The organism is Pseudoxanthomonas kaohsiungensis, from assembly GCF_010211765.1.
GTDB lineage: Bacteria > Pseudomonadota > Gammaproteobacteria > Xanthomonadales > Xanthomonadaceae > Pseudoxanthomonas > Pseudoxanthomonas kaohsiungensis.
In genome coordinates this window covers 1-112341 of record NZ_PDWO01000005.1, presented here as the reverse complement: position 1 = coordinate 112341, position 112341 = coordinate 1, and the positions used below count along the sequence as shown (strand labels likewise).

At 71.4% G+C, this 112341-nt stretch carries 102 protein-coding genes, 1 pseudogene and 1 riboswitch (1 of these 104 only partly in view); of the genes and pseudogenes, 46 read left to right on the top strand and 57 right to left on the bottom strand.

All coding sequences use genetic code 11. The features are described from left to right. Nucleotides 1-152, top strand: partial view of an alkaline phosphatase family protein gene (locus CSC66_RS07310; RefSeq protein ID WP_162376732.1) — the 3' end only. 1549 nt of this gene lie to the left of the window's left edge; 152 of the gene's 1701 nt are visible here — the last part of the coding sequence; the start codon falls outside the window, past its left edge; the stop codon is at nt 150-152. Between the two features lie 37 nt (nt 153-189). Here the strand turns inward: CSC66_RS07310 and CSC66_RS07305 are convergent, their stop codons facing one another. After that, nucleotides 190-645: a CopD family protein gene (locus CSC66_RS07305; RefSeq protein WP_162376731.1), complete on the bottom strand. Its 456-nt coding sequence runs from the start codon at nt 643-645 to the stop codon at nt 190-192. Nucleotides 646-733: 88 nt separating this feature from the next. On the opposite strand from CSC66_RS07305, the gene CSC66_RS07300 reads away from it, so the two are divergent. Beyond that, on the top strand, nt 734-1324 hold the full coding sequence (locus CSC66_RS07300) for a class I SAM-dependent DNA methyltransferase (protein ID WP_162376730.1): 591 nt from the start codon (nt 734-736) through the stop codon (nt 1322-1324). A gap of 13 nt (nt 1325-1337) precedes the next feature. On the opposite strand, the gene CSC66_RS07295 is transcribed toward CSC66_RS07300, so the two are convergent. The 4 genes from CSC66_RS07295 to pdxH all read right to left on the bottom strand — a co-directional run bounded on the left by CSC66_RS07295 (nt 1338) and on the right by pdxH (nt 3746). Then, a complete protein-coding gene (locus tag CSC66_RS07295) occupies nt 1338-1724 on the bottom strand; it encodes a hypothetical protein (RefSeq protein ID WP_162376729.1) in 387 nt (128 codons plus the stop codon). A gap of 161 nt (nt 1725-1885) precedes the next feature. Further along, on the bottom strand, nt 1886-2683 hold the full coding sequence (locus CSC66_RS07290) for a cobalamin-binding protein (protein ID WP_162376728.1): 798 nt from the start codon (nt 2681-2683) through the stop codon (nt 1886-1888). Then, nucleotides 2683-3129 (bottom strand): aminoglycoside 6'-N-acetyltransferase, encoded by a 447-nt coding sequence (gene aac(6') / locus CSC66_RS07285; protein ID WP_338016022.1) that lies wholly within the window; start codon nt 3127-3129, stop codon nt 2683-2685. Before aac(6') ends, CSC66_RS07290 begins: the two co-directional genes overlap by 1 nt. A 14-nt stretch (nt 3130-3143) precedes the next feature. Continuing rightward, a complete protein-coding gene (gene pdxH / locus CSC66_RS07280) occupies nt 3144-3746 on the bottom strand; it encodes a pyridoxamine 5'-phosphate oxidase (RefSeq protein WP_162376727.1) in 603 nt (200 codons plus the stop codon). A 41-nt stretch (nt 3747-3787) separates the two neighbouring features. Between pdxH and CSC66_RS07275 the strand changes: the two genes are divergently transcribed. After that, nucleotides 3788-4597, top strand: coding sequence for a kinase (locus tag CSC66_RS07275; RefSeq protein WP_162376726.1), 810 nt, complete (start codon nt 3788-3790; stop codon nt 4595-4597). A 12-nt stretch (nt 4598-4609) separates the two neighbouring features. Here the strand turns inward: CSC66_RS07275 and CSC66_RS07270 are convergent, their stop codons facing one another. Continuing rightward, nucleotides 4610-5065, bottom strand: coding sequence for a hypothetical protein (locus CSC66_RS07270; protein ID WP_162376725.1), 456 nt, complete (start codon nt 5063-5065; stop codon nt 4610-4612). Between the two features lie 568 nt (nt 5066-5633). Between CSC66_RS07270 and CSC66_RS07265 the strand changes: the two genes are divergently transcribed. From CSC66_RS07265 to CSC66_RS07255, 3 genes are all read left to right on the top strand, one after another. Beyond that, entirely contained in the window at nt 5634-6428 is a 795-nt protein-coding gene (locus CSC66_RS07265) for a response regulator (RefSeq protein ID WP_162376724.1), read from the top strand. Next, nucleotides 6428-7078, top strand: coding sequence for a response regulator (locus CSC66_RS07260; protein WP_162376723.1), 651 nt, complete (start codon nt 6428-6430; stop codon nt 7076-7078). The genes CSC66_RS07265 and CSC66_RS07260 overlap by 1 nt, the downstream gene beginning before the upstream one ends. 96 nt (nt 7079-7174) lie before the next feature. After that, on the top strand, nt 7175-7456 hold the full coding sequence (locus tag CSC66_RS07255) for a hypothetical protein (protein ID WP_162376722.1): 282 nt from the start codon (nt 7175-7177) through the stop codon (nt 7454-7456). A 9-nt stretch (nt 7457-7465) separates the two neighbouring features. On the opposite strand, the gene CSC66_RS07250 is transcribed toward CSC66_RS07255, so the two are convergent. Beyond that, nucleotides 7466-7669, bottom strand: a complete 204-nt coding sequence (locus CSC66_RS07250) for a dodecin family protein (RefSeq protein WP_162376721.1) — start codon at nt 7667-7669, stop codon at nt 7466-7468. A gap of 150 nt (nt 7670-7819) precedes the next feature. On the opposite strand from CSC66_RS07250, the gene CSC66_RS07245 reads away from it, so the two are divergent. The 4 genes from CSC66_RS07245 (at nt 7820) to hemE (ending at nt 10916) form a co-directional block, all read left to right on the top strand. Beyond that, complete coding sequence (locus CSC66_RS07245; RefSeq protein ID WP_162376720.1) at nt 7820-8362, top strand: shikimate kinase; 543 nt, start codon at nt 7820-7822, stop codon at nt 8360-8362. Next, nucleotides 8359-9462, top strand: coding sequence for a 3-dehydroquinate synthase (gene aroB, locus CSC66_RS07240; RefSeq protein WP_162376719.1), 1104 nt, complete (start codon nt 8359-8361; stop codon nt 9460-9462). Before CSC66_RS07245 ends, aroB begins: the two co-directional genes overlap by 4 nt. Before the next feature lie 82 nt (nt 9463-9544). Further along, nucleotides 9545-9805 carry a WGR domain-containing protein gene (locus CSC66_RS07235; protein WP_162376718.1) on the top strand — a complete coding sequence of 87 codons (261 nt, stop codon included), beginning with the start codon at nt 9545-9547 and terminating at the stop codon, nt 9803-9805. A 37-nt stretch (nt 9806-9842) separates the two neighbouring features. Next, a complete protein-coding gene (hemE, locus tag CSC66_RS07230; RefSeq protein WP_162376717.1) occupies nt 9843-10916 on the top strand; it encodes a uroporphyrinogen decarboxylase in 1074 nt (357 codons plus the stop codon). Nucleotides 10917-10920: 4 nt separating this feature from the next. Here hemE and CSC66_RS07225 read toward each other — a convergent pair whose 3' ends face one another. Together CSC66_RS07225 and CSC66_RS07220 are read right to left on the bottom strand one after the other, a co-directional pair. Beyond that, nucleotides 10921-11865: a hypothetical protein gene (locus tag CSC66_RS07225; RefSeq protein ID WP_162376716.1), complete on the bottom strand. Its 945-nt coding sequence runs from the start codon at nt 11863-11865 to the stop codon at nt 10921-10923. Beyond that, the gene (locus CSC66_RS07220; RefSeq protein ID WP_238394321.1) at nt 11865-15410 is read right to left on the bottom strand and encodes a hybrid sensor histidine kinase/response regulator; all 3546 of its coding nucleotides are present in this window, start codon (nt 15408-15410) and stop codon (nt 11865-11867) included. Before CSC66_RS07220 ends, CSC66_RS07225 begins: the two co-directional genes overlap by 1 nt. Before the next feature lie 157 nt (nt 15411-15567). Here CSC66_RS07220 and CSC66_RS07215 point away from each other — a divergent pair, with 157 nt between their 5' ends. The 3 genes from CSC66_RS07215 to CSC66_RS07205 are packed head-to-tail and all read left to right on the top strand — an operon-like array spanning nt 15568 to nt 17481. Beyond that, complete coding sequence (locus CSC66_RS07215) at nt 15568-16296, top strand: YceI family protein (protein ID WP_162376839.1); 729 nt, start codon at nt 15568-15570, stop codon at nt 16294-16296. Between the two features lie 10 nt (nt 16297-16306). Next, nucleotides 16307-16918, top strand: coding sequence for a cytochrome b (locus tag CSC66_RS07210; RefSeq protein WP_162376715.1), 612 nt, complete (start codon nt 16307-16309; stop codon nt 16916-16918). Continuing rightward, nucleotides 16915-17481 carry a YceI family protein gene (locus CSC66_RS07205; protein WP_162376714.1) on the top strand — a complete coding sequence of 189 codons (567 nt, stop codon included), beginning with the start codon at nt 16915-16917 and terminating at the stop codon, nt 17479-17481. Before CSC66_RS07210 ends, CSC66_RS07205 begins: the two co-directional genes overlap by 4 nt. Nucleotides 17482-17641: 160 nt before the next feature. On the opposite strand, the gene CSC66_RS07200 is transcribed toward CSC66_RS07205, so the two are convergent. Next, complete coding sequence (locus tag CSC66_RS07200; RefSeq protein WP_162376713.1) at nt 17642-18076, bottom strand: hypothetical protein; 435 nt, start codon at nt 18074-18076, stop codon at nt 17642-17644. After that, a complete protein-coding gene (locus CSC66_RS07195; protein WP_162376712.1) occupies nt 18073-18300 on the bottom strand; it encodes a glutaredoxin family protein in 228 nt (75 codons plus the stop codon). Before CSC66_RS07195 ends, CSC66_RS07200 begins: the two co-directional genes overlap by 4 nt. A gap of 125 nt (nt 18301-18425) precedes the next feature. Between CSC66_RS07195 and CSC66_RS07190 the strand changes: the two genes are divergently transcribed. Both CSC66_RS07190 and CSC66_RS07185 read left to right on the top strand, forming a co-directional pair. Beyond that, complete coding sequence (locus CSC66_RS07190) at nt 18426-19808, top strand: L-serine ammonia-lyase (RefSeq protein WP_162376711.1); 1383 nt, start codon at nt 18426-18428, stop codon at nt 19806-19808. A 186-nt stretch (nt 19809-19994) separates the two neighbouring features. Next, complete coding sequence (locus tag CSC66_RS07185; protein ID WP_162376710.1) at nt 19995-23003, top strand: ligand-binding sensor domain-containing diguanylate cyclase; 3009 nt, start codon at nt 19995-19997, stop codon at nt 23001-23003. A 1-nt stretch (nt 23004) separates the two neighbouring features. On the opposite strand, the gene CSC66_RS07180 is transcribed toward CSC66_RS07185, so the two are convergent. From CSC66_RS07180 to metX, 3 genes are read right to left on the bottom strand one after another with little or no spacing between them, the layout of a single operon-like run. Next, a complete protein-coding gene (locus CSC66_RS07180) occupies nt 23005-24093 on the bottom strand; it encodes a homoserine dehydrogenase family protein (protein WP_162376838.1) in 1089 nt (362 codons plus the stop codon). Nucleotides 24094-24098: 5 nt separating this feature from the next. After that, entirely contained in the window at nt 24099-25346 is a 1248-nt protein-coding gene (locus CSC66_RS07175; protein ID WP_162376837.1) for an O-succinylhomoserine (thiol)-lyase, read from the bottom strand. 8 nt (nt 25347-25354) lie between these two features. Further along, on the bottom strand, nt 25355-26386 hold the full coding sequence (gene metX, locus CSC66_RS07170) for a homoserine O-succinyltransferase MetX (protein ID WP_162376709.1): 1032 nt from the start codon (nt 26384-26386) through the stop codon (nt 25355-25357). 72 nt (nt 26387-26458) lie between these two features. Next, nucleotides 26459-26576, bottom strand: a riboswitch (SAM riboswitch). 235 nt (nt 26577-26811) lie between these two features. Between metX and CSC66_RS07165 the strand changes: the two genes are divergently transcribed. The 5 genes from CSC66_RS07165 (at nt 26812) to CSC66_RS07145 (ending at nt 33233) form a co-directional block, all read left to right on the top strand. Beyond that, nucleotides 26812-27756: an NHL repeat-containing protein gene (locus CSC66_RS07165; protein ID WP_238394320.1), complete on the top strand. Its 945-nt coding sequence runs from the start codon at nt 26812-26814 to the stop codon at nt 27754-27756. Beyond that, on the top strand, nt 27753-28688 hold the full coding sequence (locus CSC66_RS07160; protein ID WP_162376707.1) for a M23 family metallopeptidase: 936 nt from the start codon (nt 27753-27755) through the stop codon (nt 28686-28688). The genes CSC66_RS07165 and CSC66_RS07160 overlap by 4 nt, the downstream gene beginning before the upstream one ends. Nucleotides 28689-28773: 85 nt before the next feature. Continuing rightward, nucleotides 28774-30378 carry a peptide chain release factor 3 gene (locus CSC66_RS07155; RefSeq protein ID WP_162376706.1) on the top strand — a complete coding sequence of 535 codons (1605 nt, stop codon included), beginning with the start codon at nt 28774-28776 and terminating at the stop codon, nt 30376-30378. Between the two features lie 107 nt (nt 30379-30485). Next, nucleotides 30486-31160: a PAQR family membrane homeostasis protein TrhA gene (gene trhA, locus CSC66_RS07150; protein WP_162376705.1), complete on the top strand. Its 675-nt coding sequence runs from the start codon at nt 30486-30488 to the stop codon at nt 31158-31160. An 87-nt stretch (nt 31161-31247) separates the two neighbouring features. Next, nucleotides 31248-33233: an AsmA family protein gene (locus tag CSC66_RS07145; protein ID WP_162376704.1), complete on the top strand. Its 1986-nt coding sequence runs from the start codon at nt 31248-31250 to the stop codon at nt 33231-33233. An 87-nt stretch (nt 33234-33320) separates the two neighbouring features. On the opposite strand, the gene CSC66_RS07140 is transcribed toward CSC66_RS07145, so the two are convergent. From CSC66_RS07140 to mtgA, 3 genes are read right to left on the bottom strand one after another with little or no spacing between them, the layout of a single operon-like run. Then, nucleotides 33321-33749: a CBS domain-containing protein gene (locus CSC66_RS07140; RefSeq protein ID WP_162376703.1), complete on the bottom strand. Its 429-nt coding sequence runs from the start codon at nt 33747-33749 to the stop codon at nt 33321-33323. Then, a complete protein-coding gene (locus CSC66_RS07135) occupies nt 33709-34740 on the bottom strand; it encodes a glycosyltransferase family 2 protein (protein ID WP_162376702.1) in 1032 nt (343 codons plus the stop codon). The genes CSC66_RS07140 and CSC66_RS07135 overlap by 41 nt, the downstream gene beginning before the upstream one ends. Nucleotides 34741-34787: 47 nt before the next feature. Further along, entirely contained in the window at nt 34788-35507 is a 720-nt protein-coding gene (gene mtgA, locus CSC66_RS07130) for a monofunctional biosynthetic peptidoglycan transglycosylase (RefSeq protein ID WP_162376836.1), read from the bottom strand. Nucleotides 35508-35575: 68 nt separating this feature from the next. Here mtgA and CSC66_RS07125 point away from each other — a divergent pair, with 68 nt between their 5' ends. The 3 genes from CSC66_RS07125 (at nt 35576) to CSC66_RS07115 (ending at nt 38780) form a co-directional block, all read left to right on the top strand. Continuing rightward, entirely contained in the window at nt 35576-36868 is a 1293-nt protein-coding gene (locus CSC66_RS07125) for an aspartyl/asparaginyl beta-hydroxylase domain-containing protein (RefSeq protein WP_162376701.1), read from the top strand. A 2-nt stretch (nt 36869-36870) separates the two neighbouring features. After that, nucleotides 36871-37761, top strand: a complete 891-nt coding sequence (gene hslO / locus CSC66_RS07120; protein WP_162376835.1) for an Hsp33 family molecular chaperone HslO — start codon at nt 36871-36873, stop codon at nt 37759-37761. 131 nt (nt 37762-37892) lie between these two features. Further along, nucleotides 37893-38780, top strand: a complete 888-nt coding sequence (locus CSC66_RS07115; protein ID WP_162376700.1) for an XOO1806 family protein — start codon at nt 37893-37895, stop codon at nt 38778-38780. 503 nt (nt 38781-39283) lie between these two features. Here the strand turns inward: CSC66_RS07115 and CSC66_RS07110 are convergent. From CSC66_RS07110 to CSC66_RS07075, 8 genes are all read right to left on the bottom strand, one after another. Beyond that, on the bottom strand, nt 39284-40276 hold the full coding sequence (locus CSC66_RS07110) for a class I SAM-dependent methyltransferase (RefSeq protein ID WP_162376699.1): 993 nt from the start codon (nt 40274-40276) through the stop codon (nt 39284-39286). Between the two features lie 135 nt (nt 40277-40411). Continuing rightward, a complete protein-coding gene (locus tag CSC66_RS07105; RefSeq protein ID WP_162376698.1) occupies nt 40412-42937 on the bottom strand; it encodes a TonB-dependent receptor plug domain-containing protein in 2526 nt (841 codons plus the stop codon). 398 nt (nt 42938-43335) lie between these two features. Next, complete coding sequence (locus CSC66_RS07100) at nt 43336-44568, bottom strand: ABC transporter permease (RefSeq protein ID WP_162376697.1); 1233 nt, start codon at nt 44566-44568, stop codon at nt 43336-43338. Then, nucleotides 44565-45293, bottom strand: coding sequence for an ABC transporter ATP-binding protein (locus CSC66_RS07095; RefSeq protein ID WP_162376696.1), 729 nt, complete (start codon nt 45291-45293; stop codon nt 44565-44567). Before CSC66_RS07095 ends, CSC66_RS07100 begins: the two co-directional genes overlap by 4 nt. Continuing rightward, a complete protein-coding gene (locus tag CSC66_RS07090) occupies nt 45290-46822 on the bottom strand; it encodes an efflux RND transporter periplasmic adaptor subunit (protein WP_162376695.1) in 1533 nt (510 codons plus the stop codon). The genes CSC66_RS07095 and CSC66_RS07090 overlap by 4 nt, the downstream gene beginning before the upstream one ends. 61 nt (nt 46823-46883) lie before the next feature. Continuing rightward, nucleotides 46884-48179, bottom strand: coding sequence for a sensor histidine kinase (locus CSC66_RS07085; protein ID WP_162376694.1), 1296 nt, complete (start codon nt 48177-48179; stop codon nt 46884-46886). A gap of 122 nt (nt 48180-48301) precedes the next feature. After that, nucleotides 48302-49021 carry a response regulator transcription factor gene (locus CSC66_RS07080; RefSeq protein WP_162376693.1) on the bottom strand — a complete coding sequence of 240 codons (720 nt, stop codon included), beginning with the start codon at nt 49019-49021 and terminating at the stop codon, nt 48302-48304. Nucleotides 49022-49161: 140 nt separating this feature from the next. After that, nucleotides 49162-49824, bottom strand: a complete 663-nt coding sequence (locus CSC66_RS07075) for an arylesterase (RefSeq protein WP_238394319.1) — start codon at nt 49822-49824, stop codon at nt 49162-49164. 49 nt (nt 49825-49873) lie between these two features. Between CSC66_RS07075 and CSC66_RS07070 the strand changes: the two genes are divergently transcribed. From CSC66_RS07070 to CSC66_RS07060, 3 genes are all read left to right on the top strand, one after another. Further along, complete coding sequence (locus CSC66_RS07070) at nt 49874-50581, top strand: ABC transporter ATP-binding protein (protein ID WP_379655826.1); 708 nt, start codon at nt 49874-49876, stop codon at nt 50579-50581. After that, nucleotides 50578-53067 carry an ABC transporter permease gene (locus CSC66_RS07065; protein WP_162376691.1) on the top strand — a complete coding sequence of 830 codons (2490 nt, stop codon included), beginning with the start codon at nt 50578-50580 and terminating at the stop codon, nt 53065-53067. Before CSC66_RS07070 ends, CSC66_RS07065 begins: the two co-directional genes overlap by 4 nt. A 131-nt stretch (nt 53068-53198) precedes the next feature. After that, the gene (locus CSC66_RS07060) at nt 53199-53570 is read left to right on the top strand and encodes a DMT family protein (RefSeq protein ID WP_162376690.1); all 372 of its coding nucleotides are present in this window, start codon (nt 53199-53201) and stop codon (nt 53568-53570) included. A gap of 56 nt (nt 53571-53626) precedes the next feature. Here the strand turns inward: CSC66_RS07060 and CSC66_RS07055 are convergent, their stop codons facing one another. The 5 genes from CSC66_RS07055 to nudE form a co-directional block, all read right to left on the bottom strand. Continuing rightward, the gene (locus tag CSC66_RS07055) at nt 53627-53929 is read right to left on the bottom strand and encodes an Mpo1-like protein (protein WP_162376689.1); all 303 of its coding nucleotides are present in this window, start codon (nt 53927-53929) and stop codon (nt 53627-53629) included. 28 nt (nt 53930-53957) lie between these two features. Further along, nucleotides 53958-54281, bottom strand: a complete 324-nt coding sequence (locus CSC66_RS07050; RefSeq protein WP_162376688.1) for a YnfA family protein — start codon at nt 54279-54281, stop codon at nt 53958-53960. Nucleotides 54282-54290: 9 nt separating this feature from the next. Continuing rightward, nucleotides 54291-55112, bottom strand: a complete 822-nt coding sequence (gene mazG / locus CSC66_RS07045) for a nucleoside triphosphate pyrophosphohydrolase (RefSeq protein WP_162376687.1) — start codon at nt 55110-55112, stop codon at nt 54291-54293. A gap of 156 nt (nt 55113-55268) precedes the next feature. Then, entirely contained in the window at nt 55269-56069 is an 801-nt protein-coding gene (gene cysQ, locus CSC66_RS07040) for a 3'(2'),5'-bisphosphate nucleotidase CysQ (protein WP_162376686.1), read from the bottom strand. After that, nucleotides 56066-56611, bottom strand: a complete 546-nt coding sequence (gene nudE, locus CSC66_RS07035; protein WP_162376685.1) for an ADP compounds hydrolase NudE — start codon at nt 56609-56611, stop codon at nt 56066-56068. The genes cysQ and nudE overlap by 4 nt, the downstream gene beginning before the upstream one ends. Nucleotides 56612-56658: 47 nt before the next feature. On the opposite strand from nudE, the gene bioA reads away from it, so the two are divergent. Further along, nucleotides 56659-58077, top strand: a complete 1419-nt coding sequence (gene bioA / locus CSC66_RS07030; protein ID WP_162376684.1) for an adenosylmethionine--8-amino-7-oxononanoate transaminase — start codon at nt 56659-56661, stop codon at nt 58075-58077. Beyond that, nucleotides 58068-58802: a 16S rRNA (uracil(1498)-N(3))-methyltransferase gene (locus CSC66_RS07025; RefSeq protein ID WP_162376683.1), complete on the top strand. Its 735-nt coding sequence runs from the start codon at nt 58068-58070 to the stop codon at nt 58800-58802. Before bioA ends, CSC66_RS07025 begins: the two co-directional genes overlap by 10 nt. Nucleotides 58803-58982: 180 nt before the next feature. Here CSC66_RS07025 and CSC66_RS07020 read toward each other — a convergent pair whose 3' ends face one another. The 7 genes from CSC66_RS07020 to pilG all read right to left on the bottom strand — a co-directional run bounded on the left by CSC66_RS07020 (nt 58983) and on the right by pilG (nt 70656). After that, complete coding sequence (locus CSC66_RS07020) at nt 58983-59453, bottom strand: chemotaxis protein CheW (protein ID WP_162376682.1); 471 nt, start codon at nt 59451-59453, stop codon at nt 58983-58985. A gap of 30 nt (nt 59454-59483) precedes the next feature. Then, nucleotides 59484-60662: a chemotaxis protein CheB gene (locus CSC66_RS07015; RefSeq protein WP_238394318.1), complete on the bottom strand. Its 1179-nt coding sequence runs from the start codon at nt 60660-60662 to the stop codon at nt 59484-59486. Then, nucleotides 60649-67167: an Hpt domain-containing protein gene (locus CSC66_RS07010; protein ID WP_162376681.1), complete on the bottom strand. Its 6519-nt coding sequence runs from the start codon at nt 67165-67167 to the stop codon at nt 60649-60651. Before CSC66_RS07010 ends, CSC66_RS07015 begins: the two co-directional genes overlap by 14 nt. A gap of 97 nt (nt 67168-67264) precedes the next feature. Beyond that, nucleotides 67265-69301, bottom strand: a complete 2037-nt coding sequence (locus tag CSC66_RS07005) for a methyl-accepting chemotaxis protein (RefSeq protein WP_162376680.1) — start codon at nt 69299-69301, stop codon at nt 67265-67267. A gap of 36 nt (nt 69302-69337) precedes the next feature. Beyond that, nucleotides 69338-69868 carry a chemotaxis protein CheW gene (locus tag CSC66_RS07000; protein ID WP_162376679.1) on the bottom strand — a complete coding sequence of 177 codons (531 nt, stop codon included), beginning with the start codon at nt 69866-69868 and terminating at the stop codon, nt 69338-69340. Nucleotide 69869: 1 nt separating this feature from the next. Continuing rightward, nucleotides 69870-70235 carry a response regulator gene (locus CSC66_RS06995; protein ID WP_162376678.1) on the bottom strand — a complete coding sequence of 122 codons (366 nt, stop codon included), beginning with the start codon at nt 70233-70235 and terminating at the stop codon, nt 69870-69872. Nucleotides 70236-70254: 19 nt separating this feature from the next. Next, nucleotides 70255-70656 carry a twitching motility response regulator PilG gene (pilG, locus tag CSC66_RS06990; protein WP_162376677.1) on the bottom strand — a complete coding sequence of 134 codons (402 nt, stop codon included), beginning with the start codon at nt 70654-70656 and terminating at the stop codon, nt 70255-70257. A gap of 233 nt (nt 70657-70889) precedes the next feature. Here pilG and gshB point away from each other — a divergent pair, with 233 nt between their 5' ends. Both gshB and CSC66_RS06980 read left to right on the top strand, forming a co-directional pair. Then, on the top strand, nt 70890-71858 hold the full coding sequence (gene gshB, locus CSC66_RS06985; protein WP_162376676.1) for a glutathione synthase: 969 nt from the start codon (nt 70890-70892) through the stop codon (nt 71856-71858). Continuing rightward, nucleotides 71855-72736: an energy transducer TonB gene (locus CSC66_RS06980; protein ID WP_162376675.1), complete on the top strand. Its 882-nt coding sequence runs from the start codon at nt 71855-71857 to the stop codon at nt 72734-72736. Before gshB ends, CSC66_RS06980 begins: the two co-directional genes overlap by 4 nt. A 494-nt stretch (nt 72737-73230) precedes the next feature. On the opposite strand, the gene CSC66_RS06975 is transcribed toward CSC66_RS06980, so the two are convergent. Both CSC66_RS06975 and pyk read right to left on the bottom strand, forming a co-directional pair. Beyond that, nucleotides 73231-74241, bottom strand: coding sequence for a class I fructose-bisphosphate aldolase (locus CSC66_RS06975; protein WP_162376674.1), 1011 nt, complete (start codon nt 74239-74241; stop codon nt 73231-73233). Between the two features lie 141 nt (nt 74242-74382). Next, the gene (pyk, locus tag CSC66_RS06970; RefSeq protein WP_162376673.1) at nt 74383-75849 is read right to left on the bottom strand and encodes a pyruvate kinase; all 1467 of its coding nucleotides are present in this window, start codon (nt 75847-75849) and stop codon (nt 74383-74385) included. Nucleotides 75850-76107: 258 nt separating this feature from the next. Here pyk and CSC66_RS06965 point away from each other — a divergent pair, with 258 nt between their 5' ends. Both CSC66_RS06965 and CSC66_RS06960 read left to right on the top strand, forming a co-directional pair. Continuing rightward, nucleotides 76108-77085 carry a transaldolase gene (locus CSC66_RS06965; protein ID WP_162376672.1) on the top strand — a complete coding sequence of 326 codons (978 nt, stop codon included), beginning with the start codon at nt 76108-76110 and terminating at the stop codon, nt 77083-77085. Nucleotides 77086-77099: 14 nt separating this feature from the next. Further along, nucleotides 77100-77744, top strand: coding sequence for a hypothetical protein (locus CSC66_RS06960; protein ID WP_162376671.1), 645 nt, complete (start codon nt 77100-77102; stop codon nt 77742-77744). Nucleotides 77745-77917: 173 nt separating this feature from the next. On the opposite strand, the gene msrA is transcribed toward CSC66_RS06960, so the two are convergent. After that, the gene (gene msrA, locus CSC66_RS06955; RefSeq protein WP_162376832.1) at nt 77918-78556 is read right to left on the bottom strand and encodes a peptide-methionine (S)-S-oxide reductase MsrA; all 639 of its coding nucleotides are present in this window, start codon (nt 78554-78556) and stop codon (nt 77918-77920) included. Between the two features lie 101 nt (nt 78557-78657). Continuing rightward, a pseudogene (locus tag CSC66_RS06950) lies at nt 78658-78870 on the bottom strand (putative signal transducing protein); the annotation flags it as partial. A 187-nt stretch (nt 78871-79057) separates the two neighbouring features. Here CSC66_RS06950 and CSC66_RS06945 point away from each other — a divergent pair. Genes CSC66_RS06945 through rlmM form a run of 3 tightly spaced genes read left to right on the top strand, consistent with a single transcriptional unit; the run spans nt 79058 to nt 82463 of the window. Then, nucleotides 79058-80818 (top strand): glutamine--tRNA ligase/YqeY domain fusion protein, encoded by a 1761-nt coding sequence (locus CSC66_RS06945; protein WP_162376669.1) that lies wholly within the window; start codon nt 79058-79060, stop codon nt 80816-80818. An 11-nt stretch (nt 80819-80829) separates the two neighbouring features. Further along, nucleotides 80830-81390: a nucleoside deaminase gene (locus CSC66_RS06940; protein ID WP_162376831.1), complete on the top strand. Its 561-nt coding sequence runs from the start codon at nt 80830-80832 to the stop codon at nt 81388-81390. A gap of 17 nt (nt 81391-81407) precedes the next feature. Beyond that, on the top strand, nt 81408-82463 hold the full coding sequence (rlmM, locus tag CSC66_RS06935) for a 23S rRNA (cytidine(2498)-2'-O)-methyltransferase RlmM (RefSeq protein ID WP_162376668.1): 1056 nt from the start codon (nt 81408-81410) through the stop codon (nt 82461-82463). 156 nt (nt 82464-82619) lie between these two features. Here rlmM and CSC66_RS06930 read toward each other — a convergent pair whose 3' ends face one another. Together CSC66_RS06930 and CSC66_RS06925 are read right to left on the bottom strand one after the other, a co-directional pair. Next, the gene (locus CSC66_RS06930) at nt 82620-83336 is read right to left on the bottom strand and encodes a hypothetical protein (RefSeq protein WP_162376667.1); all 717 of its coding nucleotides are present in this window, start codon (nt 83334-83336) and stop codon (nt 82620-82622) included. Nucleotides 83337-83418: 82 nt separating this feature from the next. Beyond that, on the bottom strand, nt 83419-84309 hold the full coding sequence (locus CSC66_RS06925; protein WP_162376666.1) for an SMP-30/gluconolactonase/LRE family protein: 891 nt from the start codon (nt 84307-84309) through the stop codon (nt 83419-83421). 205 nt (nt 84310-84514) lie between these two features. Between CSC66_RS06925 and CSC66_RS06920 the strand changes: the two genes are divergently transcribed. Both CSC66_RS06920 and CSC66_RS06915 read left to right on the top strand, forming a co-directional pair. Beyond that, nucleotides 84515-85642 (top strand): Gfo/Idh/MocA family protein, encoded by a 1128-nt coding sequence (locus CSC66_RS06920; RefSeq protein WP_162376665.1) that lies wholly within the window; start codon nt 84515-84517, stop codon nt 85640-85642. Between the two features lie 176 nt (nt 85643-85818). After that, on the top strand, nt 85819-86196 hold the full coding sequence (locus CSC66_RS06915) for an EF-hand domain-containing protein (RefSeq protein ID WP_162376664.1): 378 nt from the start codon (nt 85819-85821) through the stop codon (nt 86194-86196). Nucleotides 86197-86302: 106 nt separating this feature from the next. Here CSC66_RS06915 and CSC66_RS06910 read toward each other — a convergent pair whose 3' ends face one another. Together CSC66_RS06910 and ubiH are read right to left on the bottom strand one after the other, a co-directional pair. Continuing rightward, complete coding sequence (locus CSC66_RS06910) at nt 86303-87481, bottom strand: UbiH/UbiF family hydroxylase (protein WP_162376663.1); 1179 nt, start codon at nt 87479-87481, stop codon at nt 86303-86305. 8 nt (nt 87482-87489) lie between these two features. Beyond that, nucleotides 87490-88689, bottom strand: coding sequence for a 2-octaprenyl-6-methoxyphenyl hydroxylase (ubiH, locus tag CSC66_RS06905; RefSeq protein ID WP_162376662.1), 1200 nt, complete (start codon nt 88687-88689; stop codon nt 87490-87492). A gap of 103 nt (nt 88690-88792) precedes the next feature. Between ubiH and CSC66_RS06900 the strand changes: the two genes are divergently transcribed. From CSC66_RS06900 to pdxA, 6 genes are all read left to right on the top strand, one after another. After that, nucleotides 88793-89383: a hypothetical protein gene (locus tag CSC66_RS06900; protein ID WP_162376661.1), complete on the top strand. Its 591-nt coding sequence runs from the start codon at nt 88793-88795 to the stop codon at nt 89381-89383. A gap of 43 nt (nt 89384-89426) precedes the next feature. Beyond that, nucleotides 89427-89987 (top strand): cob(I)yrinic acid a,c-diamide adenosyltransferase, encoded by a 561-nt coding sequence (locus CSC66_RS06895; RefSeq protein ID WP_162376660.1) that lies wholly within the window; start codon nt 89427-89429, stop codon nt 89985-89987. Between the two features lie 107 nt (nt 89988-90094). Next, nucleotides 90095-91006 carry a histone deacetylase family protein gene (locus CSC66_RS06890; protein ID WP_162376659.1) on the top strand — a complete coding sequence of 304 codons (912 nt, stop codon included), beginning with the start codon at nt 90095-90097 and terminating at the stop codon, nt 91004-91006. 123 nt (nt 91007-91129) lie between these two features. Beyond that, the gene (gene lptD / locus CSC66_RS06885) at nt 91130-93433 is read left to right on the top strand and encodes an LPS assembly protein LptD (RefSeq protein WP_162376658.1); all 2304 of its coding nucleotides are present in this window, start codon (nt 91130-91132) and stop codon (nt 93431-93433) included. 4 nt (nt 93434-93437) lie between these two features. After that, nucleotides 93438-94811, top strand: a complete 1374-nt coding sequence (locus tag CSC66_RS06880; protein ID WP_162376657.1) for a peptidylprolyl isomerase — start codon at nt 93438-93440, stop codon at nt 94809-94811. 1 nt (nt 94812) lies between these two features. Next, complete coding sequence (pdxA, locus tag CSC66_RS06875) at nt 94813-95793, top strand: 4-hydroxythreonine-4-phosphate dehydrogenase PdxA (protein WP_162376656.1); 981 nt, start codon at nt 94813-94815, stop codon at nt 95791-95793. A gap of 771 nt (nt 95794-96564) precedes the next feature. Here pdxA and ruvB read toward each other — a convergent pair. The 7 genes from ruvB to CSC66_RS06840 form a co-directional block, all read right to left on the bottom strand. Beyond that, complete coding sequence (ruvB, locus tag CSC66_RS06870) at nt 96565-97587, bottom strand: Holliday junction branch migration DNA helicase RuvB (protein ID WP_162376655.1); 1023 nt, start codon at nt 97585-97587, stop codon at nt 96565-96567. 52 nt (nt 97588-97639) lie between these two features. Then, nucleotides 97640-99565 (bottom strand): potassium transporter Kup, encoded by a 1926-nt coding sequence (locus tag CSC66_RS06865; RefSeq protein WP_162376654.1) that lies wholly within the window; start codon nt 99563-99565, stop codon nt 97640-97642. Between the two features lie 45 nt (nt 99566-99610). Beyond that, the gene (ruvA, locus tag CSC66_RS06860; protein WP_162376653.1) at nt 99611-100198 is read right to left on the bottom strand and encodes a Holliday junction branch migration protein RuvA; all 588 of its coding nucleotides are present in this window, start codon (nt 100196-100198) and stop codon (nt 99611-99613) included. Between the two features lie 22 nt (nt 100199-100220). Then, the gene (gene ruvC, locus CSC66_RS06855; RefSeq protein WP_162376652.1) at nt 100221-100775 is read right to left on the bottom strand and encodes a crossover junction endodeoxyribonuclease RuvC; all 555 of its coding nucleotides are present in this window, start codon (nt 100773-100775) and stop codon (nt 100221-100223) included. A 61-nt stretch (nt 100776-100836) separates the two neighbouring features. After that, nucleotides 100837-101559, bottom strand: a complete 723-nt coding sequence (locus CSC66_RS06850; protein WP_162376651.1) for a YebC/PmpR family DNA-binding transcriptional regulator — start codon at nt 101557-101559, stop codon at nt 100837-100839. 34 nt (nt 101560-101593) lie between these two features. Beyond that, entirely contained in the window at nt 101594-102238 is a 645-nt protein-coding gene (locus CSC66_RS06845) for an alpha/beta fold hydrolase (protein WP_162376830.1), read from the bottom strand. A 29-nt stretch (nt 102239-102267) separates the two neighbouring features. Next, nucleotides 102268-103101 carry an AraC family transcriptional regulator gene (locus CSC66_RS06840; RefSeq protein ID WP_162376650.1) on the bottom strand — a complete coding sequence of 278 codons (834 nt, stop codon included), beginning with the start codon at nt 103099-103101 and terminating at the stop codon, nt 102268-102270. 118 nt (nt 103102-103219) lie between these two features. Between CSC66_RS06840 and CSC66_RS06835 the strand changes: the two genes are divergently transcribed. Beyond that, complete coding sequence (locus CSC66_RS06835) at nt 103220-103648, top strand: organic hydroperoxide resistance protein (RefSeq protein WP_162376649.1); 429 nt, start codon at nt 103220-103222, stop codon at nt 103646-103648. Nucleotides 103649-103690: 42 nt separating this feature from the next. Beyond that, a complete protein-coding gene (locus CSC66_RS06830; protein ID WP_162376648.1) occupies nt 103691-104629 on the top strand; it encodes an alpha/beta fold hydrolase in 939 nt (312 codons plus the stop codon). Nucleotides 104630-104704: 75 nt separating this feature from the next. On the opposite strand, the gene CSC66_RS06825 is transcribed toward CSC66_RS06830, so the two are convergent. Continuing rightward, nucleotides 104705-105220, bottom strand: a complete 516-nt coding sequence (locus CSC66_RS06825) for a GNAT family N-acetyltransferase (protein WP_162376647.1) — start codon at nt 105218-105220, stop codon at nt 104705-104707. Nucleotides 105221-105917: 697 nt separating this feature from the next. Beyond that, the gene (gene aspS / locus CSC66_RS06820; RefSeq protein WP_162376646.1) at nt 105918-107675 is read right to left on the bottom strand and encodes an aspartate--tRNA ligase; all 1758 of its coding nucleotides are present in this window, start codon (nt 107673-107675) and stop codon (nt 105918-105920) included. Nucleotides 107676-108153: 478 nt separating this feature from the next. Between aspS and CSC66_RS06815 the strand changes: the two genes are divergently transcribed. Then, complete coding sequence (locus CSC66_RS06815) at nt 108154-108825, top strand: DUF3011 domain-containing protein (protein WP_338016021.1); 672 nt, start codon at nt 108154-108156, stop codon at nt 108823-108825. A gap of 8 nt (nt 108826-108833) precedes the next feature. Here the strand turns inward: CSC66_RS06815 and CSC66_RS06810 are convergent, their stop codons facing one another. From CSC66_RS06810 to CSC66_RS06800, 3 genes are all read right to left on the bottom strand, one after another. Continuing rightward, nucleotides 108834-109475 (bottom strand): hypothetical protein, encoded by a 642-nt coding sequence (locus CSC66_RS06810; protein ID WP_162376644.1) that lies wholly within the window; start codon nt 109473-109475, stop codon nt 108834-108836. Nucleotides 109476-109635: 160 nt separating this feature from the next. Continuing rightward, nucleotides 109636-109989, bottom strand: coding sequence for an FmdB family zinc ribbon protein (locus CSC66_RS06805; RefSeq protein ID WP_162376643.1), 354 nt, complete (start codon nt 109987-109989; stop codon nt 109636-109638). A gap of 85 nt (nt 109990-110074) precedes the next feature. Next, the gene (locus CSC66_RS06800) at nt 110075-111949 is read right to left on the bottom strand and encodes an ABC-F family ATP-binding cassette domain-containing protein (protein ID WP_162376642.1); all 1875 of its coding nucleotides are present in this window, start codon (nt 111947-111949) and stop codon (nt 110075-110077) included. Nucleotides 111950-112341 lie beyond the last annotated feature (392 nt).

The window sequence follows — 112341 nt, the reverse complement described above, 5'->3', positions numbered from 1 at the left end:
TCCGGGGCACCGTCGAGCAGAACGTGCTGTACCACTTCATCGTCCAGGCGACCCCGCGATTGCGCGATCGCCTGTGCCAGGCCGGCACCTGCGACGCCAGCGGCGTACCGGTGGACCTGCCGCAGCCGCGCGATTTCATGCAGGAGCGTTGAAGCACCAAGTCGCGCCCGTGCATCCGGGCCCGCGATGTCAGAACGGCTTGGCCAGCACCAGCCAGATCACCAGCAGCAACGCCAGCACCGGCAGTTCGTTGACCAGCCGCAGCGTGCGCGGGGACGGCAGCGCGCGTCCCTGTTCGACGCCCTTGAGCCAGCGTCCGCAGACGATGAACTGCGCCAGCATCAACGCGACCAGCAGCAGCTTGGCGTGCAGCCAGCCGGCGGGCGATCCGACCATCGTCGGGAAGCCGTCGACCGCGCGGTGGCCCAGCCACAGCACCAGGCCCAGCAGCACGGCGATGCCGAAAATGTTGTGGCCGAACCGATACAGCCGCCGGCCCATCGACACCAGGCGCGCGCGCACGTCGGGCTGTTCCGGCGCTTCGGCGAGGTTGACCAGGATCCGCGGCAGGTAGAACACGCTGGCCATCCAGGCCATCACGAACAGCAGGTGGAAGGACTTCACCCAGAGATACGTCGAATACATGCGCGGCGGCCTGCGGCTAGGATGTGCGGATTCTCGGCGATGGCCCGCGTGCTGTCGAACCGCCCCCCACCCGCCTCCGCGAGCCCGCATGGCCAAGACCTACGACCGCCGCTATTTCGACCACTGGTACCGGCGCGAAGGCGTGCAGGAGCCGCAGCGCCTGGCACGCAAGGTCGCCCTGGCCGTGTCGGTGGCCGAGCACTACCTGGAGCGGCCGATCCGCAGCGTGCTGGACATCGGCTGCGGCGAGGGGGCCTGGCGCGCGCCGCTGCTCAAGCTGCGGCCGAAGGTGCGCTACCTGGGATTCGACAGCAGCGAGTACGCGATCGTCCGCCATGGCGCCCGGCGCAACCTGCACCTGGCGCGCTTCGGCGATTTCGCCTGGCTGCGCCCGTGCGCCCCGGCCGACCTGCTGGTCTGCGCCGACGTGCTGCACTACCTGCCCACCCGTGAGTTGAACCAGGGCCTGCAAGGGCTGGCGGAACTGTGCGGCGGCGTCGCGTTCCTCGAGGCCTTCACCGCCGAGGACGAATTCGAGGGCGACACCGAGGGCTTCCAGCCGCGCACGGCCCGCTGGTACCGGCGCCGCTTGCAGGCGCAGGGGTTCACCCCGGTCGGATCGCATTGCTGGCTGGGCCCCGCGCTGGCCCAGGCGCCCTCGGCGCTGGAGCGCGGCTGACGTCGCGCCCCGACTAGCCGCAGGCGTCCTGGACGGCCTGGTCGAGCCGGGTCCGCAGTTCCGCCGGCGGCGACGCACCGGCGGCGCCCAGCGTGGCGGTGCGCTGCGCGCGGGCCCCGTCGCAGGTGGCGTTGGCGGCACCGCTCCCATGCCTGGCCTGCGCACGACGCTCGCCGGGAACGAGCGGAGCCGACTGCGCGTGCGCGGACAACGGCGCCGTGGTGGTGGGCATGTAACCCGACGCGGGGGCGACGTGCGCACGCGTGGTGGACGCCTCGCCTTCGGCGCAGGGCGTGGACTGGTAGCTGTTGCCACCCTCGGCGTTGGTGCACTTGTAGACTGGTTGCGCGCTGGCGGACCAGGCGGCGAACAGCAGCAACCACAGGCAGCCTTGTTTCACGGTCTATTCCGGGGTGGACTGGGCCGCGAAGCTAGCATGGGCGCCTCGCGCGTGGCGCCGGCATCACGCCATGCCGATGCGGGTCCGCGACGGCCGTCCCACTTCCCTGCCAGGGCCGTCGCGCCGGGCCGCGGGTATGCGCAGTGGGTCGACGCCGCACCTCACTGCGCGCGGCGCGCCGCCCAGCGCTGCACGACCGCCGCGATCGCCGCCACGCCGTCGGTGAGCGCGGCCGGCCCCGGCTGCAGGATCAGCGGCGACTTGATCTCGTGCAGCTCGCCCTCGCGCACCGCCGGGATCGCGTCCCAGCCCTGGCGCGCGGCCACCTGCCCGGGACGGAACTTCTTGCCGCACCACGAGCCGAGGATGATGTCGGGCATGCGCGCCACCACCGGGGCGCCATCGGCCAGGATCCGCGCCCGCGCCAGCGGCTGCGCCGACAGCTCCGGGAACACGTCGTCGCCGCCGGCGATCCGCACCAGCTCGGCCACCCACTGGATGCCGGTGATGATCGGCTCGTCCCATTCCTCGAAGTACACCTTCGGCCGCACCGGCAACGCGGCCGCGCGCGCCTCGATCGCATCCAGCCCGCGTCGCAGCGAACCGGCATAGGCATCGGCGCGGTCGCCGGCGCCGACCAGCGCGCCCAGCCGGCGCACGTAGTCGAGGATGCCGTCCACGCTGCGGTGGTTGGCGATCCATACCTCGACGCCGCGGCGCACGAGTTCGGCGGCGATGTCGGCCTGGATGTCGGAGAAGCCGATCGCCAGGTCCGGGCGCAGGGCCATGATCGCTTCGATCTTCGCGCTGGTGAACGCGCTGACCTTCGGTTTCTCGCGCCGCGCCTGCGGCGGACGCACGGTGAAACCGCTGATGCCGACGATGCGGTCCTGCTCGCCGAGCGCATACAGCGTCTCGGTCGGCTCCTCGGTCAGGCAGACGATGCGGCGCGGACCCATCACGCCAGTGCCTTGCGGAAGTAGACCACCCGTTCGGTCTCCTCGAAGCCGCAGCCGGCATGCGCGGCCAGGCTGGCGGAATTATCCAGCGCCGCATCGGAGGCGAGTTCGGTGCAGCCCTGGGCCCGCGCCCAGCCTTCGACCGCGGCGACCAGGGCACGGCCGACGCCGCGAGCGCGCCACTCCGGCACCACGTACCAGCCCTCGAGGAACCCGACCGGCGAGGAGCCGGTGCCATTGACGTATTCGCGGCGCAGGCTGGCCTCGGCCATTCCCACCGGGACGCCGTCGCGCACGGCGATGAAGGCCGCTTCGCGGCCGCCTTCGAGCATAGCGCGCGCCTCGTCCGCCAGTGCGCGGACATCGGCGTCGGGCCACAGCGCGTGGCGCATGGCGGCCCAGGCCGCGAGGTCCGGCGCCTGCGCCGGCCGCACCTGCACCGGCACCGCGGCGGGCGTCGTCACGGATACAGCATCCGCTTGGTCCACCGGCCCTCGCCGCCGCGCTCGTAGCACCAGCGCTCGTGCAGCCGGAAACCGGCGCCGTACCAGAACTCGAAGGACACCGGCACCACGCGGAAGCCGCCCCAGCCCGGCGGCCGCGGCACCTCGCTCCCCTCGAACCGCGCCTCCACTTCGGCCAGGCGCGCATCGAATGCCTCGCGCGAGGCCAGGGTGGCGGACTGCGTCGACGCCCAGGCGCCGAGCTGGCTCATCCGCGGGCGGCTGGCGAAGTACGCATCGGCCTCGGCGGCATCGACCTGGACGACGTCGCCTTCGATCCGCACCTGGACACCGGCCTCGCGCAGTTGCCGCCACAGGAACAGCAGCGCCGCGTGCGGATTGGCGCGCAGGTCGCGCCCCTTGGGGCTGTCCAGGTGGGTGTAGAAGGCGAAGCCGCGCGCATCGAACGACTTCAGCAGCACCGTGCGTGCGGAGGGACGGCCATCGCTGCCCGCGGTGGCCACGGCCATCGCGTTCGGATCGGCCATGCCGGTGGCGCCGGCCTCCTCGAGCAGCCGGCCGAAGGTATCGAGCGCTTCGGCGTGCAGCGGGTCGGTCATGCGGGCTCCACAGTCGCGATGGGGACACGTATTGTGGACCGATGCCCACGGCCGCGCACGGCTTTCCCGACCCGCTGGTGCGCCAGGCGCTTGCCGCCAGCGGCGCAGGCAGGGACGGCCGCATGCGCGTGCTGGGAATCAGCGGCGTTCAGGGCAGCGGCAAGAGCACGCTGGCCGCGCAGGTGGTGGCGGGCGCGCAGGCAGCGGGCCTGTCGGCGGCGTGCGTGTCGCTGGACGACTTCTACCTCCCCGCCGCGCAACGGCGGGCGCTGGCGGCACAGGTGCATACGTTGCTGGCCACCCGCGGACCACCCGGCACGCACGACGTCGGCCTGGCCTTGGCCACCATCGACGCGTTGCGCGCGGGCGCGACCCCGGCGCTGCCGCGCTTCGACAAGCTGGGCGACGACCTCGCACCCGCACACGCCTGGCCGCGCCCGGCGCGCGCGCTGGACCTGCTGGTGTTCGAAGGCTGGTGCCTGGCCGTGCCGCCCGAGCATGCGGACGCCCTGGGGGAGCCGCTCAACGCGCTCGAGCGCGACGAGGACGCCGACGGCCGCTGGCGACGCTGGTGCAACGCCGCGCTGGCACGCGACTATCCACCCTTGTGGTCGCGCATCGACGTGCTCTGGTGCCTGCAGGCACCGGGCTTCGAGGTCGTCCACGCGTGGCGCCGGCAGCAGGAGCAGGCGCTGCAGGCGGCCGAACCCGGCCGCACCGGCATGGACGAGGCGCGCCTGGCGCGCTTCCTCCAGCACTACGAACGGATCAGCCGCCAGGCGCTGCGGACGCTGCCCGCGCTCGCCGACCACTGCATCAGGCTGGATCGCGCGCGGCGCGTGGTCGGCTGAGTGCCGGCCCGGTCACGACCGGGCGCAGCGCGCGTAGGGCGATCCCTGCAACCAGGGCTGGTAGCGCGCGGGCATCGGCGGGCCGCCCTTCCAGCCGAAATCGTGCGGCTCGACGACCAGTGCCCCGGGCTTCTCGTCGTAATTGGTGAACACGACGAACGGATTGCCGCCGGCGTCGTTCCAGTAGGGCCAGAAGGCACCGGCGATGCCTTCGTACTCCGGCCCGAAGAAACTGGCCGAATACTCGGGCCGGTTGGCCCGCTCGATCTTGCCGTTGCCGTGGTCCAGGCCGAAGCCCCCCGCATCGATCAGCACCTGCGGATAACGCGAACAGTCGCCATTGGGGCCGTAGCGGCCGTACAGCGATTCGAAATGCCTCATGTCCTCCAGCGTCACCGCCGCGGCCTGGCCGGCCATGGCCAGCGATGCCGCGCCCGACAACAGCACTGCCCGGGTCCACCTGCGCATATGCCCCTCCCTCGCTCGCGCGGCGACGGCCGCGAAGAAACGGCGATGGTCTGGCCACCGCTCTCCGGACCAACGTCTTACCGCCAGCCCGGCGGCCACCGGCGCCGACGGGCGGCGGAGCGGGCCATGACGCCATGTGCCGGTAGCCGCTGCCTCGGCCCGGCCATCCGTCGACGATGCCGGCGACCTGCGGGCACCGCGGATCTCCCCGACGGCGGCAGTTCCAGCCAGCCGGTTTTCAGACGCGTCTGATAGGCATGCCGGGAGCGCCCTGCCACCTTGCACGGCGTATGGGGGATTCCGAGCGGCAGGAAAGGATGCAGGTGCCGGGCGGTGGACAGCCTGCGCGTGCGCGAACGCCGCTTGGCCCCGGCTTCCCGTGGCCGCACGGGCCCGCCCTGTCCCTCCCCCGGAACAGGGCGTCAGCGGCCCGTCCGGACCCGCCAGTCCGGACGTCAACGAGGGCCAGCCTGCCGCCTGCCATCGGCCCGCGGCAGGTTGGCCCGAACCTTGCGTGCAATCTGCGGGCACGGCGATGGAACCGCCGTCCCGCCCTGGAGCAGGCAGGATGAACCAAGACCCGACCCCAAGCGCCGCCGGCCAGGACCGGCGTGCGGCGGTGCCCGTGCGCTGGCGCGTGCTGGTCGCCGACGACCATCCCTTCAGCCGGGCCGTGATCGCGCTGCAGCTCCGCCACCTCGGCTGCGGGGCGACCCTGGTGGAGGACGGGCTGCACGCGCTGGCCGCGCTGGAGCGCGACCGCTACGACCTGCTGATCAGCGACTGCCACATGCCGCGGCTCGATGGCCCCGCGCTGGCGCGCCGGATCCGCGCCGGCGAGTCGCCCGGAACCGCGCGCCTGCCGATCCTCGCCTGGTCGGGCAGCAGTTCGGAGCAGGCCCTGGTGCACTGGCGCGAAGCCGGCATGGACGACGCCCTGCCCAAGCCGCTGCGGCTGCACCAGCTGCAGCACGCGCTCGAGCGCCACCTGGGCGCCGCGCCGCCCCCCGTGCCCGCGCCAGCCGGCGACCTCTTGCGGCAACTGACCTCGCTGTTCGGCGGAACCGCGCATGCGCGCCAGGCCGTCGGCCAGCTGCTGGACGCCAGCGGCGACGACCTCGCCGCACTGGACCAGGCGCTGGCTGCCGGCGACCTGCCCTTGCAGCGACGCCTGCTCCACCGCATCGAAGGCGGCCTGTGCCTGCTGCAGTTGCACTCCGCGACCGACGTCGATCCTGTCGCGTCCGCGGACCACGTGCTCAGGCGGGACCTCATCAGCCTGCGCCTGGGCGCCCTGCGGGAGCTGCACGCGCAACTGGCCATGCAGGCACCGGCAGCGGACGGAACCGCCGGGAGCGGATGATGCCGGATGCGCACGGGGGGATCCGCATCGTCCTTGCAGACGACCACCCGGTCGTGCGCAGCGGCGTCCGCGCCATCCTCGAGCGCAATGGCGGGGCGCGGGTGGTCGCCGAGGCAGCCACTGCCGACGAGTTGTTCGCGGCCATCGCCGGGGTCGCCGCGGACCTGGTCCTCACCGACTTCAGCATGCCCGGCGGCGACGCCGCCGATGGCCTGAGCATGCTGGTGCGCCTGCGCCTGCGCTGGCCGATGCTGCCGGTGGTGGTGCTGACCATGGCAGGCAACGGCGGCGTGCTGCGCGCGATCCTCGACACCGGCGTCCTCGGGCTGCTCAACAAGTCCGACGCGCTCAACGAGCTGCCGCTCGCGATCCGCGCGGTCGAACGGCGGCGGCGCTACCTCGGCGTCTCGATACGGCAGTTGCTGGATGCCGGGACCGGCATCCCCGCGGCGCAGACCACGCTCTCGCCGCGCGAAACCGAAGTGCTGCGGCTGTTCGCCTCGGGCCTGACCGTTTCCGCGATCGCCCGCCGCCTGAACCGAAGCGTGAAGACGGTCAGCCGGCAGAAGCAGGATGCGATGGCCAAGCTCGGCCTGCACAGCGACCTGGACGTCTACGCCTATGCGCGCGAGAACGGTCTGGCGTTCTGACGCCGATCCCGGTGCAGGCGCGGCCTGCATCTCAATCCTGCGACTTTCAGACGATTCCGATGGTGCGCAGGCGTCATCGCGATGCAGCATCGCGGCATGGACACGATGCAGGCAATGCCCCGCCACTGGCATGCGTCGCCCGACGCGGATGCGTCAAACGAAGCGCCACCGGCGACCCGGATCGACTACTGGCACCGCCTCACCCACGCCGCGGTGATCATGGCCTGGCGCCGCGACCCGGACGTGATGAGCGACCTCGTCGCCACCCTGCTGGACATCCACCTGCGCCGCAGCAGCGGCCGGGCCGAGCTCACCCTCGACGAGTTGCACCTGATGATCGCCCTGGAACTGCAGCAGGTCTCCGGCGATCCGGACTGAGGGGAACCGCTACTGGACGATGAAGGTCACCCGCAGGTTGACCCGCCATTCGACCACGTTGCCCTCGCCGTCGGTCTCCACCTTGGTTTCGTTGATCCAGGCGCCCTGGATGCCCTGGACGGTCTCGGCCACCTTCTTCAGGCCGTTCCTCACCGCATCCTCGATGCTGGTCTTGGAGGACGAGCTGATCTCGATGACTTTGGCTATCGACATGGGTCGGTCTCCCGCTGGCAGGCGCGGCGCGCCGGGAGTCGAAGTCTGTGCAGGCGCGCGTTAACACCGCGGCACGGCGGCGTGACCCCGCCGCACCGTTGCAGCGGTGACGGTCGTCCGGGCGCGGGCCCGGTGCTAGCATCGCCAGCCATGAATCCCGCCCCCAACCTCGTGCTCGTCGGACCGATGGGCGCCGGAAAAACCTCGATCGGCCGCCGCCTGGCCGAGCGCTTCGGCCTGCAGTTCGTCGATGCCGACCACCACATCGAGCAGCGCACGGGGGCGACGATCGCCTCGATCTTCGAGCACGTGGGCGAGGCCGGCTTCCGCGAACGCGAGCGTTGCGCGCTGGCCGAGCTGCTCGCCGGCGAGGGCCAGCTGGTGGCCACCGGCGGCGGCGCGGTGCTGGACGCGCAGAACCGCCAGCGCATCCGCGAGCGCGGCTTCGTCGTGTACCTGTCGGCCGGGATCGAATCGCAGCTCAAGCGGCTGCAGCGCGACCGCACCCGCCCGCTGCTGCAGCGCGCCGACCGCGAGCAGGTGCTGCGCGAGCTGGCGCTGCAGCGCGAGCCGCTGTACCGCGAAGTGGCCGACCTGGTGATGGACACCGACGGCCTGACTGCGGCCGATGCCGCCACCCGCCTGTGCCTGCAGCTGGCCAGTCGCTGGAACAGCGATGGAGTGGCGGCATGAGCGCGGCCCGCACGGTCGCCGTGGGCGGCGCGTCGCCGTACCGGATCGAGATCGGCCCCGACCTGCTGCACGACGGCGAGCGCCTGGCCGCGCATGCGCGCGGCCGCCACGTGCTGCTGGTCAGCGACAGCAACGTCGCGCCGCTGTACGCGGCGGCGGTCGCCGGCGCGCTGCGGCAGGCGCGGCCGGCGCTGTCGGTGGCCACCCACGTCATGCCGGCCGGGGAAGCGCACAAGACCCTGGCCAGCTTCGGCCAGGTGATCGATGCCCTGGCCGCGCTCGGCGCCAGCCGCGACGCGACCGTGTACGCGCTGGGCGGCGGCGTGGTCGGCGACCTGGCAGGCTTCGCCGCGGCCTGCTGGATGCGCGGGATCGACTGCGTGCAATTGCCGACCACGCTCCTGTCGATGGTCGACTCCTCGGTCGGCGGCAAGACCGCCGTGGACATTCCGCAGGGCAAGAACCTGGTCGGCGCCTTCCATCCGCCGCGCGCGGTGATCGCCGACACCGGCGCGCTGCGCACGCTGCCGCCGCGCGAACTGCGCGCAGGACTGGCCGAGGTGGTCAAGTACGGCGCACTCGGCGACCCGCTGTTCTTCGAATGGCTCGAGCGCGAGCGTGCGCCGCTGCTGGCCGGCGACGACCGCGCCCTGGCCGAGGCGATCGCCCGCAGCTGCGGGCACAAGGCGGCGATCGTCGAGCGCGACCCGCTGGAACGCGGCGAACGCGCCCTGCTCAACCTGGGCCATACCTTCGGCCACGCGATCGAAGCCGAACAAGGCTACGCCGGCGCCGACCGCGACGCCCTCAACCACGGCGAGGCGGTCGCGGTGGGGATGGTCCTGGCAGCACGACTGTCGGCGATGCTGGGGATGGCACCGGAGTCGGACACGGAAAGGCTGCGTTCGCTTTTACGCGCGTACGGGTTGCCGGTGGACGTGCCGCCCGGGCTGGCGCCGGCGGAATTGCTGGGCCGGATGCGGCTGGACAAGAAGAACCTGGCGGGCCGGCTGCGGCTGGTCCTGTGGCGGGGAATCGGCAAGGCGGAAGTCGTCCCGGACGTGGACGAGGCGCGGGTGCTCGAAGTCCTGGCCGGGTAGCGCCGGGGTCGCGCGCTCCGCGCAACCGGCATCGGGGAAGCGCGCCGCCGGGTCGCACCACCCCCGGCTACAATGGCGCCCCATGCGCATCCTCCTGCAGCAGCCCCCCGCCCCCGGGGAGGCCCCCCGCTACCTGCAGCTGACCCTGCAGCCGGACCTGTTCGGCGGCTGGGAACTGTTGCGCGAGAGCGGCCAGATCGGCGGCCGCTCCCAGCTGCGGCGCGAGCAGTACCTGCTCCAGGCCGAAGCCACCGCCGCGTTCGAGAAGGCGCGAGACAGCCAGCTCAAGCGCGGCTACCGGACGATGTTCGTCAGCGGCGCCGAGCCGCCGAAGGCGTCCTGAGCGCACCCACCTCTCCTCTCCCGCTGCAAGGTTTACCGTGTCCGAAACCCTCGCCAACGACCGCCTGCTGCGCGCCCTGCGCCGGCAGCCCGTGGACCGCACCCCCGTCTGGCTGATGCGCCAGGCCGGCCGCTACCTGCCCGAGTACCGGGCCACCCGCGCCGCCGCCGGCAGTTTCCTGGCGATGGCCAAGAACCCGGAGCTGGCCTGCGAGGTCACCCTGCAGCCGCTGCGCCGCTTCCCGCTGGACGCGGCGATCCTGTTTTCCGACATCCTCACCGTGCCCGACGCGATGGGCCTGGGCCTGTACTTCGTCGAGGGCGAAGGCCCGAAGTTCGAACGCCCGGTGCGCAGCGAGGAGGACGTGGCCCGGCTGGCGGTACCGGACATGGAAACCGGACTGCGCTACGTGATGGACGCCATCCGCGTGATCCGCCGCGAGCTCGGCGGCAGCGTGCCGCTGATCGGCTTCTCCGGCAGCCCGTGGACGCTGGCCTGCTACATGGTCGAAGGCGGCGGCAGCGACAACTACTCGAAGATCAAGGCCATGGCCTTCGACCGCCCCGAGCTGCTGCACCGGATGCTCGGCGTGGTCACCGACGCGGTGATCGCCTACCTGTCGGCGCAGCGCGCCGCCGGCGCGCAGGCGCTGCAGGTATTCGACACCTGGGGCGGGGTGCTGTCGCCGTCGCTGTACCGCGAGTTCTCGCTGCCCTACCTGCAGCGGATCGCGCGCGAGCTGGACCGCGGCGAGGGCGACGCGCGCGCACCACTGATCCTGTTCGGCAAGGGCAACGCACCGTACCTGGAAGAGCTGGCCGCCTCGGGCACCGACGCGGTCGGCGTGGACTGGCTGGTCGGGCTGGGCGAGGCCGCGCGCCGCACCGGCGGCCGCGTGGCGCTGCAGGGCAACCTGGACCCGGCCACGCTGTACGCCGGCCCGGAGAAGATCGCCGCCGAGGCCGCGCGCGTGCTCGACGACTACGCGGCCGGCAACGGCGGCTCGCGCGAGGGCCACGTGTTCAACCTCGGCCACGGGATGTCGCCGGACATGGACCCCGAGCACGTCGCCGCGCTGGTGCAGGCGGTGCACGCGCACAGCGCGCGCTGACGGCTCAGCCGGTGGCGCGCGACGGTGCGTGCGGGCTGGCGGCGGGCGGCGCCCGCAGGTCCGGCGCCCGTTGCGGGCGCCGGTACTCGATCCGGATCTCGCGCAGCGCCGGCGGCACCTCCGGCTCGATCAGCTCTGGCGCCACGCACCCGGGATACAGCGAGCCGGCCAGTTGCGCCGCGATCTCGGTGGCCCGGTCGGCCTGCCCCGTGGCGACCAGCGCGCGATCGCCGAGCACCACGGCCGCCACCTCGTCGCCGTCGCGATAGCTGGCCAGGGCCTGCTGCGGATCGGGCAGGCGCGGTACCAGCTCGATGCGTGCCGGCAACCAGCATGTCCCGGTGCTGGCGATGCGCACCCGGTCGGCCACCGATTCCATGAATGCCCGCAGTTCGCCCTGCAGCGACCCGACCGTGGCCGGCGGCTCGGCCGCACTGGCCCGCGCCTTGACCAGGTACATCTGGCGCGCGAACAGCAGCATCGCCGACGCCAGGCCTTCGCCCCGATAGCGCAACCCCATCTCCCAGGCCGGCACGCCGGCCGCATCCGCGCCCGGGCCGCCCAGGGTCAGCGGCGCGAGGTCACCGAACTCGGCCGTCCGCGCCTCCGCGCGCGCCGCCAGGCCGATGCTCACGCGCTCACTGGCCGACACCGCCGCCAGCATCTGCGCGACCTGCGGTCCGGCCGGATAGAAGTAGAGGTCGATCCAGCGCTGCTTGAGGTTGTCGACGTAGCGGACCGACACCCCCAGGCGCTGGTCCGGATAACGATGTTCGGATTCGGCCATCCAGCTGCCGACCTGGAGCGGATACAGGATGCGGCTTTCGGCCACCACGCCACCCAGGAACTCGTCGGGCGCAGCCCTGGGACCATGCGCCTCCTGCGCCGCCGCCGCTACGGACGCCCATGCCAGGCAGGCCACCCCGGCAATGGCCCGGCTGCCGCGCACTAGGCCTCCACCGGCTCCGGCAATACCGCCTCGATCGCCGCGGCGAGCATGTCCCCGGTCACCGGCTTGCGCAGGAAGCCGTCGAAACCCGCCGCCCGCGCCTGCTGCTCGGCCTCGGCGTCGGCGCGCGCGGTCACCGCGATCAGCGGCGGCGCGAAGCCCTGCAGGCGCAGCTGGCGCGCCAGCGCCAGGCCGTCCATGCCCGGCAGGTCCAGGTCGAGCAGCGCCAGGTCGAAACGCGCAACGGCCACGTCGGCCAGCGCGGCCAGCCCGTGCGGTGCGTGCGCCACCCGGTGGCCTTGCGCGCGCAGCAGGCTGGCGATGACCTCGGCCACGGTCGGGTCGTCCTCGACCAGCAGCAGGTCCAGCCGGCGGGTGGTGGCGCTGGCCGGCCGGGTCGCCGCCGGCGCGACCGGCTGCACCACCGCCAGCGGCAGTTCCACGCTGAAGGCCGCGCCCTCGCCAGGCGTGCTCTGGACGCCGATGTGTCCGCCCATCGCCACCGCCAGTTCCTGGCAGATCGCCAGGCCCAGGCCGCTGCCGCCGTAGCGGGCGGTGGTCCGGGCACCGTCGGCCTGCTCGAAGCGGCGGAACAGGCGTTGCTTCTGCTCGTCGTTGAGCCCGGGGCCGGTGTCGCGGACCACGAAGCCGACGCCACCCTCCAGCCCCGGCCGCACCTCCAACGCGACCTCGCCGCGGTCGGTGAACTTGACCGCGTTGCCGAGCAGGTTCAGCAGGATCTGGCGCACCCGCACCGGATCGCCACGCAGGCCGGCCGGTGCGCCTTCGGCGATCCCGACATGGAACGCCAGCCCCCGCTGCTCGGCCACCGGCGCCATCAGCGCGGCGACCTCGGCGACCAGGGCGCGCAGGTCGAAGTCGTGCGCCTCCAGTTCGAGCTTGCCGGCCTCGATCCGGGCCAGGTCGAGGGCGTCGTTCACCAGCCGCATCAGGTGCTCGCCGGCGCGGCGGATCGATTCGATGTAGCTGCGCTGGCGCGGATCCAGCAGCGTGGCCAGCAGCAGCTCGCTCATGCCGAGCACTCCGGTCATCGGCGTGCGCACCTCGTGGCCTAGCGTGGCCAGGAAGCGGCTCTTGGCCAGCGAGGCCTGCTCGGCCAGCTCGCGCTTGTGCACGTCCAGCTGCCACAGGCTGCGGCGGCGCAGGCGGTTGCGGTACAGCCAGGCCAGCCACAACAGCAGCGCGGCGATGGCCAGGACCAGCGCGGCCACGCCCCAAGGGCTGCGCCACCAGGGCGGCGGCACCCGGAAGGCCAGGGTGCGCACCTGCGACCACTCGCCTTCGGCCCCCGCCGCGGCCTGCAACTCCAGGCGGTGGTCGCCCGGCGGCAGCTGCGAGAACACGCGCTCGCCCCGCCCCAGCACGCCGACCCAGTCCTGGTCGAATCCGACCAGCCGGAACCGGTAGCGGTTGGACTCCGGATCGTCGAACGCGGGCAGGCGGACCACCACCTGCAGGTCATGGTCGTTCGGACCCAGCTCGAAGCCGCCGTCCACCGGAAGTTCGACCAGCGCGTCGCCGCGACGCACCCGCACCGCGTCGACCACCAGGGCCGGCGAAGGATGCGGCGGATCGGACTGCGCGGTGTCCAGCAGCAGCAGCGAGCCGTCGTCGGTGCTGGCGACCAGCACGCCGGCGTTGTCGAGCGCCAACGCACGCTCGGTGAACTCCTGGCTCGGCAGGCCTTCGCGCACGCCGAACCGGCGCACGGACGGGGTGCCATCGCCGCGATCGGGATCGACCCGGAACAGGCCGCGCCGCGTCGCCAGCCAGGCCCGCCGCTGCCGATCGACCACCAGGCCGGTCGCCTCGGTCGCCGGAATGCCCTGGCCGATGCCCAGGTGCAGCTGCCGCGTCCATGTCCCAGCGTCGAGCTCCCATGACTCCAGGCCGTTGAGGCGCTGCAGCCACAGCCGTCCGGGGCCGTCGAACGCGAACGCGAGCACCGGTTGCGGATCCATCCCCGGCAGCGCGACGAACGCGCGCTCTACCGGATCCCAGCGTCGCAGGCCGACATCGGCCGAAATCCAGGGCAGGCCGTCCGGTCCGAGCTGGACCGCGGTCAGGTCGGCGGTCGCCAGGCCCGGGGTGCCCACGGGCAGCGAATCGAGGACCCGTCCGGTGAGCCCGTCGCGCCGCTGCAGCCCCCCGCCCGGCGCGGCCAGCCAGAGGCTCCCGTCCGGCGCCGGCAGCACCCAGTCCACCGAGGCGCCTTCCGGCGTCGCATCGGGTTCGGCGGCGGTGTTCTTCCAGAGCCGCGCGCTTCCGTCGGCCGGATCCACCCGCAGCAGGCCGCTGCTGAGCGCGATCCACAGGCGGCCCCGCGCGTCTTCGCGCATCGACCGGGGCCGGCCGGCGAACTCGATCGGAAGCTGCTGCAGGACCTGGCCGCTGGCGGTATCGAGGCGCTTGATGCTGCCGGCCGAGCCGGCCAGCCAGACCCCGCCGCTGCCGGCCGCCGCCAGCCCGCGATACAACCCGCCATCCAGGCCATGGTTCTTGTCCAGCACCGCGGTGCGCCGCCAGTCCGAGCGCAGGTACCCCAGGCCGCGCGACGGCAGCGCCACCCACAGCGCCCCGTCGTCCTGGCGCAACAGGGCCTGCACCTGGCTGTTGATGCCCAGCGCCTGCGAGTCGTGCGTGACCGCCACCGGCGATGCGCCGGCGCGCACGCGCCAGGCCCCGTCGCGGGTGGCGATCCAGTAGCCGCCTTCGCCGTCGTCGCTCATCGCGGTGACCGTGCGCGCGCCGGTGAACGCCGTGGCCCAGTCCGGGGTGGTCCAGCGGCCGTCGTCGGCCAGGCGGAACAGGCCGCGCGGCGTACCGATCCAGGTCGAATCGCCCTCGCGCGTCAACGAGACCACGGCCGGGAATGGCTGCTCGCCGGGCAGCGCCAGGCGCCGCACCTGCTTGTCCGCGCAGCGCACCAGCCCCTGCAGGGTGCCGACCAGGACGCCTTCGCGGTCGTCGAAGGCCAGCGCCATGATCGCGCGGTCCACCACCGCGTTGACCTCCGGGTCGGACGAACGCAACCGCCTGACCTGGTCCTGCGCATCGATCCGGTAGAGCCCGCCGCCGTAGGTGCCGAACCAGATCTCGTCGCCGCGGCCGGCCACGGCGAAGACCTCGTCGCTCTCCATGTCCGGGTGCTGCGCCTTGCGGAAATGCCGAAAGCCGGTGCGGTCGGCATCCATCACGCTGAGTCCGCCGCCCTCGCTGGCCACCCAGATGCGGTTGCGCGAATCGACGTACAGCACCTGTACGACGTTGCCCGGCAGCGAGGCCGGATCGTCCGGGTCGTGGCGCCAGACCCGGAAGCCGGCCCCGTCGTAGCGCGCCAGGCCATCCCAGGTCGCGGCCCAGAGGAAGCCGTCCTGGTCGCGGGCCAGGGCCGGCACGGTGGTCGCGGGCAGGCCGTCGGCCGGCCCGAGGACCCGGAAGCGCGGAATCTCGGGCACGGCGGCGCCGGCGGCAGACGCGACCGCCAGCAGCACGCACAGCACCCACATGCGCAGCATCGGCATCCGGTCTCCACGCTCCCCGGAACGAATCGTCGCAACGCATCGTTGCAGGCGCAAGCCGCGCCGCGACCGCCTGGGGCCTAGAATGCGCCGCATGACGCACCGGCGCCTTCCGTTCCCCGTTCCCGTGCGCCCCGGCCGCCCCGCCCTGCGGTGGGCGATGCTGCTGGCGCTGCTGGCCGGGCCCCTGGCATCCGCCGGCGCATGGGCGGCCAGCGCGCGCTACGAACTGGATCCGGTGCACACCCGGGTCCAGTTCGCGGTTTCCCATGCCGGCTTCTCGCAGGCGCTGGGCACCGTGTCCGGCAGCACCGGCACGCTCGAGTTCGACGACGGGGACTGGAGCACGGCGCGACTGGACGTCACCGTGCCGCTGCAACGCCTCGACCTGGGCGACGCCGACTGGAACCGCGCCACCCTGGCGCGCAACCTGCTCGATGCGCAGCGCTGGCCCGAGGCGCGCTTCGTTTCGACGCGCGTCGAGCCGCTGGGACCGGACCGCTTCATCGTCCACGGCCACTTGAGCATCCGCGGCGTCACCCGCGAGGCGGCGCTGGCGGTGGCGTTCAATGCGCTCAAGCGCCACCCGCTGCCGCCGTTCCGCCGTACCGCCGGATTCTCGGCGACCACGACGCTGAGCCGGCGCGAGTTCGGCATCGACGCCTGGCCGTCGGTCATCGGCGATGCGGTCGAATTGCGGATCGAAGTGGAAGCCACCCGGGCGCGCGGTGCCGCGGATGCCGACGAGGCCGACCCCGAGCCGCCTGCGGCGATGGAGGTCGAGCCTGCGCTCCCGCCCGACGCCAACCCGGCGGACGGGACGGAACCGCCCGCGACCGGACCTGCGCCCGTCCCGGAGCCGCAACGCGACGAACCCACGCCGCCATGAGCACGAGCGCATGAGCCTGAAGAACACCGACCACTGGGGCGCCACCAGCCAGCTGCTGCACTGGACCATCGCCGTGCTGATCCTGTCGATCGGCGCGGTGGGGCTGGTGATGGGCGAACTGCCGCGTTCGCCGAAATGGTTCTGGGTCTACACCCTGCACAAGTCGCTGGGGCTGACGGTACTGGCGCTGGTGCTCGTGCGCATCGCCTGGCGCCTCTACGCCGGCGCGCCGCCGCCGGTGGAAGGCACGCCGCGCTGGCAGGCCAGGCTGGCATCGCTCACCCACGGCGCGATCTACGTGCTGATCCTGGCCATGCCGCTGTCGGGCTGGCTCTACGATTCGGCCAGCGGCCTGCGTCCGTTCCGCTGGTTCGGGCTGGCCGAGGTACCCAAGCTGTCGCCGTCCCACGAAGCGCTCGCCGACGCGATGCACGAAACCCACGAACTGCTGTTCTGGGTATTGATCGCACTGGTCATCGGCCATGCAGGCGCGGCCCTGTACCACCACTTCGTGCGGCGCGACGCGACGCTCGCGAGGATGCTGCCGCGGCGGTGGCTCGCCGGCTCCGTAGTCCCGACCGCCGCCCCTTCCCCCGACCTTCCCCCCGAGGATCCACGATGACGATCAAGCTGACCACGCCTGCCGCGGTGGCCGCGTCGCTGGCCGCCATGCTGGCCAGCGCCCCCGCCAACGCGGCCGAGTACGTGCAGGCGCCCGGCTCCACCCTGGCCTTCGCCAGCCGCTACGACGGCGAGGTGTTCACCGGCCGCTTCTCCGAATTCGCCACGAAGCTGAGTTTCGATCCGGCCAGGCCGGAAGCGGGCAAGCTGGACGTGACCATCGGCCTGGCCAGCGCCGCCACCGGCAATGCCGATCGCGATTCCACGCTCAAGACCGCCGACTTCTTCGACGTGGCCAAGTTCGCCCAGGCGCGCTACAGCGCCACCGGCTTCCGCAAGCTGGCCGACGGCCGCTACGTCGCCGACGGCACGCTGGAACTGCGCGGCGTGCGCAAGCCGGTGACCCTGACTTTCGCCTGGACCGGGGGCACGCAGCCGGTGCTCGAAGGCAAGGCCGTGGTCAAGCGCCTGGATTTCGGCGTGGGCGGCGGCGACTGGGCGGATACCTCCGCCATTCCCGACGAAGTGAACATCAGCACGCGGGTGGCGCTGAAGCCGATCTGAGCACGGCGCGCGCGTCCGGAGCGGTGGCGCGGGATTTGCCCGGCTACCTTGGCGAGGGACACGCGCAAGGGCGGGAGCAGCGGGGCGAGCCCCGCTCTACCAAAGCGTCTTCGCCGGATCGGCAACCGGTACCGGCAGGCCCGTCGGCCGGTACCGCGCCTCACTCCTGCGCGGCACGCGGCAGGGTGAAGCAGCCGCCCTGTCCGTCAGCCGCGCGCAGGCAGGCGTGCTCGCCATCGGCGACGAAGCCGAACACGGCACCGTCGCGCACCACCAGCACCGCTTCCCAGATGCTGTCCTCGCGTCCGAGCCGCAGCAGGCCTTGCCGGGGCGCCTGGTCCAGGAACGTGTGCTCGGCCGCCTGGCGAAGGATGCGACGGATGCCGGCGAGGTCGTGGGCCGCGGTCGTGCTGGTCAGCGCCTTGAGCAGCACGACCCGCTCGATCTCGGCCGCCGGCAGCACGTCGGCGACGCGCCGGCCCGCCCAGTGCGCGTCGCTGCCCGGCCCGGCCGACTTGGCCAGGTCGACGTCGCCGGATGCCGGTGCCAGCACGGTGCCCAGCGCCATCAGCCACGACAGGCCGGCCTGGCTCATGCGCGCCACCGGTCCAGCGCCTGCAGGTCGAACGGCCAGTCCAGTTCCGCGTCGCGGGCCATGTCGCGCAGCACCGGCACGCGCACGCCGTAGCGCGCCTCCAGCGCCGCATCGCCGTCGATGAACACGCTTTCGGGTTCCGGCAGGCGCGCCTCGGCCAGCACCGCCAGCGCCTGGTCGCACAGGTGGCAGTCGTCGCGCTGGTAGAGGACGTAATGCGGCATGGACGGACTCCGGGCGTGGGGCGCCAAGGTAGCCCAGCCGGGCGCCCCCCGCACTGCGTCACGCCCGTTTCGGGTGCAACCAATACAATGCTGGCCATTCCATCGCGCACGCACCCTCCCACCCCATGGCTGTCAGCACCTTCGACCTGTTCAAGATCGGCATCGGCCCCAGCTCCTCGCACACGGTCGGGCCGATGCGCGCGGCGGCGCGCTTCGTCCAGCGCTGGCTGGCCGATCCGGGCCACCTGGGGCAGGTCGCGCGCATCCGGGCCGAGGTGTTCGGCTCGCTGGCCCTGACGGGCCGCGGCCATGGCACCGACAAGGCACTGCTGCTGGGCCTGGAAGGCCACCAGCCGAACGCGATCGACCCCGACATCATCCCCGCCACGCTGGAGCGGATCCGCGCGGAGAAGTCGCTGCGCCTGGCCGGTGGCCACGCCGTGGCCTTCGAGGAGAAGCGCGACCTGGTGATGAACAAGCGGCAGAAGCTGCCGTTCCACACCAACGGCATGCGCTTCACCGCCTACGACGCCGCCGGCGAGGTCATCGCCACGCGCGACTACTACTCGGTCGGCGGCGGCTTCGTGGTCAACGAGGACGAGGCGGCCGAGGACCGGATCGTCGCCGACGACACCGAGCTGCCGCATCCGTTCTCCAGCGGCGACGGACTGCTCGAACGCTGCCGCCACAGCGGCCTGTCGATCGCCGCGGTGATGTTCGAGAACGAGCGCGCCTGGCGCAGCGATGCCGATATCTGCGCCGGCCTGCGCGAGATCTGGCAGGCGATGCAGGCCTGCGTGGCGCGCGGCATCCGCTCCGACGGCACCCTGCCCGGCGGCCTGCACGTGGTCCGCCGCGCGCCGGGCTTGTACCGCGAGCTGTCGTCCAAGCCCGAAGCGGCCATGCGCGATCCGCTGACCACGCTGGACTGGGTCAACCTGTACGCGCTGGCGGTCAACGAGGAGAACGCGGCCGGCGGCCGCGTGGTCACCGCCCCGACCAACGGTGCGGCCGGGATCATCCCCGCGGTGCTGCACTACTACGACCGCTTCTGCCCGGGCGCCAACGAACAGGGCGTGTTCGATTTCCTGCTCACCGCCGCGGCCATCGGCATCCTTTACAAGGAGAACGCGTCGATCTCCGGCGCCGAGGTCGGCTGCCAGGGCGAGGTCGGCGTGGCCTGCTCGATGGCCGCCGCCGGCCTGGCCGCCGCGCTGGGCGGCAATCCGGGCCAGGTCGAGAACGCCGCCGAGATCGGCATGGAGCACAACCTGGGGCTGACCTGCGACCCGATCGGCGGCCTGGTCCAGATCCCCTGCATCGAGCGCAACGCGATGGGCGCGGTCAAGGCGATCAACGCCGTGCGCATGGCCATGCGCGGCGACGGCCAGCACAAGGTCTCGCTGGACAAGGTCATCAGGACCATGCGCGACACCGGCCGCGACATGCAGGACAAGTACAAGGAAACCTCGCGGGGCGGGCTGGCGGTCAACGTCATCGAGTGCTGAGCCGTCCGGCTCAAGTTCCCCGGGGGCGTGCCGCTGGAGAAGTTCCAGAAAAAGCCTTAAAACGTACGCACGGGAACCGGGGGGATCTCGATCGACGGCCTAACCGCCAGCCTCAGCCGGCCGCGTCCATCGCAGCGGCCAGCGCAGCCCATCGGCCGGACGGCGACACGATGGGCCCGCGCCTGCGTGGCCGCCTGCCTGCTCGGCCTGGCCGGCCACTCCCTGGCGCTGCAGCCGGACAAGCGGTTCTCCGACTATGTCGGCGACACCTGGGGCATCGAACACGGCCTGCCGCAGGTCAGCGTCCTGTCGATCACCCAGGACCGCGACGGTTACCTGTGGCTGGGCTCGCAGGGCGGCCTGGCCCGCTACGACGGCAGCCGCTTCACCGGCTTCGACCAGCGCGACGCCCCCGAACTGGGCAGCCACGCGCTCGCGCTGCAGGGCGATGACGCCGGCCGGCTCTGGATCGGCACCTCGCAGGGCCTGGTACTGCACAAGGAAGGCCGCTTTGTCTCCATCCCCGTGGTGGCCGGCCCGGACCAGGCGCAGGGCAGCTTCCCGGTGCGGGCGCTGGCCGTCACCGCCGAGGGCCTGCGCGTCGCCGGGCCGGACGGCATCTATGCCACCGACGGGGCGCGACTGGCCCTGCACCATCCACTCGACGGCCCCGCGCTGAGCCTGCTGGCCGACGCCGGCGGCCTCTGGGTGGGCAGTACCGGGCGGGTGTTCCGGATCGGCATCGACGGCGTGGAGGCATTGCCCCTGCCGGGCGGGGCCGCTCTGGCCCAGGTTTCGCAGCTGGCGATGGACGCTGGCGGCGACCTGTGGGCCGGCACGGCGCAGGGCCTGTACCGGCGCCACCGGGAGGCCTGGCAGCGGATTCACGACCAGCCGGTCGAGGCGATCCTCGGCGACCGCGACGGCAACCTGTGGGTGGCCACCGCCCAGGACCTGCAGCGCTTCCGCGACGGCCGGCGGGTGGAGCGGATCCAGGACGCCGCCGGCAGCCGGGCGGTCCGTTCACTGTACGAGGACCGCGACGGCAACCTGTGGCTGGGCAGCCTCACCGACGGCGTCACCCGCTTGTGGGACGGCTGGACCACCCGCCTGGGCCGCGCCCACGGCCTGCGCAATCCGCTGCTGTGGTCGATCGCGGCCGGTCCACGCGGCGAGATCTGGGTGGGCGGCAGCGATGGCGTCGACGTCTACGCGCAGGACCACTTCCAGGTGCGCGCCCCCGGCGCGCGGCTGCCGCACCCGGAGGCCTACAGCCTGCTGGTCGAGGACGACCGGACCTGGATCGGCACGCGCAGCGGCGTCGCGGTGCTGCGCGGTTCGCGCATCGAGGTGCCGCCGGCGCTGGCGCCGCTGCGGGGTGCGCAGGTCAACGGGATCGTCCGCGACCAGGCCGGCCGGCGCTGGTTCGCCACCACCCACGGCCTGTTCGTGCTGCTGCCCGATGGCCGCGTGGAGCACTATGCCGAAGCGCAAGGGCTGGCCGACCGCCGCATCCGCCTGGTCCACGAAACCCGCGACGGAAGGCTGCTGGTCGGCACCTACCGCGGCCTGTACGAATGGCGCGAGGGCCGCGTCCTGCCGTTGGGCCGCGACAGCGGCCTCGGTGACGCGACCATGGTCACCGCCTTCCACGAACTGGAGGACGGCCGCTGGATCCTCGGCAGTACCGAGGGCGAGGAACTGCGCCTGTTCGACGGCCGGCGCTGGGTCCGCCTGGGACGCGAGCAGGGCGTGCCGGCCAACATCCCGTTCCACTTCGCCGTCCGCCACGGCTACCTGTGGGTCGCCGGCATGCGCGGTGTCTACCGGCTGCCGCTGGCGGACCTGGCCGGGGCGGGCACCGGCCAGCACAAGGTCGCGGCGGAAATCGTGATCAACTCCGGCGCCGACCGCGCCGGCGGCCAGCCCGACAAATGCTGCAACGGCGCCGGCAACAGTCGTGGCTTGATGGTCGACGACACCCTCTGGCTGCCGACCCGCGAGGGTGCGCTGCTGCTGGACACGGCGAAGGCCCAGATGCGCGGCGTGGCACGCAACGTGCGGATCGAACGCCTGCAGGTGCAGGGCCAGTGGCTGCACCCCGGCACCGAGCCCCTGCCCGACCTGCCCGTGGGCGCGCGCGACCTGAGGTTCGAGTTCACCGTGCCGACGTTCCAGCCGATGCACCCGGTGCACCTGCGCTACCGGCTGGCCGGCTACGACGCGGGCTGGCGCGAACTGGACGCCCCGCACCTGCGCAGCGCCACGTACACCAACCTGCCGCCGGGCGACTACAGCTTCGAGGTGGCCGACTTCGCCCAGGCCGACCCGATGGCCAGCGCCGCCCGGCTGCCGCTGGCGATCCAGGCGCGCTGGCACGAGACGCTGGCGTTCCGCCTGCTGATGCCGCTGCTGGTCACCGGCCTGGTCTACCTGCTCTACGTCGGCCTGCAGCGACGCTACGCGCGCCAGCGCGCCGCGCTGGAACAGCTGGTGCAGGAACGCACCCGCGACCTGCAGGCCGCCAACGCACGACTGGAAGCCTTGAGCTTCACCGACCCGCTGACCGGCCTGCACAACCGGCGCTACCTGTCCCGGCAGATCCCCGCCGACCTGTCGTTCTACGAGCGCGACGAGTCCTACCGCGCCGGCGACGAAGTGGTGGTGTTCGCCCTGCTCGACGTCGACCACTTCAAGGCGGTCAACGACACCCACGGCCACGCGGCCGGCGACCGGGTCCTGGAACAGATGGGCGCGCTGCTCACCGGCCTGGTGCGCAAGGGCGACTACGTGGCGCGCTGGGGTGGCGAGGAGTTCCTGCTGGTGTTCCGCCCGCTGCCGCGCGGAAGCGTGCCGCAGATCGGCGCGCGGCTGTGCGCCGAGATCAATGCGCATGCCTTCGAACTCGACGACCTCACCCGGCGCCGCCTGACCGCGTCGGTCGGGCTGATCGAGTACCCGCTGTTCCCCGATGCGCCGCGCCTGCTGGACTGGGAACAGATGGTCACCCTGGCCGACCGCGCGCTCTATCGCGCCAAATCGGCCGGGCGCGACACCTGGGCCGCGTTCCGCCCGAGCCCGGGCGCCCAGCCACCGGCGGGCGTGACCGCATTCGAGGGCGATCCGTCGTGGCTGGTGGATTCCGGGCTGCTCGAGCTGTTCGGGCCGGACCCGGCAGCAACGGATGACGCCTGAGCTAGGCCGCGCCGATCCGCAGCACGTCGTCCAGGAGCGCGGCCGCGGTCACCGCGGCGCCTGCCCCGGGGCCCTGGATCACCAGCGGCTGCCGCGGATAGCGGTCGCTCGTCACCGCGACGCGATTGTCGGTGCCGCCGCCGGCGCCCAGCGGATGGCCGGCAGGCAGCACGCGCAGCCCGACCGACGCACCGCCGGCGTCGAAGCGCCCGACATAGCGCAAGCTCCCGCCGGCCTCCCGCGCGGAACGCAGGCGCTCCTCCAGCGGTCCGTCGAGCAGCCCCAGCAGCGCCTCCACCTCGGCGGCGGGGGCCCGCGCCAGCGCGTCCGGCAGCAGCGACTGCACCTGCACCTGCGAGGCTTCCAGCGCCAGGCCTGCGGCCCGCGCCAGGATGAGCAGCTTGCGGCGCACGTCCTCGCCCGACAGGTCGATGCGTGGATCCGGCTCGGTGTAACCGGCCGCCGCCGCTTCGCGCACCAGCTGCGAAAACGGCAGCGAGCCGTCGTGGCGGTCGAACAGCCAGGCCAGCGAACCGGACAGGACGCCCTCCACGGCATGGATCCGGTCGCCGCCGGCCACCAGCGCGCGCAGGCTGCCGAGCAACGGCAGCCCGGCGCCTACCGTGGCGCTGTCGCCGTAGCGCGCGCCGGTCTCGCATTGCGCGTCGACGATCGCCTGCGAACGGGCCAGCAGCGAGCCGTGGCCGAGCTTGTTCGCGGTCACCACGCTGACGCCGCGCGCCAGCCATTCCGGATGCCAGTCGGCGACCCGCTCGCTGGCGGTCGCGTCAACGAGGATGTCGCCGGCGTGCAGCGCCTCCGCTTCGGCCCAGCCCTGCAGCACGACTTCGCGGCGCGGCGCGGCCCTGGCGCGGTCCAGCGCCGGGAGCAGGCCGTCGCTGCAGGCCTGCACGCTGCGCGAGTTGGCCAGCCACGCGACCTGCGGCAGCTCCAGTCCGCGCGCCTGCAACTGCTGGTAGCGCTCGACGAACGCCGTACCCACCGTGCCGGTGCCGAGCAGAGCCAGCCGCCGGCGCGGCGCGGCGCGTCCGTGCGCACTTCGCGCCGCGCGCGGCGCGAGCCCGGCCACGGCACTCACGCGTGCACCCGTTCGTTCACCGGCACGGCCTGCGCGGGGGCGGCGGCCGCGGCCAGCTGCGCCGCGCGCAATGCGGTGGAAACGTCGGCCACCAGGTCGGCGCAGGCCTCGATGCCGATCGACAGGCGCAGCAGGCCGTCGGAAATGCCGGCCTTGGCGCGCGCCTCCGCGCTCATGGCCGCATGGGTCATCGTGGCCGGATGCGCGACCAGGCTTTCCACGCCGCCGAGCGACTCGGCCAGGGTGAACCAGCGCAGCGAATCGACGAAGGCGCGTACCGCGCGCTCGGTGTCGCCATCCGGCCCGGCGGCCAGTTCGAAGCTGAGCATCGCACCGAAGCCGGCCTGCTGGCGCGCGGCGACCGCATGGCCCGGATGCGACTCCAGGCCCGGGAAGTACACCTTCCCGACCGCCGCATGCCCATCGAGCAGCGCGGCGATCGCCGCCGCGTTCTCCTGGTGCACGCGCATGCGCGCGTCCAGCGTGCGCAGCCCGCGCAGGGTCAGGAAGCTGTCGAACGGCGAGCCGGTCAGGCCCAGTGCATTGGCCCACCACACCAGCTGCTGGTGCAGTTCGGGATCGCGCGCGACCACGGCGCCGCCGACCACGTCGCTGTGGCCGTTGACGTACTTGGTGGTCGAGTGCAGGACCAGGTCGGCGCCGAACGCCAGCGGCTTCTGCAGCGCCGGCGACAGGAACGTGTTGTCGACCACGGCCAGCGCACCGGCGCGGTGCGCGGCGTCGATCACCAGGCGCAGGTCGGTGATGCGCAGAAGCGGGTTGGACGGCGTCTCCACCAGCACCAGCTTCGGCGACTGGCCCAGCGCGTCGGCCAGCGAACGCGGATCGGTGAGGTCGGCGGTGATCAGCTCGAAGTGGCCCTTGGCGGCCAGCGCGTTGAACAGGCGCCAGCTGCCGCCGTAGGCGTCGTGCGGCACCACCAGGCGATCCCCCGGCTGCAGCAGCGCATGCAGCACCAGGGTGATCGCGCCCATCCCCGTGGCGGTGACCACGCCGCCCGCGCCGCCCTCCAGTTCCGCGAGGGCCTCGCCCAGCAGGTCGCGGGTCGGGTTGCCGCTACGGGTGTAGTCGTACTGGCGCTTGTTGCCGAAGCCATCGAAGCTGAAATTGCTCGACAGCACGATCGGCGGCGTTACGGCCCCGTAGGCGGCGTCGCGGTCGATGCCTGCGCGCACCGCGGCGGTGGCCGGGCTGCAACCGGCGTTGATATCGGCGGCGGGGATGTTCTGGCTCACGTGGCGGCTCCGGTGCCGCGCAGGACGGCGGCGAGAATGAGGTCGATGCGGTCGGTTTCTTTCAGGAAGGCGTCGTGCCCGTACGGCGAGCGCAGCACGCGCAGTTGGCCGCGCCCGGCCAGGCCCTCGACCAGGTTCACCGAGTCGGCGAGAGGCACCAGGCGGTCGCCTTCCACCGCCACCACGCTGACCGGCACGGATACGCTGGCGGGATCGAGGCGGTGCAGGTCGATCGATTCGGACAGGCGCAGGTAGGCGGTGACCGGCGTGCGCGCCACGTACTGCGCACCGGCGGCGTCGAGGTAGTCCTCGGCGGCGCAGCGCACGCGGCCGTTGACGATTTCAGGCGCGCTGTCGAAGCGTTCGCCGAATTCCTCCGGCGTGCGGTAGCTCAGCATCGCGAACTGGCGCGCCAGCGCCAGGCCCTGCGCGTCGGCGCACTGCAGCTGGCCCAGGGCGACCGCACGGCGCTGCAGCGCGCGCCAGGCCGAGGCGTAGGGATGCGGCCGGTGCGCGCCGCTGACCGCGACCAGCCTCTGCAGCCGCTGCGGATGGCGCGCGGCGAACTGCAGGCCGACCATGGCGCCATAGGAATAGCCGACGAAGGCCTGCAGTTGCCCGATTTCCAGTGCATCGAGCAGCACGGCGATGGCGTCGGCCTGGTCGGTGGTGTCGATCGGCGCATCCAGCCGGCCATCGGCACCCACGTAGTCGAAGGCGACGACCCGATGGCTGGCCGGGTCCAGCGTGCGCCCGGGGGCGACCAGCGCATTGGCCCAGCCCGGTTCGGCGAAGCTGTCGCTGGCCGAGACGTGACGGTGCGCGGAAATGCCGCCGGCGACGAAGACCGCCGGCGCCGAGGCGGGGCCGTGGATTTCGTAACGCAGGACCGCCTGGCGCACGCCGGCGTGGCGCATCGGCAATGCCACCGCGATCTCGCCGCGCACGGCGGACGGCGGGGAGTCGCCACCGGCGGCGACCGGTGCGGTCGGTGTATCGGGCTGCAGTGGGGCGTTCACGAGGCTCATGGCGATGTCCGGGAGGAACTCGCCATCGAGCTCTTTGCGGAGCCCGCGTTCGCCGTGCATGGCGCACGGGTCGAACCATCTTCCGGCAGACGCGAAGGTCCCCGCAGGATTTGGCACCACGCAGGCGCTTGCGCGTCTGCTGGCTGCCCCGGCATCAAAGGGCCTGTCCCTCCGCCGGTCTCGATGGCGGGGCCAGAGTGCCACCGGCCCCGACGGGTGTCAATCGTTTCATCCGGATAGAGCGATGGCTCACGCCTTCACCTTCCCGCCCGGTCTGCCGATAATCGTTGCCTATGCTCTCCCTCCCCCGTTTCCTCCGGGCCGTCGCAATCGCGGTTGCGACCTGCTCGGCCCCCTGCCTCGCTGCCAGCCCGGGCGCAGCCCCCCCATCCGCGGTCGTCCGCGAAGCCTGGACCTCCGCGCCCGTGGAGGGCGAAGAGCTGGACTCGCTTGCCGCGTGGCAGCCCGCCGCCGGGCGTCCCTGGCTGATCGCCAGCGCCAAGGAAGGCCAGCGCCTGGTGCTGTTCGACGCCGACAGCGGCGTGCGCATCGGCGCGTCCGGCGGACCGGGCGACGGCCCCGGCCAGTTCCGCCGGCCCAATGGCGTGGCCGTATCCGGCGACCTGCTGTTCGTGGTCGAGCGCGACCGCCACCGCGTCCAGGTGCTGCACCTCCCCGACTTCCGCGCCTTGGGCCATTTCGGGCGCGACGAGCTGGAATTGCCCTATGGCATCTGGGTGGATGCTTCGTCCGCGGACGGGATGACCGCCTACGTGACCGACAGTTTCATGGCCGATTTCGCTACCGCGCAACTGCCGCCACGCGAGCGGCTGGCCGAGCGGGTCAGGCGCTACCGGGTCTCGGTGGACAGCGGTGGCCGCCTGCAGGCGCAGTACCTGGGCGCATTCGGCGACACCGGCGAGGCGGGGGCGCTGCGCATGGTCGAGTCGATCGCGGGCGATCCGGCGCATGGACGTCTGCTCATCGCCGAGGAGGACAACCGGGTCGGCTCCACGCTTCGCGAATACTCGATGGACGGCCGTTTCCTCGGCCGCAACCTGCCCCCGTTCGAGGACGACGCCGAAGGCGTGGTGCTCTGGCCATGCGGCGACCGCTCGGGCTACTGGATCGCGGTGGACCAGCTGTCGCCGACCCGCTTCCGCCTGTTCGACCGCATCAGCCTGGCTCCCGCCGGCAGCTTCACCGGTACCCGGACCACGCTGACCGACGGCGTCGCGCTGCGCGCGGACGCGTCGGCGCGCTTCCCGCACGGCGTGCTCTATGCACTGCACGACGACCACGCGGTATCGGCGTTCGACCTGGGCGACGTCGCCCGCCGGCTGCGGCTGTCCCGCGCCTGCCGCCGATGAACCGCGGTCGCGCCGGCTCGATCGCCTGGCTGGCCCTCGTCGCGCTGGCGCTGCCGCCACCGGCCGAAGCGGCGCGGTTCTGGCGATGGAAGGACGGCCAGGGCACGACCATCTACGGCGACCGGCCGCCGGCCGATCCGGCCGCCGACGCGCGCAGCGGGACCTTCCGCCGCCCGCCCGGCGACCCGGTGGTGCTGCACGTGCGCGATCGCGGCAGCCACTACGAGATCACCGCCTTCAACAGCGCGCCGGGCCCGGTGCAGGTGCAGCTGGACCTGGCCCGGGCCGACAACGTCAGGCCGGTGCCGGCGCTGCCGGCAAGCCAGGTGGTCCCGGCGGGCGGGAGCGTGGTGGTCGCGCGGATCTACCCGGTCGATCCGCGCCTGCCCAACGCGTTCGAAGCGAACATGCTGCAGCTGCCCGGCGATCCGCGGGCGCGCCCGCTGGACTTCGAATACCGCGTGCCGTTCGACTACGGCCGGGTGCGGGTGGACCAGGGCTTCGGTGGACGCTTCAGCCACAGCGACGCGCAGAACTTCTACGCGATCGACTTCGCCCTGCCGGAAGGCACGCCCGTGCTGGCGGCCCGGGGCGGCACGGTGATGCAGGTCGAGTCCGACTTCCAGCGCGCCGGGCTGGACCGGGAGCATTACGGGGGCCGCGCCAACTTCATACGCATCCTCCACGAGGACGGCAGCATGGCCCTGTACGCGCACCTCAAGCCGGAAGGGGTGGAGGTGCGGGTCGGACAGCAGGTCCGGCAGGGCCAGCGCATCGCGCTCTCGGGCAATACCGGCTACAGCACCGCGCCGCACCTGCATTTCGCGGTCCAGGCCAACGGCGGGATGCGCCTGGAAGCGATTCCCTTCCGGATGTTCGGTGCGCTGGGCGAGCTGAAGTTCGCCCGCGAGGACCCGGCCCCGCCACGTTGAGCCGGGTCGGGGCCGGATCGGGCCTGCCGGGCCGGTATAATCCCGCGTTTCCGCATCCCACCCGCGCCGCCTGGCGCACGCCCCCATGTCCGAAGTCCCAAACGAAGCCGCGCGCCGGCGCACCTTCGCGATCATCTCGCACCCCGATGCCGGCAAGACCACGCTGACCGAAAAGCTGCTGCTGTTCGGCGGCGCGATCCAGATGGCCGGCTCGGTCAAGGGCCGCAAGGCGGCCCGCCACGCGACCTCGGACTGGATGGCGCTGGAGAAGGAGCGCGGCATCTCGGTGACCAGCTCGGTGATGCAGTTCCCGTACGAGGGCCGGATCGTCAACCTGCTCGACACCCCCGGCCATGCCGATTTCGGCGAGGACACCTACCGCGTGCTCACCGCGGTCGACTCGGCGCTGATGGTCATCGACGTGGCCAAGGGCGTGGAGGAGCGCACGATCAAGCTGATGGAGGTGTGCCGCCTGCGCGACACGCCGATCATGACCTTCATCAACAAGCTCGACCGCGAGGGCAAGGACCCGATCGACCTGCTGGACGAGGTCGAGACCGTGCTGGGCATCCAGTGCGCACCGGTGACCTGGCCGATCGGCATGGGCCAGCGCCTGAAGGGCGTGGTCCACCTGGTCAGCGGCGAGGTCCACCTGTACGAGCCGGGACGCAACTTCACCCGCCAGGACTCCACGATCTTCCCGTCGCTGGACGCGCCCGGACTGGAGGATAAGATCGGCGCGCAGATGCTGGCCCAGCTGCGCGAGGAGCTGGAGCTGGTGCAAGGCGCCAGCCATCCGTTCGACAAGGACGCCTACCTGCGCGGCGAGCAGACCCCGGTGTTCTTCGGCTCGGGCGTGAACAACTTCGGCGTGCAACCGCTGCTGGACTTCTTCGTCGAGCACGCGCCGCCGCCGCAGGCCCGCGCGACCACCGGCCGCAAGGTCGCCCCGCAGGAAAACAAGCTCACCGGATTCGTGTTCAAGATCCAGGCCAACATGGACCCGCAGCACCGCGACCGGGTGGCGTTCATGCGCGTGTGCTCCGGACGGTTCGCCGCCGGCATGAAGGCCTTCCACGTGCGCAGCGGCAAGGAAGTGAAGCTGGCCAATGCGCTGACGTTCATGGCGTCCGACCGCGAGATCGCGGCCGAGGCGTTCCCGGGCGACGTGATCGGCATCCACAACCACGGCACGATCTCCATCGGCGACACCTTCACCGAAGGCGAATCGCTGTCGTTCACCGGCATCCCGAACTTCGCCCCGGAACTGTTCCGCCGTGCACGCCTGCGCGACCCGCTCAAGCTCAAGCAGCTGCAGAAGGGCCTGGCCCAGCTCTCGGAGGAAGGCGCGACCCAGTTCTTCCGCCCGCTGATGAGCAACGACCTGATCCTCGGCGCGGTCGGCGTGCTGCAGTTCGACGTGGTCGCCTACCGGCTCAAGGACGAATACGGCGTGGACGCCACGTTCGAGCCGGTCGGCGTGGCCACGGCGCGCTGGATCCAGTGCAACGACGCGAAGAAGCTGGAGGAGTTCCGCGAGAAGAACGCGATGAACCTGGCGATCGACGCCGCCGGCGAACTGGTCTACCTGGCGCCCACCCGGGTCAACCTGCAACTGGCGCAGGAGCGCGCGCCGGGCGTGACCTTCAACGCCACCCGCGAGCACGCGCACAGCGTGGCGGTCGACTGAACTCCGGCGCGGCCGCCCGGCGGCCGCTTCCGTTGCCGGCGTTCCATTCCAGATCGTGGCGGTGCGTACAGATGCATGCCCGCCGGGCATGCAGTAAGTTTCGGCGCATGCCGGCCGCCCCCTCCCCCGCCGCGCACCATGTGCGCCACGAGATCGCCAACGCCCTGACCCATGGCCTGGGCGCCGCCGCCGCGCTGGCCGGCGGCGCGGTGCTGATCACGCTGGCGGCCATTTACGGCGACGGCTGGCAGCTGGCCGGCGCGATCGTCTTCGGCGTCGCCCTGCTGCTGCTCTACACCGCCTCCACGCTCTATCACGCGATCCAGCATCCGGTCGTCAAGGGACGGCTGAAGGTCTTCGACCACTGCGCGATCTACCTGCTGATCGCCGGCACCTACACGCCTTTCACGCTGATCGGCCTGCGCGGCCCCTGGGGCTGGGGGCTGTTCGCGGCGATCTGGACGCTGGCGCTGGCCGGAGTGGTGTTCAAGCTGTTCTACACCGGCCGTTTCCCGCGCCTGTCCACCGCCATCTACATCGCCATGGGCTGGCTGGTGGTGGTGGCGATGAAGCCGATGATCGAGGCGATCGACGCCTGGACGCTGGGCTGGCTGCTGGCCGGCGGCGTCTTCTACACGCTGGGCACCTACTTCTACCACCGCGAATCGATCCGCTATTCGCACGCGATCTGGCACCTGTTCGTGATCGCCGGCAGCGTCTGCCACTTCGTCGCGGTCAGTGCGCAGGTGCTCACCCCGCGGCTGCAGCACGGGTTCGGCTGACCCGTCGACGCGTGGTCCAAGGGCGGCTGAACCGCCGGCACCGCACGTTCGCGCGACGTGCACGCCGGTCCTGCCGATACTGGTCGCATGAATGCGCCGGAGCCCTCGTCCAAGCCGCCACGCACGCAGCGCCTGCGCCACTGGCGACCCTCGCGCACGACGCGCTTCGTGCTCGGCGCGCTGGGCATGGCATTGCTGCTCCTGCTGGTGTTCTTCGACTGGAACTGGTTCAAGGGACCGCTCGAGCGTGCCGTCAGCAGCGCCACCGGGCGCGAGTTCCGCATCGATGGCGACCTGGACGTCGACCTGGGCCGCACCATCACCGTTTCCGCCGACGGGGTGCGCCTTTCCAACGCCTCGTGGTCGAAGCAGGCGCGCATGGGCAGCGCCGACCGGGTGGAAATCGACATCGCGCCGCTGCCGCTGCTGGCGCTGCGCCTGCGGATGAAGGAAGTGCGCGCCACCCGCCCCGACCTGTGGCTCGAGACCGCGCCTGATGGCAGCGGAGGAAACTGGGAGTTCGGTGCACGCGACGACAACGAGGCGACGCCGCGCTGGCGCCTGGAACGACTGTGGATCGACCAGGGCCGGCTGCGTTTCACCGACGCGGCCGAGAAGACCGACATCGACATCGTCCTGGCGAGCGTGGCGCCTGGCGCTGGTGCGCGTGCGGATGCGTCGGCGCCGGTCGCGGTGGCAGGCAAGGGCCACTGGCGCGGCGCCGCGTTCCGGCTGGAAGGCCAGGCCGCCTCGCCGCTGGCCCTGGCCGACACCGACACGCCCTACCGGATCGACCTGGACGCCAGCGCAGGCGCCACCCGCGCCAGCGCCAGCGGCACCCTGACCAACCCGTTCCGCTTCCAGACGTTCGACGTGCAGATGCGCCTGCAGGGCCAGGACCTGGAAGACCTCTACCCGCTGCTCGGGCTGGCGCTGCCGCCCTCGCCGCCGTACCGCCTCGATGGCCGCCTGCGCCGCAATGGCGACGTCTGGCGTTACGAGGGATTCAAGGGCACGGTCGGCGACAGCGACCTGGCCGGCGACGTGCAGGTGGACGTGTCGGGCAAGCGGCCCATGTTCACCGCGCAGCTGCTTTCGCGGCGCCTGGATTTCGACGACCTCGCCGGCTTCCTCGGCGCCCCGCCGTCGACCGGCGGCGAGGAAACCGCCAACGCGCAGCAGAAGAAGCAGGCCGCGCAGCGCGCCGCCAGCCCGCGCCTGCTCCCCGACACGCCCTACGACCTGGCCAAGCTCAACGCGATGGATGCCGACGTGCGCTGGCGCGCGCAGAAGATCCATGCGCCCAAGCTGCCGATGATCGACGACATGGACGCCCACCTGCGGCTGGACGCGGGCCTGCTGCGGCTGGAACCGCTGAACTTCGGCGTCGCCGGCGGCGACGTGCGGTCCACCATCCGCATGGACGCGCGCAGCGAGCCGATCGATACGCGCGCGCAGATCAGCGTGCGCGGGGTCGAGCTGCCCCGGCTGTTCGCGCAATCCGAGCTCGCGCAGGGCGCGATCGGCCGCATCGGCGGCGACATTCAGCTGCACGGGCGTGGCAACTCGGTGGCCGCCATCCTCGGCAGCGCCGACGGCGAGGTCGCCCTGGGCATGGGCCGCGGCCGGATCAGCAACCTGATCATGGAGCTGGCCGGACTGGACATCGCCGAATCGCTCAAGTTCCTGCTCACCGACGACCGCCAGGTGCCGATCCGCTGCGCGTTCGCCGACTTCGGCGTACAGGACGGCGTGATGACCTCGCGCGCCCTCGCGTTCGACAGCACCGACACGATCATCGTCGGCGAGGGCACGGTGGACCTGGGCGACGAAAGCCTGGACCTGCTGCTGCGGCCCCGACCCAAGGACCGCAGCATCCTCTCGCTGCGCTCGCCGCTGCGGGTCGGCGGCACGTTCAAGGACCCCTCGTTCCGTCCCGACCTGGCGGCGCTGGGCGTGCGCGGCGCGATCGCACTGGCGCTGGGCAGCATCACTCCACCGGCGGCGCTGCTGGCCACGTTCGAGACCGGCCCGGGCGAAGACAGCGACTGCGGCGGCCAGTACGCGCGCTGAGCCCGAGGGGTCGGTTGCGCGCTCCGCCAGGATGCGTGGCCCGGCGATCCGCGGGCTGCCACGCCGCCGGCGAGAGCCCGCCTCGCGTCAACCGGCGATGTAGCGCTGCAGCTGTTCCAGCTCCAGCTGCTGGTCGGCGATCACCGCCTTGACCAGGTCGCCGATGGAGATCACGCCGACCACCTGCCCGCCTTCGACCACCGGCAGGTGGCGGATGCGCCGCTCGGTCATCAGCTGCATGCAGGCGGTCACCGGCGTGTCCGGGCCGACCGTGACCACCTGCGCGGTCATGATCGCGCTGGCCGGCGTGTCGGCCGACGAGCGCCCCTGCAGGACGACCTTCCTCGCGTAGTCGCGCTCGGACAGGATCCCGGCGAGCGTCTCCCCGCGCAGGACCAGCACCGCGCCGATCGACTTGTCGGCCATCAGCCGGATCGCCTCGACCACGGGCGCCTCCGGCGCCACCGCGAAGACTTCAGCCGGCTTGTCGGCCAGCAGTTGACGTACCGTGCGCATGGGCGCCTCCGTCAGCGGGTTGCTCCTGCGCGAAGGATACTCCTGCCGCCGCCGGATGCCACGCATCCACCAGGTAGAGCGGTCGCTGCTTGGCCTCGTCGTAGAGGCGGCCCAGGTACTCGCCGATCAGGCCCAGCGCGATCAGCTGCACGCCGCCCAGGAACAGGATGACCACCATCATGGTCGGCCAGCCCGCGACCCGGTCGCCCCAGACCAGGGTCTTGGCCATGATCGCCACGCCGCCGACGAACGCCGCCAGCGCGCTGAGCAGGCCGATGTAGGTGGCCACGCGCAACGGTGCGGTGGAGAAGCTGGTGATGCCCTCGAGGGCGAAGTTCCACAGCCGCCAGAGACCGAACTTGCTGCGGCCCGCCAGCCGTGGCGAGCGCCGGTACGGCAGGGCGACGCGACGGAAGCCGATCCAGCCGAACAGGCCCTTCATGAAGCGGTGCCGCTCGCGCAGCTGGCGCAAGGCCGCCAGCGCGCGCGGCGAAAGCAGCCGGTAGTCGCCGGTGTCGGCCGGCACCGGCGTGGGCGAAAGGCGGCCGATCAGGCGATAGAACACCGCGGCCGCGCCGCGCCGGACCCAGCCGTCGCCTTCGCGTTCGATCCGGGTGCCATAGACGTCGTCCCAGCCCTCGCGCCAGCGCGCGACGAACTCGGGGATCAGCTCGGGCGGATCCTGGCCATCGGCATCGAGGATCATCGCCGCCCCCTGCCCGACCCGGTCCAGCCCGGCGGTCAGCGCCGCCTCCTTGCCGAAGTTGCGGGACAGCCGCAGCAGTGCGACCTGCGGGTCGCTGGCGGCCAGGTCCTGCAGGACGCGCCAGGTGTCGTCGCGGCTGCCATCGTCCACGTACAGCACGCCGGCCTGCAGGCCGGCGATCCCGGCCAGCGCGGCGCGGATCCGCGGATGCAGCAGCGGCAGCGCCTCGGCCTCGTTGCAGGCGGCCACCACCACGGTGAGACGATCGTGTCGCGGGTTGTCCATGCGCCGATGGTACGGGACGCGCGTGACCGGCGGCCAAGCCGCCACCGCTAGTCCAGCTGCTCCAGGTATTCGCTTCCGCCCAGCTGGCGCATCTGCCGCTGGATCCAGCCGGCACGCCGCTGCACGTAGGGCCCGGGGCGGCTCGCGCTGTAGCGCCGTGGCGAGGGCAGCACGGCCGCCAGCCGCGCGCTCTCGGCCGCGGAAAGCCTGGCCGCGTCCTTGCGCCAATAGCTGCGGGCGGCGGCCTGCGCGCCGTAGATGCCGTCGCCGAACTCGGCCACGTTGACGTAGACCGCCAGGATCCGGTGCTTGGGCCACATCAGTTCGATCAGCAGCGTGTACCAGGCCTCCAGCCCCTTGCGCAGCCAGCTGCGTCCCTGCCAGAGGAACAGGTTCTTGGCCACCTGCTGGCTGATCGTGCTGCCCCCGCGCACACGCTTGCCGCGCGCGTTGTGGTCGAGCGCCTTCTCGATCGCCTTGAGGTCGAAGCCGGAATGGCTGGCGAAGTTCTGGTCCTCGGCCGCGATCACCGCCATCGGCAGGTAACGGGAAATGTCCTCCAGGTCGCGCCAGTCGTAGGCGACCCGGAAGCCCCAGTCCCCCTGGCGCCAGGCTTCGCCCTGCCGGGCCAGCATGAAGGCCGAAGTCGGCGGATCGACGAAGCGCAGCACGGCCACCTGCAGCGCCGACAGGGCCACGAACAGCAGGGGGACCCAGAGCAGCCATCGCCACGGGCTCCGCCTGCGCTTGCCGGTCGCGTTTTCGATGGCCCGCCCCCTGTCTGTCGACCTCGGCGGGAATGATAATGCGCCAGCCCACCCGCCCGGCACACGCCATGAACAGTCGTCCGCCCTTACCGCTGGCCAACCTCGTCGCCGAGGCAGAATCGCTGACCCGCGCCGGGCGGCCGCAGGAAGCCCATGGCCTTTGGGAGCGGATCCTAGCCATCGACCCGGCGCATGCCACCGCGCTCAACCAGCTGGGGGCCCTGACCCTGGCGCACGGCGACCTGGACCTGGCCGAGTCCTATCTGGAGCGGGCCGTGGCGGTTTCGCCCCGTACCGCCACCACCCACGCCAGCCTGTCGCGCCTGCACGCGATCCGCGGCGACCGGGAGCGGGCGCTGGCTTCGATCGACGTCGCGATCCAGATCGACCCGACCGCCTGGGTGCCGCACGTGCAGAAGGCGCGGCTGCTGGAGGAAACGGGCCAGCTGCGCTCGGCGGGACTGCACTGGGGAAGCGCGCTCAACTACATGCCCGAAGCGGTCAGGCGGCAGCAGCACATGGAACAGACGGTGCTGCATGCCCAGGCCGCGGTACGCCGCAACCAGGAGGAACTGGCCAGCCACCTGGAGGACGGCATCGGCCCGATGCTGCAGGGGCACGACCGCCGCGAGGTGGAGCGCATGCGCCACAGCCTGGACATCCTCGCCGGTCGGCGCAGCTTCGTTACCGCCAAGCCGTTGACCCTGCCGATCCCGCGCCTGCCGGCCATCCCCTTTTTCCATCGCGAGGACTTCGACTGGGTGCCCGAGGTGGAGGCTGCCTTCCCCGACATCCTCGGCGAACTGCATGCGCTGCTCGACCAGGATGCCGGCTTCGAGCCCTACGTGCAGACACCCGAGGGCCAGCCCAAGGGCCAGTTCGCCCCCCTGGACCGCAACGTCGACTGGGGCGCCTACTTCCTCTGGAAGCACGGCCGGCGCATCGACGCGCAGGCCGACCGCTGCCCGCTGACCGAGGCTGCCATCGGCCGCGCCCCGCAGATGAAGGTGCCCGGCCGCGCCCCGGTGATCTTCTTCTCCGCGCTCAAGCCGGGCGTACACATCCCGCCGCACAATGGCGCCACCAACGCCCGGCTGACCGTCCACCTGCCGCTGATCATCCCGCCCGACTGCGCCCTGCGGGTGGGCGAGGAAACCCATGTCTGGGAGCCGGGCCGGCTGGTCCTGTTCGACGACACCATCCGCCACGAAGCCTGGAACTCCAGCGACAGGCTGCGCGTGGTCCTGATCTTCGACGTCTGGCACCCCATGCTGACCGCGCTCGAACGCGAACTGGTGGTCGCGATGACCGGGAGCCTGATGTCGTTCTATGGCGCCAATGCCGACCTGGGTGAACTGTGAACCTGCCTGATTCCGACCACGACCTGCTGACCCGCTTCCTGCTGCCGCACGCCGGCGTCCGCGGCGTCCATGTGCGCCTGCATGGCAGCTGGCAGGAGCTGCTCTCGCACGCCAGCTATCCGCCGGCCGCCACGCGCCTGCTCGGCGAAGCCTGCGCGGCGGCGGCCATGCTGACCGCGCACGTCAAGGTGGAAGGCCGACTGTCGCTGCAGTTGCGCGCCGATACGCAGCTCAAGCTGCTGTTCGCGGAGTGCACGGCGGCAGGCACCGTGCGCGGCATCGCCCAGCTCGAGGACGGCTCGGACGCCCCGGCCGACCTGCAGCGGCTGGTGAACCCGGTGCTGGCGATCACCATCGAGAATCCCGGCCTGGATCCGCGCGAGCCGCTGCGCTACCAGAGCCTGGTGGAGCTGGCGTCGGGGGCGCTGGACGAAGTCCTGGAAGACTACTTCCGCCAGTCCGAACAGCTGCCCAGCCGCCTGCTGCTGGTCGCCGACGGCGCTCACGCCTGCGGGCTGATGCTGCAGAAGCTGCCCGGCGACGAGGGCGACGACGACGGCTGGGCCCGGGCGGGGGCGCTGTTCGACACCCTGTCGCCGGAGGAGCTGGCCGCCACCCCGGGCCCGGCGCTGCTGCACCGGCTGTTCCACGAGGAGGCGCCGGAAGTGATGTTGCAGAAGGGGCTGGCGTTCCAGTGCTCCTGCTCGCGCGAGCGGGTCGCGGCCATGCTCCAGTCGCTAGGCGAGGAGGAGGCCCTCGCCGCGGCACGAGATGGCGAAGTTGAGATCCAGTGCGGGTTTTGCGGCCGTTTCTATCACTTCCCTTTGGCGGAAATCGGCGTATTGTTCGGGCTGCCGCCGGCCAATGTGCCGGCGCCGGACCGGTTGCAGTAATCGGTTACGCAGGCAACGGGTCAGGCGTTCCCGGGGAGGGCCACGACTTGTTAACCAATCGTAAATCCCATACGATGCGATTCCCTGCCGCACGGGAACTGCCGTGCCGTCGAGGTGTCTGAGAGCAGACCATGAAACTGCGCCGCCTGCCCCTGCTGGCTGTCCTGCTGACCGCGCTCTGCGCGGCGCCGGGAGCCTACGCGCAGAGCAAGCCGGCACCTGGTAGCGACAGGCAGACCGTCCTCCCCGTCTGGAACAAGGGCAGCGGCAAGGTCGAGGCCGTCCTGTTGCTGGAGCCCACCGGCCAGGCCGGCCCGGGAGCCCGCTGGCGCTTCGGCAACAACTCGCTGGATGCCGCATTCGGCCTGGGCGCAGGCGACTCGCTGGGGCTGCTGTGCAGCGGCTCCGGCGGCGCTGACATCAACAGCCTTGCCAGCCACTGCCTGCTCGCCAGCCTCGGGGCGGACAATCCGGCCAGCAGCCCCGCTCGCCGCCTGACGGCGACCACGGCGATCAGCCGGCAGGGCAACCGTTTCGGCCTGACTGCCGGCAACACCCAGGGCGCCACGCTGCCTGCGTGGCTCAATACCGAAGGTGGAGCCGCATCGCTGGCCCACGCCGGCAGCGTCGAACAGAACGACCTGCAGGTGTTCGGCCAGAAGAGCATCGGCGCCGAGGCGTATGTCTCCATCGCCGGCACCTATGCCCGTGCCAGGCTGGTCCCCCTGGCCGACGCCGGCCCGGGCCTGGTCGACCAGTGGAACAGCAAGAGCCTGAGCGTAGGCGGCGGCTACGGCGCCTTCGGCGCCAGCGTCATCGGCCGCGTGGTGGATGTGCCGGGCCAGCCCGGCAAGTGGGAAGGCCTGGGCCTGGGCCTGACCTGGCGCACGCCGTGGAGCGGCCAGCTCACGGTCGGTGCGGAAAATGTCGTCACCCGCGGCAAGAACCCCTTCTCGCCGACCAATGGCGACTCGGACGAGGGCACCGTGCCCTACGTCCGCTACGAACAGGGCCTCTGATCCAACTCACCGGCGCGTCCGCGCATGGCCCGACGTGAGATAGGGTCGCATACAGCTCCAATGCCTGCCCGCTTCACGGTCGTCTCCTCCGCTTTGGCCTTGACCAGCTCGAGATCCGCCGCGTTCGGACCGATGCCGATGCGCGGCTTGTCGCTGCAAGGGAGCTTGTCGCCGCAAGGGAGGCTGTGGCGATCAGCCTGAGGAGCATCACCACTACGTACGCCAGCAGACGCACCTGATGCCGCACCCGCAGGTTTCGTTGTTGCTTCCGATCCTGAGCCCCTAGGGGCGGCTCGCCCCGCGCCCGTGCCAGCAGGTGCAACGACTGATCGCGTTCGCCGGCCTGCCATGGGATCTAGGCTAACTGGAGTTCCACCGCACGGATCGTGGCGAGACGCCGACCCGATGGCAGGTCAAGCAGCGGGGTACAGGCGCTCGATCGGGCGCTGGCGCAACCACGGACCCGAGCTCGGCCCACTGCTCGGGGTACTCGTGGCCGACGCCTACGCGATGACGCCCTCATCGGCGTCCGAGGGAGCGCAAACGAGCGACCAGGCCACCACGCCCTCGGCCTGACGCAGCTCACTGCAGTCCACCGCCTGGCCGGGCCGGGCGGAAAGAAGGCGTTCTCTCAGATCCTCGAGCTGCGCTGCATCCAGCGCGTGGGACACCATCTCCGCGGTGCGCAGGCGCGCACGCGCTAGCTCGCCCGCGTAGGCATCCAGCGACTGCAACGTCGCCTCGGCGCCTGCGGCGGGCACGCGGGCGACCAACCCGTGCACCGCCTGGCGCGCCTCCAGGAGGAGATCCGGCGCAGTCGACTGCTGCGCCCGCTCGGCGAGGGCCTGCATGGCCGCGTTGTAACGCGCGCGCGCGCGCGCGGCGCGCTCGGCCTCGCCGGCGGGAATACCGGCCCTTGCCTGCGCCAGCCAGGGGATCACCCCGCGTGCCGCCTCGACAAGACCGTCATCGCCCGCCAGCCACCCATGGTGCTCGAGCTCCTCGCGGCCCACGGCCACCAGCACCGAACCGGCATGGTGCATGACCAGGGCGATCGGCGCGCGCGGGCGCAGCACCCGCAGGCACTCGGCCAGCGCGGGCGCGCGCCGGGCATATTCGAAGCCGAACTGGCTCATCGCACCATCGAAGGAAGCATCGGCGAACGGCAGCGCTTCCAGGCGCACCGACCGGTGGAAGCGCACGCCCCGGTGCAGCGAAGGCGAATGCCATGCAGGCGCGACATCGGCCAGATCCACCGCATCGATGTCGGCGGCGTCCTTGTGCAACTCCCACACCAGCCGCGGCAGCGGCCCATTGCCGGTGGCCAGGTCCAGCAGCCTGGCCGGCGGCGGAAGCCGTTCGAGGAACGTGCGCCAGAACTGCGCGATCGCTCCCCCGTAGTTGTCCTGGTCGCCAGAGGCGCACGAATGCAGCCGTCCGCTGGACCAGTAGGAGGACCACGCCTCGCGCCGTTCGTTGTCTTCGCCCGGGCCCATCACCGTCTCCAGGAAATCCGCCGGACAGCATGGCAACCGGGGGCGGCGCTGCCAAGTCGCGCTCCGTCGCTAGCCAGCCCGGAAAAAAAGAAGGCCCCGTTTCCGGGGCCTTCCAGGTACTACGTCAAGCTTGGATCAGAACGTCTGGGTGTAACGCAGGTACACAGTGCGGCCGTAGGCGTCGTACAGGTAGAAGTTCCACGGACGGCCGTCGAACGGCACCAGCTCCGGGTAACGGTCGCCGACGTTGGTGGCACCCACCGCGATCTTGCCGTTCCACGGCGCCGACCAGGCCACCTGGACATCGTTGGTGGCATAGCCGCCGACGTTCGAGTCGGAGTCGGACTGGCCTTCGATGTAATTCACGTTCCAGGTGAAGTTCCAGTCGCCGTAGGCCCAGTCGTTGGCCAGGTTGGCGCGCAGCTCCGGATAACCCGGCAGGCCGGCGTATTCGATGACGATGTTCTGCGGGGTCGTCACATCATACTTGTTGATCCACGAGACGGTCAGGCGGTTCTGCAGGCGGCCGGCGGTACCGAAGTCGAAGTCGGTATTAGCGCGGAAGTCCAGGCCGTCGGTCTTCAGGTCACCCGCGTTGGCGTAGCCAGCGGTAATCTCGACGATCGAGTTGCCGTTGGCTGGATCGCGGATGATCTCCATGCCGGCCGGGATCGGACCGTAGGTACCCGGGTCGTTATCCGAGTTGATGATGTCCTGGGCGCCGATCTGCGAGATCGTGTCCTCAACCGTGATGTTGTAGTAGTCCAGGCTCAGGTCCAGCCAGTCGACCGGGTCATACACCACGCCGATGCTGTACTGGTCGGACTGCTCCGAAGCCAGCGACGGGTTGGCGATGAAGTAGGTGTCGACCTGCAGCTGGCAGGTCGCCGGCTGGTTGACCGCGGCGCAGGTACGCGGATCGTTGACCGGCTCGGCCGAGAACGACGGTGCCTGGGTCAGGATGTCCAGACCGGGGGCACGGAAGCCCTGGCCCCACGACGCGCGGAAGGTCAGGTTGTCGAGCGGCTGCCAGCGGGCGGCGATCTTCGGCGAGAAGTCGTTGCCGTAGTCGCTGTACTTGTCGTAGCGGCCGGCGAGGGTGATGTCGAACGCGCTGGTGAACGGCAGCAGCCACTCGAAGTAGGCCGAGGTCACGTCGCGGCTACCGGCCGAGGCGCCACCCGACGAGCCCAGCACAACGCCCGCCTGCGACAGCGAGTCGTACAGGTCCTGGAAGCGGTCTTCGCGGTATTCGGCGCCGACCACCGCGTTGGAGATGCCGCCGCCCATTTCGAACAGGTCGAAGTTGACGCTGCCGAAGTACTCGGCGCTCTTGTAGAACGAGTTGCGGCCGATGGTGGCGGTGAAGCTGTTCAGCACGTCCTGCGAGGCGCCGAACGGGTCGGTAAGCAGGTAGTTGCCGGCATTGATCTGCGCCTCGGCCAAGCTCTGGATGATGTAACCGTAGCCGTTCTCGATGTACTTGTAATCGGTACGACGCGCACCGAAGTCCACGGAGATGGTGTCGGTCAGCTGGCCGGTGAAGCCCACCAGGTAATCACTGTTGGTGGTGTCAGTGTAGTTGTCGCGGTTACCGGCTGCAGCGAATCGGTGGCGATACACGGTTGCACGCCCGTCACCGTGGACGAGATCCTGCACGGTGCCTTCCGCTGCCCTGACCTGACCCGGGACCGGCGCATAACGACCAAAGGTCTCGACCTTGGTGGTGGTGGCGGTCATGTAGACCGTCCAGTCGTCGTTGATCTGATAATCACCGCGCACGAACACTGCGGTGTTCTCGACCTGGGCTTCGTTGGCCGCAACCGAGTTGAAGTCGAACGAGCACGTATTAGTGCCCGGGATCATCCAGAAACCATTCGTGCTGCAGTCGAAGCCAGGAACTGCCTGCCAGCCGTTGTTCTGGTAGTTGTTGCCATAGGTCGACACGCCCAGCTCATCGCCGCCGATCTGGTCGCGGGTGAAGACCATGCCGCGGCTGGAGTACGACGCGCCACCGATCAGGCGGCCACGGTCGCTGGAGGTGCCGAAGACGGCGGAGGCGTCTTCCAGGTCGCCACCGGTAACGGCGGTGGAGCCGAAGCCGTAGCGCAGCTCGGCGCCGTTGAAGTCCTTGCGCAGGATGACGTTGACCACGCCGCCGATCGCGTCGGAACCGTACACGGCCGACGCGCCGTCGGACAGGATCTCGATGCGCTCGACCGCGGCCAGCGGGATGGCGTTGAGGTCGGCGCCCGAGGAAGCCGACATCGGGTTGGTCGGGGCGCGGCGGCCGTCGATCAGCACCAGGGTACGACCCGAGCCCAGGCCGCGCAGGTCGACGGTGGCCAGCGACTGGGCCGAGCTGCCGGACTGCGGACGGAAGTTGCCGAAGGAGGCGAAGGTGCTGTCACGCAGCACGTCGGCGACCGACACGTCGCCGGTGGCGTCGATCGAGGCGCGGTCGATCACGATGACTGGCACGGCGCCTTCGATGTCGGCGCGCTTCAGGCGCGAGCCGGTGACTTCGATGCGATCCAGGGTGGTCGCCTCGCCTTCCTCGGCTTCCTGGGCGAAAGCGGCCGGGGCAACGACGGCGGTGGCAAGACCGGCCACCAGGCCGAAGCGCACCGCGTCGCTCAGCAGATTTCGGTTCAACTTCATCTTTCTCTCTCCAGCTTTAAAGAGGATCTCGGTGCCTGTGCCGACACCAAGGAGTGGGTTGCCGGATGGGGAGGGAGCCCGGTCCAGCTGTTCCGGACGTTATCAATTCCTTAATTTTGTCGCAAGCGCGTGTTATAGGCCCGCTTGAAACTATTTGGCACCTAGCGGTTTTCCTTTTCATTTCAAAAAGCTAGCGGCATTCGACTAGTGCCTATTCAGCTTGTGCTGCAGCCCAGCATGGTTTGCAGTGGTACCAAATGCCGCGCGTAGGTGCCCACCGCCCCAGGTAGCGGGTGTGGATCGGCTCGCGCACCTGCACCGTGCTCGCCGCGCCGACCATCCGCCCCGCGCCTTCTCGCCCATCACCTAACCTTCAGGGCGAGCCGCAGGAAGATCCGCTACTGCCGCAGCGCCTCGATCGGGTCGAGCTGGGAGGCCTTTCGCGCCGGGTAGTAGCCGAAGAACAGGCCGGTGGCCACCGAGAACGCGGCCGCCAGGGTGATGACCTTGCTGTTGAGTTCGATCGGCAGCTCGCTGTTGTACTGGCCGACCAGCAAGGCGCCGGCCACGCCGAAGGCGATGCCCAGCACGCCGCCGCCCAGCGACAGCAGCATCGCCTCGGCCAGGAACTGCCGTCGCACGTCCGACGGGCCGGCACCGACCGCCAGGCGCAGGCCGATCTCGCGGATCCGCTCCGTGACCGAGACCAGCATGATGTTCATGATGCCGATGCCGCCGACGATCAGCGAGATCGTCGCCACCGCGCCGAGCAGCCAGGACATCTGCCGGGTGGTCTGGGTGCGGGTGGCCACCAGCTGGGACACGTTGCGCACCTGGAAGTCGTCGGGGTCGCCGGGCTCGATCCGGTGCCGCTGGCGCAGCAGCGACTCCACCTCGCCCTGCACGTAGGCCAGGTCGCCGGCTTCGGCCACCGCCAGCGAGATGTCCATCACCGCCCCAGGCGGCAGTCCCATCGCGCCGAGCAGGCGCCGCCGCGCGGTATCCAGCGGCACCATCACCACGTCGTCCTGGTCGCGGCCGAAGCCGCTCATGCCCTTGGGCGCCAGCGTACCGGCCACGGTGAAGTTGGTGCGGCCGATGCGCACGGTTTCGCCCACGCCGGTGCCGCTGCCGAACAGCTCCCGGCGCACGGTCTCGCCCAGGATCACCACCTTGTCGCCGGCGTACTGCTGCGGCTCGAACGCGGCGCCGTTGGCGACCTGCCAGCCGTTGATCTGCAGGAAATCCGGCTGGATGCCCTGCCAGCTGGTCGACCAGTTGGTCTCGGCGTACACCACCTGGCTGCTGCCGCGCAGCGAGCCGGACACGTACTGCACTTCCGGGATCTCTTCGCGGATGGCCTCGACGTCGCCCTCGGTGAGGGTGAAGAAGCTGCTCGCGCTCATCCGCACGCCGCCCATGGCGCGCTGCCCCTGCGGCCCGATGTCCAGCTTCTGCGCGCCCAGCCCGGCCAGCTGCCGGTCGATCTCCGCCTGGGTGCCCTGCCCTACCGAGACCATCACGATCACCGCCGCGATGCCGATGATCACGCCCAGCGAGGTCAGCGCGCTGCGCATCCAGTTGCCGCGCAACGCGAACACCGCCGTGCGCAGGATGTCGAGGAAACTCATGCCAGCAACTCCGCATGCGAGGCTTCGTGCAGTTCGCCGTCGCGCATCACGCAGATGCGGTCGGCGTGCGCGGCCACGTGCGCGTCGTGGGTGATCAGGACCACGGTATGGCCCTCGTCGCGCAGGCGCTTGAACAGCGCCAGGATCTCCTCGCCGGTGCGGCTGTCGAGCGCGCCGGTGGGCTCGTCGGCCAGCAGCACCGGCGGGTGGTTGATCAGCGCCCGGGCAATGGCCACGCGCTGTTGCTGGCCGCCCGACAGTTCGTTGGGGCGGTGGTCCACGCGCGCGCCCAGGCCCACGGCTTCCAGCGCGGCGCGTGCCCGGTCGCGGCGCTCGTGCGGCGGCACCCGCGCATAGCCCAGCGGCATGGCCACGTTGTCCAGCGCGCTCATCCGTGGCAGCAGGTGGAAGCCCTGGAACACGAAGCCGATGGTCTCCCGCCGCAGCGCCGCCAGCGCCTCGGCGTCGAGCGTGGCCACGTCCACTCCGTTGCACAGGTACTGGCCGGTGCTGGGGGTATCCAGGCAACCGACCAGGTTCATCAGGGTCGACTTGCCCGATCCCGACGGCCCCATGATCGCGATGAACTCGCCCGGCATCACCGTCAGGTCGACATCGCGCAGCGCGACCACCTCGGCCTCGCTCCCCGGGGAATAGACCTTGCCCAACCCGCGGGTGCGGATCACCGGGACCGCATTCCCGTCCGACACCGAGGCCATGGTCATTGCACGCTCGCCCTCTCGCCGGTGACCAGCAGGTCGCCGGCCTTCACCGCGCCAGCGATTTCGGTGCTGGTTCCGTCGCTGGCGCCGACCCGCACCTGCACCGGGACGGGCTGGCCGTTCTCCAGGCGGTAGACCGTCACCCGGCGTGCGCCGGCCAGGCCCGCCAGCTGGCGCTGCACGGCCTGGCGTTGCGCATCGTCCAGGCTGGCGAGGAAGCCGGCGAAGTTCTGCTGGAAGCGTTCGAGCATGCGCTGGCGCATCTGCCCGCTGGCGCCGCCGCCCTGGCCTGCCCGCTGTATGACCATGCCCGGCGGCATCCCGCCGGCACTGCCACCGGCGCGCTGTGCGTTCTGCGCCGCCGTTTCCATCGCCTTGCGCATTTCTTCCTGGCGCGCACGCGCGGCGGCGGCATCGGCATCGAACGCGGCCTGCTGTGCCGGCGTGAGTTCCAGCGTCGCCACGAACGTCGCCAGGTCGTCGATCATCCCCGTGCCGCCGCGCAGCCCGGCGGGCGCGGCGCCGGCCGGCTGGCTGGCCGGCTTGAAGCGCAGCGCGGCGTTGGCGACCTTGAGCACGTCGTCGCGGCGGCTGACCTCGATCTCGGCGTTGACGGTCAGCCCCGGCAGCAGGGTGCCGTCGCTGTTGTCCACGGCGACCACGACCGGGTAGGTGACCACGTTGTTGGTGGTGGTCGCGGCCAGGCGCACCTGCTGCACCTGGCCGCGGAACTGGCGGTCCGGGAAGGCATCGACCGTGAAGGACACGCCCTGCCCCGGCTTGACCTGGCCGATGTCGGCCTCGTCCACGGCCAGTTCGATCTTCATCTGCGACAGGTCTTCGGCGATGGTGAACAGCTCCGGCGCCTGCAGGCTGGCGGCCACGGTCTGGCCCGGCTCGATGCTGCGGGTCAGGACCACGCCGTCGACCGGCGAACGGATCACGGTGCGCTCGAGGTTGACCCGGGTGGTCTGGGTCGAGGCGGTCTGTTGCTGGATCTGCGCGCGGGCGGCGGCGACCTGGGCATTGGCCTGGTCGAGCGCGGTGCGGGCGAGGTCGACGTCGCTGCGCGCGACCAGCTGCCGCTGCACCAGCTCGGCCTTGCGCTGGTAGTCGAGCGCGGCGTTTCGCTGGGTGGCCTGGGCCTGCTCCAGCGTGGCCCGCGCGCTGGCGATCTGCGCATTGCCCTGCGCGATCTGGGCCTCGTAGGTCTTCGGGTCGATCCGCGCCAGCACCTGGCCCTGGGTCACCCGGTCGTTGAAGTCGACCAGGATCTCGGTCACCTGGCCGGAGATCTGGCTGCCGACGGTGACCGTGGAGGTGGCGCTGAGGGTGCCGGTCGAGGAGATCGCCACCCGGATGTTGCCGCGCTCCACCATCGCGGTGCGGAACGCGCCCTCGTCGCCGGCGCTCCGCTGCTGCCTCCAGAATCCTATCCCCACGCCCAGCAGCACCAGGACGGCAATACCGGCGACGACGCGGAACAGCACGGGCCGCGATCGGCGGGCCTGCGGACGGGACGGTTGGCTCATGCGCGCATCTTGCAAAGGGGGATGCACACTCTAACGCGCGGCCTGGCGCCGGGTTGACCGGCTACGGGCTGCCTGTCGGCGGCGGCTGCGGAAAGCGGACCGTCGCGACCGTTCCGGTATCCAGCGCGCTATCCAGCGAGATCTGCCATCCGAAGCGTTCGCACAGGCGCAGGACGATCGACAGTCCCAGGCCGGTCCCCATCGGGCGTTCCGGGGCGGCCCGGTAGAACGGCTCGAACGCCCGCGCCAGCGCCTCCGGCGCCATGCCGATGCCGGTATCGCTCACCTCGACGCTGTCGGGACCGATGGTGATGGACACGGTGCCGCGGTCGGTGTAGCTGCAGGCGTTCCGCAGCAGGTTGCCGATGACCACGTGGAGCACGCGCGGCGGTGCGTACAGCTGCGGGCGCGCATTGCAGTGCACCTCGAGCTGGACCGGCTTGTCGCCGAGGAGCATGCGCGCGCTGTCGGCCTCTTCCTGCACGACCTCGCAGACGTCGAACCATTCGCTCTGCGGCTCGATGTCCGAGTCGCGCGCCAGGATCAGGAAGGCATCGATCACCGCCTCCATGTCGCGGCCCGAGCGCTGGATGCGTTGCAGGCTGCGCACCACCCGAGGCGACAGCGCCGGATCCTCGAGGGCCATGTCGCTGGCCACCCGGATCACGGTCAGCGGCGTGCGCAGCTCATGGCTGGCATCGCGGGTGAAATTGCGCTCGCGCTCCAGCTGCGCCTCCACCCGCCCGCCCAGGGAGTGCAATGCGCGCGCCAGCTGCCGCGCCTCGCCCTCCATGTCGGCAGGCAGGCGTTCGGGCGCCAGCGCGGCGATGTCGGGGTGGCGCGGATCCCAGCGCGACACCAGGCGCGCCAGCCAGGCCACCGGCGACACCATGCGCTTGGACGCCTTGTAGGTCAGCCAGGTGGCGCCGTAGATCGCGAACAGCGCCAGCATCGCCGGCAGCACCGCGAACCACAGCGCAACCCGGGTGGCCTGGTCGCGCAGGTAGACCAGATACAACGTCCCGGCCTGCTGCTGGTCGACCCATACCAGCTGGCCGTCGGCCGCCAGGTCGTGGAAGCCCGGCGCCAGCGGGCGCAGGTGGGCCGGCAGCGACAGGTTCGAGTACCCCGCCTCGACCAGGTAGCCGCGCAGGGAGAAGTTGTTGGGCGGGGGTTGCGCCGGCGACGCCTCGTAGAGCTGCCAGAAGTGGCGGGCTTCGTCCTGAAGGGTGGCCTGGATGAAGCCGTACTTGAACAGGGTCGCGACGACGTAGAAAGCGACCAGGATCGCCAGGCTCGCCATGACCATCTGCACGATGAAGGCGATCCGGATCTTCCTTGGCAGACCGTGCGGCATTCGGGGTGGGCTGGGAGGTGGCTGCCGAGTCTAGGCAAAGGCGGATCGAGCCGGCGTGATTGTCCGGCCCGACCTGTGCATGGCGCCAGTCCCCGGCGGTGGCACCGGCCGCTTCGGCTGGATCAGTTCGCCGCCACCGGCTGGGCGATGTCGGCCACCCGGTAGCCCGCGCTCTGCACGGTATGCAGCAGCGGCCGGTCGAACGGCTTGTCGATCACCTTGCGCAGGTTGTAGAGGTGGCTGCGCAACGTGTCCGAGTCGGGCAGGCTGTTGCCCCAGATCTCGCGCTCGATCTCCTGGCGGCTCACCACGCGCGGCGATTCGCGCATCAGGATGGTCAGCAGCTTCAGGCCGATCGGCGACAGCTGCAGTTCCAGGTCGCCGCGCGTCACGCGCATGCTCACCGGGTCCAGCACGAGGTCGGCGACGGTCAGCACCTCGGAACCGACCTGGCGGCGCTCGCGGCGGATCAGCGCTCGCAGGCGCGCTTCCAGCTCCTGGATGGCGAATGGCTTGGTCAGGTAGTCGTCGGCGCCATGGCTCAGGCCGGTGAGCTTGTCGTCCAGGGTGTCGCGCGCGGTCAGCATGAGCACGGGGGTGGACTTGCGTGCGTCGCTGCGCAACCGGCGACAGACCTCGATGCCGTCCAGCCGCGGCAGCATCAGGTCCAGCACCACCGCGTCGTAGCTGTTCTCGGCGGCGAGGCGATAGCCGTCCAGGCCATCGGCGGCGTAGTCGACTTCGAAACCCCGGCTTTCGAGGTACTCGCCGATCATCTCGGAGATGTTTCGGTTGTCCTCGACGACCAGCACCAGCCCGGCGGTCTCTTTGCCCTGACGCATGTCGCACTCCGTGTTTTCAGCTTTGTGAACCTTGCCCAAGACCGGGTAGATGGCATGTGAAGACACCTGTCCCGGCGCCGCGGGAAAGGACCGGGCAGAGCGTCGGTTCAGCGCGCATTTGGGAAACGCGATACCGCGCGTTACAGGAGCGGTTCCAGCAACGGCCAGGCGTTCTCGAGCAGGCGCGGCTGGGCCGCGGCGGTGGGATGCAGGCCGTCGGATTGCATGAGGCCGGGCTGCAGGGCCACGCCCTCGAGGAAGAACGGCACCAGTGCGACGCCATGCTGCCGGGCCAGGTCCGCATAGACCTGGCGCAGGCGCTGGCGGTAGGCCGGACCGTAGTTGGGCGGAACATCGATGCCGAGCAGCAGCACCTTGGCGCCGGCGTCCCCGGCCAGCACGACCATCTTCTCCAGGTTGCCTCGCACCTGCGCCGGTGCCAGCCCGCGAAGGGCGTCGTTGCCACCCAGCTCGATCACCAGCACCGAAGGCCGGTGCCTGGCCAGGAGCGCCGGCAGTCGCACCAGCGCACCGGCGGTGGTTTCGCCGCTTATGCTGGCATTGACCACCTCGCGCGGCCGGTCATCGCGCGCGGCCAGCCGGTGGCCGAGCAGGCTGACCCAGCCCGAGCCCGCCGGTATGTTGTGCTCGGCGCTCAGGCTGTCGCCCACCACCAGCACCGGACCGGTGGCCGGACCTCTGGCACAGGCCAGCACCGGCGCCAGCAGCGATGCTGCCAGCAGCAGCCAGCACGCCAGCCGGCGCGGCCGCCCCGCGACCCTGCCCCGCCAACCTTCGATCATCCGCATCCTGGAGACTCCCATCGATACCCTGTCCACTACCGCTCCCAGCATAGCCACCGCGATCGCCGTGCACGACGTCGGCAAGTCGGTAGCCGGACCGGAAGGAGAAGTGCGGATACTCGATGGCGTGGACTTGACCGTCGATGAAGGCGGCACGGTCGCCATCGTAGGCGCCTCCGGCTCGGGCAAGACCACCCTGCTCGGGCTGCTCGCCGGGCTGGACCTGCCGAGCCGCGGCAGCATCACCCTCGCCGGGCAGCGGCTGGACGCCCTGGACGAGGAGGCGCGCGCGGCGTTGCGCGCGCGCGAAGTCGGATTCGTGTTCCAGAGTTTCCACCTCCTGCCGTCGCTGACCGCCGAGGAGAACGTGGCGCTGCCGCTCGAGCTGGCCGGCCGCGAGGACGTGGCGCGGGTGCGCGAGGTGCTCGAGTCGGTCGGCCTGGACAAGCGGCGCCGGCATTACCCGCGCCAGCTCTCCGGCGGCGAGCAGCAGCGCGTGGCCCTGGCTCGCGCCTTCGTCGGCCGGCCACGGATCCTGTTCGCCGACGAGCCCACCGGCAACCTCGACCAGGCCACCGGCCAGCACGTCAGCGACCTGCTGTTCGAGCTCAACCGCCGCAACGCCACCACCCTGGTGCTGGTGACCCACGACCTGGCGCTGGCGCGGCGCTGCCGGCGGGTGTATCGCCTGGATGGCGGCCGCCTGCATGCGGTCGCGCCGCTTGCCGACGGCGAACAGGCCGGGGACCCGGCATGAACGTGCTGCGGCATGCGGCGCGTTCCCTGCGCCGTGAATTCCTCGCGGGCGACCTGATGACCGTGTTCGCTGCGCTCGCCCTGGGGGTGGCGGCGATGACCGCGGTCGGCACCCTGGTCGACCGGGTGACCCTGGCCCTGACCTCCAGCGCCGCCGAGGTCGTCGGTGGCGACCTGGGCGTGCGCGGACGCGAGGAGCCGCCGGCGGGACTGGCCGACGAAGCCCGCCAGCGCGGCTTGCGCAGCGTGCGCATGGTCGCGTTCCCGAGCGTGCTGTTCCACGGCGAGGCCAGCCAGATGGCCACGGTCAAGGGCGTGAGCGAGGGGTATCCGCTGCGCGGGCAGCTGCGCGTCGGGCACGACGAGGGTGGCCTCGGTGGCGAGGCCGCGAAGACGCCGGCGCCGGGCCAGGCCTACGCCGATCCGCGCCTGCTCAAGGCGCTCGGCGTGCAGGTGGGCGACGAGATCGAGTTCGGCAACGGCCGCGTGCGCATTACCGCAGTGCTGCTGGCCGAGCCGGACGCTTCCGGCGAGCTGCTGCAGATGGCCCCGCCGTTGCTGGTCAATCGCGCCGACGTCGATGCCGCCGGCCTGCTCGGCCCGGGCAGCCGCGCCTCCTACCGGCTGATGTTCGCCGGCGACGCCGCTGCCATCGACGACTTCCGCCAATGGCTTCAGCCACGCCTGGACGGCCGCGTGCGCCTGGTCACGATCGAGGACGCGCAGCAGGGACTGCGCGGCGCGTTCGACCGCGCCGGACGCTTCCTCGCCCTGTCCGCGTTGCTCGCGGTGCTGCTGGCCGGCGTGGCCACGGCACTGGCGGCCAACCGTTTCGCCCTGCGCCGGATCGACACGGTGGCGGTCCTGCGCTGCCTGGGCGCGCGCCAGCGCGACATCCTGGCGGCCCTGTCGCTGCAACTGCTGCTGCTGGCAGTCCCGGCCTGCGTGCTGGGCATCGGCATCGGCATGCTCGCGCAGATGGCGCTGGTCGAAGTGCTGGGCAGCCTGATCCCGGCGCGCCTGCCACTGCCACAGGCGACGCCGGTCCTCAGCGGGGCCGGCATCGGCCTGCTGTTGCTGCTGGGCTTCGGCCTGCCGCCGCTGCTGCGCCTGCGCGGGGTCCCGCCGATGCGCGTGCTCAACCGCAGCTTCGCCGCGCTGCCCCCCACTTCGCTGCTCACTTACCTGGCCGCCCTCGCCGCGACGGTGGTGCTGGCGGTCTACGCCACCGGCGACCTGCCGCTGGCGGCCTGGATCCTCGGCGGCCTCGGCGCACTCGCGGTGCTGTCCGCGCTGGCCGGCATCGTGCTGTTGTGGCTGCTGCGGCGCGTGCAACGGCGTGTGGGTGGCGCATGGAAGCTGGGGCTGGCGGCACTGACCCGGCGGCGCGCCCTGGCCGTGGTGCAACTGGTCGGATTGTCGTTGTCGCTGTGCGCGCTGCTGCTGCTGGCGGTGATCGGCCCGGGGCTGCTCGGCGAGTGGCGCGAGCGGCTGCCGCCGGATACGCCCAACCACTTCCTACTCAACATCCAGCGCGACCAGGCCGGCGCCGTGGAAAGCACGCTGCGCGGCATCGGCGTGGCCGATCCCGACCTGCAGCCGTTCGGCACCGGCCGGCTGGTGGCGATCAACGGCCGGCCGCCACGGCGCGAAGCCGACGATGGCGCTGACGGCGCCGGGGACGAGGCCAACCGGCCGGTGAATTTCTCCTGGCGCAGCACCTTCCCGCCGGCAAACACGCTGCTGGCAGGCACGTTCTGGAAGCCGGGAAGCACCGGCGCCGAAGCCTCGGTGGAGGAAGGCTGGGCCGGGCGCTACGGGCTGGGACTGGGCGACACGGTCACCCTGCAACTTGGCGAGCAGGAGCGCACGTTCACCGTGACCAGCCTGCGCAAGGCCGACTGGGATTCGTTCCGGGTCAACTTCTTCCTGCTGCTCAATGCCGGCGCGGTCGGTGACGCACCTTACAGCCTGATCTCCAGCTTCCACCTTCCCTCCGGCCGGACTGCGGCGCTGGCGCCGGTGGCCCGCGAGTTCCCGAACGTATCGGTGCTGGAAATCGACGCGATCCTGCAACGCGTGCGCGAGGTGATCGAGCAGGTGGCGCAGGCGGTGCAGCTGGTGATGGGCTTCAGCCTGGCCGCCGGCGTGCTCGTGCTGCTCGCGGCGCTGCAGGCGACCGCGGGCGAGCGCCGCTTCGACAGCGCGGTGCTGCGCACCCTGGGCGCGCGGCACGGCCAGCTGCGCGGCGCGGTGCTGGTCGAATTCGGCGCACTGGGACTGCTCGCGGCGATCCTGGCGGTCGGCGCGGCCGCGCTCATCGGCACCCTCGTGTCGCGCCAGCTGTTCGAACTGGCCCTGTCGCCGCCGTGGACGTCGCTGCTCGCCGGCGGCGCACTGGGAGTGCTGCTGAGCCTGGTGGCCGGCTGGTCGGGAACCCGGCGGATCCTGCGCACCCCGCCGGCGCTGGCGCTGCGGGAGGCCTGAGCGCCCGCCGCGTCGCGTGGGACGACACCGTGCAGCCGGGCCTCTTCGGGGGGCCGGCGCGCGCGGGGCGATGATCGGGGCGCGGCGCTGGCCTATGCTGCGCTCCCGGTTCCCACGAGTGCGCCTGCCCGATGCCCGCCCTGCCCGTCTCCAGCTATTTCGTCCCGCTGCTGCTCCTGCTGGGCAGCAACGTGTTCATGACCTTCGCCTGGTACGGGCACCTGAAGTACAAGCATGCGCCGCTGCTGACCGTGATCCTGGTCAGCTGGGGCATCGCCTTCTTCGAATACCTGCTGATGGTGCCGGCCAACCGGATGGGCAGCGCGGTGTATTCGGTGGTCCAGCTCAAGACGATCCAGGAGATCATCACCCTGGTGGTGTTCGCCGGCTTCTCGGCCTGGTACCTCGGCCAGCCGCTGAAGTGGAACCACTACGCGGCCTTCGTGCTGATCGTCGGCGCGGCATTCCTGATGTTCTACGAAGGCCCGGCCGCGGCGCGCTGAGCCGCCGGCCCCGCGTCCGTCGCGCAATGCGCCCCGCGTCGCGCGGGGCGCCGGGCTCAGAAGCGGATCTTCCCGGTCAGGATGTCCTTGAACATCACCCAGTCGCCGGCGAAGGAGTAGAACGGATGGCGGAAGGTCGCCGGCCGGTTCTTCTCGAAGAAGAAGTGCCCGATCCAGGCGAATCCATAGCCGCACGCCAGCGCGGCCAGCAGCCACCACGGGTTGCCGCGCGCGATCGCCAGGGCCAGCAGCACCAGCACGCCGCAGCTGCCGATGAAGTGCAAGCGCCGCGAGGTGCGGTTGCTGTGCTCGGACAGGTAGTACGGATAGAACTCGCGGAAACTGGCGAAACGGGCCATCGCATCCCCTCCCAGGGAACGCCGCGCGCTACGCGCTGCGCGGCGCGAACATGATGACGGCCATGCCGGCCAGGCACAACGCCACGCCCAGCAGGTCCCAGCGGGTCGGGCGGACGCCGTCGACCCACCACAGCCAGAAGATCGCCAGGCTGATGTAGACCCCGCCGTAGGCCGCATAGACGCGGCCGGTCGCGGTCGGATGCAGGGTCAGCAGCCAGGCGAAGAGCGCCAGGCTCGCGGCGGCGGGCACCAGCAGCCAGGCGCTTCCGCCATTGCGCAGCCACGACCACACCAGCCAGCAGCCGGCGATCTCGGCCAGCGCGGTGATCGCGAACAGGAGGAAGGTGGCCATGGCCGGCGCTCAGTCCCGCCCACCACGCTCGAGCCGCTTGGCGCGGTCCCAGTAGGCTTCCTGCTGTTCGAGAGCCAGCGTCGGCAACGGCGTGCCGTCGTCCTGCGCCAGCTGCTCCATGGCGCGGAAGCGGCGCTCGAACTTGAGGTTGGCCCGGCGCAGCGCGGCGCCGACGTCGACCCTGGCATGGCGGGCCAGGTTGGCGGCCACGAACAGCAGGTCGCCAATCTCGTCCTCCAGCCGGGCGCGGTTGTCCTCGACCGCACCGCGGTCGAACTCGGCACGGACCTCTTCGATCTCCTCGTGCAGCTTGGCGATCACCGGCCCCGGCCCGGGCCAGTCGAAACCGGTGCGCGCCGCCCGCGACTGCAGTTTCACCGCGCGCTGCCATTCGGGCAGGCCACGGGAAATACCGGCCAGCGCGGAGCGATCCTCTTCGCCGGCAGCGACGCGCTCGGCGCGCTTGATCGCCTCCCAGTTCAGGGTCTGCTCGTCGGCGTCGGCGAAGCGGGCTTCACCGAACACGTGCGGGTGCCTGCGCACCATCTTGTCGCCGATCGCTTCGGCCACGTCGTCGAAGGCGAACGCGCCCTGTTCGCTGGCCATCTGCGCATGAAACACCACCTGCAACAGCAGGTCGCCGAGTTCGTCCTTCAGCGCGTCCAGGTCGTTGCGGTCGATCGCGTCGGCGACCTCGTAGGCCTCCTCGATCGTGTACGGCACGATCGTGGAGAAATCCTGTTGCAGGTCCCACGGGCAGCCGCCCTGCGGATCGCGCAGGCGTGCCATGATTTCCAGCAAGCGGTCGATGGGGCGGGTGGCGTCGTCCATGCGGGGACTCCAGGGTGGCAAGGAAGGACAAGGCGATGTTGCCGGACCCAGCACTGCAGGCGCCCTTCTTGGAGGAGCCCATCGGACGGCGACGCGGGCGTCGGGGGATGGGGCCTCACTTGGAGCGGCGGCGTCGGGTCGCCGATGAATCGGCTCCTACAACAGCCAGTCGCGCCAGGGCAGGTCCGGGTCGCCCAGCGCGATGAAGTCGCCGTTGAGCAGCGACTCGCGCCGGTTGTAGCGGAACGGCTTGCCGGTATCGGCGGCAAGCAGCGCGCCTCCGGCCGCATGCAGCACGCATTGCGCCGCGGCGGTGTCCCACTCCGAGGTCGGGCCGAAGCGCGGGTAGACGTCGAGTCCGCCTTCGGCGATCCGGCAGAACTTCAACGACGAACCCAGCGCAACCTCTTCGATCGGCCCCATCCGGTCGAGCACCGCCTGGGTGCGGGCGTCCCGGTGCGAACGGCTGGCCGCCACCCGCAGCGGCGCGGTCGCCGGTGCGCGGGCACGCAGCACGCTGTCGCGATGGCCGTCGCGGCGATAGGCCAGTTCGCCACGCACGGCATGCCAGACCTGGCCACCGACCGGCGCCTGCACCACGCCCATCGCAGGCGCGCCCTGGTGGACCAGGGCGATGTTGACGGTGAACTCGCCGTTGCGCTTGACGAACTCGCGGGTGCCGTCGAGCGGATCGACCAGCCAGTAGCTGGACCAGTGCTGGCGGGTCGCCCAGGGAATGTCGGCCGATTCCTCCGACAGCACCGGCAGGTCGGGCGTCAGCCGCTCCAATCCCTCGACGATGATCCGGTGCGCGGCCAGGTCGGCGGCGGTGAGCGGGCTGGCGTCGTCCTTGTGGGCGACGTCGAAGCTTCCGGCGTAGATCTCCATGATCGCCGCGCCCGCCTGGCGGGCGATCGCGATCACGGTCTCGCGCAGGTCGGCGGTGATCCTGATCATCGTGCGGCCAGCCAGGCGCGGGCGATGAACAGGGCGGCCAGCGACCGGCCTTCGGAAAAATCATCTCGCAACATCAGCTGTTCCAGATCCTGCAATTTCCAGGGAATGACTTCGAGCTCCTCCGGCTCGTCGCCGGGAAGCTTCTCGGGATAGAGGTCGCGTGCCACCACCAGCCAGGAGACATGGCTCATGTAGGTCGGCGCAAGGGTCATGCCGCGCAGCACGTCGAGCCGGCGGGCGCCGTAGCCCGCCTCCTCCTTCAGCTCGCGGTCGGCCGCCTGTTCCGGCGTCTCGCCGGCATCGATGCGGCCCTTGACCAGCCCCAGTTCGTAGCGGTGCACGCCGGCCGCGTATTCGCGCACCAGCAACACGGTCCCATCGTCCAGCATGGGCACCACCACCACCGCGCCGTGGCCGCGGCTGACCATGCGCTCGAAGCGCCGGCGCTCGCCGTTGCCGAACTCCAGGTCCAGGCGTTCGAGCCGGTATGGTCCGACGTCCTGGGCGGCGGTCCCGTGGATGACCGGGAGGCGACGGCTCACGGCAAGTACCCGCGGCGCGGCCGCGGCGCGGCCGATATCATGGCGGGATGCACGAACGTGATCATGAGCCGCGAATGCTAGCAGACCCGGCGACCGAACAGGCCGGCGCACGGTGGCGGGAACGCGACCTGGCCGTGCTCTGGCACCCCTGCACGCAGATGCGCGAGCACCCCGACGTCCTGCCGCTGGTGCCCATCGAGCGCGGCGCTGGCGCCTGGCTGCACGGTTACGACGGACGCCGCTACCTCGACGGCGTCAGCAGCTGGTGGACCAACCTGCACGGGCACGCCGAGCCGCGCATCGCCGCCGCCATCGCGCGCCAGGCCGGCACCCTGGAACAGGTGATCCTGGCCGGCTTTTCGCATGCGCCGGCGGTGGAGCTGGCCGAGCGGCTCCTGGCGCTCGCGCCGCGACAGGCGGGCCGCGCCCCGCTGGCGAAAGTGTTCTACGCCGACAACGGCTCCGCCGGCGTGGAGGTGGCGCTGAAGATGGCATTCCACTGGTTCCGCAACCGTGGCGAGCCGGGTCGCACCAAGTTCGTCGCCCTCGAGAACGGCTACCACGGCGAGACGTTGGGCGCGCTGGCGGTCGGCGACATCCCGCTGTACCGGCGCATCTATGCGCCGCTGCTGGCGCAGGCCCTGTTCGCGCCCTCGCCCGACGCCTACCTCGCCACGCCCGGCCAGTCCCCGGCGCAGCGCGCCGCGCAGGCCGCCGACGCGCTGGCCGACCTGTTCGACCGCCACCCTGGCGAGATCTGCGCCGTGATCCTGGAACCAAGGCTGCAGTGCGCCGGCGGCATGCGCATGCACGATCCGGCCTACCTGCGCCGGGCGCGCGAGCTGTGCGATGCCAACGGGGCGTTCCTGATCGCCGACGAGATCGCCACCGGATTCGGCCGCACCGGCACCCTGTTCGCCTGCGAACAGGCCGGTATCTCGCCCGACCTGATGTGCCTGTCCAAGGGCCTGACCGGTGGCTTCCTGCCGCTGGCCGCGGTGCTGGCCACGCAATCGCTGTACGACGGCTTCCTCGACGATTCGCGCGAGCGCGCGTTCCTCCACTCGCACAGCTACACCGGCAACCCGCTGGCCTGCGCGGCGGCGATGGCATCCCTGGATATCTTCGAAAGCGATGGCGTGCTGGAACGCAACCGCGCCACGGCCGCGGCGATGGCGTCCCTGGCCGCGCCGCTGTCCACGCACCGCCATGTCGCCGACGTGCGCCAGGCAGGCATGGTCGTGGCGTTCGAGCTGACCCGCGACGGCGACCGCGCCACGCCGTTCCCCGCCGCCTCGCGCGTCGGCCTGCGCGCCTACCGTGCGGCGCTGGCGCGCGGCGTGCTGCTGCGCCCGCTGGGCGACATCCTGTACTGGATGCCGCCGTACTGCGTCGACGACGCGCAGCTGCAACTGCTCGCCTCGGTCACGGCCGAGGCCATCGAGGAGGCCACCGCGTGCGCGTGACCCGCTGCCATGTCGACCTGCCCCTGCAGGTCGGCGCCGACCTGGCGCTGCCCGAGCGCGCGGCCAACCACCTGGTGCGCGTGTTGCGGCTGCGCGAAGGCGATGCCTGCGTGCTGTTCAACGGCGACGGCCACGACTACCCGGCTCGGCTGGCCGCCATCGGCAAGCGCGAGGCACGCGTGGAAGTGCTGGCGCGCGAGCCGGTCGCCAACGAGTCGCCGTTGCGGATCGTCCTGCTCCAGGGCATCGCGCGCGGCGAGAAGATGGACCTGATCCTGCAGAAGGCCACCGAACTGGGCGTGGCCGCCGTCGTCCCGGTCTCGGGCGACCGCACCGAGGTGCGGCTGGATGCCGAACGCGCCGGAAAGCGCCTGGCCCACTGGCGCAGCGTGCTCGAGTCGGCGTGCGAGCAGTCCGGGCGGGCGCGGGTGCCGGCGCTGGGAGCGCCGGCGACGCTGGATGCGGCCGCGCGCGCGATCGACGGCGAAGGCCTGCGCCTGGTACTCGATCCGCAAGGCGAACACCGGCTGGAGAGCCTGCACTCGCCGGCAGGCGGGAACGTGTGGATCGCGATCGGCCCGGAGGGCGGCTGGTCGCCGCGCGACCGCACCATCCTGCAGGCGGCCGGCTTCAACGGACTGCGACTGGGGCCACGGGTGCTACGTACCGAAACTGCGGGCCTGGCTGCCATTGCCGCCCTGCAGGCACGCTTCGGCGACCTGTAGGGCGGACTCGCCCCGCTGCTCTTCCGCCGTCGCTGGCCACGAGTCCCGCCGTCCCAGTAGCAGCGGGGCGAGCCCCGCTCTACGCAGGGTCCGGCTTTGGCAGCGGGACAGGCCGCGGGGCGGTTTTTTTTGGAACGGCGCGACGCGCCGGCCGGTCCGGGCGGCGACGCCGGCTCGGCCTCAGGCCGCGGCGGCCATCGCCTCGCCGATCATGCGCTCCACGCCTTCCAGGTCCGGCAGCAGGGCGCTCTGGTCGCCGAGCAGGACGCGCATCTGCACCCCGCGCGGCAGGTCTTCCTCCGACGCGTCGGCCAGCAGGCTGTCGCGCGGCACCGAGACCAGCTGCGGGAACGAGGCCGTCAGCAGGGCGAAGTACGGCAGGGTCTCGTCCTTGCCCAGGCCCTTGAGCACGATCACGCGGTTGTTGCGCATCGCCGGCTCCTCGCCCAGCCCGGCCAGGCGCGAAAACGCCACCAGGGGCACGTTCCACCCGTGCCAGACGATCTGCCCCGGCAGCCACGCCGGCGCACCCTCCACCGGCTCGATCGCCACGCGCGCCAGCACTTCGGCCACCGTCGCATTGGGCAGGAGCAGGCGCTCTTGGCCCACCTGGATCATGACACCGCGGATTTCGTCGCTGTTATAGGCCATCTGTCCTTCGTCCTCGAACGGTCTGCCGGCTCAGGACCAGCGCGCGGCCAGCTGTTCGGCCAGCTGCGCCGGGGCGCCGAGCTCGGCACCACCGGCCGCCATCAGTTTCACCGCCGATGCGTCGTAGCAGCCTTCCAGCGACTGCCCGGCGACATGGCCACCGCGGGTGGCCAGCGCCAGCACGGCATCGATCCGTGCCGGGTCCGCGCCGCTGAGCACGATGACCGCGCTCTCGGCCGGCGGCAACGACGCGACCAGCTCGCTGTCGCCGTCGGTGAAGGCCAGGCCCTCGTCGCTGGCTTCGATTCCGACCGCCTGGGGCAGCACGTAGACGGTCGCCGCGGAGACGGCGTCGCCCGGCATGGCCATGGCCACCGGCAGCGCCGATACGCGCGCCAGCTGCTTGACCAGGTTGTCGTAACGCCCGCCGTCAAGCTTGAGCTGGACCAGCAGGGGCCGGGTGAACCCGGCCGGGAGCGCGCCGATCAGCTTGCGTACCGCATCCGGGCCGCCGATGCCGGCGATCACCAGGACCGCACCCTTGACGATATCGTCGGTCCCTTCCGGCTCCAGCGCCACGAGTTCGAGGCGCGAGAAGTCCGGCAGCGGGGGCGGTTCGCGCCCGGCGCGCTCGAACGCCGGCGCCGCGGCATCGTCGCTCAGCGACCAGGCCAACGGCGACGGCGCGGCGATGGCCGGTTCGGGCAGGTTCTCGCCGGGGCGGTCCTCCGGCAGCGCCTCGGCGCGCGCGGCGGCTTCGGCCAGGTGGGTATCGAACGGATCCTCGGCGTGCAGCTGGGCCGGCGTTGCCGGGGCACCGGGCTGCAGGTCGATCACCAGGTCCTGCTCGCGGCCGGGCGGGAGCACGTCGTCGTGGCCGTGCAGCTTGGCCGCCAGGTGGCGGATCCAGCGCTGCGCTTCCCAGCCATCACGACGCGCGGCCAGGTCGGCCTCGTCGAACACGACCAGCAGGCCGGGCGACTCCAGCACGGGCTCCAGGGCGACCAGGGCGTCTTCGACCGCCGGCTCCAGCGCGACCAGCACCGCCTGCGGCCCGGCCGCGGCCAGGGTACCGGCGTCGAGCACGGTCGGATCTTCCTCGAGCACCACCTGGGCGCCCGCCGCATCCAGCGCTTCGCGCAGGCGGTCGCGCGCGGCACCGGCGCGGGCGAGCAGCGCCACCGGCTTGCGTGCGTCAGCCACGGACACGGGCGATCCCCAGCAGGTCGTACACGTTTCGCATCAGGTCCAGTTCCTGGTACGGCTTGCCGAGGTAGCGCTGCACGCCGATCTCGAACGCGCGCTGGCGATGCTTCTCGCCGGTACGCGACGTGATCATCACGATCGGCACGCCGCGGAAGCGGTCGTCCGCGCGCATGGCGGTGGCCAGCTCGTAGCCGTCCATGCGCGGCATCTCGATGTCCAGCAGCATCAGGTCGGGCACGCGCTCCTCCAGGCGCTCCAGCGCTTCGATGCCGTCGCGGGCGACGACCACCTCGAAGTTGTGGCGCTCCAGCACGCGGCCGGTGACCTTGCGCATGGTCAGCGAATCGTCGACCACCATGACCAGCGGCACGTGGCGCGCCTGCTGCGGCTCGACCGCGGCCGGACGCTCCGGCTGGGCCAGGTGGCGGCGTACCAGCGGCGCGACGTCGAGGATCACCACCACGTGGCCGTCGCCGGTGATGGTCGCGCCGTAGATGCCCGGGACCGAGGAGATCTGCAGGCCGACCGGCTTGACCACGATTTCGCGGTTGCCGACCACCTGGTCGATGGCCACCGCGGCGCGCAGGTCGCCGGCGCGCACCAGCAGCAGCGGCACCTGCGCCTGGCCCTCGGCCTTGGCCGCGCCCTGTCCGACCAGCAGGCCCAGGTCGTGCAGCGCGTACTCCTCGCCTGCATAGCGGTAGACGCCGCCACCGGCCTCGAAGCGCTCGCGCGAGATCCTGCCGATGCCGCTGACCGAAGCCACCGGCACCGCGAAGGTGGTTTCGCCGATCTGCACGAACACCGCCTGGGTCACCGCCAGCGTCTGCGGCAGGCGCAGGGTGAAGGTCACGCCCTTGCCGGCGACCGAGTCGATCTCGACCGTGCCGCCAAGCTGGCGCACCTCGTTGCGGACCACGTCCATGCCCACGCCGCGGCCGGCCAGCTGGCTGACCTTCTCGGAGGTGCTGAAGCCGGATTCGAAGATCACCGAGTCCAGCTCGGCATCGGTCAGCTCCGCACCCGGCTTGATCAGGTTGCGCTGTTCGGCGCGCCGGCGGATCGCGGCGCGGTCCAGGCCGCGGCCGTCGTCGGCCACCTGCAGCACGATTTCCGAACCTTCGCGGCGCAGCGCGATGGTGATCGTGCCTTCCTCGTCCTTGCCGTTGCCGCGGCGGTCCTTCGGCGACTCCAGGCCATGGGCCACCGAATTGCGCAGCATGTGCTCCAGCGGCGCGACCATGCGATCGAGGACGTTGCGGTCCAGTTCGCCGTGGGTGCCGTCCAGGCGCAGCTGCACCTGCTTGCGGGTGTCGTGCGCGGCCTGGCGGACCACGCGGCGCAGGCGCGGGACGATGCTGTCGAACGGCACCATGCGTGCGCTCATCAGCCCGTCCTGCAGTTCCGAACTCACGCGCGACTGCTGCTGCAGGAGCACGTCGTACTGGCGCGCCAGGTCGTCGAGCACGCCCTGCAGGCCGGTCAAGTCGGCCGCCGATTCGGCCAGGCCGCGGCTGAGCTGCTGCAGCGTGGAGAAGCGGTCCAGCTCCAGCGGGTCGAAGGTCGGGTCGGCGCTGTCCTGTTCACGCTGGTAGCGGGCGACGATCTGGGCCTCGGTTTCCAGGTCCAGGCGGCGCAGCTGGTCGCGCAGTCGAGCGTTGGTGCGGTCCAGCTCGGCCATGGCGCTGCGGAACGCACCCAGCTGCTGCTCCAGGCGCGAGCGGTAGATCGCCACTTCGCCGGCATGGTTGACCAGGTTGTCGAGCAGGTCGGCGCGCACGCGCACCTGCTCCTGCGGCGCGCGCGGCGCGCCTTCGTCGGTGGCGACTGCCGCCTCGTCCTCCACCGGCGCAGACAGGGGCACGTGCATGCGCACGGGCTCCGGTTCCGCGGCTTCGGCGATCGCCGGCGCACCCTTGGGCTCCGGAACGTCCGCAGTCGCTGGCGGTGTCGCCAGCGCGGCCACGTAGCTGGCCTCGGCGGACTCGCCGGGCACGGCCACCGCTTCGCCGCGGATCCGCGCCTCGAACTCGTCGATCAGCGCCTGCGGGATGTCGGTGGCGCGATGCACGCGGGTGTGCTGCAGCAGCCGGTGCAGGGCGTCGAACCCGCGCTCCAGCAGCTGGATGTCGCCGCGCTGCAGCTCGGTGCGGTGTTCGGCCACGGCTTCCAGCAGCGATTCGATCACGTGGCCGAGGTCGCCGATGCTGGCGATGCCGGCCATGCGCGCGCCGCCCTTGAGCGTGTGCAGGTCCCGCTGCAGGCCGATGATCGCCTCGCGCGAGGACGGGTCCTGGCGGAGCTCCTGGATCAGGCCATCGACGTGGTCGAGGATATCGACGCCTTCCTCGACGAAGATGTCGACCAGGTCGCGATCCAGTTCGTTGAAATCGAGCATCGGACCGTCGGCCACGGCCTCCTCCTCGGAGCGGAACTCGGGCAACGGCGCGCCAAGCGCCGGCATGGCGACCACGGCGGCGACGGTCGCCTCCGCTTCGGCAGACGCCACGTCGGCATCTGCGGCCGGCGCGGTCGCCGCAACGGCCTCTTCGTCCGCGATGCCCATCGGCGCACCGTCGTCGGCAGCGGCAGCGGCTGCCCCGGACGCGTCGGCGGCTCCTGCGTCGATCGCCTCGGCGGCGCCCATGTCCATCTCGAAGACTTCGAATTCGGCTTCGAGCTCGGCTTCGGTTTGATCCGCGGCGTCTGCTTCCATTGCCGGCACGCCTGCAGGCTCGCCTTCGGCCTCCGACGCATGCGCCTCCGACAGGTTGCCGGTCGCGGCTTCCGCATCGACCGCCTCCACGTCGACGAAGGCGGCATCCACGGACTCGTCGCCGGCGTCGGTCGCATCCGATCCGGCCGCGACATCCGCTTCAGGCGCGTCGGCCGCGACTTCGCCGACGGCTTCGAGGTCGAAGTCTTCGACGGGCTGGTCTGCCTCCTGCGCGGCGACCACCTCTGCGCGATCGGCCGCATCGCTACCCACCACCGCCGCGGCGGAAGCCGCCGCGAACACGCCGCTGGCGGCGGCAACGCGGCCTGCATCGGCGTCGGCCGGCATGGGGACATCGGCCGGTGCCTGGTCCAGGTACGCCGCCAGGTCCTCGACGCTGGTGAGCTCGACGCCTGCCTGCGGGAGCGTGTCCTGCAGCGCTTCGGCCTCCGGCTCGGCGACCTGCGGCCAGCGCGCCTCGGGCAGGCTTTCGGACAGGGTGCGCAGGCGCTCGGCCAGCGCGGTGAAGCGCGGAATGCGCGGCGACTCGGCCTGCAGCGCGCGGATGCAGCCACGGATGGCGTCGGCCATCGCCGCCAGGGCGTCGACCGCCTCGGCGTCCGGCACCCGGGACGCGGCGAGCGAGCGCTTCACGAAGGTTTCGGCCGCGTCGGTGACGCCGGTGATCTCCGGCACGTCGGTCATGGCGAACGCGCCGTTCATGGTGTGGATGGCGCGCAGCAACGCCTCGCTCGCCGGCTCCGGCGCCTGGCGCGCCGAGGCGATCCAGGCATCGACGGTCTCCAGGTGCGAAGCGACCTCGGCCTCGAGGATCTCGCGCAGGACGCTGTCGACCGACGCTGGCGTGCCCTCTTCGACCACGGGGACCGGCTCGGCCGCGGGAGCCGCGGACGGCGCGGTAGCCGGGGTGTAGAAGACGTCCTCGCCGGCGGCGATGCGGTCGGCGACCGCCTCCATCGCATACAGGTCGGCGGTCACGCTGCCTTCGCCGCGCAATGCCGCATCGAACTGCGGCAGCACGTCGCAGGCCTGCTGCACCATCGCCAGCACCGCCGGACCCGGGACGCGGGTGCCGTCGAGCACGCGGTTGAGCATGCCCTCGATCTTCCAGCTGAATTCACCCAGCGCGCGCGCGCCGACCAGGCGGCCGCTGCCCTTGAGCGTATGGAACACGCGGCGGATCGGGCGGAGCCGCTCGAGCTCCTCCGGCGCCTGGCCCCAGTGCGGCACCATGCGCTGCAGGTTGGCGCGCTCCTCCTCGAACTCCTCGAGGAAGACTTCGCGTATGTCGGCGTCGATGTCCTGGGTATCGTCGAAACCGCCGATGACCTCGACAAGCTGCAGGCTGGCGATGGCCGGCGCGGGGACGGCCGGCGAAGCGACGGCATCAAGGCCGGCGGCGGCAGCGGAAATCTCGGCGATCAGCGAGGTGGAGTCCGCATCGAGCTCGATGCGGCTGATCCGGCTCTCGTAGACCTGGGCCGGCCGCACATCCGGCTGGACCTTCATGCTCAGGTCCAGCCAGGTGTCGGTCCCGGCTACCGGGGAGACCTGCGGCAGGTCGTCCGGCAATGCAGGAACGGCCTCTGGCGTGGCGCCGGCGGCAACAGCCTCCTCGGCCGCGGTCGACCCGGCGGCGCTCGCCGCGCCTTCGTCGACGGCGGATACCTCCACGCCCCCGATGGCATCGGCCTGAGGCGCCGCTGCGGTCGACGGCGCCGCCGCCGCGGCCTGGCTGTGGCCGGCATCGCCGACGGCGCCGCTGTCGAGTTCGGCCGCCACCGGATCGAAGCTGATCCACTGCGCGTTGTCGACCGCAGGCGGCTCCGCGATGGCGGCCACCTCGACGGCCGGCATTTCGATGTCGAGCGCCGGCGCCTCAAGCACCTCGCGCTCCGGCACCGCTGCCGGCCCGGTGGCATCGGCATCGTCTGCCAGCGGGGCGGCGGCCTCGTCGTTCTCGGCAGCCACCGGATCCCAGGAGGAGAAGGTCGCCGCGACGGCCGCCGGCGCAGGCGCCAGGCCGACAGCAGCCACGGCCACCGCTGGCGCGGCTGCGGCCTCGACCTCGGCGTCGGCCTCTTCCGGCAACGGCCAGTAGTGCAGGCTTTCCAGGCTGCTGCGGGCGATCTCCAGGATCTCCTCGCGGTTCGGCCGGCGGTCGCGCAGCGCTTCGAGGTAGTACTCCAGGCTGGCCATGGCGTCGGCCAGGGTGTCGAGCTGGCGCCCGCTGGGCACGCGCCGGCGCTGCAGCAGCTCGGTCGCGATGTAGCGGCGCACCCCTTCCAGGTAGTCGGCCGGCTGCGGCAGGTCCAGGATGCGCAATGCGCCCGAGACCTCCGACAGCAACTGCGGCACATCCTTCAGCCGTTCGTGGTCCCAGTTGGTCTCGATGAAGGCGACGAAGTGCTCGCGCGCGGCGGCGAAGTTGGCGATCGCCTCGTGCGCCAGCACCTCCACCGTGCGCCGCGCCTCGGCCGCCGCGGCATCCTCGCCTTCCTCGCCCGCGCCCAGGCGGGCCACCTGGTCGTCGAGCGATGCATCCACGTAGAGCAGGGCGCCGGCGATGTCGAGCAGCGCGCTCTCGCTGGCCGGCTGTTCGCCGCGCGCGATGGCGTCCAGCGCCTGGCGCTGCTGCAGCACGACGTCGCGGGCCACGCCCAGGCCGAGCATGCCCAGGGTATCGGCGACATTGGCCAGTTCGGCGGTCTGGGGCTGCAGCGAGGCGGCGTCGCCGCCGGTGCGCAGGTGCAGGTCCAGCGCGTCCTTGACCCGCAGCAGTTCCTCCTTGACCACCCCGCCGACGGTGTTGAGCAGGTCGCGGTTGCGGCCGGCCAGGCTGCCGCGCGCATGGTCGAGCTCGGCCTCGCTCGGCGCGTGCACCTCGAGGTCGAACGCATCGCGCAGCGCGTCCAGCGCGGGATGCGTCGCCCTTGCCTGGGCGATGAGGTACAGCAGCTGGCGGGTCGGTTCCTGGCTGGCCACGCCCTGCGCGTTCGAGGGCGCGGCCTCGTCCTCGTGCGCCTGGCGCACCGCGCGGGCGATGCCGGCGAACGCACCGCGCAGGGCGTCGCTGGCCGCCAGGGCGCCGTCGCGCAACGCGGTGGCGGCCGAAGACAGCACCCACAGCATGCGGCGGGTGGTTTCGTGGCGGGCGTTCTCGAGCAGGTCGGCCGCGGCCGAGGCCAGCGCCGCCGGGTCGGCCGGCGCGGCCTGTTCCGGCCATGCCGCCAGCGCCTGGTCGAGGCGCGCCTGCGCCGAAGCCACCCGGTCCTGGCGCTGGGTCCACGGCAACGGCGAGGCCTCCGGCACCTGGTCCGGCAGCGGGCCGCTGAGGTCCGGCGCGAACAGCACGCTCTCGCTCAGGACCGCCGCGCCACGCGCGGCGCGGATGTCGTTGAGCAGCGGCAACAACACGATCGGGATGTCGCGGTGGCCGTTCTGCAGTCGTTCGAGGTAGTCGGGCAGCAGCACGGTGCCGCGCATCAGGGTCGCGCAGGCCTCGTCGCGATCGCTGGCCGCCCCCTGCTGCACCGCCTGGGCGAGCAACTCCATCTCCTCGGCGACCATCGCCGGGGCATACAGCTCGACCATGCGCAAGGTTCCCTGCACCTGGTGCAGGTAACCGGCGCAGAAGCGCATGCGGCTGGTATCCGCCGGATCCTCGGCGAACGCCTCGACCTCGTTGCGCGCCTGGCGCAGGGTCTCGTCAAGCTCCGGCTTGACCCATCCCAGCACCGCGTGGCTCATCGCGTCGCGCAGGGCGCTCATCGGCGGCTCCCGGCGAGGCGGGGCCGGCCGGCGTTGCCGGGCGCGGGCGGGCGCTTGTTGCTGACCATCCTCATCGACTCATTCCCCCGTCGCACGCTCAGGCCGGCAACTTGAAGTCGGCCACCGAGCGGCGCAGGTCCGCCGCCAGCTGCGCCAGGTGTCCGATCGAGTCGGCGGTCTGTCCCGCACCACGCGAGGTCTGTCCGGAAATCTGCTGGACCACGCCCATCGTCTTGGTGATGTCGGCCGCCGCGCCGGCCTGCTGCTGCGCCGCGACCGAGATGTTCTTGATGAGGTCGTTGAGCGCGTTGGACACGCGCTCGATCTCGGTCAGCGCGGTGCCCGCGTCCTCGGCCAGACGGGCGCCCGACACCACTTCGGCGGTGGTCTGCTCCATCGAGCTGACCGCTTCGTTGGTGTCGGCCTGAATGGCCTGGACCAGGCCTTCGATCCGGCGGGTCGCGCCGGAGGTGCGTTCGGCCAGCCGCTGCACTTCGTCGGCCACGACCGCGAAGCCGCGGCCGGTTTCGCCCGCCGCGGCGGCCTGCACCGCGGCGTTGAGCGCCAGGATGTTGGTCTGCTCGGAAATGTCGTTGATCAGTTCCACGATCGAGCCGATCTCCTGCGAGGACTCGCCCAGGCGCTTGATGCGCTTGGAGGTCTCCTGGATCTGGTCGCGGATCTGGTCCATGCCCTGGATCGTCTCGCGCACCACGCCGGCGCCCTCGGCGGCGATGACCACCGAGCGCTGCGCCACTTCGGCCGATTCGGTCGAGTTGCGCGAGACCTGCTCGATGCTGGCCGCGATTTCGTTGATGCGCTGGGAGGCGGCGGTGATCTGCTCGGCCTGGTGGTTGGACGCCTCGGCCAGCTGCAGTGCCGTGGCCTGGGTTTCCTGCGACGAGGCCGCGACCTGCACCGAGGTGGTGGTGATGGTGGTCACCAGGTTGCGCAGCTCGTCGACCGCGTAGTTGATAGCGTCGGCGATGGCGCCGGTCATGTCCTCGGTCACCGAGGCCTTCACCGTCAGGTCGCCCTCACCGAGCGAGCTGATTTCGTCCAGCAACCGCATGATCGCCTGCTGGTTGCGGCTGTTGAACTCGACCTGCGCCTGGTAGCGGATCTCCTGCTCGCGCGAGCGGCTGCGCACCGACGTCCAGACGAAGCCGATCAGGGAGATCAGCGCCAGCGCGCCGGACACGATGCCCAGCCAGAAGTTCGGGAACAGGCGCGTGTCGCGAACCGAACCGAACGCGGAGAACGCGTCGAACAGCTTCTTGCTGGCCTCGAGCATCTCGTCCGAGCCGGCGGCCAGGCTGGCCGCCGCGCCCTGCGCGGCGAACAGGTTCTTGGAGCTGCCCAGGATCGCGTCCAGGTCCTTGCGCATCTCGCCCCAGAGCGCCTGCGACTGCTCCAGCGCGGCCAGCGCGGCGGCGTTGCGGACGGGGGCCACGCCCAGTTCCTCGTTGCCCTGGGCCAGGCCTTCGAGCACCTGGCCGAACACCACGGCGTCGCGCGCAAGCGCGTCGCCGGCGGCGGCGGCGGTCGGGCCGCCGGCGCGGATTTCGGTCACGCGGCGGGCCATGGTGCCGGCCACCACGACCTGCTGCAACGCGCTGAACACCTGCGAGGCCGGCGCGCCGCCGGCGGTCATCGCGCGCACCACTTCGTTGAGCTGCGCCTGCAGCTGCGGGACGCGACCGGCGAAACGGTCGGCGTTGCCGGCCAGCGCGAGCACCGCCGGCTCGCTGGCCACGATCTGCGCGGCGCTTTCGCCCAGCGGCGTCCACACCTCCACCAGCTGGCCGAGCTGGCCGGACACGCCGGGTTCCGCACCGAAGCGGCCCTGCAGGTCCGACACGGTGCTCTCGATCTGGGCCTTGGTCTGGCGGAAATCCTTGAACGCCTCGGCATTGCCCGACACCGCGTCACGGCCCTGGTTGGCCAACTGCTGCGAGAGCACCTGCAGGTCGGCCGCGCCGGTGCCGGCGCCGGCCAGGCGGCTGCCCTGCCAGGTGGCCACGCCGGTGTTCAGGCCGAACACGATCACCGAAAGGGCCAGCAGGACGAGCCAGAAGCCTGTGCTGACGCCACCCAGGCGGCTGGTCTTGGCGGTGTCCGGTGCGGTGCTCATGCGTTGTAACCTCGGTTCGGTGCAGGGCCGGCCGGCTCAGGCGGCGGCTTGGCGGAATTCGGGGGTGCGGGCCAGGCGCGACAGGGAGAACACGCCCCAGTCGGCCCCGTCGCTGTGGAAGGCGCGATCGACGAAGTGGCCGTAGCGGCCCTGCGCCAGCGGCGCCGGGTCGATCGCCTGTTCCTCGCCGAAGCTGCGCTGGCCGTAGAGTTCGTCGATGGTCAGGGCGACGTCGCCGCCCTGCTGGCGCATCACCAGCACGCGCTGGCCTTCGTGCAGCACGGTGCGCTCGCCCTCTAGGAACAGCTTCAGGTCGACCACCGGGAACAGGTTGCCGCGCAGGTTGCCGATGCCCAGCAGCCAGGGCTGCGCGCCCGGGACCGGGGTCACCGGCGGCATCGACAGGATTTCGACCACCTCGCCGAACTGCGAGACCAGGCGGCGGTCGCCGACGCGGTAGCCCACACCGCGCCAGGTCTCCGGACCCAGTTCGCGCGCGGGCAGCTGCACGGCGTGCAGCAGGCTGCGCTGCTCGTAGTCGGCGAGGATGTCGAACGGAGTGCGCATGTCAGGCGGTCACCAGCTGGTTGATGCGCTCGAGGAGGTCTTCCTCTCGCGGCGGCTTGACCACGTAGTCGACCGCACCCTGGCGCATGCCCCAGGCACGGTCGGTCTCCATGCTCTTGGTGCTGACGATCAGCACCGGGATCTTGCTCGTGGCCGCGTCGCGGGTCAGCGCGCGGGTGGCCTGGAAGCCGCTCATGCCCGGAAGCACGACGTCCATCAGCACCAGGTCCGGCAGCTGCTTGCGCGCGATTTCGATGCCGTCCTCGGCATTGGTGGCGAGGATGACCTGGTGGCCACCCTTCTGCAGCCACTGGGTGAAGACCGCCCGATCGGTCGGCGAGTCTTCGATCAGCAGGATTCGAGCCATGTTGTTGCCTGCCCCCCGGTCAGGCGTTGACGTACGTGCGGATGGCGCCCAGCAGTTCTTCGCGGGTGAATGGTTTGGTCAGGTACTGCTCGGAGCCGACGATGCGGCCGCGCGCCTTGTCGAACAGGCCGTCCTTGGAGGACAGCATGATCACCGGCGTGCCCTTGAACTTCTGGTTGCCCTTGATCAGCGCGCAGGTCTGGTAGCCGTCCAGCCGCGGCATCATGATGTCGACGAAGATGATCTGCGGCTGCTGGTCGGCGATCTTGGCCAGCGCCTCGAAGCCGTCGCTGGCGGTGACCACCTCGCAGCCCTCGCGCTTGAGCAGCGTTTCGGCCGTCCGGCGGATGGTCTTGGAGTCATCGATGACCATGACCCGCAAGCCGGCCAGTGCCCCGGTCGGGGCCGTGTTGTCAGTCATTACCCTAATTCCCCATGCGCGCGGCGCTTCTTCCGGCGCCACTGCGAAGGTGTCTATATCCCAGTCCGGCCAGAGACTGTCAAGCCCGGCGGCATAATGGCGCCCACCCTGAACGGGCAGGATGCGGGAGCGGCCGCATTCCCTGACGCGCGTCGCATTTTTGACGCGCCGGTGCCGGCGGCCGGATCGGCTACCATCACCGGTCCCTCCCCTGCGGCACCCGCCTGCGCGCCATGACCGCCCCCCTCGACGTCATCGTGGTGATGGACCCGATCGGGTCGATCAAGATCGCCAAGGACACCACCTTCGCGATGCTCCTGGAGGCGCAGCGGCGCGGGCACCGGCTGCACTACGTGCGGCCGGGCGGGCTGTCGGTGCGCGACGGCCGCGCCGTGGCCCGAACCGCGCCGCTGGCCGTGCGCGACGACAAGGACGGCTGGTTCACCCTGGGCGACTTCGCCGAGCGCGCCTTCGGCCCGGGGCAGCTGGTGCTGATGCGCAAGGACCCGCCGGTGGACGCCGAGTATGTCTACGACACCCAGGTCCTGGACCTGGCACGGCTGGCCGGGGCGCAGGTGGTCAACGACCCGCGCGGGCTGCGCGACTTCAACGAGAAGCTGGCCTCGATGCTGTTCCCGCAATGCTGCCCGCCGACCCGGATCAGCCGCGACGCGGCCGAGCTGAAGGCGTTCGCCGCCGAGCAGGGCAAAGTCGTGCTCAAGCCGCTGGACGGGATGGGCGGGCGCTCGATCTTCCTCAGCCAGGCCGGCGACCCCAACCTCAACGTGATCCTGGAGACGCTGACCGACGGCGGCCGCAAGCTGGCGCTCGCGCAGCGCTACCTGCCGGAGATCGTCGACGGCGACAAGCGGATCCTGCTGGTCGACGGCGAGCCGGTCGACTACTGCCTGGCCCGGATCCCGCAGGGCGACGAGTTCCGCGGCAACCTGGCCGCCGGCGGCCGCGGCGAGGGCCGTCCGCTGAGCGACCGCGACCGCTGGATCGCCGCCCAGGTCGGCCCGGAGATGCGCCGCCGTGGCATGCGCTTCGTCGGCCTGGACGTGATCGGCGACTACCTCACCGAGGTCAACGTCACCAGCCCGACCTGCGCGCGCGAGCTGGACGCGCAGTTCGGCCTCAACATCGCCGGCCTGCTGTTCGATGCGATCGAAGCCGGCCCGCCGGCCGACGCCGGCGCATGACCGCCGCGGCCGCCGCCCCGCCGCCGCCCATCGGCCCCCGCCAGCGCCTCAACGCCACCGCGGTGCTGTCGCTGCTGGTCCACGGCATCGTGATCCTGGGGCTGGGCTTCGCGTTCAAGGAGGAGGCGCCGCTGGTGCCCACGCTGGACGTGATCTTCAGCCAGACGCGCACCGAGCTGACCCCGGAACAGGCCGATTTCCTGGCCCAGGCCAGCAACCGTGGCGGCGGCGAGCACGACAAGGCCCAGCGTCCGCGCGACCTGCAGGCCGGCGCGATCCCGCTGGCCGAACCGGGCGAGGAGCCGCTGCCGCAGCGGCAGAGTGCGGCGGTGGAAGCGCCGCCGCCGCAGGCGCGGGTGGTCGCCAGCCGGCGCGGCGAAGAAGCCATGGTCGCGGCGCAGCCGCGCGAGCCGCTGCACGTGCCCGACTTGCCGCCGGTGAGCGAGGCCCGGGCCGCGCGCGACGCCGAGATGGCGCGGCTGGCGGCCGAGGTCTACCTGCGCTCGGAGCTGTACGCGAAGCGGCCGACGCGCAAGTTCGTCTCGGCGAGCACGCGCGAGTACGCCTACGCCAACTACCTGCGCGCCTGGGTGGACCGGGCCGAGCGGATCGGCAACCTCAACTATCCCGACGAGGCACGCCGCCGGCGCCTCGGCGGCCAGGTGGTGGTCAGCGTCGGCGTCCGCCGCGACGGCAGTGTCGAGAGCACGCGGATCCTGCGTTCGAGCGGCACGCCGCTGCTGGACGAGGGGGTGCTGCGCATGGTCCGCCTGGCCGAACCGTTCCCGCCGTTGCCGGACACCGGCGACAAGGTCGACATCCTGCACGTCACCCGCACCTGGGTGTTCGTGCCGGCGGGTACCGTGCGGACCGAGTAGCTCAAGCCAAAGCCAAAGCCAAAGCCATTCCAAGCAGAAGCGCTGGCCCGCTTCGGAAGGGAGTCCGCCGTCGCCTGGGGATGTCCCATCCCTCGGGACGACATCCTGTCTTTACTCGGGTCGTGGCACATCCATGTGCCACTTGGGCCATCCCGGCGACGACGGACTCTCGTGCTTCGACGCTCGCGCCTTCGATCACGACAAAGGCCGAAGCCATTCCCTGCTTCTTGTTCCCGATCACCGAAGACACGAACCCCAACGCACCGGAAGGCCGTCGGCCTGCGGGAGTGGGGAGCAAGTGGCACAGGGATGTGCCACGGCCCTGAGTACGGACAGGACGTCCGCCCGAAGGGTGCGCCCCACTCCCGCGGGACGGCGGACTCCCTCCGAAGGCATCACCACCCAAGGCCGTCGCTTTGCATGCGCTTGTCAGCAGGCCAAAAAGAACGCCGGCACAAGGCCGGCGTTCCTTCATGGCGTGCTCGCGATGGCGATCAGCCCTCGCCCTGCCACTGCCCCAGCGCGGCCCGGGAGTTGTCGCGGGCGCGGGCGAATACGGTGTCCTGCGCCTTCCGGAAGTTGGCATCCATGTCCTTGGCCCACAGTTTCAGCGCGGCCTGCTGCATCGCCCGACCGTAGGAGAAGCTGAGCGTCCACGGGTTCGGCCCCAGCCGGTTCATGGCGTCCAGGTGCGCCGTCGCGTCCTCGTCCTCCTGCCCGCCGGAGAGGAAGACGATGCCGGGCAGGATCGCCGGCACCGTGCTCTTCAGGCACATCAGGGTGGACTCGGCCACTTCCTGCACGTCGGCCTGCTCCGGGCAGTCCTTGCCGGCGATGACCATCGAGGCCTTCAGGATCGTGCCTTCCAGCAGCACGTTCTGCTCGTACAGCGCGGCGAACAGCGAGCGCAGCACCGCCTCGGTGACCTCGTAGCAGGTCTCGATGTCGTGGTCGCCGTCCATCAGCACCTCCGGCTCGACCATCGGCACCAGGCCCTGCTCCTGGCACAGCGCCGCGTAGCGCGCCAGCGCATGGCTGTTGGCCTCGATGCAGGTGCCGGTCGGGATGTCGTCGCCGATGTTGATCACCGCACGCCACTTGGCGAAGCGGGCGCCGAGCCGGTAGTACTCCTCCAGGCGCGGGCGCAGGCCGTCCAGGCCCTCGGTCACCAGCTCGCCGGGGAAGCCGGCCAGGGCGACCGTGCCCTTGTCGACCTTGATGCCGGGCAGGATGCCGCTGTCGGCCAGGTACCGGGCGAACGGCACGCCGGCCCGGGTCGACTGGCGCAGGGTCTCGTCGTAGAGGATCGCGCCCGAAATATGCTGGGGCAGCTTCGGCGTGGTCAGCAGCAGCTCGCGGTAGGCGCGGCGGTGGTCTTCCGTGTTCTCGATCCCGACCGCGGCAAAGCGCTTGCCGATCGTGGTCGTGGATTCGTCGATCGCGATGATGCCCTTGCCGGGCGCGACCATCGCCAGGGCGGTTTCGGCAAGCTGCTCGATGCTCATGGTAATGCGGCGCCGCGGAGGGGGCCGCTGATTATAGCCGCGCGCTCGTGCACGGCCGGCGGGGCGGGTCGCCGCTGCGTGGCCCGCAAGCAGCCGCGGCGGCGCGGCGTGCGGCGGGGCCTGCGCCCCGCCGACGGTCCCTCAGAGGTCGCCCAGGCCGCTGGCGCGGCCGTCTTCGCCCACTTCCAGCAGGCGCAGGGTGTTGGTCGCGCCGTGGGTTTCCATGTGCTCGCCGCTGGTGAAGACCACGCGGTCGCCGGCGGCCAGCAGGCCGGCTTCGACCAGCAGGCGGATGCTGCCGCGGGCGGCCTCGCGCGGGGTCAGGCCGCGGCTGTCGAAATTGATCGGGAACACGTCGCGCATCAGCGCCATCTGCCGGCGGGCGCCGTCGTGGCGGGTGATCGCGTAGATCGGCGCCGCGGCGCGGAAGCGCGACAGGTAGCGCGCGGTGCCGCCGGATTCGGTCATCGCCACGATCGCGCGCACGCCGATGTGCTGGGACAGGAACATGGTGCCCATGGCGATGGCCTGGTCGGCGCGCTCCAGGCCCCGGGCGGCCTTGCCGAAGTCGGTCTCGGTCTGGAACTGGCGTTCGGCGCCCAGGCAGATGCGGGCCATCGCCTCGACCGCCTTCACCGGGTAGGCGCCGGCGGCGGTCTCGGCCGACAGCATCACCGCGTCGGTGCCGTCGATCACCGCGTTGGCCACGTCCAGCACCTCGGCGCGGGTCGGGATCGGGTTGTCCACCATCGATTGCAGCATCTGGGTGGCGGTGATGACCACTTTGTTCTGCCGCAGCGACTCGCGGATGATCTTCTTCTGCAGTCCGGGCAGCTCGGCGTCGCCGATCTCCACGCCGAGGTCGCCGCGGGCGACCATCACCACGTCGGAAGCCTCGACGATCTCGACCAGGTTCTCGATCGCCTCGGTGCGCTCGACCTTGGACACGAGCGCGGCGTCGCAGCCGTGCGAACGGGCGATGGAGCGGGCGTCGTTCATGTCCTGCGCGTTGCGGCAGAACGAGACGGCGATGAAGTCCACGCCGATCTTGGCGACGATGCCGATCAGCTCCTTGTCGCGCTCGGTCAGCGCGCCGAGCGACAGGCCGCCGCCCTGCTTGTTCAGTCCCTTGCGGTCGGACAGCACGCCGTCGGTGAGGACGGTGTTGATGATCCGCTCGCCCTGCACCTCGGCCACCTGCAACTGCACCAGGCCGTCGTCCAGCAGCAGCACGTCGCCGGGCTTCACGTCACCGGGCAGGCCCAGGTAGCTGACGCCCACCTGGGTCGCATCGCCGGCCGGCGCGGCCGGATCGGCGACCAGGTCGAAGCGGTCGCCGGCCTTGAGCGTGATCTTGCCTTCGGCGAAGCGCTCGATCCGGATCTTCGGGCCCGGCAGGTCGGCCAGGATGCCGACTTCGGCACCGACCCGTTGCGCGGCCGCGCGCACTTCGGCGGCGCGCTTGGCCTGGCCGGAGGGGTCGCCGTGCGAGAAATTGAGGCGGACGACGTTGACGCCGGCGCGGAACAGCGCCTCCAGCACGCCCGGCGCATCGGTGGCCGGTCCGAGGGTGGCGAGGATCTTGGTGCGGCGCAGATGGTCGGTCATGTGGGGATTCGGTGGCGTGGTCGGTGAGCGCGAAAAGGCAGCGAAACCTAACACATCGGCACCTCGCTTAGGCAGCGCTGTCATCGCGGCCGTGCAGCGCGGCGCACGGCAACGATGACGCGCCGGGACATACGCGGGCGCAGGGTCGAGGAAGGTTGCATCGCCAACCGTGTCCCCGCCCGCGCTGCGTGCAGACGCCCGCGTGCGTGCAGGCTACGATGGACAGTCCTCCCTGTCCCCAAGCCATTGCACATCCCGATGACCGCCACCGATACCGTCTCCGCCCCGTCCCGCCTGCAGCAGCTGCGCGAACTGTCCGTGGTCGTCGCCGACACCGGCGACTACGACGCCATCGTCCGCCTGCGCCCGGTCGACTGCACCACCAATCCGACCCTGGTGAAGAAGGCGCTGGGCCTGCCGGTGTACGCGGAGCTGATCGAGCGCGAACTGGCCTGGGCACGCACGCAGGCGTCCACCGGCAAGGGTGTCGTCGACGAGGTCGCCGACCGGCTGACCGTCGGCGTCGGCGCGATGCTGACCGGCCTGGTCCCGGGCCGCGTTTCCACCGAGGTCGACGCCGACCTGGCCCACGACACCGCGGCCACCGTGGCCAAGGCGCGCAAGTTCGTGGACATGTACGCGCAGCGCGGCATCGGCCGCGACAAGATCCTGATCAAGGTCGCCGCGACCTGGGAAGGCGTGGAGGCGGCGCGCCAGCTGCAGGCCGAGGGCATCGACTGCAACCTGACCCTGATCTTCAACCCGACCCAGGCCATCGCCTGCGCCGAGGCCGGCGCGTTCCTGATCTCCCCGTTCGTCGGCCGCATCCTCGACTGGTACAAGGCCCACGGCCAGGTGCCGGCGAGCATCGACGAGGATCCGGGCGTGGTGTTCGTGCGCGGCGTCTACACCGAGTTCAAGAAGCGCGGCGCCGCCACCGTGGTCATGGGCGCCTCGTTCCGTTCGGTCGAGCAGGTGCTCGCGCTGGCCGGCTGCGACCGCCTGACCATCTCGCCGGACCTGTTGGAGCAGCTCGACGCTTCCACCGGCACGGTCGAGCGCAAGCTCGTGGCGCCGGCGCGCGAGCAACGCGTGATCGCACCGGTCGACCAGGCCCGCTTCGACGCCGACCTGGCTGCCGACGCGATGGCCAGCGAGAAGCTGGCCGAGGGCATCGCCGCCTTCGCCAAGGACCTGGACGCGCTGCGTTCGGACATCGCCCAGCGCCTGGCCTGACGCCGGGGCGCCCGGTGACGCTCAACCGGGTGCTGCTGGCCTGCCTGCTGCTCGGCCTGGCCGGCTGGTGGTTCTCCGCCCGGCCGGGCCGCGGCGACGCCCTGCCGGCGGCCGTGCATGCAGGCGGCAGTGGCTGCCCCCTGCCGCCGTCCATCACCCGTCGCGGTCCGCCGCTGCAGAGCGATGTCCCCGGCGGGCTGGCGCCGTTCCCGATGGCCGGGTCCAGGCTGGTGCCGCTGGCCGGCTTCAGCCTCGACGGCCGGGTGCTGTCCCGCAAGGACTACCGCAGCGGGCGCGAGGCGGAGTGGTCGCCGACCGACCTGGCGCTGGGCTGGGACGGCATGGCCCGCGACGAGGTGCTCGACCGGCTGGACATCCGCCAGTCCGGCCGCTGGTACCACTACCGCTGGCGGGACGACCCGCCATTGCCGCCGCGCGAGATCGCCAGCAGCAGCGCCAACATGCACATGATCCCGGCGTCCACCGAGGTCGCGCGGACCCTGGCGGGAATCCGCGCCGGCCAGCAGGTCCGCATCGACGGCTGGCTGGTCGAAGTCCAGGCGGACGACGGCTGGCGCTGGCGCAGCTCCACCAGCCGCACCGATACCGGCGGCGGCGCCTGCGAAGTGGTCTACGTCTGCGGCCTCTCGGCCATGTAGGAGCCCATCCTCATGGGCGACACCGAGGTGGTCGGACGATCAGCATCATGGGCATGCCGGCGGGTCTCGTCGGGTCGTCGACGAGGATCGGCTCCTACACGGCCGGACGACGTCGGGGCCGCGGGGACGTCGCCTGTTCCCGCGGCGTCGGTGTCGCCCATGTGGATGGGCTCCTACAACGCGCAGGACACCCCGGTTCCACCGAGCCCGCAGTAGCCGTTCGGATTCTTCGACAGGTACTGCTGGTGGTAATCCTCGGCGTAGTAGAACGCCGGCGCCGGGTAGGCGATCTCGGTGGTGATCGGCGGATAGCCCGAGGCCTCCAGCGAAGCCTGGTAGACGTCGCGGCTGGCCAGCGCCGCCTCGTACTGGGCCTGCGTGCGGCAGTAGATCGCCGAGCGGTACTGGGTGCCCACGTCGTTACCCTGGCGCATGCCCTGGGTGGGGTCGTGGCTTTCCCAGAAGGTCTTCAGGACCGTGGTGAAGTCCACCTGCGCCGGGTCGTAGACCACGCGCACCACCTCGGCATGCCCGGTCTGCCCGGAGCACACTTCCTCGTAGGTGGGGTTCGGGGTGCCGCCGCCGGCATAGCCGACCGCGGTGGTGTACACGCCCGGCAGGTTCCAGAACTTGCGTTCGGCGCCCCAGAAGCAGCCCAGGCCGACATCCACCACCTCCATCCCGGCGAACTCCCCTTGCAAGGGCCGGCCGCTGACGTGATGAATGTTGTGCAGCGGCAACGGCTGGTCGCGGCCGGGCAGCAGGTCGGCGTCGCGAGGCAGGCGCTGTTTCCAGGCGCCAACGCCCAGCATCGATCCCAGGGTCATCGCGAGCTCCGTCAGGCCGGCAGGAAGCCGGGGTCGCCCATGGAGATGGGGTCGCCGTCGCCTTCGGGCAAGTCGTTCCCGGGCGAGTCCCCGCCCAGGCCGGCGGCCTGCAGTGCCGCGCTGGCGTCGGGCATCAGCGGATCCGGCACGCAGACCCGCAGCACCCCGAACAGCGGCAGCTCGCCGGCCCCGCCGAGCAGGTTCTCGCCGAAGACGAAGGCCGGGATGCCCGCGTCCTCCAGCACGTGCCGGGCCAGGTGGGCGTCGATCAGGTTGTGGGCGCGATAGGCGACCTGCATGGCGGAAGCTCCTGGCCGGCGGACGCCGTCCGCCCATCCGGAACGAGCATACGCCTGACTTCGCGCCGCTGGCCAAGGCGGCGCGCAAGTCGCGCAACCCGTTCAGGCCGGCCGGTCGCGCGCTGCGTGGGCGCCTGCAGCGGGCGGCTCGGCTAGACTTGCAGTTTGCCTTCGCCGCCCCCGCCCCATGTCCGACGCCCCCGCTTCCGCAGACGCCCCCATCCCCACCGAGGCCCAGGCTCCGGAGAAACGCGATTTCATCCGCCAGATCGTCCGCGAGGACCTGGCCAGCGGCAGGCACGCGGCCATCCGCACCCGCTTCCCGCCCGAACCGAACGGCTACCTGCACATCGGCCATGCCAAGGCGATCTGCCTGGATTTTGGCGTGGCCGCCGAGTTCGGCGGGCGCTGCAACCTGCGCTTCGACGACACCAACCCGGCCAAGGAAGACCCCGAGTTCGTCGCCGCGATCCAGGACGACGTGCGCTGGCTGGGCTTCGACTGGGCCAGCCTGCGCCATGCCTCGGACTACTTCGGCGTCTACTACCTGGCCGCTCAGAAGCTCATCCGCGATGGCAAGGCCTTCGTCTGCGACCTGTCGGCCGACGAGGTCCGCGCCTACCGCGGCTCGCTGACCGAGCCGGGGCGCAACTCGCCCTACCGCGAGCGCAGCGTCGAGGAGAACCTGGGCCTGTTCGCGCGGATGCGCGCCGGCGAGTTCCCGGATGGCGCCCGCACCCTGCGCGCCAAGATCGACATGGCCAGCGGCAACATCAACCTGCGCGACCCGGCGCTGTACCGGATCAAGCATGTCGAGCACCAGAACACCGGCGCGGAGTGGCCGATCTACCCGATGTACGACTTCGCGCACGCGCTGGGCGATGCGATCGAGGGCATCACCCACTCGCTGTGCACGCTGGAGTTCGAGGACCACCGCCCGCTGTACGACTGGTGCGTGGACAACGTCGACCTGGCCGGCAACCCCGACCTGCTCGCGCCGCTGGAGCGGCACGGCCTGCCGAAGGAAGCGGGCAAGCCGCGCCAGATCGAGTTCTCGCGCCTGAACATCAATTACACCGTGATGAGCAAGCGCAAGCTGACCCAGCTGGTCGGCGAGGGCCTGGTCGACGGCTGGGACGACCCGCGCATGTACACCCTGCAGGGCCTGCGCCGCCGCGGCTACACGCCGGCCTCGCTGCGCCTGCTGGTCGACCGCGTGGGCATCAGCAAGCAGAACTCGGTGATCGACTTCTCGGTGCTGGAAGGCTGCCTGCGCGAGGACCTGGACGCCACTGCGCCCCGGCGCATGGCGGTGGTCGAGCCGCTCAGGCTGGTGCTGGCGAACCTGCCGGAAGCCCACGAGGAGTTGCTCACGTTCCCCAACCATCCCAAGGACGAGTCCCAGGGCGAGCGCCAGGTGCCGTTCTCGCGCGAGCTGTGGATCGAGCGCGAGGATTTCGCCGAGGTCCCGCCCAAGGGCTGGAAGCGCCTGGTGCCGGGCGGCGAGGCGCGCCTGCGCGGCGCGGGCATCGTGCGCATCGACGAGGTGGTGAAGGACGACGCGGGCAACGTGACCGAACTGCGCGGCTGGCTGGATCCGGAATCGCGCCCGGGCATGGAAGGCGCCAACCGCAAGGTCAAGGGCACGATCCACTGGGTCAGCGCCAAGCATGCGGTGGCCGCCGAGATCCGCCTGTACGACCGCCTGTTCTCGGTGGAGAAGCCCGACGACGAATCCGACGGCAAAACCTACCGCGACCACCTCAACCCGGAATCGAAGAAGACCGTGCAGGGCTGGATCGAGCCGGCGGCCGCGCAGGCCGCGCCGGAACAGTCGTTCCAGTTCGAGCGCACCGGCTACTTCGTCGCCGACCGCCGCGACCACACCCCCGGCAAGCCGGTGTTCAACCGCAGCGTGACCCTGCGCGACACCTGGTCGGCGGGTTGAGTACGACCGCCATGCTGTACGCACAGGTCCACCTCACCCTGCCGGCCTGGATCCACGAGGCGATCGAACCGGGCGCGACCTTCGCCTCCGACGAGGACAAGGTCGCGCTGGCGATCGAGCTGTCGCGGCGCAATGTCGAGGCGCGCAGCGGCGGGCCGTTCGGCGCGGTGGTGTTCGGCCCGGATGACCGGGTGGTCGCCGCCGGCGTGAACCGGGTGATGCCGCATACCACCTCGCTGGCGCACGCCGAGAACATGGCCTACATGCTGGCCCAGCAGCGCCTGCAGACCCCGCGCCTGAACGACGTGCTGTCGCCGGTCGCGCTGGCCACCTCGTCCCAGCCCTGCTGCCAGTGCTACGGCGCCACGATCTGGGCCGGCATCGACCGGCTGCTGATCGGCGCGCGCGCCGAGGACGTGATGGAGCTGACCGAATTCGACGAAGGCCCGCTGCCGGCGGACTGGATCGGCGAGCTGGAGCGCCGCGGCATCGCCGTGCAGCGCGACCTGCTGCGCAGCGAGGCGCGCGCGGTGCTGCGCGCCTACGGCGAAGGCGGCGGCGAGCGCTACTGAGCGCCGCCAGCCCATCCATGCACGGACTGCTCGGCTACTGCCGCCAGGGTTTCGAGCCGGAACTGGCCGCCGAACTGGGCGAGCGTGCCGCGCTGGCCGGGATCGCCGGCTATGCACGCGCCAGCCGCGACGACGGCTACGTGGTTTTCGTCACCGGCGAGGAAGCCGACGCGCAGACGCTGGCGCGTGCCCTTCCCTTTCGCGGCATCGTCTTCGCCCGGCAGAAGCTGCGCCTGTTCGCCGAACTGCGCGGCATGGATCCCACCGACCGGCTCACACCCTTGCTGGCGACGATGCCCGGGGGCGTGCGCTTTGGCGACCTGTGGGTCGAGCATCCGGATTCGGATGCCGGCAAGCCGCTGTCGGGGCTGGCGCGCAGCTTCGGCAATGCACTGCGCCCGGCGCTGCGCAAAGCCGGAATGTTGGCGGCGAAGGAAGACGCGCGCCTGCCACGCCTGCATGTCTGCTTCCTGGCCGGCGACCACGCGCTGCTGGCGCTGGCCGACCCGCGCGACAGCGCGCCCTGGCCGCTGGGCATCCCGCGCCTGAAGCTGCTGCCCGAGGCGCCGTCGCGCTCGGCGCTGAAGCTGGAAGAAGCGCTCCTGTCCCTGCTGACCGCCGACGAGCGCGACCGCCTGCTGCGCCCGGGCATGACCGCCGCCGACCTGGGCGCTGCGCCCGGCGGCTGGACCTGGGTGCTGACCCGCCAGCACCTGCGGGTGACCTCGGTCGACAATGGACCGCTGCGCCAGCACGTACTCGACACCGGCCTGGTGGAGCACCTGCGCGCGGACGGCTTCCACTGGCATCCGGCCAAACCGCTGGACTGGATGGTGTGCGACATGGTCGAACAGCCGGCCAAGGTCGCCGCGCGCATGGCGAAGTGGTTCGCCGAAGGCTGGTGCCGGCATGCGGTGTTCAACCTGAAGCTGCCGATGAAGAAGCGCTGGCAGGAAACCCGGCTGTGCCTCGACCTGTTCGAAGAGCAGGCCGGAAAGCCGCTCACGGTGCGTGCGAAGCAGCTCTACCACGACCGCGAGGAAATCACGGTCTTCGCCACCCTGGCGAAGTAGGGCGCACGCTGGCCGCACGAGGATCCGGGCTCGCCCACTCCCCTTCGGCACCCTTCGTGGAGCGGGGCTTGCCCCGCTGCCTTTGCCGACGATCGCAAGCAGCGGGGCAAGCCCCGCTCTACGGGGAGAGCCGGAAGCAGCGGGGCAAGCCCCGCCCTACAGGAACGGGAAGGCCAGCTTCAGCAGGCTCTTCAGCCCACCCTCGGCCGTGCTCGACACGGCCTTGGCGCCGAGGCTGTTGAGTGCATTGCGCGCATCCTCCCAGCGCAGCTTCGTCACGTCCTTCTCCAGCAGGTCGGCCAGTTCCTCCGACGCCGGTGCCAGCTTGCGCAACGCCTTCACCACCGCCTCGGTGTCCGGCTGCAGGAAGCCGCTGCGCTCGGCCAGCGCGACCAGCGTGTCGAAGCGCACCGCGAGCACTTCGCGGTTGCGCTCGTACACCGGCAACGCGCCGGCATCGAGGATCGCCTGCTCCAGTTGCAGGCGGTCGTCCGGGTGCTCCACGCGCACGGCCAGGAAGCCGTCCTTGCGGCTGCGCTCGCTCACGTGGCGGCTGCCGGCACGCAGGTTGGCGTCCGTGAGCACATGGCCGAGGATGCGGCGCAGGGCCACGTCGGCTGGCTCGGCCACCAGCTGGCGCCAGCGTGCATAGCCGTCGCTGCGCAGCGCGCGCAGCTTGGCCGGGGTGATCCGCAGCAGCGAGGCGGCGGCATGGTTGCTGGAATTGCGGTCGATCGCGCCGTCGCGCTCGAGCAGCACGTAGACCAGCAGCTCCAGGTCGCGCTTGCTCAGGGCGCCGAAGCCCTGCAGTTGGGTCTGGCGCAGGAATTCCGCGGCGAACGCCGCCGGGTCCTTGAGTTCGAGCTGCTGCATGGGTCGTGCCTCCTCCGGTGCGCCAGTATCGCCGGTGGCAGTCGCAGGGGCCGGGACTGGGGTCGCCGCCTGCCCGGGCCTGTCAGCGCCCGTATTCCCGGCCAGGGCGGTCGCTGCGGAACACCTCGATCGCGCCCCGGTCCTGCAGGGTGACATAGACATCACGGCCGTCAGCGCCGCCGAAGGCAACATTGGTCGGCTTGGCCCCGCGCAGCGGCACTTCGCGCAGCAGCCCGCCCTGCGGCGACACCACCGCGACCAACCCGGCGCCGTAGCGGGCGATGTACAGGTTGCCATCGACGTCACTGCGCATGCCATCCAGGCCATGGTCGGCGAAAGCGATGAGCAGGCGCTTGTTGGACAGGTCGCCAGCGGCATCGATGTCGTACACCCAGACGTTGCGCTGCACGCTTTCGTTCACGTACAGGCGGCGGCCATCCGGGCTGACCTCGATGCCGTTGGTCGTGCCCATGTCCGCCTCCAGGCGCCGCACCTGGCCGTCCGCGCCGATGCGCCAGAGCTGGCCGCTGTTGTTGGCCCAGTCGGGGTCGCTGGCATAGAGCGCTCCGTCTGGCGCCAGGGCGATGTCGTTGGGCTGGAACGCGCCGCCGAGATGGGCGAACACCTCCGCCTGGCGCGTGTCCATGTCGATGGCCAGCACGTTGTGGCCGGTGTAGTCGGCCACGTACATGGTGCCGTCGGCGCCGAAGCGGATGCCGTTGCCGGTGCTGCCGTCGGGCAGGGTGGCGAACAGCGAGGCCTTGCCGCTGCCATCGGCCTGCCGGTGGACCTGGCCGATGGTGCCGTCGCGGCCGTAACTGACCGCGTAGAGGACGCCGCCGGGTCCGGTGGCCGGCCCCTCGATGCCGCGGGAGAACACGCCGTCGGCGACGAAATCGCGCGCCACGAACAGCGCCTCCACGCTGGCGCCGGGCGCCGGGTCGGCCGCGGCCTGCGGCGCGACCGCGGGCATGGCCAAGGCCAGGGCCAGGTATCGGAACGGGATCGGTCGGATGATGGCGGCGTCCTCGGCGGCGATGCGCGCGCCAGTGTGCCAGAGAGCCGCCCGCTATTCGTCCGCGGCATGCCTCGCATGCCGTCGCCGGGGTGGCGGAGCCAGCGCCGCCGCCCTAAGGTGCAAGGGCATCGGCGCCAAGGGCGCGAACGGAGGCAAGCGCATGACCCTGGAGTTCACCCGCCGCCAGCTGCTGGCTGCGATGGCCGGCGCCGGCATCGGCGCCTCCCTTCCCCTGCGCGCGGAGTCTGCGATGGACAACAACGGCAAGCGCACCCGGCGCAAGGATTCGGTCGGCGTGGCCCTGGTCGGGCTCGGCGGCTACGCCACCCACCAGCTCGCGCCCGGGCTGCAGCTGGCCGAGCACTGCCACCTGGCCGGGATCGTGACCGGCTCGCCCCACAAGATCCCGGCCTGGCAGGAGAAGCACGGCATCCCCGACCGCAACGTCTACAGCTACGACGACTTCGATCGCATTGCCGACAACCCCGACATCCAGGCGGTCTACATCGTCACCCCCAACGACCTGCACATGCCGCTGACCCTGCGCGCAGCCAACGCCGGCAAGCACGTGTGGTGCGAGAAGCCGATGGCGATGGACGCGGCCGAGGGCCAGAAGATGGTCGACGCCTGCCGCCGCAACAAGGTGCAGCTGACCATCGGCTACCGCCTCCAGCACGAACCCAACACCCGGCGGCTGATGGCGATGGCCCGCGAGCAGCCTTACGGCCGGATCCTCAAGATCCGCGCCGACGCCGGCTTCAATGCCTACGACGACGTCGATCCGGCCCACAAGCCCTGGCGGCGGCTGCCGCAGCACGGCGGCGGTGCGATGTATGACATGGGCGTGTACTCCCTCAACGCCGCGCGCTATACGAAGGGCCAGGAACCGGTGGCGGTGACCGCGCGGCAGGAGGTCCGACGTCCGCAGCTGTTCGACGGCGTCGACGAGACCATGCGCTTCACCCTGGAATTCGCCGACGGCAGCGTCGCCGAATGCGCGACCAGCTTCGGCGAGGACATGAACACCCTGCGCGCCGATTGCGAGCGCGGCTGGTACGAGCTGTCGCCGTTCCAGACCTACGACGGACTGAAGGGACGCACCAGCGACGGCCAGACCTTCGCCGACGCGGTGCCGCACCAGCAGGCACGGCAGATGGACGACGACGCGCTGGCGATCCTGCGCGGCACCGCGCCGCTGGTGCCGGGCGAGGAAGGGGTGCGCGACATGCGCGTAGTCGATGCGATCTACGCCTCGGCGCGCGATGGCGGCCAGCGCATCGTCCTGTAGGAGCCCATCCTCATGGGCGACACGGGCGTCGGAGGAACGAGGGAGTCGCCTGTGCCGATGGCGTCGGGTCGCCCGCAGGGATGGGTTCCTGCATACGCGCAAGCGCCAGCGGTTCAACACCGCTTCACCCGGCCGCCCCTAGCGTTGCCGGCAATCCCGCGCTGTCCCGGACGCCCATGACCCGCACTGCCCTGTTGACCGCCGCCCTGCTCCTGGCCTCGCTGCAAGCGCAGGCCACGCGCGGAACGCCGGCGACGACGCTGCCGCTGCCGCCGCCGGCCGCGACCCCGGCCGACGCACCGCTGCAGCGGCAGACCGGCATGACCGTGCTCGAAGGCTCCCATGGCGGGCCCGTGATCATCCGCTCGGTCGAACCGGACAGCCTGGTCGGCGGCGACCGCCTGGACTTCACCGTGCTCGATGCCGATGGCGATGGCACGGTCGACCGGCGTGAGGCCGCGTCGGACGCGAGCCTGCGCGCCGAGTTCGACCGCGTCGACGCCAATCGGGATGGCCGCCTGGATCGCGAAGAACTGTCCGGCTGGATCCTGTAGGAGCCCGGCTTGCGGGCGACTCGGGCGTCGGAACCGCGCGGGTGCCGCCCGCGCCGACGGTGCGGCGTCGCGGGCGCCTTTCCACGGACGCCGGTCTCCCCGTTTCCTACACGCCGGCGGCGTGCCGCCACAGCGCGCGCTGCAGCGGCGGCAGCTTGCCGGCCAGCCCCAGCAAGGGTCCGCGGGCCAGTACCGCGAGCGGATCGGCATTGGAGAACAGCCGGTTGATCCCCTCGAAAGCGTAGGCCGACACGGTGTTGTCGCTCTGCCGTCGCCGCGCCCAGCGCTGCAGCCGATGCGGGGCGGCCCAGTCGGCGCGGCGTGCGCGGGCGGCGGCGATTTCGGCGGCCAACGCGGCCACGTCGCGCAGCCCCAGGTTCACGCCCTGCCCCGCCAGCGGATGCACCACGTGCGCCGCGTCGCCCAGTACCAGCACGCGCCCTTCCACCTGCTGGCGGACCAGCTGCCGGCGCAGCGGGAAGGCCACGCGCGCGGAGGCCGGCACCGCCTTGCCTAGGCGCGCGGCGCTGGCATCGGTGAGTTCGACGGCGAAGCGCGCGTCGTCCAGCGCCAGCACGCGCCCGGCATCGGCTTCGGGCAGGGTCCATACGATCGAACTGCGCCCCTGCGCGAACGGCAGCAGCGCCAGTGGCCCGGTCGGCAGGAAGCGCTGCCAGGCGGTGTCTTCGTGCGGCGCCTCGGTCTCGATGAAGGCGACCACGCCACGCTGGTGGTAATCATGGGCGTCGATGTCCAGCCCGGCCAGGCGCCGCAGGTCCGACGCGGCGCCGTCGGCGGCGACCGCGATTCGCGCATCCAGGCGCGCGCCGTCTTCCAGCCTCAGGCGCACGCCGGCCGCGTCCTGCTCCATCGCCTCGACCCTCGCCGGGCAATGCAGCTGCACGCCGGCAGCGGCCAGCGCCGACCACAGGCGGTCGACCAGCAGGTCGTTCTCGACGATCCAGCCCAGTTCCCCGCGCGCCATCGCCGCCGCGTCGAACGCCAGCTCGCCGCCGCCGGCAGCATCCCATACCCGCATGCGCCGGTAGGGCTGCGCCCGCGCGGCGGCGACCTGCGGCCATACGCCCAGGCGGTCGAGCAGGCCGGCGTTGTCGGGCGCCAGCGCATACACCCGCAGGTCCGGCCGCTCGGCCAGCCAGCGCGCGACCGGCCGTGGCTCGACCAGGGCCACCTCCAGGCCGGCCTGGGCCAGGGCCAGCGCGCAGGCCGCGCCGACCACGCCGCCACCGGCCACGGCCACGTCCAGCCGCGCGCGGCTTTTCATGTACCCCGTCACCGGCACAGCTCCGGCACGTCGCCGCGGAAGCCCATCGCCCCGCCGACCAGCCACGCCTGCAGCCAGCCGGCGCGATCGGCGGCCAGCAGGCCGAGGCTGCGCAGCGGGCGCAGCAACGGTGATGGATTGCCGGTCATGCGCGCCAGCCCGTCGGAGAAGGCCAGGGTGCGCTCGCGGTCCTCGCGGCGGCGTTGCGCGTACTGCTGCAGCAGCGACGCCGCGCCCGGGTCGCCGGCATGCATGCGCAGGCCTTCGGCCAGGGTCAGCGCATCGCGCAGGCCCAGGTTGAAGCCCTGCGCGCCGACCGGATGGATTGTCTGCGCGGCATTGCCCAGCAGCACCGCGCGTGGCGCGACCAGCGCATCGGCGACGACCGAGGCGACCGGATAGGCGCTGCGCTCGCCGGCGCCGAGGAAACGCCCGGCGCGCCAGCCGAACGCCTGCTGGATCCGCGCCAGCCAGCCGGCCTCGTCGAGAGCGGCGACCGCGGCCGCCTCGGCGGCCGGCACGCCATGGACCACGCCCCACGCGCGATCGCCGCGCGGCAGCAACGCGGTCGGCCCGCTGTCGGTGAACCGCTCCCAGGCGGTGCCGTCGGGCGCGCGCTCGCCGCGCATCCGCGCCACGAACAGGGTCTGGCCGTAATCGTGGGTGCGGCTGGAAGTCCCCAGCGCCTCGCGCAGCGCGCTGCGCGTGCCATCGGCGGCGACCAGCAGCCGCGCCTGCAGCGCCAGCTCGCCATCGGCGGTGGCCAGGCGCACCCCGCGGGCATGCCCATCATCGCCTTCCAGGCCGACGAAACGCGCCGGCCGGTAACGGGTGAGCCGCGGCAGTTGCGCCAGGCGGCCTTCCAGCGCCTCGCCGAAATCGCGCGCCACCACCACCTGGCCGAAAGCCTCGCGGCCGTAGTCGGCGGCCTCCAGCCGCACGCTGCCGAAATCGCCGGCGCGGCTGACGTGGATGCGGCGGATCGGCCCGGTGGGCGCGCGCAACTGGCCCATGACGCCCAGTGCGTCCAGTGCATTGACCGAGGCGGCCGCCAGGCTGAGGTTGCGCTGGTCGAACACCGCCGGCAGGTCGCCGGGCGGGGTCGCCTCGACCAGGGCCACGTCCAGCGGCAGGCCGTCCAGGGCGATCGCCAGGCTGGCGCCGACCAGGCCGCCGCCGACGATGAGCACGTCGTGGGTTCGCATCATCGGCACATGATACGCGGCCGTGCGTGGCCGCCCGGGGCCGCGGCACGGCGGCCGGCGCCGGGCTTCGGCTAGAATGCGGGCCTGACTCCGCTTCGCGTGCGCCATGAACGCCACTACGTCCCGCCTGTTCATCCTGTTCGTCCTGGCCCTGATCATGGCCGCCTCGCGCGCGCATGTGTTCGACCATTTCTCGCCGCCGGACGCGAGCTGGGCGGTGTTCTTCATCGCCGGCTTCCACCTGCGCGGCTGGGGCCGCTGGGCCTTCCCGGCGCTGATGGCGCTGGCCGTGGGCGTGGACTGGTGGGTGATCACCGGCCAGGGCATCGACTTCTGGAACCACTACTGCGTCTCCGCCGCGTACTGGTTCCTGGTGCCGGCCTACGCCGCGATGTGGGCCGGCGGCGCCTGGCTGCGCCGCCGCTACGCCGGCGCCCGATGGGACGCGCTGGGCCGCCTGGCCTTCGCCTTCGTACTGTCGGTGCTGGCCTGCCACCTGCTGGCGCAGGGCAGCTTCTACTGGCTCAGCGACTCGGTCACCGACCCGACCCTGGCCGGCTGGTGGAAGAACTACACCGACTGGCTGGCGCCGTACCTGGTCACCGCCGGCACCTACGTCGCGATCGCCGCGGGCCTGCAGGTGGCCGCCGAGCGCATCGCGCCCATGGTCGGCCGCGGCGGCCGCACCGCGCACTGACCGGGTACGCCCGCAGGCGCCGACCGGCACGCTTCGACCCGACATGGGCAACCGCCTCTCGAAGATCTACACCCGCACCGGCGACGACGGCAGCACCGGGCTGGGCGACGGCAGCCGGACCGGCAAGGATTCGCTGCGGGTCGAGGCCTACGGCACCGTCGACGAGGCCAACTCGGCCATCGGCGTGGTCCTGGCCGCGCCCGGCGTGCCGGCCGGCGTGCGCGACCTGCTCACCGCCGTGCAGCACCAGATGTTCGACCTGGGCGGCGAGCTGTGCATCCCCGGGCACGCGGCCATCCAAGCCGCCGACATCGACGCCCTGGAACGCCATCTCGACCACCACAACGCGGACCTGCCGGCGCTGAAGGACTTCATCCTGCCGGCCGGCGGCGAGGCCGCCGCGCGCTGCCACCTCGCCCGCACCATCGTCCGCCGCGCCGAGCGCGCGACCGTGGCCCTGTCGCGGGTCGAACCCGTGCGCGGCGAAGCGGTGCGCTACCTCAACCGCCTCTCCGACCTGCTGTTCGTGCTGGCCCGGGTCCTGGCCCGCGCCGACGGCCAGGGCGAGGTCCTGTGGCGGCACGAGCGGCGCAACGCCGGCTAGGACCGCCCCGGCGCACACCCGGGACCGGGCCGGCCGCTTCCCTTGCCCGGGAAACGCCAGACCAAATGCGGATGGCAGCCGGACGCCGGCCGCGCTACGTTGGCCGCATGCTCGCCTGGACCCACGCCGCCTGCCTCGACCACGATCCGGGGACCGAACACCCGGAGCGCCCGGCACGCCTGCGCGCGGTGCTGGACGCGCTGGACCGCGCCTATCCGGACCTGGACTGGCGGGAGGCGCCGATGGCGCGACGCGGCGACCTGCTGCGGGTCCACGGCGACACCCTGATCGACGAGGTCCTTGCGCCGGTCGCCAGCGGCCTGCAGCGGCTGGACCCGGACACCGCGCTCTCGCCCGGCTCGGCCCGCGCCGCCCTGCATGCCGCGGGCGCCGGCCTGGCCGCGGTCGACGCGGTGATGGCCGGCGAGGCGCAGACCGCCTTCTGCGCGGTCCGCCCGCCCGGGCACCACGCCACGCCCGACACCGCGATGGGCTTCTGCCTGTTCAACAACATCGCCGTCGCCGCCGCCCACGCCCGCGACCACCATGGGCTCGAGCGCATCGCCATCGTCGATTTCGACGTGCACCACGGCAACGGCACCCAGGCGATCTTCCAGGCCGAGCCGCGGATCGCCTACCTGAGCAGCCACCAGTCGGGGCTTTACCCGCACAGCGGCAGCGTCCACGAGCGCGGCGCCGGCAACCTGCACAACGCGCTGCTGCCACCGGGCAGCGGCGGGTTCCGCTTCCGCAACACCTGGCTCGATTCCCTGCTGCCGGCGCTGGACGCGTTCCGGCCGCAGCTGGTGCTGGTGTCGGCCGGTTTCGACGCCCACCTGTCAGACCCGCTGGCCGACCTGATGCTCGACGCCGAGGACTTCGCCTGGATCACGTCCGAGCTGCGCACGATCGCCCGGCGCCATGCCAGCGGCCGGGTCGTCTCGATGCTGGAAGGCGGCTACCACCTCGACGCCCTGGCCGAGTCGGCGGTCGCCCATGTCGGCGCCTTGCGCGACTGACCGCGGCGGCGCCTACCGCCGCGCGGATGAACCCTGCCTGCGGCCGGCCAGCCGCTTTCATTGCCCGCATACACCCGCATCCGGCAAGCTACCGGCGATTTTCGCCCCGGATGGCCCCTGCCTGTGCGTCTACCCCTGCGCCTGCTCCCGCTGTCGCTGAGCATCGCCGCCTGCCTGCCGGGCACGGCGCTGGCTGCCAGCGACAAACCGCTGAACTGGGCGCTGTGCCCGGCCGGCGACATCATTCCGCCCTTCGAAGGCGCGCCCCCGGCGGCGCAACCCGGCGACCCGGCGCGCGACCAGCAGCCGACGGTGATCGAAGGCGACAAGCAGGAAGGCACCCGCACCACGCCCCAGTTCCAGGGCAACGTCGCCCTGGTCCGCGGCGACCAGTTCCTGGGCACCGACCGCATCGCGATGGACACCGAGGCCGGCACCTACGTGGCCGAGGGCAACGTCCGCTACCAGGACTCGGGCATCCGCATCGTCGCCGACCGCGCCGAGGGCAACCAGAACACCGACACCCACACCATCACCAACATCCGCTACCAGCTGGTGGACCGGCGCGGCAACGGCGGCGCCGACTCGATCGAACTGACCGGCCCGCTGGGCCAGATGCACCACTCCACCTACAGCACCTGCGACCCCTCGCAGCGGATGTGGGAACTGCGCGCCCAGCAGATCGACGTGGACAGCGACGACGGCTTCGGCGTGGCCCGCAACGCGGTGCTGCGGATGGGCAAGTTCCCGGTGCTGTACGTGCCGTGGTTCAAGTTCCCGGTCGACGACCGCCGCCAGACCGGGCTGCTGTACCCGGCGGTGAGCATGTCCTCGCGCAACGGCTTCGACTACCGCCAGCCGATCTACCTGAACCTGGCGCCGAACTACGACATGACCCTGGAACCGCGCTGGATGAGCAAGCGCGGCCTGCTGCTGGACACCGAGTTCCGCTATCTCTACGACGGCGGGCGCGGCATCATCAACGCGTCGTACATGCCCAATGACGACCTGCGCGACCGCGATCGCGGCCGCTTCCTGTTCAGCGGTTACCACAACCTTGGCCAGAACTGGCAGGCGCGTGCCAATGTCGGCTGGGTCAGCGACGAGCGCTACGTGGAGGACTTCGCCAACCGGCTCGCCGGCATCTCGGCCTCCTATCTGCAGAGCACCGCCGGCATCTACGGCCTGGGCCAGCACTGGAGCGCCGGGGCGATGGCCGAGCACTTCCAGCTGACCGATTACACGCTCACCGACGCCAACCTGCCGTACAGCCGCCTGCCGCGGCTCTACTTCAACTGGGAACAGCCGCTGGGCCACTGGTTCGACGCCGGCGTATGGGCGGAGACCGTGCGCTTCGAGCACAGCGAACGGCCCGGTGGCAGCCGCCTCGACGTGAAGCCCTATGTCTCGGCGCGGCTGGGCGGGCCGGCGTGGTACATCACCCCGACCCTGGCCTGGCGCTACACCGCCTACGACCTCGAGCCGGCCCTGGCACAGCAGCTGGGTGGCGACACCTCGCCGACCCGCAGCCTGCCGATCACCACGTTCGACGCGGGCGTGTACTTCGACCGCGACACCCGCATCGGCGGCGCCGACTACCTGCACACGCTGGAACCGCGGCTGTTCTACCTCAATACCCCGTACCGCGAGCAGGACGGGCTGCCGCTGTTCGACACGCGACCGTTCACCTTCAGCTGGGGCCAGCTGTTCCGCGACAACCGCTACTCCGGCGCCGACCGCCAGACCGACGCCAACCAGCTGACCGTGGCCCTGAGCACGCGCCTGATCCGCCAGGCCGACGGCCGCGAAAAGCTGTCGGCCAGCCTCGGCCAGATCCGCTACTTCGAGGATTCCCGCGTCGTGGCCCCCGGCGAGCTGCCGGTGGAGGAAGGCAAGTCGGCCTGGGTGGCCGACGCCAACTATGCGATCAACGACCGCTGGAACCTGGGCGCCTCCTACCAGTGGGACCCGAAGTTCCGCCGCGAGGACCTGGCCAGCGTGCGCGCCCGCTACCTGTGGCCGGGCGACGGCGTGGTCAACATCGGCTACCGCTACCGCCGCGACCTGCTGGAACAGGCCGACTTCAACTTCCTGTACCCGATCAACCCGGTCTGGAGCGTGGTCGGCCGCTACTACTACTCGATGGACGACGACAAGCTGCTGGAGGCCGTCGGCGGGGTGCAGTGGGACAGCTGCTGCCTGGCGGTGCGGGCGCTGGCCCGACGCTACGTGCGCAACCGCGAGGGCGAGCTGGACAATTCCATTCAGTTCGAATTCGTGCTCAAGGGCCTAGGGTCGGCGGGCCAGGACACGGAGCGGACTTTGCGCCGTGCTATTCTCGGCTACTACCGCGACGACCTGTACCTGGTCCCGCCCAGCAACACCACGCCCGATCCGGACGATTACGATCCGAACCTGATTCCGTGAGTCCATGAGCCCACGCCTTTCCGCGACCCTCCTGGCGGTTGCCGCCGCCCTTTCCCTCCCGTTCGCCGCCCCGGCCCAGCAGCTGCAACCGGTCGAGCGCATCGCCGCGATCGTGGACGAGGACGTGGTGCTGCAGAGCGAACTGGACCTGGCGATGCGCAACATCGTTGCCCAGTACGCCGGCCGCGAAGACCAGCTGCCGCCACGCGCCGTGCTCGAACGGCAGGTGCTCGAGCGCCTCGTGCTGACCAAGCTTCAGGTCGAGCGCGCGCGCGGCAACGGCATCCGCATCAGCGACCAGGAACTGAACCAGGCGGTCGCGGCGATCGCCCAGCAGAACGGCCTGACGGTCGACGGCCTGCGCCAGCGCCTGGCCGACGACGGCCTGTCCTTCGAGGATTTCCGCCGCTCGCTGGCCGACGAGATCATGACCCAGCGGCTGCGCCAGAGCTTCGCCCAGAGCCGCATCAACGTCAGCGAGAGCGAAGTCGACGCCGCCATTGCCCAGGAAGCCAGCGGCGGCAGGCAGTACCACCTGGCGCACATCCTCGTCGGCGTGCCCGAGGGCGCGACCGCCGAGCAGCTGGCCACCGGCCAGCGCAAGATCGACGGCATCAAGAGCGTCATCGAACGCGGTGAACTGACCTTCAACGCGGCGGCGGTGCGCTACTCCGACAGCCCCAACGCGCTGGAGGGCGGCGACCTGGGCTGGCGCAGCCTGGACGAGATCCCCAGCGCGTTCTCGCGCATGATCACGGACGCGCAGCCCGGCCAGATCATCGGGCCGATCCGCGGCCCCAGCGGGTTCCAGCTGTTGCAGCTGGTCGAGGTGCGCGACGCGTCGACCGCGGGCGGCCCGGCGCAGACCGTCACCGAATACAACGTCCGCCACATCCTGGTGCGGGTCAACGACCGCCAGGACGATGCCACCGCCAAGGCCCGCATCGACACCCTGCGGGCGCGCATCGCCGGCGGCGCCGAGTTCGACGCCGTGGCGCGCGAGTCGTCCGAGGACACCAACACCCGCGGCCAGGGCGGCGACCTGGGCTGGTTCCCGGCCGACGCCTTCGGCCCGGATTTCGGCAGGCAGGTCACCGCGTTGGCCGACGGCGGCGTGTCCCAGCCGTTCCGTACCGAAGCCGGCTGGCACGTGATCCAGCGCATCGGCGAGCGCCAGACCGACGTCACCGACACCAACCGCCGCGCCCAGGTCCGCGAGACCATCGGCCGGCGCAAGCTGGAAGAGGAATTCAACCGCTACCTGGCGGAGCTGCGTGGCGAAGCCTACGTGGTGTTCCGCACCGGCGCCGGCGCGTCCGACGCGCAGGCCCCGGCCGAGGCGCCGGCGGCACCGGCCGCGACGCCCTCCGGCGGCTGACGTGACCGGGCCGCGGCTCGCGCTGGTTCCAGGCGAACCGGCGGGGGTGGGCCCGGAATTGTGCGTGCGCCTGGCGCAGGCGCCGCGCACGGACTGCTCCCTCGTCGCCTTCGCCGACCCGGCCACGCTGCGGTCTGCCGCCGATGCCCTGGGCCTTCCGCTGAACCTGCTGCACGAGGACGAGCCGGCGCGGCGCCCCGGCGACATGCCGCTGCGCATGTTTCCCAACGCCAACGCCGTGGTGTTCGGGCACCCGGATCCGCGCAACGCCGGTGCGGTGGTCGGTGCCCTGCTCGATGCCGCGGACGCGTGCATGGCCGGCCGTTTCGACGGCATGGTCACCGGCCCGGTGCAGAAGGCCACGATCAACGAGGGCGGGATCGCCTACACGGGAACCACCGAGCTGCTCGCCGGCCATGCCGGGAGCGACGTGGTGATGATGCTGGCCAACGATGTCGTCCGCGTCGCGCTGGCCACCACCCACCTGCCGCTGCGCAACGTCGCCGATGCGATCGACGTGGAACTGCTCGTGCGGGTGTTGCGGGTTACCCATGAGGCGCTGCGCACCGGCTTCGGGATCCCGGAACCGGTCATCGCGGTGCTGGGGCTGAATCCGCACGCCGGGGAGGCCGGCCACCTGGGCAGCGAGGAGATCGAGACCATCATTCCGGTCCTCGATCGCCTGCGCGCACAGGGGATGCACCTGGTCGGCCCGCTTCCCGCCGATACCGCCTTCCTGCCGCGCAAGCTGGCCGGCTTCGACGCGGTGCTGGCCATGTACCACGACCAGGGCCTGCCGGTACTCAAGTACAGCGGCTTCGAGCGCGCGGTGAACGTGACCCTGGGCCTGCCCTACCCGCGCGTGGCGGTCGACCATGGCACCGCACTGGACCTCGCAGGCCAGGGGCTGGCCGATCCGTCCAGCCTGGAAGCGGCGGTGGCCACCTGCGCGCGGATGGCGGCGCAGCGGCAGGCGCGGTAACGGACGCACCGGATCCCCGCGTCGACCCCGACGCCGCGCGCACCCCGAAAATGGCCCCGCCGGATGATGGCCGCCCTCTTCTTTGAACGCGAGCGCGGGCGCATCCCGGGCGATCGAGCCCGGGAACGGGCCTGATCCTCGGCACTCCGTACGCGCCCTGACCGACGGGACGGCGTCGTGCCGGGATACGGCGTCCTCGGGCGACCTGAGGCGCCGCCACCCCGTCTGCCAGAGACAGACACGCAACCGCCGATTGGAAGCCGCCGAGCTTCTCGTAGGAGCCCATCCTCATGGGCGACCGGGGCATTTGACCGCCAAAGCGTCGTTCGTGCCGACGCCCTCGGGTCGCCGATGAATCGGCTCCTACAACCCGAAAGCCGATCGAGGGCCACGGTGCCTCGGAGCCCATCCTCATGGGCGACCGGGGCATTTGACCGCCAGGGCGTCGTCCGTGCCGACGGCGTCGGGTCGCCGATAAATCGGCTCCTACACACATGCAGAGCGGAGACGCGACCCGAAAGTCCCACGAAGACGCGGTGGGCCGGGGGTGTCGCGGGAGCGGACAGGGATGTCCGCGCCGGATCGTCGGCACAGGGATGTGCCGCCGAGCCGGCCGCGACTCCCCCGGCCCGTCGCGGCTCCCACCGAAGCCGACCACAATCAGCGCTCCTGGGGTTGCGGTGCGGTGCGGTTGCGGTTGCGGTTGCGGCTGTCGCGCGCAACGCCATCAGCACGCATCCGGCGCGTGCGAGGTGTCGCGGCATGGCGCCGCTAGAACAGCTCGCCCGCCTCGCGCGCCGGCGCGACGAGCCCCAGGTGGCGATAGGCCTTGGCGGTGGCCATGCGCCCGCGCGCGGTGCGGACCAGGAACCCCTGCTGGATCAGGTACGGCTCGATCACGTCCTCCAGCGTTCCGCGCTCCTCCGACAGCGAGGCGGCCAGCGATTCAACGCCGACCGGGCCGCCATCGAAATGCTCGATGATCGTGCGCAGCATGCGCCGGTCCAGCTCGTCGAAGCCTTCCGGATCGACCTTGAGCATGGCCATCGCCGCACCCGCCACCCCGGCATCGATGTGCCCGGCGGCTTTCACCTGCGCGTAGTCGCGCACGCGCCGCAGCAGGCGGTTGGCGATGCGCGGGGTGCCGCGGGCGCGGCGAGCGATCTCGCCCGCGCCCCCCGCCTCGCAGTCGATGCCCAGGATCTGCGCGGAGCGGCGCACGATACGGGTCAGTTCCTCGGGCGTATAGAACTCCAGGCGCTGGACGATGCCGAAGCGGTCGCGCAGCGGCGCGGTCAGCAGGCCGGCGCGGGTGGTCGCGCCGATCAGGGTGAACGGCGGCAGGTCGAGCTTGATCGAGCGCGCGGCCGGACCCTCGCCGATCATGATGTCGATCTGGAAATCCTCCATCGCCGGATACAGGACCTCCTCGACCACCGGCGACAGGCGGTGGATCTCGTCGATGAACAGGACGTCGTGCGGCTGCAGGTTGGTCAGCAGCGCGGCCAGGTCGCCGGCCTTCTCGATCACCGGGCCGGAGGTGACCCGCAGGTTCACGCCCAGCTCGTTGGCGATGACGTGGCTCAGGGTGGTCTTGCCCAGCCCCGGCGGGCCGAAGATCAGCACGTGGTCCAGCGCTTCGGTGCGGCGCCGTGCGGCCTCGATGTAGATGCCCAGCTGTTCGCGGACCGGCTGCTGGCCCAGGTACTCGTCCAGCCGCTTCGGCCGGATCGAGGCCTCGGCGACGTCGTCCTCGCGGGTGGCGCCGGCGGTGAGGATGCGTGGTTCGTTCATGCGGCCATGTTCGCACGCCACCCGGCCGCGATGCAGCGCCCGCGGCGGCCGGTCAGATCTCCACCTGCGACCCCAGCTCCACCAGGCGGTTGCCGGGGATGCGGAAGAAGCCGGTAGCCGGGGCGGCGTTGCGGTGCATGATCGCGAAGACCTTGTCGCGCCAGATCGGCATGCCGCGGCGGCGGCCGGCGACGATCGTCTCGCGGCTGGCGAAATAGGTGGTGTCCATGGGGTCGAAGCCCATCCCGCCGGCGTCGCAGGCGCGCATCAGCGCCAGCGGCACGTCCGGCGTCTCCATGAAGCCGAAGCGCACGATCAGCCGGTAGAAGTCGTCGCCGATCTGGTCCATCTTCAGGCGCTTGTCCGCCGGCGCGTGCGGGACGTTGAGCGTCTCCACGGTGAGGAACACGTTGCGCTCGTGCAGCACCTTGTTGTGCTTGAGGTTGTGCAGCAGGGCATGCGGGACCACCGTGGTGTCGGTGGTCAGGAACACGGCCGTGCCGGGCACGCGCACCGGCGGGGCGAGCATCAGCCCCGGCAGGAAGGTATCCACGCGGATGCCGTCCTTGCGCATCTCCTCGCGCATCAGTTCGCGGCCGCGCCGCCAGGTACGCATCAGGGTGAACAGGACGATGCCCAGCACCACCGGGAACCACGCGCCCTGCAGGATCTTGGCGCCGTTGGCGACGACGAAGCCCACGTCGATCACGAAGAACACCACGCACAACGGCAGCACCCAGTTGCGCCAGCGCGGCCACAGCGCGCGCGCCACCAGCGCCAGCAGCAGGGTGTCGATCAGCATCGTCGCCGAGACCGAGATGCCGTAGGCCACGGCCAGGTTGCTGGAACTGCGGAACGCCAGCACCAGGCCGATCACCATCACCATCAGCATCCAGTTGATGCCCGGCACGTAGATCTGGCCGATGGCGTCGTGCGAGGTGTGCTTGATCCGCATCCGTGGGATGTATCCCAGCTGCATGGCCTGCCGGGAGATCGAGTAGGCGCCGGTGATCACCGCCTGCGAGGCGATCACCGCCGCCAGCGTGGCCAGCACGATCATCGGGTACAGCGCCCACGACGGCACCGACTCGTAGAACGGGTTCTTGACCAGCTCCGGGTGCTCCAGCACCAGCGCGCCCTGGCCGAGGTAGTTGAGCAGCAGGCAGGGCAGGACGAAGAAATACCAGCCATGCCGGATCGGGCGGGCGCCGAAGTGGCCCATGTCCGCGTAGAGCGCCTCGCCGCCGGTGACCGCCAGCACCACCGCGCCGAGGATGAACACCCCGTGCCAGCCGTGCTCCATGAAGAACCGCGCGCCCCACCAGGGGTTGAACGCCTTCAGCACCTCCGGCGCCTCGATGATGTTCCAGGCACCGACCGCGCCGATGGCCACGAACCACAGCATGGTGATCGGGCCGAACACCTTGCCGACCTTCTCGGTGCCGAAGCGCTGGGCGAAGAACAGCACCACCAGCACCGCGATCGTCAACGGCACGATGAAGTGGTGCAGCCCGGGCGCGGCGACCTCCAGGCCCTCGATCGCGCCCAGCACCGAAATCGCCGGGGTGATCACGCCGTCGCCGAAGAACAGCGAGGCGCCGAAGATGCCGAGGATGCCCACGACATACGCCGAGCGCGAGCCGTTCCTCAGCGTGCGCTGGGCCAGCGCCATCAGCGCCATGATGCCGCCCTCGCCCTCGTTGTCGGCGCGCATGATGATGGTCACGTACTTGAGCGTGACGACCACCATCAGCGCCCAGAACGCCAGCGACAGCACGCCCAGCACCGTGTCGTGGTCGCTGTCCAGGCCGTAGTGCGGCGAGAACGCTTCCTTGAGCGTGTACAGCGGGCTGGTGCCGATGTCGCCGAAGACGACGCCGATGGCGCCGACGACCAGTGCCAGGTGGCTGGCGCCGACGCCGTGCGATGCGGCGCCGTGCTGTCCGTGGCCAGGCGTGGGGGTGTGCGCTGCGGTCATGGCGGCCCTAGGTTAGCTCGGTTGCGATCGCATCGGCGCACGGCGTCAGCGCAGGGCCGACTGCAGCGCCTTGCGGATGATGGTGGAGGCCTCGTCGCCCGCGGCGGCGGCGTCGCGGGCCATGCGCGCGGCCTCGGCCGGCTTGTAGCCCAGCTGCACCAGGGCGGTGACCGCATCGGCCATCGGATCGCCGGCCGCGGCCGGCAGGCCGGCCGGGCCGGCGCCGGCGAGGTCGGCGGCGCGGTCGCGCAACTCCACGACCATGCGCTCGGCGGTCTTCTTGCCGATCCCGGGGATGCGGGTGAGCGCGGTGACGTCGCCGGCCTGCACCAGCCGCGCGAATTCGTCCACGCTCACCCCCGACAGCACGGCCAGGGCGATCTTCGCGCCGATGCCGCTGACCCTCTGCACGTCCCGGAACAGGCGCCGTTCGCCCTCGCGCAGGAAACCGTACAGCGACACGCTGTCTTCCTTCTGCGCGTAGTGGGTGAACAGGGACACCTCGCGCCCGAGGTCGGGCAGGTCGTAGAAGGTGCTCATCGGCGCCTCGAGCTCGTAGCCGACGCCATTGACGTCGACCACCAGCCACGGCGGCTGCTTCAGGGCGAGGATGCCACGCAGGCGTCCGATCATCGGGGGTTCCTCGGGGGGCAAGTCACTTCCGGCTCCAAGCCAGGCGCGCATCCACGCCCAGGCGCCACGCGGTGGCGCGCACGTGGGCATGGGTCAGGGCGATGGCCAGCGCATCGGCGGCGTCGGCCTGGACCTTGCCGCTCAAGCCGAGCATGGCCGCCACCATGTGCTGGATCTGCAGCTTGTCGGCGCCACCGGTGCCGACCACCGCCAGCTTGACCTCGCGCGCGGCGTACTCGCTCACCGGCAGGTCGCGCAGGACCACCGCGCTGATCGCCGCGCCGCGGGCCTGGCCCAGCTTGAGCGCCGAATCGGCGCTGCGGCCGACGAACACCTGCTCGATCGCCACTTCCTGCGGGCTGTATTCGTCGATCAGCGCCGCCAGCCCGTGCAGGAGGCGCTTCAGGCGCGCGGCGAAGTCGCCCTCGCCCAGCAGCACCAGCGGCTGGTGGTGGACATGCAGCACGCGCCCGCCCGGATCGACATCGATGATGCCGATGCCGGTGCGCTGCGAGCCGGGGTCGATGCCCAGGATTCGGACCCGGCCCTGCGGCCGGGCGAGGCCGGCAACGCTCACGCACGCGCCTCCGCGTGCAGGACCGGTACCGCCACCGCTTCGACCCCGGTCGGGTGCATGGTCAGCCGGCGTCGCCCAGGTCGGCGTTGGAGTACACGTTCTGCACGTCGTCCAGGTCCTCGAGCATGACCAGCAGCCTGGAGACCTGCTGCGCGGTCTCGCCGGCCACGGCGATGTCGTTGTCGGCGCGGAACGTGACTTCGGCATATCCCGGCACCAGGCCCGCCGACTCCATCGCCTGCCTTACCGCGTCGAACTGGTCCGGCGGGGTGAGCACGTCGATGGCGCCGTCCTCCGGGTAGACCACGACGTCGTCCGCGCCGGCCTCGATCGCCGCCTCGGTGATCCTGTCTTCGTCGCCGCCCTCGTAGCTGAGCACGCCCAGGCGCTTGAACATGAAGGCGACCGAGCCCTCGGTGCCCATGTTGCCGCCGCACTTGGAGAAGGCATGGCGCACGTCGGCCACGGTGCGCACCCGGTTGTCGGTCAGGCAGTCGACGATCACCGCCACGCCGCCGGGCGCGTAGCCCTCGTAGCGGATCTCCTCGTACTCGACGCCCTCGAGTTCGCCGGTGGCCTTCTTGATCGCCCGCTCGATCACGTCCTTGGACATGTTGGCGGTGAGCGCCTTGTCCATCGCCGCGCGCAGGCGCGGGTTGTTGGCCGGGTCGCCGCCGCCGGCGCGGGCGGCCACGCCGATCTCGCGGATCAGCTTGGTGAACACCTTGCCGCGCTTGGCATCGGTGGCGTTCTTGCGTGCTTCGATCGAGGGGCCGCGACCCATGTACGTTCCAATCGTCCAACCGTCAGGAACGCGATTATACCGGGCTGTCCGGATCGCCATCGCCCCCCGCGACGACCTCCGCATCGAGGAACGCCCCGGTGCGCAGGAACGCGGCCACCTGGCGCGCGGCTTCGGCCGAGAACACCAGGCCGGTGTGGCTGGCGTGCACGCGGCAGCTGGCAGCCAGGCCCGGCAGCCGGGTCTCGGCCAGGGCCACGGTGCCGTCGGACTCGGCATCCACGGCGTGCAGCAGGCGGCCGATCCCTCGCGGCACGTCGCCCGCGACCATGCCGGTCGGAACGCGGCCGTCCCACGCGCCGCAACCGTCCCGCAGCAGCGCGCTGCTGCGTCCCAGCGCCCACGCCAGGCGCGGACGCGACGCCAGCGTCCGCGCCGTGCCGCTGCCGCGCAACGGCGACCCCAGGCAGACCACCCGCACCACCGGCAGCCCGGGATTACGGCGCAGCACTTCCAATGCCAGCAGTCCGCCCAGGCTGTGCCCGACCAGGTGCCTCGGCGGACCATCGCGCAGGCGTTCGGCCAGCGCCGCCAGCGCCGGCTCCGGACCGCCGACGATGCTCGGATAGCCGAACGTCTGCACCACGAAGCCCGACCGCCGCAGGCGCCAGGCCAGCGGGGCCAGCCACCACGCCGCATTCCACAGGCCGTGGACCAGCAGCACGCGGTCGCAGCCGGCGCCGTTCGAGCTCACGCGGCCTCCGCGGCGTGCTGCTGCTTCCAGGCGCGCGGCGACAGGCCGCAATGGGCCTTGAACGCACGCGACAGCGCGGCCTCGCTGCCGTAGCCGACCTCGTCGGCGACCACCTTCAACGGCCGCCCGCGGCGCAGCGCCTGCTGCGCCAGCCCGACCCGCCAGCCGAGCAGGTACTGCCCGGGCGTGCGGCCGACCGCCTCGCGGAAGCTGGCGGCGAACACGCTGCGCGACATGCCGCAGGTGGCCGCCAGGTCCTCCAGGGTCCATTCGCGCGTCGGCGCTTCGTGCATGGCCACCAGCGCATGCCGCAGCCGCGGGTGCGACAGCCCGGAGAGCAGCCCGCCGGCCACCTCGCCGCGCTCCATCAGGTGGCGCAGCAGCTGGATCATCACCACTTCGAACAGGCGGTCGATCATGGCCTGGCGCCCGCAGCGCCGTTCGAACGCCTCCTCGAACAGCAGGTCCAGCACCGGCTGGCACCCGTCCAGCGCCGACAACGGCAGGCACACGAAGGACGGCAGCGCCGCCGCCACCGGATTGCCGGTCCCGCCCTCGAAGCGCAGGTTGGCGCACGCCATGTCCGCGCCCTGCTCGGGGTCGCTGCTGAAACGGTGCGACAGCGGTCGGGGATACAGCAGCAGGCTCGGCTCGTCGATCCGCACCGGCGCGCCGCCATGCGAGACCTCCAGCGGCCCGCGCCGGACCAGGTGCAGCTGCCCGTGCACGCCGTCGGCGTCGAGCAGGTTGATCCCGCACAGCGCGCCGGCGTTGAACAGCTGCGCGCTGACCGGGAAGCGCTCCAGCAGCGCCGCGAGGCGGTCGACCATCGATCCGTACTCCTGGTCAAGTTTTCAGGACTCCACGTGGCAGATCGTAGCAGGCGAGCCCGCAAAGTAGCTCCTGCCCGCCGGGCACATCCCACCCGACACCAGACAGGAACCCGCCATGTCCATCGACAAGATCCTCTACGCCGCCACCGCCACCGCCACCGGGGGCCGCGAAGGCCGCGCCCGCAGCTCCGACCGCGTCCTCGACGTGCAGCTGTCCACCCCGCGCGAGCTGGGCGGCGCCGGCGGCCCGGGCACGAACCCCGAGCAGCTGTTCGCGGCCGGCTATTCGGCCTGCTTCCTGGGCGCGCTGAAGTTCGTCGCCGGCAAGCAGAAGGTCGCGCTGCCGGCCGATACGACGGTCACCGGCAAGGTCGGCATCGGCGCGATCCCGGCCGGCTTCGGCATCGAGGCCGAGCTGACCATCGCCGCGCCGGGCGTGCCGCGCGACACGCTGCAGGCGCTGGTCGACCAGGCCCACACGGTCTGCCCCTACTCCAACGCGACCCGCGGAAACATCGACGTGTCGCTGCTGATCGCCGACTGACCCCCTCCCCCCTCTTCCTCATCCCAAGGGAAACCCGTCGCCATGAACGTCATCACCCGCAGCTTCGCCGCTACCCTGCTGGCCATCGCCGCCACCTCCGCCCATGCCGCCGCGCCGCACGTCGATGCGGCCGCCCGCGCCACCGTGCAGGGCGATTACGTCACCACCGCCGAGGGCGTGCGCCTCTACTACAAGGACTGGGGTCCGAAGGATGGCCCGGTCGTCACCTTCAGCCACGGCTGGCCGCTGAACTCGGACAGCTGGGAAGCGCAGATGCTGTTCCTGGCCGAGCGCGGCTACCGCGTGGTCGCCCATGACCGCCGCGGCCACGGCCGTTCCAGCCAGCCCTGGGACGGCAACGACATGGACCACTACGCAGACGACCTGGCCGCGGTGATCGACGCGCTGGACCTGCACGACGTCACCGTGGTCGGCTTCTCCACGGGCGGCGGCGAAGTGGCCCGCTACATCGGCCGCCACTGCACCGCGCGGGTGAAGAAGGCGGTGCTGGTCGCCGCCGTGCCGCCGATCATGGTCCGCACCGCCGACAACCCGCGCGGGCTGCCGATGGACGTGTTCGACGGCCTGCGCAAGGCCTCGCTCGAGAACCGCTCGAAGCTCTACCTGGACATCGCTTCCGGCCCGTTCTTCGGCTTCAACCGCCCGGGCGCCAAGCCGGATGCCGGCCTGGTCCAGAGCTTCTGGGCCCAGGGCATGCAGGCCGGGCACAAGAACACCTACGACTCGATCGCGGCGTTCTCGGCCACCGACTTCCGGGGCGACCTGGCGAAGTTCGACGTGCCCACCCTGGTGATCCACGGTGGCGAGGACCAGATCGTGCCGGTCGACACCTCGGCGCGGGCATCGGCGGCGCTGGTGAAGGGCGCGCGCCTGATCGTGTACCCGGATGGCCCGCACGGCATCGCCGATACCCACAAGGACCGGCTCAACCAGGACCTGCTCGACTTCCTGCGCGAGTGACGCCGCATCCATCCCGGGGAAGAACGCGAACGGCCGCAGCGATGCGGCCGTTCGTGCGTGCCCGCGTCGGGGCGGTCAGGCCGGGCGGCGCAGGATGAATTCCAGGTCGCGGACCCGGCCCACCGGGAACTCGTAGGTGCCGACCTTGGCGAAGCCGTGGCGTGCATAGAACCGTTGCGCGCCGAGGTTCTCCGACCAGACCCCGACCCAGAGCGTGCGTGGGCCGTCGCGCAGCAGCCAGCGCTCGGCTTCGTCGAACAGCCGTCCGCCCCAGCCGCCATTCTGGTGCGAGGCCAGCACGTACAGGCGCTTGAGTTCGCCGTCGCCGCGCTGCACGTCCGCATGCGGCAGGCCGCAGGGACCGGCGGCGGCGTGGCCGACGGCTTCGCCCCCGTCCTCGAGCAGCCAGACCGCGTAGTCCGGATGGCCCAGGATGACCGCCTGCTTCTCCGGCGGATAGGCATCTGCCAGGAAGGACGCCAGGTCTTCGGCCGGATACAGGTGGCCGAAGGTCTGGGTGAAAGTACGGGTGGCAAGCGACGACAGCGTCGTCGCGTCATCGGGGGTGGCGCGGCGGATGGTCAGGCTCATGGGTCCTCCTGTGCGACATTGAAGCAGAAGCGCCGGCTCCGGGCGGGGGCGCCGCTTCGTTGGGCTTGAAGCAGGAGCACTGGCTCCGGATGGAGCCGCCTCGTGCTTCGGCCTTGGCTTGGAACGCGTGGGTCCGGACGCGGCGCTACCGCTTTGACCGTGGCATGAAAGCGCTGGCTTTGGACGGGGCCGCCGCACCTTGGCGGTCTGGCGCATCGGCTGGCTCCGGCGTCCTGCCTTCAACAGCCGACCGCAGGCCATCCATGGCCTGCTTGCGCCAGACCGCCAAGGTGCGACGTCCTTCGCGAGCTTCAGGGTCAGGCCTTCGTTCCGGCGAAAGGCGGCTTCAGCGCGCATCCGGGTGCACGGTAGAGCTGGGCTTGCCCCGCTGCCCTCTGCGACGTGCCAACAGCAGCAGTGCGAGCCCCACTCCATGGGAAGCGGGCAACTCCGGCAGCGAGAACGCAAAGCGACGAGTTCCCGCTCTCCTCATCGAAGCGGCTCCATCAACGCGCCCGAAGACGTGGCAGTGCGGGGGTATGGCGCGAGCAGCACAGGGATGTGCTGCGCTCGGCGGTTGAAGGCAGGACGCCAGAGCCAGCCGACGCGCCATACCCCCGCACTGCCGCGGCTCCATCCGAAGACATCACACCCACCGCAGCGTTTGCCGTTGCCGTCCAGCCTGCGGCAGCGCAACTCAGTCCTTCGCCGGCTGCGGGCGCACCTGGACGTGGACCTCCGCCAGCTGCTCGTCCGGGATCGGCGACGGCGCGCCGGTCATCAGGCACTGCGCCGAGGTGGTCTTCGGGAACGGGATCACGTCGCGGATCGACTCGGTGCCCGCCATCAGCGCGGCGATGCGGTCGATGCCGAAGGCGATGCCACCGTGCGGCGGCGCGCCGTACTTGAGCGCGTCGAGCAGGAAGCCGAACTTGGCCTCGGCCTCTTCCGCGCCGATGCCAAGCAGCTCGAAGACCGCGCTCTGCATCTCCGGGCGGTGGATGCGGATCGAACCGCCGCCGATCTCGTTGCCGTTGAGGACCATGTCGTAGCCGCGCGACACCGCGGTCTTCGCATGCGCGCGCAGCTCGGCGATGTCGTCCACCGCCGGGGCGGTGAACGGATGGTGCAGGGCCACGTAGCGCTGCGCCTCCTCGTCCCACTCGAACATCGGGAAGTCGGTGACCCACAGCGGGCGCCAGCCATCGGCCACCAGGCCGAAGTCCCTGCCGGCCTTCAGGCGAACCGCGCCCATGAAGTCGCAGACCTTGTTGTAGGCGCCGGCGCCGAAGAACACGATGTCGCCGTTGCCGGCGCCGACGTGGGCGACCAGCGCTGCGAACTGCTCCTCGCCGAAGAACTTCTGGATCGGCGAGGAGACCGCGCCTGCCTCGTCGATCTTGATGTAGGCCAGGCCCTTGCTGCCGTACTTGGCCGCGTGCGCGGCATATTCGTCGATCTGCTTGCGCGACAGCGACGCACCGCCGGGGATGCGCAGCGCGGCGACGCGGCCGTCCGGATCGTTGGCCGGGCCGGTGAACACCGCGAACTGGCTGTCCTTCACCAGGTCGGCCACGTCGACCAGCTCCAGGCCGATGCGCAGGTCCGGCTTGTCCGAGCCGTAGCGGCGCATCGCCTCGGCCCAGGTCATGCGCGGGAACTGCGCGTCCAGCTCGACATCGACGACCTCCTTGAAGATCGCGCGGATCATGCCTTCGACGTAGTCCTGCACGTCGCGCTCGCGGACGAAGGCGAACTCCATGTCCAGCTGGGTGAATTCCAGCTGGCGGTCGGCGCGAAGCGCCTCGTCGCGGAAGCAGCGCGCGATCTGGTAGTAGCGGTCGAAGCCGGCCACCATCAGGATCTGCTTGAACAGCTGCGGGCTCTGCGGCAGCGCGTAGAACTCGCCCGGGTGCATGCGCGCCGGGACCAGGAAGTCGCGCGCGCCCTCGGGCGTGGCCTTGGTCAGGATCGGGGTCTCGATGTCCTGGAAGCCGTCCGCGTCCAGGTACCGGCGCAGCGCCTGCACCAGCTTGATCCGGGTGCGCTGCATGCGCTGCATCTCCGGGCGGCGCAGGTCGAGGTAGCGGTACTTCAGGCGGGTTTCCTCGCCCGGGTTCTCGTGCGCGTGGAACGGCAGCGGCGCGGCCTTGTTGAGGATGGTGATGCGGGTGGCGATCACCTCGACCTTGCCGGTGCGGATCCTGTCGTTGACCGCATGGCGCGCACGGACCACGCCCTCGACCTGGATCACGTCCTCGTAGCCCAGCGAGGCTGCCACGGCGAAGACCTCCTGGTTGTCCGGCTCCACCGTCACCTGGACGATGCCCTCGTGGTCGCGCAGGTCGATGAAGCAGACGCCGCCGAGGTTGCGGGCCACGTCGGTCCAGCCGGCGAGGGTGAGGGTCTGGCCGATCAGGGTCTCGTCGACCAGGCCGCAGAAATGGGTACGCATGGGAACTCCGCAGGGGGGCCGGTCGCCAGTGGCGCCGGGGAACGCGATATTTTGAGGCCCACGCCCGGCCCGGGCAAACGCGTCCTGCCCGGCCTGCCCCCGTCCTCACCGCACCGGTGACACAGTGGGCCGGCATTAAGCCGCCCAGCGGTAAATCCCGGAGCAACCGCCGCGGCACCAGGCGACCGTCAAGGAGGAGAAAGCCATGTTCCGTTCCCTGTCCGCCACCTGCCTGGCCCTGGGCCTGGCCTTCGCCGGCACCGCCCTGCCCCAGCCCGCCGCCGCCCAGTCCACGCGCGCCTACGCCCCGGAGAACCTGCGCCAGCTGACCCTGCCCGAGCGGGTCCGGGTCATCGAGCGCGAGTACGCCGACCAGTCCCGGGGGCGGCAGATCCCCGACGACCAGCTGGAGTTCTACCTGGACCAGATCGATTCGGGCTGGGGCTTCAGCCGCATCCAGCAGGACATCGCCACCTCGTTGCGCGGTGGCAGCGCCAGCAGCGGCCTGCGCCCGGGCTGGAACGGCTCGAACTGGAGCGGCCAGACCCTGATCTGCTCGAGCACCGACCACCGCCGCCGCGAGTGCCGCACGCCGTTCAACGGCCGTCCGGCGCTGGTCGAGAACATCTCCGGCACCCGCTGCGTGGAAGGGGTCAATTTCGGCGGCGGCAACGGCATGATGTGGGTCGACCAGGGCTGCCGCGGCCGTTTCACCGAGGGCCGGGGCGGCGGCTGGGGCGGCAACACCGGCCAGACGATCCGCTGCGAGAGCCAGAACAACCGCGAGCGGACCTGCCAGACCAACTTCCGCGGCCGGGCGGTGCTGGTCCGGCAGCTGTCGGGCAGCGCCTGCATCGAGAACCGGACCTGGGGCCAGCGCGGCAACACGATCTGGGTCAGCAATGGCTGCCGCGGCGAGTTCGCCCAGCGCCAGGGCGGCGGCTGGGGCGGCAACAACCCCGGCTACTCGGTGACCTGTGCCAGCGAGAACAACCGCCGCCGCACCTGCGCCTGGGACCGGCGCCAGGGCCGCCCGGTGGTGATCGAGAACCTGTCGAGCACCCGCTGCCAGGAAGGCTTCAACTGGGGCTTCGACGGCAATTCGATCTGGGTCGACCGCGGTTGCCGCGCGCGCTTCGGCGCGCGCTGAGCCCGGCTTCAGTCGCCGGCGCCCCAGGGCGCCGGCGGCAGCGGCACCGGCGTGGCCAGGTCGAACTCGACCTGGAACAACCGCCCGTCCGGCCGCGCCAGTTCGTACATGAAGCGCGTCCCGGGCTCGATCTCCATCGCCCAGGTGTTGGCGACCGACGCGGCCAGCCCTTCGCGACCGAACATCGCCACCGATTCGGCATCGACGGGAAATTCCTGTCGCCGCGCGCTTCCGGCCGAGGCGGCGTCGCCGCCGTACATCGTCACCGGGTCCGGACTGCCATCGGCATGGCGGTGGTCGTGCTTCAGGCGCAGTCCGTCGGCGGTGCGGGTCAGCACCCAGGTGCGCGAATGGTCGTCGCCGACGTGGAACGGCACGCGCAGTCCGCGCGCCGGCGCCTCGCACCCGCGCACGTGCATCACCAGCGCCTTGCCCTCGAACGGATCGGGCGTGGAGGACGCGGGGCGGTTGGCGACGATGCGGCCGGCGTAGGCCTGGCCGCAGTGGGCGGCGAGCGCGGCGAGGAAGGCGTCGGCCGGCGCCGGCGATGGCGCGTCGGCGTGCGGGGCCGCCGATGGCGCGGGCGGCGCCGCGCCCTGCGAGCAGGCGGCGACGAGGAGCAGCAAGGGAGCGAGACGGAGGGCGTTCATCGCCCCACCGTACCCGCGCGCGGCGAGCGGCGGCAACCGCCGCGCCCCCGCCTGCCGGAACGAGCGACGGCTGCGCCGACACGCGCGCCATGGCGAACAGCGGGCCGCGCCGTTGCCCGCCATGCCGCGCAGCCCCCCGCAGGCAGGCCAACCCGTACGGTCAGCTCCCGCTGGCGGGCGCGGAAGGCTTGGCGGGCGCAGCGCCTTCGCTCTTTGCCGGGGCGGCCGCCGGCGCGGATGCCGGCTTGGGCGCGGCCGTGGACTCGCCCTTCGATTCGGATTTGGCCGCGCCCTCGCCGCCGTCGGCCAGGTTGCGCTTCTTGTCGCCGTCCTTCTTGAAGTCGGTTTCGTACCAGCCGCTGCCCGACAGCCTGAACGCCGGGGCGGTCAGCTGGCGACGCACGCCGCCGGTCGCCCCGCAGGACGGGCAGGTGTCCGGATCGGCATCGGAAAGCTTCTGCAGGCGGTCGAAACTGTGGCCGCATTCGGTGCACTGGAAAGCGTAGATCGGCATGGCAGCAGGGTCTTGGCGATGGGGTGGGACGGCGGGAATGTAAGGGTGGCCCGCGGCGATTCAAGCCACGGGCGTGGATGCGGCCTCAGCCGGCCTCCTCCAGCAGTGCCAGCCACGCCTGTTCGGCCTGTTCGAGCTGCCGGGCCATGTCCTCGCGCTCGCGCCCCAGCTGGGCCAGGCGCCCGGCATCGGCCATGTGCGAGGGATCGGCCAGGCGCCGGTCCAGTTCGGCCACCTCGGCCTCCAGCTCGCCGACGCGCTTCTCGGCGGCGGCCAGCTTGACCGGATTGACCGGCTTCTTCGGCGTGGCGGGCCTGGCCGGCGGCGACGGCAACTCCACCTTCGCCGGGGCGGCTTCGGCCATGCGCTGCTTGGTGCCCTGGGCGGCCGGGCGCGCGCGCAGCCATGCCGCATAGGCGTCGAGGTCGCCGTTGAATGGCTCGACCACCCCGTCGGCCACGCGCCAGAAGGTGTCGCAGACCAGGCCGATCAGGTGGCGGTCATGGCTGACCATCACGATCGCCCCTTCGAAGTCGCTCAGCGCCTCGGCCAGGGCTTCGCGCATCTCCAGGTCCAGGTGGTTGGTCGGCTCGTCCAGCAGCAGCACGTTGGGCTGCTGCCAGGCGATCAGCGCCAGCGCCAGGCGCGCGCGCTCGCCGCCGGAGAAGCCGTCGACCACCTCGAATGCGCGGTCGCCCGGGAAGTTCCACTTGCCGAGGAAGTCGCGGAAAGCCTGGGTCGGCGAATCCGGCGACAGTTCGCGGAAATGGTCGATCGGCGACTGGCCTTCGTGCAGCGACTCGACCGTGTGCTGGGCGAAGTAGCCGATCCGCAGGTCCGGGTGCGCGCTGCGCTCGCCGGCCACCGGCGGCAGGTCGCCGACCAGGGTGCGCACCAGGGTGGTCTTGCCGGCGCCGTTGGGGCCGAGCAGGCCGATGCGGTCGCCCGCCTCCAGGCCGAAGCCGACCTCATGGAGGATCACCGAATCCTTGCCGTATCCGGCCTCGACATGGTTCAGCCGGATCAGCGAGAACGGCAATCGGTTGGGCTGGGCGAACTCGATCCGGAACTCGCGCTCGGCGCGCACCGCCTCGGTGCCGGCCAGCTTGGCCAGGCGCTTCATCCGGCTCTGCGCCTGCGCGGCCTTGGAGGCCTTGGCCTTGAAGCGGTCGATGAAGCTCTGCAGGTGCGCGCGCTCGGCCTGTTCCTTCTCGTGCGCGATCTGCTGCTGCCGCAGCTGCTCGGCGCGCTGGCGCTCGAAGTCGGTGTAACCACCGACATAGAGCTTGGCGCCGCCGCCGTGCAGGTGCAGGGTGTGGGTGGCGACGTTGTCCAGGAACTCGCGGTCGTGCGAGATCAGCAGCAGCGTGCCCGGATACTTCAGCAGCCACTGTTCCAGCCAGTAGACCGCGTCGAGGTCGAGGTGGTTGGTCGGTTCGTCGAGCAGCAGCAGGTCCGAGGGCATCATCAGCGCCCGGGCCAGGTTCAGGCGCACGCGCCAACCACCGGAGAACGAGGACACCGGGCGGTGGTGGGTCTCGGCCGGGAAGCCCAGGCCATGCAGCAGCCGGCCGGCGCGGGCTTCGGCGTCGTAGCCGTTGAGCTCGGCCAGCTTCTGGTGCGCGGCGGCCACCGCCTCCCAGTCCTCGCGCGCGTTGGCCGCCGCTTCCTCGCGCAGCACGTTGGCGATCACCTCGTCGCCACCAAGCACGAACTCCAATGCGGGATCGGGCAGCGATGGGGTTTCCTGCGCGACCGAGGCGATCCGCACCTTGCCGGGCAGGTCGACGTCGCCCTTGTCGGCCTCCAGCTCGCCCTTGATCGCCGCGAACAGGCTGGACTTGCCGGTGCCGTTGCGGCCGACCACGCCCACCCGGTAGCCGGCATGCAAGGCCAGGTCGACGTTGGACAACAGCAGCCGCTCGCCGCGGCGCAGGGCGAAATTGCGCAGGGAAATCATGGGGGACGCTACAGAAGGAACGGGAATCAGCAGATGCCGACGGATGCGGCGCGGCCATTCTACCGGTTAACGAATACTTGACGCCGGCAGGCCCAGGATCCCGTAACGGAAATTTGACAATCGCCCGTCACAGGGTTATTCCGGGATTGCTGCGCCGCAACACCATCCGCTCCGGCCAATGCCGACCCCGCCCCTCCAGGAGTCGTTCCATGATCGCCCAGCACCGCCTGCTCTCCGCCGCCATCGTCACCGCCCTGGCCGCCCCTCCCCGCCCCCCCCCCGCGCGGGGAGCGGTGGCCGCGCCCCCCCCCCCCCCCCCCCGCCCCCGGAAAAAACCCCCCCCCCCTTCCCTCCGGAACCCCGCCATGACTGGCGTCGCGAGGAACTGCTCG

Excerpts from the sequence above, each read along its gene's own strand:
- CSC66_RS07305 (WP_162376731.1), bottom strand. The coding sequence starts at position 645 with ATGTATTCGACGTATCTCTGGGTGAAGTCCTTCCACCTGCTGTTCGTG.
- CSC66_RS07300 (WP_162376730.1), top strand. The coding sequence starts at position 734 with ATGGCCAAGACCTACGACCGCCGCTATTTCGACCACTGGTACCGGCGC.
- CSC66_RS07290 (WP_162376728.1), bottom strand. The coding sequence starts at position 2,683 with ATGGGTCCGCGCCGCATCGTCTGCCTGACCGAGGAGCCGACCGAGACG.
- pdxH (WP_162376727.1), bottom strand. The coding sequence starts at position 3,746 with ATGACCGACCCGCTGCACGCCGAAGCGCTCGATACCTTCGGCCGGCTG.
- CSC66_RS07275 (WP_162376726.1), top strand. The coding sequence starts at position 3,788 with ATGCCCACGGCCGCGCACGGCTTTCCCGACCCGCTGGTGCGCCAGGCG.
- CSC66_RS07270 (WP_162376725.1), bottom strand. The coding sequence starts at position 5,065 with ATGCGCAGGTGGACCCGGGCAGTGCTGTTGTCGGGCGCGGCATCGCTG.
- CSC66_RS07265 (WP_162376724.1), top strand. The coding sequence starts at position 5,634 with ATGAACCAAGACCCGACCCCAAGCGCCGCCGGCCAGGACCGGCGTGCG.
- CSC66_RS07260 (WP_162376723.1), top strand. The coding sequence starts at position 6,428 with ATGCCGGATGCGCACGGGGGGATCCGCATCGTCCTTGCAGACGACCAC.
- CSC66_RS07255 (WP_162376722.1), top strand. The coding sequence starts at position 7,175 with ATGGACACGATGCAGGCAATGCCCCGCCACTGGCATGCGTCGCCCGAC.
- CSC66_RS07250 (WP_162376721.1), bottom strand. The coding sequence starts at position 7,669 with ATGTCGATAGCCAAAGTCATCGAGATCAGCTCGTCCTCCAAGACCAGC.
- CSC66_RS07245 (WP_162376720.1), top strand. The coding sequence starts at position 7,820 with ATGAATCCCGCCCCCAACCTCGTGCTCGTCGGACCGATGGGCGCCGGA.
- aroB (WP_162376719.1), top strand. The coding sequence starts at position 8,359 with ATGAGCGCGGCCCGCACGGTCGCCGTGGGCGGCGCGTCGCCGTACCGG.
- CSC66_RS07235 (WP_162376718.1), top strand. The coding sequence starts at position 9,545 with ATGCGCATCCTCCTGCAGCAGCCCCCCGCCCCCGGGGAGGCCCCCCGC.
- CSC66_RS07220 (WP_238394321.1), bottom strand. The coding sequence starts at position 15,410 with ATGCCGATGCTGCGCATGTGGGTGCTGTGCGTGCTGCTGGCGGTCGCG.
- CSC66_RS07215 (WP_162376839.1), top strand. The coding sequence starts at position 15,568 with ATGCTGCTGGCGCTGCTGGCCGGGCCCCTGGCATCCGCCGGCGCATGG.
- CSC66_RS07210 (WP_162376715.1), top strand. The coding sequence starts at position 16,307 with ATGAGCCTGAAGAACACCGACCACTGGGGCGCCACCAGCCAGCTGCTG.
- CSC66_RS07205 (WP_162376714.1), top strand. The coding sequence starts at position 16,915 with ATGACGATCAAGCTGACCACGCCTGCCGCGGTGGCCGCGTCGCTGGCC.
- CSC66_RS07200 (WP_162376713.1), bottom strand. The coding sequence starts at position 18,076 with ATGAGCCAGGCCGGCCTGTCGTGGCTGATGGCGCTGGGCACCGTGCTG.
- CSC66_RS07195 (WP_162376712.1), bottom strand. The coding sequence starts at position 18,300 with ATGCCGCATTACGTCCTCTACCAGCGCGACGACTGCCACCTGTGCGAC.
- CSC66_RS07190 (WP_162376711.1), top strand. The coding sequence starts at position 18,426 with ATGGCTGTCAGCACCTTCGACCTGTTCAAGATCGGCATCGGCCCCAGC.
- metX (WP_162376709.1), bottom strand. The coding sequence starts at position 26,386 with ATGAGCCTCGTGAACGCCCCACTGCAGCCCGATACACCGACCGCACCG.
- CSC66_RS07160 (WP_162376707.1), top strand. The coding sequence starts at position 27,753 with ATGAACCGCGGTCGCGCCGGCTCGATCGCCTGGCTGGCCCTCGTCGCG.
- CSC66_RS07155 (WP_162376706.1), top strand. The coding sequence starts at position 28,774 with ATGTCCGAAGTCCCAAACGAAGCCGCGCGCCGGCGCACCTTCGCGATC.
- trhA (WP_162376705.1), top strand. The coding sequence starts at position 30,486 with ATGCCGGCCGCCCCCTCCCCCGCCGCGCACCATGTGCGCCACGAGATC.
- CSC66_RS07145 (WP_162376704.1), top strand. The coding sequence starts at position 31,248 with ATGAATGCGCCGGAGCCCTCGTCCAAGCCGCCACGCACGCAGCGCCTG.
- CSC66_RS07140 (WP_162376703.1), bottom strand. The coding sequence starts at position 33,749 with ATGCGCACGGTACGTCAACTGCTGGCCGACAAGCCGGCTGAAGTCTTC.
- CSC66_RS07135 (WP_162376702.1), bottom strand. The coding sequence starts at position 34,740 with ATGGACAACCCGCGACACGATCGTCTCACCGTGGTGGTGGCCGCCTGC.
- CSC66_RS07125 (WP_162376701.1), top strand. The coding sequence starts at position 35,576 with ATGAACAGTCGTCCGCCCTTACCGCTGGCCAACCTCGTCGCCGAGGCA.
- CSC66_RS07115 (WP_162376700.1), top strand. The coding sequence starts at position 37,893 with ATGAAACTGCGCCGCCTGCCCCTGCTGGCTGTCCTGCTGACCGCGCTC.
- CSC66_RS07110 (WP_162376699.1), bottom strand. The coding sequence starts at position 40,276 with ATGGGCCCGGGCGAAGACAACGAACGGCGCGAGGCGTGGTCCTCCTAC.
- CSC66_RS07105 (WP_162376698.1), bottom strand. The coding sequence starts at position 42,937 with ATGAAGTTGAACCGAAATCTGCTGAGCGACGCGGTGCGCTTCGGCCTG.
- CSC66_RS07100 (WP_162376697.1), bottom strand. The coding sequence starts at position 44,568 with ATGAGTTTCCTCGACATCCTGCGCACGGCGGTGTTCGCGTTGCGCGGC.
- CSC66_RS07095 (WP_162376696.1), bottom strand. The coding sequence starts at position 45,293 with ATGACCATGGCCTCGGTGTCGGACGGGAATGCGGTCCCGGTGATCCGC.
- CSC66_RS07090 (WP_162376695.1), bottom strand. The coding sequence starts at position 46,822 with ATGAGCCAACCGTCCCGTCCGCAGGCCCGCCGATCGCGGCCCGTGCTG.
- CSC66_RS07085 (WP_162376694.1), bottom strand. The coding sequence starts at position 48,179 with ATGCCGCACGGTCTGCCAAGGAAGATCCGGATCGCCTTCATCGTGCAG.
- CSC66_RS07080 (WP_162376693.1), bottom strand. The coding sequence starts at position 49,021 with ATGCGTCAGGGCAAAGAGACCGCCGGGCTGGTGCTGGTCGTCGAGGAC.
- CSC66_RS07075 (WP_238394319.1), bottom strand. The coding sequence starts at position 49,824 with ATGATCGAAGGTTGGCGGGGCAGGGTCGCGGGGCGGCCGCGCCGGCTG.
- CSC66_RS07065 (WP_162376691.1), top strand. The coding sequence starts at position 50,578 with ATGAACGTGCTGCGGCATGCGGCGCGTTCCCTGCGCCGTGAATTCCTC.
- CSC66_RS07060 (WP_162376690.1), top strand. The coding sequence starts at position 53,199 with ATGCCCGCCCTGCCCGTCTCCAGCTATTTCGTCCCGCTGCTGCTCCTG.
- CSC66_RS07055 (WP_162376689.1), bottom strand. The coding sequence starts at position 53,929 with ATGGCCCGTTTCGCCAGTTTCCGCGAGTTCTATCCGTACTACCTGTCC.
- CSC66_RS07050 (WP_162376688.1), bottom strand. The coding sequence starts at position 54,281 with ATGGCCACCTTCCTCCTGTTCGCGATCACCGCGCTGGCCGAGATCGCC.
- mazG (WP_162376687.1), bottom strand. The coding sequence starts at position 55,112 with ATGGACGACGCCACCCGCCCCATCGACCGCTTGCTGGAAATCATGGCA.
- cysQ (WP_162376686.1), bottom strand. The coding sequence starts at position 56,069 with ATGATCAGGATCACCGCCGACCTGCGCGAGACCGTGATCGCGATCGCC.
- bioA (WP_162376684.1), top strand. The coding sequence starts at position 56,659 with ATGCACGAACGTGATCATGAGCCGCGAATGCTAGCAGACCCGGCGACC.
- CSC66_RS07020 (WP_162376682.1), bottom strand. The coding sequence starts at position 59,453 with ATGGCCTATAACAGCGACGAAATCCGCGGTGTCATGATCCAGGTGGGC.
- CSC66_RS07010 (WP_162376681.1), bottom strand. The coding sequence starts at position 67,167 with ATGAGCGCCCTGCGCGACGCGATGAGCCACGCGGTGCTGGGATGGGTC.
- CSC66_RS07005 (WP_162376680.1), bottom strand. The coding sequence starts at position 69,301 with ATGAGCACCGCACCGGACACCGCCAAGACCAGCCGCCTGGGTGGCGTC.
- CSC66_RS07000 (WP_162376679.1), bottom strand. The coding sequence starts at position 69,868 with ATGCGCACTCCGTTCGACATCCTCGCCGACTACGAGCAGCGCAGCCTG.
- CSC66_RS06995 (WP_162376678.1), bottom strand. The coding sequence starts at position 70,235 with ATGGCTCGAATCCTGCTGATCGAAGACTCGCCGACCGATCGGGCGGTC.
- pilG (WP_162376677.1), bottom strand. The coding sequence starts at position 70,656 with ATGACTGACAACACGGCCCCGACCGGGGCACTGGCCGGCTTGCGGGTC.
- gshB (WP_162376676.1), top strand. The coding sequence starts at position 70,890 with ATGACCGCCCCCCTCGACGTCATCGTGGTGATGGACCCGATCGGGTCG.
- CSC66_RS06980 (WP_162376675.1), top strand. The coding sequence starts at position 71,855 with ATGACCGCCGCGGCCGCCGCCCCGCCGCCGCCCATCGGCCCCCGCCAG.
- CSC66_RS06975 (WP_162376674.1), bottom strand. The coding sequence starts at position 74,241 with ATGAGCATCGAGCAGCTTGCCGAAACCGCCCTGGCGATGGTCGCGCCC.
- pyk (WP_162376673.1), bottom strand. The coding sequence starts at position 75,849 with ATGACCGACCATCTGCGCCGCACCAAGATCCTCGCCACCCTCGGACCG.
- CSC66_RS06965 (WP_162376672.1), top strand. The coding sequence starts at position 76,108 with ATGACCGCCACCGATACCGTCTCCGCCCCGTCCCGCCTGCAGCAGCTG.
- msrA (WP_162376832.1), bottom strand. The coding sequence starts at position 78,556 with ATGCTGGGCGTTGGCGCCTGGAAACAGCGCCTGCCTCGCGACGCCGAC.
- CSC66_RS06945 (WP_162376669.1), top strand. The coding sequence starts at position 79,058 with ATGTCCGACGCCCCCGCTTCCGCAGACGCCCCCATCCCCACCGAGGCC.
- CSC66_RS06940 (WP_162376831.1), top strand. The coding sequence starts at position 80,830 with ATGCTGTACGCACAGGTCCACCTCACCCTGCCGGCCTGGATCCACGAG.
- rlmM (WP_162376668.1), top strand. The coding sequence starts at position 81,408 with ATGCACGGACTGCTCGGCTACTGCCGCCAGGGTTTCGAGCCGGAACTG.
- CSC66_RS06930 (WP_162376667.1), bottom strand. The coding sequence starts at position 83,336 with ATGCAGCAGCTCGAACTCAAGGACCCGGCGGCGTTCGCCGCGGAATTC.
- CSC66_RS06925 (WP_162376666.1), bottom strand. The coding sequence starts at position 84,309 with ATGCCCGCGGTCGCGCCGCAGGCCGCGGCCGACCCGGCGCCCGGCGCC.
- CSC66_RS06920 (WP_162376665.1), top strand. The coding sequence starts at position 84,515 with ATGACCCTGGAGTTCACCCGCCGCCAGCTGCTGGCTGCGATGGCCGGC.
- CSC66_RS06915 (WP_162376664.1), top strand. The coding sequence starts at position 85,819 with ATGACCCGCACTGCCCTGTTGACCGCCGCCCTGCTCCTGGCCTCGCTG.
- CSC66_RS06910 (WP_162376663.1), bottom strand. The coding sequence starts at position 87,481 with ATGAAAAGCCGCGCGCGGCTGGACGTGGCCGTGGCCGGTGGCGGCGTG.
- ubiH (WP_162376662.1), bottom strand. The coding sequence starts at position 88,689 with ATGATGCGAACCCACGACGTGCTCATCGTCGGCGGCGGCCTGGTCGGC.
- CSC66_RS06900 (WP_162376661.1), top strand. The coding sequence starts at position 88,793 with ATGAACGCCACTACGTCCCGCCTGTTCATCCTGTTCGTCCTGGCCCTG.
- CSC66_RS06895 (WP_162376660.1), top strand. The coding sequence starts at position 89,427 with ATGGGCAACCGCCTCTCGAAGATCTACACCCGCACCGGCGACGACGGC.
- CSC66_RS06890 (WP_162376659.1), top strand. The coding sequence starts at position 90,095 with ATGCTCGCCTGGACCCACGCCGCCTGCCTCGACCACGATCCGGGGACC.
- CSC66_RS06880 (WP_162376657.1), top strand. The coding sequence starts at position 93,438 with ATGAGCCCACGCCTTTCCGCGACCCTCCTGGCGGTTGCCGCCGCCCTT.
- ruvB (WP_162376655.1), bottom strand. The coding sequence starts at position 97,587 with ATGAACGAACCACGCATCCTCACCGCCGGCGCCACCCGCGAGGACGAC.
- CSC66_RS06865 (WP_162376654.1), bottom strand. The coding sequence starts at position 99,565 with ATGACCGCAGCGCACACCCCCACGCCTGGCCACGGACAGCACGGCGCC.
- ruvA (WP_162376653.1), bottom strand. The coding sequence starts at position 100,198 with ATGATCGGACGCCTGCGTGGCATCCTCGCCCTGAAGCAGCCGCCGTGG.
- CSC66_RS06850 (WP_162376651.1), bottom strand. The coding sequence starts at position 101,559 with ATGGGTCGCGGCCCCTCGATCGAAGCACGCAAGAACGCCACCGATGCC.
- CSC66_RS06840 (WP_162376650.1), bottom strand. The coding sequence starts at position 103,101 with ATGGTCGACCGCCTCGCGGCGCTGCTGGAGCGCTTCCCGGTCAGCGCG.
- CSC66_RS06835 (WP_162376649.1), top strand. The coding sequence starts at position 103,220 with ATGTCCATCGACAAGATCCTCTACGCCGCCACCGCCACCGCCACCGGG.
- CSC66_RS06830 (WP_162376648.1), top strand. The coding sequence starts at position 103,691 with ATGAACGTCATCACCCGCAGCTTCGCCGCTACCCTGCTGGCCATCGCC.
- CSC66_RS06825 (WP_162376647.1), bottom strand. The coding sequence starts at position 105,220 with ATGAGCCTGACCATCCGCCGCGCCACCCCCGATGACGCGACGACGCTG.
- aspS (WP_162376646.1), bottom strand. The coding sequence starts at position 107,675 with ATGCGTACCCATTTCTGCGGCCTGGTCGACGAGACCCTGATCGGCCAG.
- CSC66_RS06810 (WP_162376644.1), bottom strand. The coding sequence starts at position 109,475 with ATGAACGCCCTCCGTCTCGCTCCCTTGCTGCTCCTCGTCGCCGCCTGC.
- CSC66_RS06805 (WP_162376643.1), bottom strand. The coding sequence starts at position 109,989 with ATGCCGATCTACGCTTTCCAGTGCACCGAATGCGGCCACAGTTTCGAC.
- CSC66_RS06800 (WP_162376642.1), bottom strand. The coding sequence starts at position 111,949 with ATGATTTCCCTGCGCAATTTCGCCCTGCGCCGCGGCGAGCGGCTGCTG.